Source organism: Serratia sp. KH_031 (assembly GCF_057839655.1).
Window position 1 is genome coordinate 3,517,376 of sequence record NZ_CM174496.1, and the last position, 115,343, is coordinate 3,632,718.

At 50.2% G+C, this 115,343-nt stretch carries 99 protein-coding genes, 6 tRNA genes and 1 pseudogene (2 of these 106 running past the window's edge); 83 read left to right on the plus strand and 23 right to left on the minus strand.

What is annotated here, in order from left to right; genetic code table 11:
- Together kdpD and kdpE are read left to right on the plus strand one after the other, a co-directional pair.
- Positions 1 to 2,520, plus strand: the 3' portion of a protein-coding gene (gene kdpD, locus AC3ISQ_RS15755) for a two-component system sensor histidine kinase KdpD (RefSeq protein ID WP_489347993.1). The gene continues 171 nt to the left of window position 1, outside the view; the window shows 2,520 of its 2,691 coding nt (coding positions 172–2,691); the start codon falls outside the window, past its left edge; it ends in the stop codon at positions 2,518 to 2,520.
- A gap of 11 nt (positions 2,521 to 2,531) precedes the next feature.
- Entirely contained in the window at positions 2,532 to 3,221 is a 690-nt protein-coding gene (kdpE, locus tag AC3ISQ_RS15760; protein ID WP_489347995.1) for a two-component system response regulator KdpE, read from the plus strand.
- On the opposite strand, the gene AC3ISQ_RS15765 is transcribed toward kdpE, so the two are convergent.
- From AC3ISQ_RS15765 to seqA, 3 genes are all read right to left on the minus strand, one after another.
- Entirely contained in the window at positions 3,218 to 3,853 is a 636-nt protein-coding gene (locus AC3ISQ_RS15765) for a PadR family transcriptional regulator (protein WP_489353333.1), read from the minus strand. The two genes, kdpE and AC3ISQ_RS15765, sit on opposite strands and share 4 nt — an antisense overlap.
- Positions 3,854 to 4,028: 175 nt before the next feature.
- Positions 4,029 to 5,672 (minus strand): phosphoglucomutase (alpha-D-glucose-1,6-bisphosphate-dependent), encoded by a 1,644-nt coding sequence (pgm, locus tag AC3ISQ_RS15770; RefSeq protein ID WP_489347996.1) that lies wholly within the window; start codon positions 5,670 to 5,672, stop codon positions 4,029 to 4,031.
- 77 nt (positions 5,673 to 5,749) lie between these two features.
- Positions 5,750 to 6,289 (minus strand): replication initiation negative regulator SeqA, encoded by a 540-nt coding sequence (seqA, locus tag AC3ISQ_RS15775; protein WP_489347998.1) that lies wholly within the window; start codon positions 6,287 to 6,289, stop codon positions 5,750 to 5,752.
- Between the two features lie 237 nt (positions 6,290 to 6,526).
- On the opposite strand from seqA, the gene ybfF reads away from it, so the two are divergent.
- The 4 genes from ybfF (at position 6,527) to fur (ending at position 9,266) form a co-directional block, all read left to right on the plus strand.
- Positions 6,527 to 7,327, plus strand: a complete 801-nt coding sequence (ybfF, locus tag AC3ISQ_RS15780; RefSeq protein ID WP_489347999.1) for an esterase — start codon at positions 6,527 to 6,529, stop codon at positions 7,325 to 7,327.
- 181 nt (positions 7,328 to 7,508) lie between these two features.
- Positions 7,509 to 7,796: a LexA regulated protein gene (ybfE, locus tag AC3ISQ_RS15785; RefSeq protein ID WP_489348001.1), complete on the plus strand. Its 288-nt coding sequence runs from the start codon at positions 7,509 to 7,511 to the stop codon at positions 7,794 to 7,796.
- Positions 7,797 to 7,978: 182 nt separating this feature from the next.
- The gene (gene fldA, locus AC3ISQ_RS15790; protein ID WP_489348003.1) at positions 7,979 to 8,506 is read left to right on the plus strand and encodes a flavodoxin FldA; all 528 of its coding nucleotides are present in this window, start codon (positions 7,979 to 7,981) and stop codon (positions 8,504 to 8,506) included.
- Between the two features lie 313 nt (positions 8,507 to 8,819).
- The gene (gene fur / locus AC3ISQ_RS15795) at positions 8,820 to 9,266 is read left to right on the plus strand and encodes a ferric iron uptake transcriptional regulator (protein WP_489348005.1); all 447 of its coding nucleotides are present in this window, start codon (positions 8,820 to 8,822) and stop codon (positions 9,264 to 9,266) included.
- Positions 9,267 to 9,493: 227 nt separating this feature from the next.
- On the opposite strand, the gene AC3ISQ_RS15800 is transcribed toward fur, so the two are convergent.
- From AC3ISQ_RS15800 to nagE, 7 genes are all read right to left on the minus strand, one after another.
- On the minus strand, positions 9,494 to 12,166 hold the full coding sequence (locus AC3ISQ_RS15800; protein WP_489348007.1) for a beta-N-acetylhexosaminidase: 2,673 nt from the start codon (positions 12,164 to 12,166) through the stop codon (positions 9,494 to 9,496).
- Between the two features lie 18 nt (positions 12,167 to 12,184).
- Entirely contained in the window at positions 12,185 to 12,511 is a 327-nt protein-coding gene (gene chiQ, locus AC3ISQ_RS15805; RefSeq protein ID WP_489348009.1) for a ChiQ/YbfN family lipoprotein, read from the minus strand.
- Between the two features lie 46 nt (positions 12,512 to 12,557).
- Positions 12,558 to 14,003: a chitoporin ChiP gene (gene chiP / locus AC3ISQ_RS15810; protein WP_489348011.1), complete on the minus strand. Its 1,446-nt coding sequence runs from the start codon at positions 14,001 to 14,003 to the stop codon at positions 12,558 to 12,560.
- A gap of 630 nt (positions 14,004 to 14,633) precedes the next feature.
- On the minus strand, positions 14,634 to 14,945 hold the full coding sequence (locus AC3ISQ_RS15815) for a helix-turn-helix domain-containing protein (protein WP_489353335.1): 312 nt from the start codon (positions 14,943 to 14,945) through the stop codon (positions 14,634 to 14,636).
- On the minus strand, positions 14,932 to 15,282 hold the full coding sequence (locus tag AC3ISQ_RS15820; RefSeq protein WP_489348012.1) for a toxin: 351 nt from the start codon (positions 15,280 to 15,282) through the stop codon (positions 14,932 to 14,934). The genes AC3ISQ_RS15815 and AC3ISQ_RS15820 overlap by 14 nt, the downstream gene beginning before the upstream one ends.
- Before the next feature lie 343 nt (positions 15,283 to 15,625).
- Positions 15,626 to 17,290 carry a glutamine--tRNA ligase gene (glnS, locus tag AC3ISQ_RS15825; RefSeq protein WP_489348014.1) on the minus strand — a complete coding sequence of 555 codons (1,665 nt, stop codon included), beginning with the start codon at positions 17,288 to 17,290 and terminating at the stop codon, positions 15,626 to 15,628.
- 188 nt (positions 17,291 to 17,478) lie between these two features.
- Positions 17,479 to 19,506, minus strand: a complete 2,028-nt coding sequence (gene nagE / locus AC3ISQ_RS15830) for an N-acetylglucosamine-specific PTS transporter subunit IIBC (RefSeq protein WP_489348016.1) — start codon at positions 19,504 to 19,506, stop codon at positions 17,479 to 17,481.
- 390 nt (positions 19,507 to 19,896) lie between these two features.
- Here nagE and nagB point away from each other — a divergent pair, with 390 nt between their 5' ends.
- The 12 genes from nagB to AC3ISQ_RS15890 all read left to right on the plus strand — a co-directional run bounded on the left by nagB (position 19,897) and on the right by AC3ISQ_RS15890 (position 28,317).
- Positions 19,897 to 20,697, plus strand: a complete 801-nt coding sequence (gene nagB / locus AC3ISQ_RS15835) for a glucosamine-6-phosphate deaminase (RefSeq protein ID WP_489353336.1) — start codon at positions 19,897 to 19,899, stop codon at positions 20,695 to 20,697.
- Positions 20,698 to 20,713: 16 nt separating this feature from the next.
- On the plus strand, positions 20,714 to 21,853 hold the full coding sequence (nagA, locus tag AC3ISQ_RS15840; protein ID WP_489348018.1) for an N-acetylglucosamine-6-phosphate deacetylase: 1,140 nt from the start codon (positions 20,714 to 20,716) through the stop codon (positions 21,851 to 21,853).
- 26 nt (positions 21,854 to 21,879) lie between these two features.
- Positions 21,880 to 23,100: a DNA-binding transcriptional regulator NagC gene (gene nagC / locus AC3ISQ_RS15845; protein WP_489348020.1), complete on the plus strand. Its 1,221-nt coding sequence runs from the start codon at positions 21,880 to 21,882 to the stop codon at positions 23,098 to 23,100.
- 61 nt (positions 23,101 to 23,161) lie between these two features.
- Positions 23,162 to 23,914, plus strand: coding sequence for an HAD-IIA family hydrolase (locus tag AC3ISQ_RS15850; protein WP_489348022.1), 753 nt, complete (start codon positions 23,162 to 23,164; stop codon positions 23,912 to 23,914).
- Positions 23,915 to 24,133: 219 nt separating this feature from the next.
- Positions 24,134 to 25,591, plus strand: a complete 1,458-nt coding sequence (locus AC3ISQ_RS15855; RefSeq protein ID WP_489348024.1) for a carbohydrate-binding protein — start codon at positions 24,134 to 24,136, stop codon at positions 25,589 to 25,591.
- Between the two features lie 280 nt (positions 25,592 to 25,871).
- Complete coding sequence (gene asnB, locus AC3ISQ_RS15860; RefSeq protein WP_489348026.1) at positions 25,872 to 27,536, plus strand: asparagine synthase B; 1,665 nt, start codon at positions 25,872 to 25,874, stop codon at positions 27,534 to 27,536.
- Between the two features lie 220 nt (positions 27,537 to 27,756).
- Positions 27,757 to 27,833 (plus strand) — tRNA-Met (locus AC3ISQ_RS15865).
- 10 nt (positions 27,834 to 27,843) lie between these two features.
- Positions 27,844 to 27,928 (plus strand) — tRNA-Leu (locus AC3ISQ_RS15870).
- Positions 27,929 to 27,956: 28 nt separating this feature from the next.
- Positions 27,957 to 28,031 (plus strand) — tRNA-Gln (locus tag AC3ISQ_RS15875).
- 38 nt (positions 28,032 to 28,069) lie between these two features.
- A tRNA-Gln gene (locus tag AC3ISQ_RS15880) sits at positions 28,070 to 28,144 on the plus strand.
- 16 nt (positions 28,145 to 28,160) lie between these two features.
- Positions 28,161 to 28,237: transfer RNA gene (locus AC3ISQ_RS15885), tRNA-Met, on the plus strand.
- Positions 28,238 to 28,242: 5 nt separating this feature from the next.
- Positions 28,243 to 28,317 (plus strand) — tRNA-Gln (locus tag AC3ISQ_RS15890).
- Positions 28,318 to 28,400: 83 nt separating this feature from the next.
- Here AC3ISQ_RS15890 and ubiF read toward each other — a convergent pair.
- Positions 28,401 to 29,582 (minus strand): 3-demethoxyubiquinol 3-hydroxylase, encoded by a 1,182-nt coding sequence (ubiF, locus tag AC3ISQ_RS15895; RefSeq protein ID WP_489348028.1) that lies wholly within the window; start codon positions 29,580 to 29,582, stop codon positions 28,401 to 28,403.
- A gap of 152 nt (positions 29,583 to 29,734) precedes the next feature.
- Between ubiF and miaB the strand changes: the two genes are divergently transcribed.
- Together miaB and AC3ISQ_RS15905 are read left to right on the plus strand one after the other, a co-directional pair.
- Positions 29,735 to 31,159: a tRNA (N6-isopentenyl adenosine(37)-C2)-methylthiotransferase MiaB gene (miaB, locus tag AC3ISQ_RS15900; RefSeq protein ID WP_489348030.1), complete on the plus strand. Its 1,425-nt coding sequence runs from the start codon at positions 29,735 to 29,737 to the stop codon at positions 31,157 to 31,159.
- Between the two features lie 97 nt (positions 31,160 to 31,256).
- Complete coding sequence (locus AC3ISQ_RS15905) at positions 31,257 to 31,592, plus strand: zinc ribbon domain-containing protein YjdM (RefSeq protein WP_489348032.1); 336 nt, start codon at positions 31,257 to 31,259, stop codon at positions 31,590 to 31,592.
- 81 nt (positions 31,593 to 31,673) lie between these two features.
- On the opposite strand, the gene AC3ISQ_RS15910 is transcribed toward AC3ISQ_RS15905, so the two are convergent.
- Entirely contained in the window at positions 31,674 to 32,894 is a 1,221-nt protein-coding gene (locus tag AC3ISQ_RS15910) for a hypothetical protein (RefSeq protein WP_489348034.1), read from the minus strand.
- A 673-nt stretch (positions 32,895 to 33,567) separates the two neighbouring features.
- Between AC3ISQ_RS15910 and AC3ISQ_RS15915 the strand changes: the two genes are divergently transcribed.
- The 14 genes from AC3ISQ_RS15915 to AC3ISQ_RS15980 all read left to right on the plus strand — a co-directional run bounded on the left by AC3ISQ_RS15915 (position 33,568) and on the right by AC3ISQ_RS15980 (position 53,481).
- Entirely contained in the window at positions 33,568 to 34,623 is a 1,056-nt protein-coding gene (locus tag AC3ISQ_RS15915; RefSeq protein ID WP_489348036.1) for a PhoH family protein, read from the plus strand.
- Positions 34,620 to 35,093, plus strand: a complete 474-nt coding sequence (gene ybeY, locus AC3ISQ_RS15920) for an rRNA maturation RNase YbeY (RefSeq protein ID WP_489348038.1) — start codon at positions 34,620 to 34,622, stop codon at positions 35,091 to 35,093. The genes AC3ISQ_RS15915 and ybeY overlap by 4 nt, the downstream gene beginning before the upstream one ends.
- A gap of 86 nt (positions 35,094 to 35,179) precedes the next feature.
- On the plus strand, positions 35,180 to 36,058 hold the full coding sequence (gene corC / locus AC3ISQ_RS15925) for a CNNM family magnesium/cobalt transport protein CorC (protein WP_489348040.1): 879 nt from the start codon (positions 35,180 to 35,182) through the stop codon (positions 36,056 to 36,058).
- 7 nt (positions 36,059 to 36,065) lie between these two features.
- Positions 36,066 to 37,598, plus strand: coding sequence for an apolipoprotein N-acyltransferase (gene lnt, locus AC3ISQ_RS15930; protein ID WP_489348042.1), 1,533 nt, complete (start codon positions 36,066 to 36,068; stop codon positions 37,596 to 37,598).
- Positions 37,599 to 37,958: 360 nt separating this feature from the next.
- Entirely contained in the window at positions 37,959 to 38,855 is an 897-nt protein-coding gene (locus AC3ISQ_RS15935; RefSeq protein ID WP_489348044.1) for an amino acid ABC transporter substrate-binding protein, read from the plus strand.
- Positions 38,856 to 39,005: 150 nt separating this feature from the next.
- Positions 39,006 to 39,746, plus strand: coding sequence for an amino acid ABC transporter permease (locus AC3ISQ_RS15940; RefSeq protein ID WP_489348046.1), 741 nt, complete (start codon positions 39,006 to 39,008; stop codon positions 39,744 to 39,746).
- Entirely contained in the window at positions 39,746 to 40,420 is a 675-nt protein-coding gene (gene gltK, locus AC3ISQ_RS15945) for a glutamate/aspartate ABC transporter permease GltK (RefSeq protein ID WP_489348048.1), read from the plus strand. Before AC3ISQ_RS15940 ends, gltK begins: the two co-directional genes overlap by 1 nt.
- Positions 40,420 to 41,145, plus strand: a complete 726-nt coding sequence (locus AC3ISQ_RS15950) for an amino acid ABC transporter ATP-binding protein (RefSeq protein ID WP_489348050.1) — start codon at positions 40,420 to 40,422, stop codon at positions 41,143 to 41,145. The genes gltK and AC3ISQ_RS15950 overlap by 1 nt, the downstream gene beginning before the upstream one ends.
- Before the next feature lie 319 nt (positions 41,146 to 41,464).
- Positions 41,465 to 42,517 (plus strand): protein YgjJ, encoded by a 1,053-nt coding sequence (gene ygjJ / locus AC3ISQ_RS15955; protein WP_489348052.1) that lies wholly within the window; start codon positions 41,465 to 41,467, stop codon positions 42,515 to 42,517.
- 17 nt (positions 42,518 to 42,534) lie between these two features.
- Positions 42,535 to 44,916, plus strand: coding sequence for an alpha-glucosidase (gene ygjK, locus AC3ISQ_RS15960; RefSeq protein WP_489348054.1), 2,382 nt, complete (start codon positions 42,535 to 42,537; stop codon positions 44,914 to 44,916).
- Between the two features lie 356 nt (positions 44,917 to 45,272).
- The gene (locus tag AC3ISQ_RS15965) at positions 45,273 to 48,188 is read left to right on the plus strand and encodes a beta strand repeat-containing protein (RefSeq protein ID WP_489348056.1); all 2,916 of its coding nucleotides are present in this window, start codon (positions 45,273 to 45,275) and stop codon (positions 48,186 to 48,188) included.
- A complete protein-coding gene (locus AC3ISQ_RS15970; protein WP_489348058.1) occupies positions 48,109 to 51,552 on the plus strand; it encodes an autotransporter outer membrane beta-barrel domain-containing protein in 3,444 nt (1,147 codons plus the stop codon). Before AC3ISQ_RS15965 ends, AC3ISQ_RS15970 begins: the two co-directional genes overlap by 80 nt.
- 172 nt (positions 51,553 to 51,724) lie before the next feature.
- Positions 51,725 to 52,657: a pyrimidine-specific ribonucleoside hydrolase RihA gene (gene rihA, locus AC3ISQ_RS15975; RefSeq protein WP_489348060.1), complete on the plus strand. Its 933-nt coding sequence runs from the start codon at positions 51,725 to 51,727 to the stop codon at positions 52,655 to 52,657.
- 146 nt (positions 52,658 to 52,803) lie between these two features.
- Positions 52,804 to 53,481: an FMN-dependent NADH-azoreductase gene (locus tag AC3ISQ_RS15980; protein ID WP_489348061.1), complete on the plus strand. Its 678-nt coding sequence runs from the start codon at positions 52,804 to 52,806 to the stop codon at positions 53,479 to 53,481.
- Positions 53,482 to 53,523: 42 nt separating this feature from the next.
- On the opposite strand, the gene AC3ISQ_RS15985 is transcribed toward AC3ISQ_RS15980, so the two are convergent.
- Entirely contained in the window at positions 53,524 to 54,006 is a 483-nt protein-coding gene (locus tag AC3ISQ_RS15985; RefSeq protein ID WP_489348063.1) for a zinc ribbon-containing protein, read from the minus strand.
- Between the two features lie 238 nt (positions 54,007 to 54,244).
- On the opposite strand from AC3ISQ_RS15985, the gene leuS reads away from it, so the two are divergent.
- The 13 genes from leuS to lipA all read left to right on the plus strand — a co-directional run bounded on the left by leuS (position 54,245) and on the right by lipA (position 67,676).
- On the plus strand, positions 54,245 to 56,827 hold the full coding sequence (gene leuS, locus AC3ISQ_RS15990; RefSeq protein ID WP_489348065.1) for a leucine--tRNA ligase: 2,583 nt from the start codon (positions 54,245 to 54,247) through the stop codon (positions 56,825 to 56,827).
- A 14-nt stretch (positions 56,828 to 56,841) separates the two neighbouring features.
- Positions 56,842 to 57,444 (plus strand): LPS assembly lipoprotein LptE, encoded by a 603-nt coding sequence (gene lptE, locus AC3ISQ_RS15995; protein WP_489348066.1) that lies wholly within the window; start codon positions 56,842 to 56,844, stop codon positions 57,442 to 57,444.
- The gene (holA, locus tag AC3ISQ_RS16000; RefSeq protein ID WP_489348068.1) at positions 57,441 to 58,475 is read left to right on the plus strand and encodes a DNA polymerase III subunit delta; all 1,035 of its coding nucleotides are present in this window, start codon (positions 57,441 to 57,443) and stop codon (positions 58,473 to 58,475) included. The genes lptE and holA overlap by 4 nt, the downstream gene beginning before the upstream one ends.
- On the plus strand, positions 58,465 to 59,118 hold the full coding sequence (gene nadD, locus AC3ISQ_RS16005) for a nicotinate-nucleotide adenylyltransferase (RefSeq protein ID WP_489348070.1): 654 nt from the start codon (positions 58,465 to 58,467) through the stop codon (positions 59,116 to 59,118). Before holA ends, nadD begins: the two co-directional genes overlap by 11 nt.
- A 128-nt stretch (positions 59,119 to 59,246) precedes the next feature.
- A complete protein-coding gene (gene rsfS, locus AC3ISQ_RS16010; protein ID WP_489348072.1) occupies positions 59,247 to 59,564 on the plus strand; it encodes a ribosome silencing factor in 318 nt (105 codons plus the stop codon).
- A gap of 3 nt (positions 59,565 to 59,567) precedes the next feature.
- A complete protein-coding gene (rlmH, locus tag AC3ISQ_RS16015; protein ID WP_004949595.1) occupies positions 59,568 to 60,038 on the plus strand; it encodes a 23S rRNA (pseudouridine(1915)-N(3))-methyltransferase RlmH in 471 nt (156 codons plus the stop codon).
- A gap of 39 nt (positions 60,039 to 60,077) precedes the next feature.
- Entirely contained in the window at positions 60,078 to 61,973 is a 1,896-nt protein-coding gene (gene mrdA / locus AC3ISQ_RS16020; protein ID WP_489348074.1) for a peptidoglycan DD-transpeptidase MrdA, read from the plus strand.
- Between the two features lie 8 nt (positions 61,974 to 61,981).
- The gene (gene mrdB, locus AC3ISQ_RS16025) at positions 61,982 to 63,094 is read left to right on the plus strand and encodes a peptidoglycan glycosyltransferase MrdB (protein WP_489348075.1); all 1,113 of its coding nucleotides are present in this window, start codon (positions 61,982 to 61,984) and stop codon (positions 63,092 to 63,094) included.
- A gap of 9 nt (positions 63,095 to 63,103) precedes the next feature.
- On the plus strand, positions 63,104 to 64,180 hold the full coding sequence (gene rlpA / locus AC3ISQ_RS16030) for an endolytic peptidoglycan transglycosylase RlpA (protein ID WP_489348077.1): 1,077 nt from the start codon (positions 63,104 to 63,106) through the stop codon (positions 64,178 to 64,180).
- 165 nt (positions 64,181 to 64,345) lie between these two features.
- Positions 64,346 to 65,557, plus strand: coding sequence for a D-alanyl-D-alanine carboxypeptidase DacA (gene dacA / locus AC3ISQ_RS16035; protein WP_489348079.1), 1,212 nt, complete (start codon positions 64,346 to 64,348; stop codon positions 65,555 to 65,557).
- A gap of 101 nt (positions 65,558 to 65,658) precedes the next feature.
- Entirely contained in the window at positions 65,659 to 65,925 is a 267-nt protein-coding gene (ybeD, locus tag AC3ISQ_RS16040; protein ID WP_489348080.1) for a DUF493 family protein YbeD, read from the plus strand.
- Between the two features lie 124 nt (positions 65,926 to 66,049).
- On the plus strand, positions 66,050 to 66,718 hold the full coding sequence (gene lipB, locus AC3ISQ_RS16045) for a lipoyl(octanoyl) transferase LipB (RefSeq protein WP_489348082.1): 669 nt from the start codon (positions 66,050 to 66,052) through the stop codon (positions 66,716 to 66,718).
- Positions 66,711 to 67,676 (plus strand): lipoyl synthase, encoded by a 966-nt coding sequence (gene lipA / locus AC3ISQ_RS16050; RefSeq protein ID WP_489348084.1) that lies wholly within the window; start codon positions 66,711 to 66,713, stop codon positions 67,674 to 67,676. Before lipB ends, lipA begins: the two co-directional genes overlap by 8 nt.
- A 91-nt stretch (positions 67,677 to 67,767) precedes the next feature.
- On the opposite strand, the gene tatA is transcribed toward lipA, so the two are convergent.
- Positions 67,768 to 67,977 (minus strand): Sec-independent protein translocase subunit TatA, encoded by a 210-nt coding sequence (gene tatA, locus AC3ISQ_RS16055; RefSeq protein WP_489348086.1) that lies wholly within the window; start codon positions 67,975 to 67,977, stop codon positions 67,768 to 67,770.
- Between the two features lie 200 nt (positions 67,978 to 68,177).
- Between tatA and crcB the strand changes: the two genes are divergently transcribed.
- Entirely contained in the window at positions 68,178 to 68,564 is a 387-nt protein-coding gene (crcB, locus tag AC3ISQ_RS16060) for a fluoride efflux transporter CrcB (protein WP_489348088.1), read from the plus strand.
- A gap of 216 nt (positions 68,565 to 68,780) precedes the next feature.
- Here the strand turns inward: crcB and cspE are convergent, their stop codons facing one another.
- Positions 68,781 to 68,990 carry a transcription antiterminator/RNA stability regulator CspE gene (gene cspE / locus AC3ISQ_RS16065; protein WP_489348090.1) on the minus strand — a complete coding sequence of 70 codons (210 nt, stop codon included), beginning with the start codon at positions 68,988 to 68,990 and terminating at the stop codon, positions 68,781 to 68,783.
- Positions 68,991 to 69,240: 250 nt separating this feature from the next.
- On the opposite strand from cspE, the gene AC3ISQ_RS16070 reads away from it, so the two are divergent.
- A complete protein-coding gene (locus AC3ISQ_RS16070) occupies positions 69,241 to 69,720 on the plus strand; it encodes a cold-shock protein (protein ID WP_489353338.1) in 480 nt (159 codons plus the stop codon).
- Positions 69,721 to 69,952: 232 nt separating this feature from the next.
- Here the strand turns inward: AC3ISQ_RS16070 and AC3ISQ_RS16075 are convergent, their stop codons facing one another.
- The 4 genes from AC3ISQ_RS16075 to AC3ISQ_RS16090 form a co-directional block, all read right to left on the minus strand.
- Complete coding sequence (locus AC3ISQ_RS16075; protein WP_489348091.1) at positions 69,953 to 71,410, minus strand: GGDEF domain-containing protein; 1,458 nt, start codon at positions 71,408 to 71,410, stop codon at positions 69,953 to 69,955.
- 401 nt (positions 71,411 to 71,811) lie between these two features.
- On the minus strand, positions 71,812 to 74,373 hold the full coding sequence (locus AC3ISQ_RS16080) for an ATP-binding protein (protein WP_489348093.1): 2,562 nt from the start codon (positions 74,371 to 74,373) through the stop codon (positions 71,812 to 71,814).
- Between the two features lie 247 nt (positions 74,374 to 74,620).
- Entirely contained in the window at positions 74,621 to 78,271 is a 3,651-nt protein-coding gene (locus AC3ISQ_RS16085; RefSeq protein ID WP_489348095.1) for a transporter substrate-binding domain-containing protein, read from the minus strand.
- Between the two features lie 14 nt (positions 78,272 to 78,285).
- A complete protein-coding gene (locus AC3ISQ_RS16090; RefSeq protein ID WP_489348096.1) occupies positions 78,286 to 78,924 on the minus strand; it encodes a response regulator in 639 nt (212 codons plus the stop codon).
- Between the two features lie 693 nt (positions 78,925 to 79,617).
- Here AC3ISQ_RS16090 and AC3ISQ_RS16095 point away from each other — a divergent pair.
- The 21 genes from AC3ISQ_RS16095 to AC3ISQ_RS16195 all read left to right on the plus strand — a co-directional run bounded on the left by AC3ISQ_RS16095 (position 79,618) and on the right by AC3ISQ_RS16195 (position 97,721).
- Positions 79,618 to 80,127 carry a cytochrome b gene (locus tag AC3ISQ_RS16095; RefSeq protein ID WP_489348098.1) on the plus strand — a complete coding sequence of 170 codons (510 nt, stop codon included), beginning with the start codon at positions 79,618 to 79,620 and terminating at the stop codon, positions 80,125 to 80,127.
- 258 nt (positions 80,128 to 80,385) lie between these two features.
- On the plus strand, positions 80,386 to 80,898 hold the full coding sequence (locus AC3ISQ_RS16100; protein ID WP_489348100.1) for a fimbrial protein: 513 nt from the start codon (positions 80,386 to 80,388) through the stop codon (positions 80,896 to 80,898).
- A 161-nt stretch (positions 80,899 to 81,059) separates the two neighbouring features.
- On the plus strand, positions 81,060 to 83,582 hold the full coding sequence (locus AC3ISQ_RS16105) for an outer membrane usher protein (protein ID WP_489348102.1): 2,523 nt from the start codon (positions 81,060 to 81,062) through the stop codon (positions 83,580 to 83,582).
- A 36-nt stretch (positions 83,583 to 83,618) separates the two neighbouring features.
- Positions 83,619 to 84,368: a fimbria/pilus periplasmic chaperone gene (locus AC3ISQ_RS16110; RefSeq protein WP_489348104.1), complete on the plus strand. Its 750-nt coding sequence runs from the start codon at positions 83,619 to 83,621 to the stop codon at positions 84,366 to 84,368.
- Between the two features lie 31 nt (positions 84,369 to 84,399).
- On the plus strand, positions 84,400 to 84,912 hold the full coding sequence (locus tag AC3ISQ_RS16115) for a fimbrial protein (RefSeq protein ID WP_489348106.1): 513 nt from the start codon (positions 84,400 to 84,402) through the stop codon (positions 84,910 to 84,912).
- Positions 84,909 to 85,391, plus strand: coding sequence for a fimbrial protein (locus AC3ISQ_RS16120; protein WP_489348108.1), 483 nt, complete (start codon positions 84,909 to 84,911; stop codon positions 85,389 to 85,391). Before AC3ISQ_RS16115 ends, AC3ISQ_RS16120 begins: the two co-directional genes overlap by 4 nt.
- Before the next feature lie 8 nt (positions 85,392 to 85,399).
- Positions 85,400 to 85,915 (plus strand): fimbrial protein, encoded by a 516-nt coding sequence (locus tag AC3ISQ_RS16125; RefSeq protein ID WP_489348110.1) that lies wholly within the window; start codon positions 85,400 to 85,402, stop codon positions 85,913 to 85,915.
- Positions 85,915 to 86,745 (plus strand): MrpH family fimbial adhesin, encoded by an 831-nt coding sequence (locus AC3ISQ_RS16130; protein ID WP_489348112.1) that lies wholly within the window; start codon positions 85,915 to 85,917, stop codon positions 86,743 to 86,745. The genes AC3ISQ_RS16125 and AC3ISQ_RS16130 overlap by 1 nt, the downstream gene beginning before the upstream one ends.
- A gap of 165 nt (positions 86,746 to 86,910) precedes the next feature.
- On the plus strand, positions 86,911 to 87,429 hold the full coding sequence (locus AC3ISQ_RS16135; protein ID WP_489348114.1) for a winged helix-turn-helix domain-containing protein: 519 nt from the start codon (positions 86,911 to 86,913) through the stop codon (positions 87,427 to 87,429).
- A 3-nt stretch (positions 87,430 to 87,432) separates the two neighbouring features.
- Complete coding sequence (locus AC3ISQ_RS16140; RefSeq protein ID WP_489348116.1) at positions 87,433 to 87,903, plus strand: type II secretion system protein N; 471 nt, start codon at positions 87,433 to 87,435, stop codon at positions 87,901 to 87,903.
- Positions 87,904 to 87,946: 43 nt separating this feature from the next.
- Positions 87,947 to 89,899 (plus strand): type II secretion system secretin GspD, encoded by a 1,953-nt coding sequence (gene gspD, locus AC3ISQ_RS16145; RefSeq protein WP_489348118.1) that lies wholly within the window; start codon positions 87,947 to 87,949, stop codon positions 89,897 to 89,899.
- 3 nt (positions 89,900 to 89,902) lie between these two features.
- Positions 89,903 to 91,369: a type II secretion system ATPase GspE gene (gene gspE, locus AC3ISQ_RS16150; RefSeq protein ID WP_489348120.1), complete on the plus strand. Its 1,467-nt coding sequence runs from the start codon at positions 89,903 to 89,905 to the stop codon at positions 91,367 to 91,369.
- 2 nt (positions 91,370 to 91,371) lie between these two features.
- The gene (gspF, locus tag AC3ISQ_RS16155) at positions 91,372 to 92,574 is read left to right on the plus strand and encodes a type II secretion system inner membrane protein GspF (protein ID WP_489348122.1); all 1,203 of its coding nucleotides are present in this window, start codon (positions 91,372 to 91,374) and stop codon (positions 92,572 to 92,574) included.
- A gap of 20 nt (positions 92,575 to 92,594) precedes the next feature.
- Positions 92,595 to 93,029, plus strand: coding sequence for a type II secretion system major pseudopilin GspG (gspG, locus tag AC3ISQ_RS16160; RefSeq protein ID WP_489348123.1), 435 nt, complete (start codon positions 92,595 to 92,597; stop codon positions 93,027 to 93,029).
- Positions 93,026 to 93,553 carry a prepilin-type N-terminal cleavage/methylation domain-containing protein gene (locus AC3ISQ_RS16165; protein WP_489348125.1) on the plus strand — a complete coding sequence of 176 codons (528 nt, stop codon included), beginning with the start codon at positions 93,026 to 93,028 and terminating at the stop codon, positions 93,551 to 93,553. The genes gspG and AC3ISQ_RS16165 overlap by 4 nt, the downstream gene beginning before the upstream one ends.
- 2 nt (positions 93,554 to 93,555) lie before the next feature.
- Positions 93,556 to 93,918 carry a type II secretion system minor pseudopilin GspI gene (gspI, locus tag AC3ISQ_RS16170; protein WP_489348126.1) on the plus strand — a complete coding sequence of 121 codons (363 nt, stop codon included), beginning with the start codon at positions 93,556 to 93,558 and terminating at the stop codon, positions 93,916 to 93,918.
- Entirely contained in the window at positions 93,915 to 94,487 is a 573-nt protein-coding gene (gene gspJ / locus AC3ISQ_RS16175) for a type II secretion system minor pseudopilin GspJ (RefSeq protein ID WP_489348128.1), read from the plus strand. The genes gspI and gspJ overlap by 4 nt, the downstream gene beginning before the upstream one ends.
- A complete protein-coding gene (gene gspK / locus AC3ISQ_RS16180) occupies positions 94,484 to 95,389 on the plus strand; it encodes a type II secretion system minor pseudopilin GspK (protein ID WP_489348130.1) in 906 nt (301 codons plus the stop codon). Before gspJ ends, gspK begins: the two co-directional genes overlap by 4 nt.
- A 1-nt stretch (position 95,390) precedes the next feature.
- The gene (gene gspL, locus AC3ISQ_RS16185; RefSeq protein WP_489348132.1) at positions 95,391 to 96,485 is read left to right on the plus strand and encodes a type II secretion system protein GspL; all 1,095 of its coding nucleotides are present in this window, start codon (positions 95,391 to 95,393) and stop codon (positions 96,483 to 96,485) included.
- On the plus strand, positions 96,482 to 96,934 hold the full coding sequence (locus AC3ISQ_RS16190) for a type II secretion system protein M (RefSeq protein WP_489348133.1): 453 nt from the start codon (positions 96,482 to 96,484) through the stop codon (positions 96,932 to 96,934). The genes gspL and AC3ISQ_RS16190 overlap by 4 nt, the downstream gene beginning before the upstream one ends.
- Positions 96,927 to 97,721, plus strand: a complete 795-nt coding sequence (locus AC3ISQ_RS16195; RefSeq protein ID WP_489348135.1) for a prepilin peptidase — start codon at positions 96,927 to 96,929, stop codon at positions 97,719 to 97,721. The genes AC3ISQ_RS16190 and AC3ISQ_RS16195 overlap by 8 nt, the downstream gene beginning before the upstream one ends.
- Here the strand turns inward: AC3ISQ_RS16195 and gspS are convergent.
- Positions 97,709 to 98,110, minus strand: a complete 402-nt coding sequence (gspS, locus tag AC3ISQ_RS16200) for a type II secretion system pilot lipoprotein GspS (protein WP_489348137.1) — start codon at positions 98,108 to 98,110, stop codon at positions 97,709 to 97,711. The two genes, AC3ISQ_RS16195 and gspS, sit on opposite strands and share 13 nt — an antisense overlap.
- Before the next feature lie 349 nt (positions 98,111 to 98,459).
- Between gspS and gbpA the strand changes: the two genes are divergently transcribed.
- From gbpA to AC3ISQ_RS16230, 6 genes and pseudogenes are all read left to right on the plus strand, one after another.
- A complete protein-coding gene (gene gbpA, locus AC3ISQ_RS16205; protein WP_489348139.1) occupies positions 98,460 to 99,875 on the plus strand; it encodes an N-acetylglucosamine-binding protein GbpA in 1,416 nt (471 codons plus the stop codon).
- 84 nt (positions 99,876 to 99,959) lie between these two features.
- Positions 99,960 to 100,316, plus strand: coding sequence for a DUF2946 domain-containing protein (locus tag AC3ISQ_RS16210; protein ID WP_489348141.1), 357 nt, complete (start codon positions 99,960 to 99,962; stop codon positions 100,314 to 100,316).
- A 30-nt stretch (positions 100,317 to 100,346) separates the two neighbouring features.
- Positions 100,347 to 101,705 carry a PepSY-associated TM helix domain-containing protein gene (locus AC3ISQ_RS16215; RefSeq protein ID WP_489348142.1) on the plus strand — a complete coding sequence of 453 codons (1,359 nt, stop codon included), beginning with the start codon at positions 100,347 to 100,349 and terminating at the stop codon, positions 101,703 to 101,705.
- A 55-nt stretch (positions 101,706 to 101,760) separates the two neighbouring features.
- A pseudogene (locus AC3ISQ_RS16220) lies at positions 101,761 to 101,883 on the plus strand (AbgT family transporter); the annotation flags it as partial.
- Between the two features lie 76 nt (positions 101,884 to 101,959).
- Complete coding sequence (locus AC3ISQ_RS16225; RefSeq protein WP_489348144.1) at positions 101,960 to 102,841, plus strand: AraC family transcriptional regulator; 882 nt, start codon at positions 101,960 to 101,962, stop codon at positions 102,839 to 102,841.
- Between the two features lie 90 nt (positions 102,842 to 102,931).
- Entirely contained in the window at positions 102,932 to 103,852 is a 921-nt protein-coding gene (locus tag AC3ISQ_RS16230) for a glycosyltransferase (RefSeq protein ID WP_489348146.1), read from the plus strand.
- On the opposite strand, the gene AC3ISQ_RS16235 is transcribed toward AC3ISQ_RS16230, so the two are convergent.
- Entirely contained in the window at positions 103,837 to 104,214 is a 378-nt protein-coding gene (locus tag AC3ISQ_RS16235; protein WP_489348147.1) for a helix-turn-helix domain-containing protein, read from the minus strand. The genes AC3ISQ_RS16230 and AC3ISQ_RS16235 overlap by 16 nt on opposite strands.
- A 169-nt stretch (positions 104,215 to 104,383) precedes the next feature.
- On the opposite strand from AC3ISQ_RS16235, the gene AC3ISQ_RS16240 reads away from it, so the two are divergent.
- Together AC3ISQ_RS16240 and AC3ISQ_RS16245 are read left to right on the plus strand one after the other, a co-directional pair.
- Complete coding sequence (locus AC3ISQ_RS16240; RefSeq protein ID WP_489348149.1) at positions 104,384 to 105,043, plus strand: response regulator; 660 nt, start codon at positions 104,384 to 104,386, stop codon at positions 105,041 to 105,043.
- On the plus strand, positions 105,040 to 106,401 hold the full coding sequence (locus AC3ISQ_RS16245) for a sensor histidine kinase (RefSeq protein WP_489348151.1): 1,362 nt from the start codon (positions 105,040 to 105,042) through the stop codon (positions 106,399 to 106,401). Before AC3ISQ_RS16240 ends, AC3ISQ_RS16245 begins: the two co-directional genes overlap by 4 nt.
- Positions 106,402 to 106,421: 20 nt before the next feature.
- Here the strand turns inward: AC3ISQ_RS16245 and dsdC are convergent, their stop codons facing one another.
- A complete protein-coding gene (gene dsdC, locus AC3ISQ_RS16250; protein WP_489348153.1) occupies positions 106,422 to 107,348 on the minus strand; it encodes a DNA-binding transcriptional regulator DsdC in 927 nt (308 codons plus the stop codon).
- A 197-nt stretch (positions 107,349 to 107,545) separates the two neighbouring features.
- Between dsdC and dsdX the strand changes: the two genes are divergently transcribed.
- The 3 genes from dsdX to AC3ISQ_RS16265 all read left to right on the plus strand — a co-directional run bounded on the left by dsdX (position 107,546) and on the right by AC3ISQ_RS16265 (position 110,479).
- A complete protein-coding gene (dsdX, locus tag AC3ISQ_RS16255) occupies positions 107,546 to 108,883 on the plus strand; it encodes a D-serine transporter DsdX (protein ID WP_489348155.1) in 1,338 nt (445 codons plus the stop codon).
- Between the two features lie 17 nt (positions 108,884 to 108,900).
- Positions 108,901 to 110,226 (plus strand): D-serine ammonia-lyase, encoded by a 1,326-nt coding sequence (gene dsdA, locus AC3ISQ_RS16260; protein ID WP_489348157.1) that lies wholly within the window; start codon positions 108,901 to 108,903, stop codon positions 110,224 to 110,226.
- 121 nt (positions 110,227 to 110,347) lie between these two features.
- Entirely contained in the window at positions 110,348 to 110,479 is a 132-nt protein-coding gene (locus tag AC3ISQ_RS16265) for a hypothetical protein (RefSeq protein ID WP_489348159.1), read from the plus strand.
- Positions 110,480 to 110,506: 27 nt separating this feature from the next.
- On the opposite strand, the gene AC3ISQ_RS16270 is transcribed toward AC3ISQ_RS16265, so the two are convergent.
- A complete protein-coding gene (locus AC3ISQ_RS16270) occupies positions 110,507 to 111,577 on the minus strand; it encodes a LacI family DNA-binding transcriptional regulator (protein ID WP_489348161.1) in 1,071 nt (356 codons plus the stop codon).
- A gap of 239 nt (positions 111,578 to 111,816) precedes the next feature.
- Here AC3ISQ_RS16270 and AC3ISQ_RS16275 point away from each other — a divergent pair, with 239 nt between their 5' ends.
- Together AC3ISQ_RS16275 and AC3ISQ_RS16280 are read left to right on the plus strand one after the other, a co-directional pair.
- Positions 111,817 to 114,924, plus strand: coding sequence for a beta-galactosidase (locus tag AC3ISQ_RS16275; protein ID WP_489348163.1), 3,108 nt, complete (start codon positions 111,817 to 111,819; stop codon positions 114,922 to 114,924).
- 55 nt (positions 114,925 to 114,979) lie between these two features.
- Positions 114,980 to 115,343, plus strand: partial view of an MFS transporter gene (locus tag AC3ISQ_RS16280; RefSeq protein WP_489348165.1) — the start only. It continues 893 nt past the right edge of the window; only the first 364 of its 1,257 coding nucleotides appear in the window; its start codon is at positions 114,980 to 114,982; its stop codon lies off the right edge, out of view.

Genomic DNA, 115,343 nt, shown 5'->3' on the forward strand with positions numbered 1-115,343 from the left:
ATTGGCGTGGTAGAAACTCACGGCCGAACAGAAACCGCCGCCCTGCTGGATGGCTTAACCCTCTTGCCTGAAAAACGTATCCAATATCGTGGCCGCGTGGTGCGAGAATTTGATATCGACGCAGCACTGGCTCGCCACCCTGCCCTGATCCTGATGGATGAATTGGCACACAGCAATGCTCCCGGCTCACGCCACCCGAAACGTTGGCAAGACGTGGAAGAATTGTTGGACGCTGGTATTGACGTACTGACCACGGTCAACGTCCAACACTTAGAAAGTCTGAACGACATCGTTGGCGGTGTGACTGGGGTTCGCGTGCGTGAAACCGTCCCCGACCACGTGTTTGACGAAGCCAGTGAAGTGGTGCTGGTGGATTTACCGCCCGACGACCTGCGCCGCCGTCTCAATGAAGGCAAAGTCTATATCCCCGGACAGGCCGAACGCGCTATTGAACACTTTTTCCGCAAAGGTAACTTGATTGCCCTGCGTGAGTTAGCACTGCGCCGCACCGCCGATCGCGTTGACGATCAAATGCGCGAATTCCGTGATACTCAAGGGCGCGATAAGGTTTGGCACACGCGTGACAGTATTTTGCTGTGCATTGGGCATAACAGCGGTAACGAAAAACTGGTGCGCATCGCCGCTCGTTTGGCTGCCCGCCTTGGTTGCCATTGGCACGCTGTGTATGTAGAAACCCCTAAGCTGCACCGACTGCCAGAACATCAGCGCCGGGCGATCTTGCGTGCTCTGCGATTGGCGCAAGAACTGGGAGCTGAAACAGCAACCTTATCCGACCCTTCCGAAGAACGAGCGATCCTGCGTTACGCCCGTGAACACAATTTGGGCAAGATCGTCATTGGTCGCCGCGCCGAGCAAGGTTGGAAATTCCGCAGTAGTTTTTCCGATCGCCTCGGCAAACTGGGCCCCGATCTGGATTTGATCAGCGTCGCGCTGGACGAACCGCATACCCCGGTACAAAAAGAAGCTGATACCCGCGCCTTTACCGATAAATGGCGTATACAACTACGTGGTGGTGCTGTAGCCATCGCACTTTGCGCAGCGATCACCTTATTTTCCCACTGGTTCTTGGGCGGATTTGATCAAGCCAACCTAGTGATGCTCTATCTACTCGGCGTACTGGTCGTCGCGCTGTTCTTTGGCCGTTGGCCTTCGGTATTCGCCGCCTTTATTAGTGTTGCCAGTTTCGATCTGTTTTTTGTGCAACCACAATGGTCATTTGCCGTTAGCGATGTGCAATATTTACTGACCTTCGCAGTCATGCTGATCGTCGGTATCACTATCGGTAATCTGACCTCCGGGGTTCGTTATCAGGCACGTGTAGCACGTTACCGCGAACAGCGGGCGCGGAGTCTGTATGAAATGTCGCGAGGGTTAAGCCAAGCTCTCAGCAATGAGGCCGTGGCGCAAACGAGTCGCCATTTCCTTTCCAGTAGTTTCCAAGCCAAAACCGTGCTGTTATTGCCACAGGAAGACGGTAAATTGAAACAAATGGTAGGTGAAGAAGGCGGAATGTTGTCGGTAGACGAAGCCATCGCCCGTTGGAGTTACGACAAAGGTCAACCGGCCGGTGCGGGGACCGATACGCTGCCCGGCGTACCCTATCAGTTGTTGCCACTGAACACCTCGAAGCAAACTTTTGGGTTGTTGGCGATCGAACCCAATAACCTGCGTCAATTGATGGTGCCGGAACAACAACGTTTGCTGCAAACCTTTACCGTGTTGATTGCCAGTGCGCTGGAACGTCTGCATTTAGCACGTAGTGCAGAAACCGCTAAGCTGGACGCCGAACGAGAGCAACTGCGTAACTCATTGTTAGCTGCGCTATCGCACGATCTACGTACTCCGCTGACAGTGTTGTTTGGTCAGGCAGAAATCCTAACGCTCGATTTAGCGTCCGAGAACTCCCAGCACGCCACCCAAGCGAGTCAGATTCGTCAACAAGTGCTCAGTATGACCCGTTTGGTGAATAATTTGCTGGATATGGCACGTATTCAATCTGGCGGTTTTAACCTGCGTAAAGAATGGCAATCGCTAGAGGAAATCGTCGGTTCTTCTTTGCATATGCTGGAACCGATACTGAGCCAGCACGAGATCAAGGTCGAACTACCGCCAGAAATGGTGTTGATCAATTGCGATGGCAGTTTATTGGAGCGGGTATTCACTAACCTGTTGGAAAACGCCAATAAGTATGCCGGTTTCGATGCTATTATTGGTATTCGTGCCCACGTGTTGCCGGACTGGTTGGAAATGGAAGTTTGGGACAATGGTCCTGGTATTCCTACCGAGCAACTACAACTGATCTTCGACAAGTTTTCCCGCGGCAATAAAGAGTCCCCCATTCCCGGTGTGGGTTTAGGGTTAGCGATTTGCCAAGCCATTGTTGAAGTTCACGGTGGACGAATCTGGGCAGAAAATGGTGAACATGGCGGTGCCATATTCAAATTTATGTTGCCGTTGGAGAAGCCCCCGGAAATAGAGGGTGAAGGCTTTGATTTATAAACAGGAAAACTGTGACTAGCACACCAACCAATATTCTGATTGTTGAAGATGAAAAAGAGATCCGACGCTTTGTTCGTACCGCATTGGAAAGCGAAGGGTTGCGCGTATTCGAAAGTGAAACGCTGCAACGTGGGCTGATCGAAGCGGGTACGCGCAAGCCGGATCTGATTATTCTCGATCTGGGGTTGCCGGATGGCGATGGGCTGGACTACATCCGCGATCTGCGTCAATGGAGCGCCATTCCGGTGATTGTGCTGTCAGCACGCCATGCTGAGGAAGACAAAATCGCCGCACTGGATGCCGGTGCCGATGATTATCTCAGTAAACCGTTCGGTATTGGTGAACTGTTGGCACGAGTTCGGGTGGCGCTACGCCGTCACTCCAACAATTCGCAGGAAAGTCCGGTCGTCACATTCTCGGAAATTACCGTCGATCTGGTCAATCGGCGGGTACTGCGTAACGATGAGGATCTTCATCTCACCCCCATCGAGTTTCGTCTATTGGCTGAACTGCTGGCGAATTCCGGTAAAGTGATCACTCAACGCCAGCTGTTGAGCCATGTTTGGGGGCCCAACTACGTCGAACACAGCCATTACTTACGTATTTATATGGGACATTTGCGCCAAAAGTTGGAAGTCGATCCGGCACGGCCAAAACATCTGTTGACTGAAACCGGCGTTGGTTACCGCTTTATGCCTTAGTTTTGGCGAGATGTTGCCGCGGCGACTTCCGCTTCAATGACTTCTACCGCGGTAAGCAATGCCTGATTAATCCGCTCGACCTGCTCCGGTGATAAATCGGCGCGAATCATATTGCCACGCAAAACATGCTTCAAACGATGCATGGTTTCTGCAATACCTTCTGCCAGATTACCTTCATGCCGACGACTGCCGCCTGCCAAGCGAGCAAAAATTGCCTCAATGGTAGCGCGATGTTGTTGCAATTCGCCCTTACCGGCTTCGGTAATTTGGTAACTTTTACGTCCATTACCGGTTGTCACTGGCTCGAGAAAATCCTGCTCTTCCAGCAACGTCAGCGTTGGGTAAATCACCCCTGGGCTTGGCACATACAGACCGGAAGAAGCCTCACCAATCGCCTTGATTAATTCATAACCGTGGCTGGGTTGACGATCCACCAGAGCCAGTAATACCAGACGCAAATCGCCATGTTCAAATAAACGATGACGACCACGACCACCGCGCCCACCATGTTCATGCTCTTCACCATGACCACCAAAACGATGACGTCCGCCACGGTGACGATGATGGTGATGATGTTCTTCATGATCGCAATGATGACCACGGGAACGTTCTAAACCTAATCGATGAAATATCATCTTGTTAACCTCTTGCTATGTTGTTTTAGATATATCGAAGTAATTTCGATATATCTAATTTAGATCGATATATCTAAATGATCAAGAGTAAAAAGTAAAATAGATATATCTAAATTGCAGGCATAAAAAAAGCGCTGTAAAAACAGCGCCTTTAGCTTATCTAAAAGAAGGATTATTTAGCGGATGCCAGAACTTCACTGACAATTTCGACCGCTTCATGCTCAATTTTTTGGCGATGTTCAGCGCCCAAGAAGCTCTCACAATAGATTTTGTAAGCTTCTTCCGTCCCTGACGGACGTGCCGCGAACCAGCCGTTATCGGTCATCACTTTCAGCCCGCCGATAGAAGCGCCGTTCCCCGGAGCCGCCGTCAGACGTGCAGTGATCGGATCGCCTGCCAAGGTGCTAGCCTTAACCATTTCTGGCGACAGCTTAGACAGCGCCGCTTTTTGCGCGTGGGTCGCTGGCGCTTGGAGACGGTTGTAACTTGGTGCGCCAAAACGCTTGGCCAGACTGTCATAGTGATGCTGCGGGTTCTCACCGGTTACCGCGGTGATTTCAGCCGCCAACAAGCACATGATAATGCCATCTTTATCAGTCGACCAAGGCGTGCCGTCGAAACGCAAGAACGAGGCCCCAGCGCTCTCTTCGCCACCAAAGCCGAAACTGCCGTCGAACAAGCCGTCAACGAACCATTTGAAGCCGACTGGCACTTCTACCAGCTTGCGCCCCAGATCCGCGACAACACGGTCGATCATCGCACTGGATACCAACGTTTTACCCACTGCCACATCAGCGCCCCATTGTGGACGATGTTGGAACAGATAGTTGATAGCGACGGCCAAATAGTGGTTCGGATTCATCAAGCCTTTCGGTGTGACAATACCGTGACGGTCATAGTCAGGATCGTTGGCAAATGCCAGATCGAACTTATCACGCAGCGCCAACAAACCTGCCATCGCTGATTCAGACGAGCAATCCATACGGATGATGCCGTCGTGATCCAGATGCATGAAACGGAAAGTCTGATCGATAGAATCGTTAACTAGCGTCAGATCCAGTTTGTAATGCTCGGCAATACGCTGCCAATAGGCAATACCGGAACCGCCGAGAGGGTCAACCCCCAATTTCAAACCAGCACCTTGAATGGCTGGCATATCAACGATATCCGCTAAACCTTCAACGTAAGGCTGAACCAGATCCTGCGCGTGCAAATGACCGCTGTTCCAAGCTTGCCCCAGCGACTGGCGCTGGACACCTTTCAGTTGCAGAGTCAGCAGTTCGTTAGCGCGTTTTTCGATAACCGAAGTCAGGTTAGTATCAGCCGGGCCACCGTTAGGCGGGTTGTATTTGATACCACCGTCTTCTGGTGGGTTGTGCGAAGGAGTAATCACGATGCCGTCTGCCTGCGCGCCGCCTTTGCGGTTATAGGTCAAAATGGCATGGGAAACCGCTGGCGTCGGCGTGAAACCGTTGTTTTCCTGTACCACGACATCCACACCGTTAGCGGTCAACACTTCCAGCACAGAAATAAAAGCCGGTTCGGACAGTGCATGAGTATCTTTACCCACATAGCAAGGTCCGGTTGTCCCCTGCTGCTGACGAACTTCAGCAATCGCCTGAGCAATCGCCAGAATGTGCGCTTCGTTAAAGCTTTGGCGCAACGCGCTGCCACGGTGACCCGAGGTACCAAACTTCACCGCATGAGCCGCGTTACCCACCTCTGGTTGCAGTACATAATACTGCGACGTTAATTGGGCAACGTTAATCAAATCGCTTTGCTGGGCTGGCTGCCCGGCACGTGGGTTATTCGCCATCGACATCTCTCCCTAGTCCCTGTCTGGCGGCCGAGTACGGTATCGCCCACGACCGCAGTGACGGGGTGTTCGCTAAATTAGAGTGTTCCGCAAACTTTCTCGATCAGCTCCGCAGGGAACTGCATCGCTTGCATGATGTTTTCGATCATGGTGCGTTTGCGGCCAGTGTTGGTATTGGTAATCACCCAGTAAGGGGTACCTGGAACATGTTTTGGTTTGGTGTGCGCCCCACTTGCTAGCAAAGTCTGCTGATCGCCAGCGAAATAGGTGCGGGTACGGCCATGCAGCGCGTCAGTTGCAGCGGCAAAACTTGCAGCGTCAAGGGTATATAACGTTGAAAGCACTAGCATAAAACGATTGACGACTTTGTTCTGCTCGGCGTATTCGTCCGACAGCAGCAGTTCACGAACTGCACGTACACGATCGCGTGGACGCTGAGTTGCAATCGCCTTTTCCTGCTCAGTCGCTTGAACACCCACTGCGGAAATCGCTCGCACTGGCTGCCCTGCGGTAAATTTCAACATACGCCGTAAAATATCAGACGCGCTTTCTCCAATATGTTGCGTGTGGCTGGCAATATAACGGTAAAGCTCTTCGTCAACTTCGATAGTTTTCATCTTGATCCAGTACGTTTTTTCTACTTAAAACCTGAGACCAACTCTGGCGCTCAAGTCATGGGATTATAAGGTTAAAGCGTAAGGGCGAACACTACATCGTTTTCCCAAAAGGTAAAAGCAGACTAATACCTATAAGCGGCGTCATTTGATCAGCACCTTACCATGAAAAATCTACGGTAATCATTGGGCAGATCGATCTAATGCGATCATGATACCCTAACTAAATGTCTCTACGTCATGAAGTTCACGATGAAATTACATTATCAATTACTGCCAGCAGAAACCGAGAACCTACCTATCGTTTTGATCCACGGCCTGTTTGGTAATTTGGATAACCTTGGCGTGCTGGCTCGCTCCCTTAACCAGCATCACGCGGTAATCAAGGTCGATCTGCGTAACCACGGTTTATCGCCACGCGATCCGGTGATGACTTACCCCGCAATGGCGCAGGATTTACTCCGGTTGCTCGATGATTTGGCGATTGAGAAAGCCATTGTTATCGGTCATTCGATGGGAGGCAAGGCGGCAATGGCACTGACTGCCATTGCACCGGAACGGATTGAGAAACTGGTCGCCATCGATATTGCGCCAGTAGCGTATAACACACGTCGCCACGACAAAATCTTTACCGCATTGCAAGCCGTCTTGGCGCAAGGGATCACTCAACGCCAAGCCGCAGCACAGTTGATGCGTGAGTATCTGGACGAAGAAGGTGTGATCCAGTTCCTGTTGAAATCTTTCCACAATGGCGAGTGGCGTTTCAATTTACCCGTGCTGATCGAACAATATGAAAACATCATCGGCTGGCCGGGCGTGCCCGCTTGGCCGCATCCGATCCTATTTATTCGCGGTGGGTTATCGCCTTATGTACAGGATAAATATCGTGACGATATCGCGCGCCAGTTTCCACAGGCTCGAGCTCATGTTGTCGCGGGGACTGGACATTGGGTTCACGCCGAAAAACCTGACGCGGTATTACGCGCTATTAATCGCTTTCTTGGTGAAGAGTCAAAGCCGGCTGATGAAAAAACGCGCTAAAGATAATAGCTTAGCGCGTAAACATTGTTGTTTAAGCACCTGCAAGGTAAGATGGCGCGCTATAATTTTTGCCCCCATTCTGGTTCAGATTGGGAAGCAAATTTGGGTTAGGGTTTATTGACCCGAATTGTGTTAATCGTCCGGTATTCCTGGACTCAACTCCCTTGCAGTACCGCTACCTATGGCAAAAGAAAACACGGATCGCACGACGCTGGATCTGTTCGCAGATGAACGCCGTCCGGGGCGCCCGAAAACCAACCCGTTATCGCGCGATGAGCAGCTTAGAATCAATAAGCGTAATCAGCTACGACGCGATAAAGTGCGCGGTTTACGTCGTGTAGAGCTGAAAATCAACGCAGAAGCGGTGGACGCCCTAAACAAACTGGCGGATCAGCGCAATATCAGCCGCAGCGAGTTAATCGAACAGATGTTACTGGCGCAACTGGCGGACGAACCGCTGGGACATTAATCTTGTTTGGCATGGTGTTACGGACAACACCAGATCAACACCATTTTCCTTGGTATCGCATTAACGTGATAAAACCCAAGGGCCAATTTCTGGCATGATACGCATTTACCGGTAAGAGACGCACATTGGCTACAGGCTCTTATCGCGGCACAATTTATTGAATCTAAAGGGTTATACGCTATATGGCAATCGTAGGCATTTTCTTTGGCAGCGACACTGGCAATACCGAAAACATTGCTAAGACTATCCAAAAACAATTGGGCAAAGATGTGGCTGAAGTTCACGACATTGCCAAAAGCAGCAAAGAAGACCTGGAAAAGTTCGACATCCTGCTGCTCGGTATTCCAACTTGGTATTACGGTGAAGCTCAGTGTGATTGGGACGACTTCTTCCCAACGTTGGAAGAAATTGATTTCGAAGGCAAACTGGTTGCACTGTTCGGCTGTGGTGACCAAGAAGACTACGCTGAATACTTCTGTGATGCGATGGGCACTATTCGTGACATCATCGAACCACGCGGTGCCGCGATCGTCGGTTACTGGCCAACCACAGGCTACCATTTTGAAGCCTCAAAAGGTTTAGCTGATGATAATCACTTCCTCGGTTTGGCGATCGACGAAGACCGTCAACCAGAATTGACCAATGAGCGTGTGAATGCTTGGGTTAAGCAGATTTCTGAAGAGCTGAGCCTCGCTGACATTATTGGTTAATCACGCCATAGCCCTGTGAAATGCAGGGCTTTCATAGGCAGCAGATATTAAAGTAATAGAAGCTACAAATTTGTAACTTCTCACGTCATTACGGTAGACTGCGTCAACGGTTTATCCCGCTCATCAACGCATTGGCTGCACACCATGCAAAAAATGCTAATGACTCTTTGTTAACAATCGGCGGTTTCTATTTATAGCTACCGGTTCTATAATGAGACGCAATTAACTCTTGTGCCGACCGATGTTACAGGCGACAACGCCCTAACTTGTTTAGCCTTCACTTTGTTTAGCATAGTAACAGGACAGAATCCGCATGACTGACAACAATACTGCACTGAAGAAGGCCGGCTTAAAAGTCACGCTTCCGCGACTCAAAATCCTGGAAGTGCTACAGGATCCGGAATGCCATCACGTCAGTGCGGAAGATCTGTACAAAAAACTGATAGATATGGGTGAAGAAATTGGCTTGGCAACGGTTTACCGTGTGTTGAACCAGTTCGATGATGCAGGGATCGTGACTCGTCATAATTTCGAAGGCGGTAAATCCGTGTTCGAACTGACACAACAACATCACCATGACCATCTAATTTGCCTAGACTGCGGCAAAGTGATCGAGTTCAGCGACGAATCTATCGAAGTCCGTCAGCGTGATATCGCTAAACAACACGGCATCAAACTCACCAATCATAGCCTGTATTTGTACGGTCACTGTGAAGCAGGTGACTGCCTTGAAGATGACTCGCTGCACAATAAAAGATAATTCTGGGTAAGCCAGAATGCAGAAACCGCCGATAACAGGCGGTTTTTTTATACCTATGATTTACAGACAAAAAAATCCCCGGCAGCACCGGGGGAAAGATCATGTCATGAAATACTACAATTGCAGCGGCACTCTCTACGCGGTACTGCTTTACAGCTAACTCACTACCCTCTCACACTCACTTTACTGTTTGCCCACCCGCCGACACGCAAGTGGGCATTCAGTCATTACACTTTCACGGGTTCTGCACGGCTATAACGCTTGCCATCCGGGCTAACAGCACGGATTTGTACATCGCCTGCCACGGCTGGTTTAGCGTTGGCATCGTAACGTTGCCATTGCTTACCACCGTCGGTTGAGTACTCAATACCCAGACCCGGCAATGAAATGTTGGCTTCCAGTTTACCGCCCACAACACGTGCTCCAGGGACTGGCAGACGGTAACTAACGCCACCTTTATCCAGTTTGGCCAGTTCACGCTGTCCCATCAGGTTGGCAAAGTGCAGCCAATCTCTGTCCAACGTTTTGGTATCAACAAAGTGCGTTTCGCCACCTTTGTACTCACGACCCGCCTTGTAATCCTGCTCCCAGCTTGCACGGTGCCATGCACGCTCTGCCACCGACAGAACACGAGGGAAGTACATGTATTCTGCCTGTTTGTCGGTACGAACGACCTCGCTCCACAGTTGGGCAGACAGACCGAATGTACCCGGCCACGGTTTATCGCTCTTAGCGGTAAAGTGGTTGCCGTCACGGTCAACCGAGGTTTCGGCGTTCTGCGGCAGGTTGTCTGGCGCGAAGCTAAAGATCTTCTGCTCGTCGCTGAAGCGAGTGCCCCAGTAGTAACCGCTCTCGTTCGGGTTCACTTCATAAGGGAAATCGAGGTAGACGTAATCCGGGTTAGAAATCGTGACTTCGTAACCTTTGTTCGCCCAATCGTTGGCTGAGTCGAAACCGCCCCAATACAAGGTATCCCAGAAGTTCACGCCGACACGCTTAGTCGCGAAGGCTTTAGCATCTTTGGCGTCTTTCAGACCATCTTGCCAAGCCTGCATTTTTTCAATGCCGTGAGCATTTACCAACTTGCTAACTTCAACAGCGAAGTAGCTTGGTAGGTGCTCCATATCTTGAATTTTGCCGTCGCTGATCATCTTCTGGCAAACCTGAGACATGGCCCAAGGCTTATCTTCTTTGCTCTGATCGATGATACCTTTGCCCGGTTCAGGGTTCTTCACGTCGGTATAACCCGCACCAAAGCGAATATTTTTCGCTTCGTCACCACCGAAATGCCAAGTGGTCAGCGGTTGACCCGCTTCTTTGTGCATCTGGGCAATTTCGCCAATCACTTTGTCGACAAAGCGCTTAGAAGAATCCAAGCATGGGTTCAGGTAGCTCTTACGCTCATAGAACTGAACGGATGTGGTGTTGGAATCATCGGTCGGATCTAACAAGCGGAATTCGTTCGCACCTTCTTCATTACCTGCAGCATGCAGTTTCTGATAACGCGCTTCCATCGACACCACGGCAGCACGAGCGTGAGCCGGTACGTCGATTTCAGGGATCACATCAATCTGACGCGCTTGCGCATATTTCACGATTTCGATGTAGTCGTCACGGCTGAAGAAACCGGAACCGTTGTTGTCGCTGTTCGGGCCTGAACCCAATTGCGGCAGCAAACACGTGGTTTCACTCAGATCGTGACAACGCTTACTACCCACTTCGGTCAGCTCTGGCAAACCTGGGATTTCAATACGCCAGCCTTCATCATCACTCAAGTGGAAATGGAAGGTGTTCAGCTTATAAGCCGCCATCTGATCCAGCAGGCGTAACACCGCAGCCTTAGAGTGGAAGTTACGCCCTACATCCATGAAGACACCACGGTATTGGAAGCGCGGCGCATCGTTGGCTGTCAGCACGGCAATTTTCTGCCCACCATCAGACGGCACCAGTGACAAGATGGATTGCAATCCGTAGAACACGCCAGCCTGATCGAAGCCCGTCACTACCGCTTCTTTCTTGCCGATTTTCAGTTCATAAGCGCCCGGTACCGCCAGATCCCCTTTGAAGGATTTCGGTTCAATTTCGGTTTTGATCGGGTAACCCGCAGCATTGTTAGACACGCCGAGCAGTTCGAAGCGCTGGCTAATCGCATCGGCAGCCGGTTTAACTAACGCGCTGAGATCCAACGCCACACCTTTGCTCAAATCGGCATCTTGCTGTGGATTAACCTTCACTTCCATTGGTGTTGGAATGATCTGGCCACGCAGGGAAGCCGCAGGCAGCGTTTTCAATGCCTCATTTTTGGTGAAGCGAGTTTCTGGCGTCATCAGGATGTTTTTATCATCCTTGGTGCGCTTCCACTGATCGCCAGTGAATGGCGTCAGGAATTGGAATACATCATCGGTATCAGTATTTGATAGGATTTTTGGTTTGGCATCGCCAGAGGTCACGTACCAACGCGGCAAGAAGTCGGTGCTGAACAACTGCCAATATTCACCGATAATCGGTACTTCAACCGCGCCGTTAGCCGGGAAACCAGTGAACTTGTCGGTCGGTTCCAGTTTGTGCAGGTCACCGGTCAAATGTGTGATTTTGAACTGATCGTTATCGACTTTCAGGATTTGGCGAATACTGTGGAAATAGATCGCCCAATCGTTATCTTTGATCTCCTGGCCTTCGTTGGTCAGTGTGATCATCACTTTGTTACAAGATGCCCAGTCTGCGCCCAATTTGGCACAATCGGTTCCATTCTCAGCGGCACGGTTGTCCAGCATCTTGTAGTTCACTTTCAACTGGCTCAGTTGATCGACAACTTCTTGTCCTGCCATCGCGTTCACACTACCGAACAATCCTACTGAAGCCGTAATCGCGGCAAGCGCGCTTAACTTAAATTTGTTCATCTTCAACCTCATCCCTAATCAGTTATTACTCGCGTGGATTTCTTGCCAGATCTTTTTACAATCGGCATCAAACGCTTGGCCATTACCGCTATGTGCGGCATCGATGCACTTTTGATAATCCATCACGCGCACCGTTTCTTTCTCGGCAAACTGTTTATTCTTTTCGTCTTGTTTCAATACGTCCAATACCGCCTGACATGATTTCAGTTTTTCTGGCGAACCTTCGGCAGTATTAATACAAGCACTGTAAGCCTGCTTTAATTTGGCATCTTCTGGTGGTGCGGTAGGCTGTGCACAAGCACTTAAACCCACAACCGCAGCGACGATCAGCATCAGTTTTTTCATTGTTTTGATCCTTTAAGTTTCCCCGGCGTTACCACCGGGGACATCATCAGAAGATAGTGAATGGTGCGATAACCATGAATTTGACGTCTCGTTCATCCTGGAAGATGTTGCCGTAACCACCGCCCCAGCTTGGGATATCAGAATGGTTGTCGTATTGAGTGAAGTGCAGTTTGAACAACGTTCCTTTAGCACGACCCTCTTGAATGGTATACATCGCGTCGAGACTGTAAGCGCTCTCTTTTAAGCGCTGACTTTGATCGTAAATCGGGTTGGTGCTAGGTTTGGCATCCCAGGCATAGACGTAAGAACCGCCAACCGCCATACCCGGCAGGTTCCACTTGCTCAAGTCATACATCACACCGGCATAAACCGCTTTTTCGCCGTTGGCGTTGAAGTCAGAACGGTTATCCCACCACACGTCTAAACGACCATTGGAGGAAGCGTAAGTGGGTGTCATACGTTGCAGGAAGTAGCCTTGGTTACCTTCGGCCTTGACCATGGTGCCTTCCAAACGCCAGTTGAATTGGCCGGTGGTGTAACCGAAGGTCAGCGCCTGCAACCATGCCAGACCATCATAGATGCTGTTTGGATCGCTGCTATCGCTAATACGATCTTCAGTACCGTAGAACTGATAGCTAGTCGTCAGCGGGTTGCCCATGACATCGTCAAACTTGTAGGAAGCCTTGGTAAAATACTGGTTTACATATCCCTGTGCTTGGCCGAATGCGGCTTCCAACACCAGGTTATTTTTGAAATCATACTTAGCACCTAATGAATGCAGGTAAGAAACGCCAGTAGTTTTATCGTTTTGACGGAAATCATCCATCTCGATATGCCACGGAGACTTGTATTCATCGGTCCACATGTAAGAGAAACTCAGCGCACCTGCATCACCATAATCGAAGTTAGCACCGGCTTCCGCACCACGGTAAGTCCCTGGCATGAAGCTCCAATGTGGGGCGATCAACGTTTGCCCCGTTGGCTGGATGTAACCCGCACGTGCCCAGACTGGGCCATATTTGAATTTACCTGCTGCTTTGTACAGGCTGATGCCGCTCTTGTCACCAGCATAGGTTTCATCATAAGCGTGGTTACTGCTGGAGAAGGCAATTTCGTTTGGGTGACCGCTATCTTTAGCTTCGGCAATTTCAATCGCAGTAAATGCGGCAACATCCAGCCCGAACATGTCCCAAGCATAACCAGAGTTAAAATCTAGGTTCAGGTTGGCAGTGGCGTGTGACAAGTTGGTGGTATAAGAATTGTAATCAGGGTTTTTCACCACTACTTCTGTGCCATCAGGCTGAGTCATTGTCTTGGTAGGATTCAAATCTTTACGGTCACGTTCACGTTGCCAGTAGTAAATGCCGCCGGTCAGCGTTGAATCGTCGATAAACCCTTCAGCTTTAGCTTCAGGAGCCATTACAAACCCTGTTCCGAACATTGCACCCGCGACTGCGAGAGCTAGCGTTTTACGCTGCGCACCGTGACCCATGAGAAATTCCTCTTTGACTTTACTTTTAAAGTTGCGGCCGCCTGTGTTCACCACTGCCCTGCACGACCACTAATAAAACCCAATCGGGTAAAAAATTTGCTGGGGGAGAAAATCCGACAGCACTTATTGCTACAACTAGACTATTTTTCGCGACGCGAATTATCAAATGAAAAATGAGAAAGATTTGTCAAAGTATGACAAAGAGCACATATCTATGAGAATTTGTTACATCCATCAAATAGATGACTTTTGAATAAAAAATTCAATAAAATCAGAATAACTAGAGATACACATGAAAATAGAAAGGAGATTGAAAGGTTTCAGCTTGATAAAAACAAACACTTAGGAGAAAAACTGGGAGCGCTCTCTAAATGACATTAATTCGCATCGCGAATATATAAATACGGGTTGTATAATTCATGATTTATATAAAAAAAACTGATAACTGGTGATTTAACGAGAGCGCTCACAAAAAATATTGCTGCTGATGGGAAAAAAGAAATGTGAATAATGAGAGGTTGCTGCAAAAAATAAAAAAAAGCGCGACCAAAGTCGCACTCAAAAAATGACGAACGGCACAGGCGTTGAGTTACCCCAAGAAATCACCGTGACCATGATATAGAGCTGGCGCTATAATACCGCCAGCTCATTCAGTGTATTAGGGTTTTTTTCGACCATTTTGAGCAACAAAACAGCCTGCTTATTGGGTTTCGCGAGTCCCTGTTCCCAGTTCTGCAACGTTGTGACGCCGGTATGCAGATACTGTGCAAAAACTGCCTGAGAAAGTTTCAGCTTTTCACGAACAGCCTTCACCTCTGCAGGCGTCATTGATGCAGGTTTAACGCTGACGCGATGTGTGCGCAACGTTATCTTCCCCTCGTTGAAGTCGCTCCACGCCGTCATGCCTTCCTGCAGTTCACCAAAAATGTCACGTTCTGTCATCATTCCACCTCTTTTTGGCCTGTTCAAGCATTCCGCGCAACAGATCTCGCTGCGTTTTCGTTAAATCGTCTTTCTGATCTTTGTCATACAAGGTGAATAGCAGGAAATGGGACTTTTCCAGATACCAGTAATAGATAACCCTTATCCCGCCACGCTTTCCTTTATTGCGTTTCGAATCGCCAAAGCGCCCCTTACGCAACCCACCGGTATGCTGGAGCACATCGCCACACGTCGGTTTTTTCAGCAACATCTGCTGAAACTCTCGAAATTCATCGTCGGTAAGGTACTCACCACGATGCCGCTCAAACGGTGGTAACTCGACAAATAGCGCTTCCATATCGCCCAGATCTATCCTTAACTTGGTGATAATATATCCCCGCCATGGGGACGATTCAAGTCATCCCAGTGGAAAATATCCACTAAAATGAGACGAAATTATATGAGTTGTCGATCATCAGACTGATCGGCGTCAGCCTATATCGTCCCCAATCCCGTAAGGATTAGGTGAAACTTGATGGCCAGTTACCGCAAAAAGCCCCTGTTCTTTTCTTAAGAACATGACGCAAATTTTGGCGAATGATAAGAATTAAAAAGCAGAAAAGAAGCTAGTGCCGTAGAACGGCATCAACAACTTGAGCGCGACTTTGGTCGCGCTCAAGAAATGATTTTTTCAGGCCATTTTAGCCGTCAATCTTGGCCCAAGTATCACGCAGACCAACGGTACGGTTAAATACCAAATGCTCGGCTGATGAATAGCGGTTGTCAGCACAGAAGTAGCCTTCACGCTCGAATTGATAGGCTTTTTCAGGCTGTGCAGCGGCTAGGCTTGGCTCGACAAAACCACGCTTGATAACCAGTGACTCGGTGTTAATGGTAGCGAGGAAGTCCTCTGCCGCGCCAGGATTCGCTACGCTGAACAAACGATCGTACAAGCGGATTTCCGCAGGTACTGCGTGTTCAGCAGAAACCCAATGGATCACACCTTTCACCTTACGGCCATCGGCAGGATCTTTGCCCAGAGTTTCAGGATCGTAGCTACAGAAGATAGTGGTAATTTCCCCTGCTTCATCCTTTTCTACACGCTCGGCTTTGATCACGTAAGCATTACGCAGACGAACTTCTTTACCCAGCACCAAACGTTTGTATTGCTTGTTGGCTTCTTCACGGAAGTCAGAGCGATCGATATACACTTCACGGCTGAACGGCACTTGGCGGCTACCCATTTCCGGTTTGTTCGGATGGTTAGGCATAGTGACCATCTCGGTTTCTGCCGACATGTTTTCGATAACCACTTTAACCGGATCCAACACCGCCATCGCGCGTAGTGCGTTCTCGTTGAGATCGTCACGAATACAAGATTCCAACGCCACCATTTCAATGTTGTTGTCTTGCTTAGTCACGCCGATACGTTGACAGAACTCACGGATAGAGGCTGCGGTATAACCACGACGGCGCAGACCAGAAACGGTCAGCATACGTGGATCATCCCAGCCCTCAACCACTTTCTCTGTCACCAACTGGTTCAGCTTACGCTTCGACATAATGGCGTATTCGAGGTTCAGACGAGAGAACTCGTACTGACGCGGATGACATGGAATCGTGATGTTATCCAGCACCCAATCGTACAGACGGCGGTTGTCTTGGAATTCCAGCGTACACAGCGAGTGGGTGATCCCTTCCAACGCATCAGAAATACAGTGGGTGAAATCGTACATCGGATAGATGCACCACTTGTTACCGGTCTGATGGTGTTCAGCGAACTTGATGCGATACAGCACCGGATCGCGCATCACGATAAATGGCGATGCCATATCAATTTTAGCGCGCAGGCAAGCGGTACCTTCAGCAAAGCCACCAGCACGCATTTTCTCGAACAACTCGAGGTTCTCTTCAACAGAACGATCGCGGTATGGGCTATTTTTACCCGGCGCAGTCAAAGAACCACGGTATTCGCGGATCTGCTCTGGTGACAATTCGTCAACGTAAGCCAGACCTTTGGTAATCAGTTCAACCGCGTATTGGTGCAGTTGATCAAAATAGTCAGAAGAGTAACGGACGGCACCGCTCCACTCGAAACCAAGCCACTCAACATCGTGTTTGATTGAATCAACAAATTCGATGTCTTCTTTTACCGGGTTGGTGTCATCAAAGCGCAGGTTGCACTGCCCTTGATAATCTTTGGCAATACCAAAGTTCAGGCAGATCGACTTCGCGTGGCCAATATGCAGATAACCATTTGGCTCCGGTGGGAAACGGGTATGCACCGACGTATGTTTCCCAGACGCCAGATCTTCATCGATGATCTGACGGATAAAATTGGTTGGGCGGGCTTCAGCCTCACTCATTTCACTATTCCTCGAATGCAAAGCGCTTACACATAACCGCCTATGTTCCAACAAGCCACGCCCGGAAACAACCGTTTGTTTCAGGAAAATGCGCACTCCTTTGTCAACGCGCAATTTAAGCATAAAAAAGCGGGAAGAGACTGCTCTCTTCCCGCCAAGGCTAAAATACTACTCAGGTAAAACTATGCTTATTTCTGGATCTCGAACAGCTTAGTCTGGCCAGCAACCACGTTGCCGCTTGCCAGCGCCGTCAGGCCGGCATAATCATCCGAATTGCTGACCACAACCGGGCTGATCATTGAGCGAGCGTTAGCGTTCAAGTACTCCAGATCCAGTTCAAGGATTGGCTGACCGGCTTTCACCTCAGCACCCTCTTCCACCAGACGTTTGAAGCCTTGACCGTTCAGAGCAACGGTATCGATCCCCATGTGCACCACAATCTCTGCGCCTTTGTCTGTTTCCAGACAGAATGCGTGGTTGGTGTTGAAGATTTTCACCACGGTACCGTCAGCCGGTGCCACAACGATTTTGTCAGTTGGACGAATCGCCACACCATCACCGACTGCTTTACTGGCGAAGGCTTCATCTGGCACCTGATCCAGCGCTATAACTTCACCCGTTACTGGAGCAACCAGCGTTTGGAAAGAAGTTTTCGCTGCGTTTGGTACGGCTTGTGGTTTTGCTTCGGTCATTGCGGCGGCCGCTGCTGCAGTTGCTGCTACCGGACCTGCGGCAATAACAGTACGCATTGCACTAGCAATCAGTTCAGCACGAGTACCGACGATCACTTGAACACTTTGCTTGTTCAGACGAATCACACCAGAAGCACCTATACGTTTCGCTACCGCATCGTTAACCAACGCAGAGTCTTTGACGTTCAGACGCAGGCGGGTGATACAAGCATCAATACCGGTCAGGTTGTCACTACCCCCGATGGCGCCAATGTAGCGGCGAGCCAAGGTTGTGGTTTCGCTCTCGTCTTTTTCACCCGCAACGTTAGTGTCATAACCGTCAGTTTCGTCACCAGCAACAGCCAGTTCGCGACCTGGGGTCATCAGGTTGAATTTGGTGATAGTGAAGCGGAACACCAGATAGTAGATAGCGAAGAACACCAGACCTTGTGGGATCAGCATGTACCAGTGTGTCGCCAGCGGGTTACGCGAAGACAGCACCATATCCACCAGACCGGCACTGAAACCAAAGCCAGCAATCCAGTGCATGGATGCCGCGATGTAGACAGAGATACCGGTCAAGATAGCGTGGATCACATACAGAACCGGAGCCACGAACATGAAGGAGAATTCCAGTGGTTCGGTGATACCGGTGAAGAAGGCAGCAAACGCCCCCGCCATCATGATACCCAGTACTTTCGCCTTATTTTCAGGACGTGCACAGTGGTAGATAGCCAGCGCTGCACCCGGCAGGCCGAACATCATGATTGGGAAGAAGCCAGCTTGATAACGACCGGTGATACCCACAACCGCTTTACCGGACTCGATGGACTGAGCACCACCCAAGAAGTTAGGAATATCGTTGATACCCGCAACGTCGAACCAGAACACGGAGTTCAGTGCGTGGTGCAGACCGACCGGAATCAACAGACGGTTGAAGAACGCGTAGATACCCGCGCCAGCAGAACCCATTTTCTGAATGTATTCACCGAAGGTCACCAGACCGTTAAAGATCACCGGCCAGATGTACATCAGAATGAAGGCAACCAAAATCATCAAGAAGGAGATGAGGATCGGCACCAAACGGCGACCACTGAAGAATGACAACGCTTTCGGCAGCTCAACACTGCTGTAACGGTTGTAAACTTCCGCAGAAATAATACCCACCAAGATACCGACGAACTGGTTCTGGATTTTACCGAACGCAGCAGGCACTTGGTCGAGAGGGATTTTCTGGATCATCGACACAGCGGCCGGTGAACACAGCGTGGTTAATACCAGGAAACCGACAAAGCCGGTCAGTGCAGCCGCACCGTCTTTGTCTTTGGACATACCATAGGCAACACCAATGGCAAACAGCACCGACATATTGTCGATGATGGCAGAACCAGATTTAATAAAGAAAGCAGCGAGGGCACTATCGCCGCCCCAACCAACAGGGTCAATCCAGTACCCGACGCCCATCAAGATGGCGGCGGCAGGTAGCGTGGCGACCGGAACCATTAAGGCCCGTCCCACTTTTTGCAAATAACTAAGAATGTTCACCTTTTCCCCCTATTTGTCCGCGGACGGACCCTATTAGTAGTTATACCCTTCATTCTTCAAGCCGCCTCGACGCGGCTAAAATTACTTTGGGTTTATTGAGCTAACTCTCTACCTTTTTATTTAAAAATAACGCATGGCACGTATTACTCATGCGGAGTGTAAAAAAATTATTTCGTATCGCAAATTAAAACCTCGTTTTTTGTGATAAACATCACCAAAAACCAGTCTTAACCTGCCACATTGCTAGCCATCGCACAAAACTTATTTTATGATTCAAAAAATCAACTGGACTGAGCATTGACGCGTAAACCCTAAAGCTGGGTTACGCTTAGAAGTCAAACTCAAGCCCGTTACAGTATAGCCACAGTTTACTTACCCAAGAGGTGTATGATGAGACTTATCCCACTGAAAGATACCGCACAAGTTGGCAAATGGGCCGCTCGCCATATCGTGCAGCGCATCAACGCATTCAAACCGACTGCCGATCGCCCGTTCGTGTTGGGCCTACCAACAGGTGGTACGCCGCTGGAAGCTTACAAACACTTGATCGCGATGCACAAAGCAGGCGAAGTGAGCTTCAAGCACGTAGTGACCTTTAACATGGACGAATATGTGGGCTTGCCGCAGGAACACCCGGAAAGCTATCATACCTTTATGTACCGCAATTTCTTTGATCATGTTGATATCCCACGTGAAAATATCAACCTACTGAACGGTAATGCACCAGACGTTGATGTCGAGTGCCGTCAATACGAAGAAAAAATCCGCTCTTATGGCAAGATCAACCTGTTCATGGGTGGCGTAGGCGTTGATGGCCACATCGCATTCAACGAACCAGCTTCTTCTCTGGCTTCTCGTACCCGTATCAAAACGCTGACCGAAGATACCCGGATTGCCAACTCCCGCTTCTTTGGCGGCGATGTTAGCCAAGTGCCTAAATATGCACTGACCGTGGGTGTCGGTACTTTGCTGGATGCCGAAGAAGTGATGATTTTGGTGACTGGCCACGCTAAAGCTCAAGCGTTGGAAGCCGCAGTAGAAGGTAACGTCAACCATATGTGGACCATCAGCTGCCTGCAATTGCACAAAAAAGCCGTTGTAGTGTGTGATGAGCCATCCACCATGGAACTGAAAGTCAAAACAGTTAAATACTTCCGTGAATTAGAAGCGGAAAGCGTTAAAGGTCTTTAATTTTTTAGGGGGCTATATGTTCGCTTTGACCCATTGCCGGATTTACACCGGCCACGACGTGCTTGATGACCACGCAGTAATCATTGCTGATGGCCTGATTGAACGTGTCTGTCCGCTAGCTGAACTGCCTGCAGGCATCGAAACGCGCGATCTGGGCGGCGCAATTTTAGCCCCCGGTTTTATCGACGTTCAGCTTAACGGCTGCGGCGGTGTGCAATTCAACGACACGATAGAAAACGTTTCAGAAAAAACGTTGGAAATCATGCAGCACGCCAACGAAAAATCTGGCTGTACCAGCTATCTACCAACGCTGATCACCAGTAATGACGAATTAATGAAGCGCAGCATTGATGTGATGCGCGCTTATCTGAAGAAAAATCCCAATCAGGCATTAGGTCTGCATTTGGAAGGGCCGTACCTCAGCACGGTCAAAAAAGGCACCCACGATCCTAAAATCATCCGCGAAGCCGATAAAGCGATGGTGGATTACATGTGCGCCAATGCGGATGTGATAACCAAAGTGACTCTGGCACCAGAAATGGTGCAACCACACTTTATCGCGCAATTGAAAGCGGCGGGTATTGTGGTTTCCGCGGGGCATTCCAACGCCACCTACGAGCAGGCGCGTATCGGTTTTGCCGCGGGTATTACGTTCTCAACTCATTTGTTCAACGCCATGCCGTATATTAGCGGTCGTGAGCCGGGCTTGGCTGGAGCAATCTTCGATACTCCAGAAGTCTATACCGGTGTCATTGCCGATGGTCACCATGTGCATTGGGCGAACATTCGCACCGCTAAGCAGTTGAAAGGTGACAAATTAGTGCTGGTCACTGATGCCACAGCACCCGCAGGCGCTAATATTGAGCAATTTATTTTCGCTGGAAAAACAATATACTACCGTGACGGGTTGTGTGTAGACGAAAACGGTACCCTGAGTGGCTCTGCACTGACCATGATCGAAGCGGTGCAGAACAGCGTCGAACATGTCGGTATCGCGCTGGATGAAACGTTGCGTATGGCAACGCTGTATCCAGCTCGCGCTATCGGTGTGGATCAACGTTTGGGTACCATTGAAGCCGGCAAGGTAGCAAACCTGACTGCATTCACCCGCGACTATAAGATAGTCAAAACGCTCGTTAACGGTAACGAGGTTTAATTAACGAACAGCGAGTAACATTATTGATGAGCACTGGCGGCCAGGCACAGATAGGAAACGTAGATTTAGTTAAGCAGCTTAATAGCGCGGCAGTCTATCGCCTGATCGACCAACAAGGACCGATCTCGCGCATTCAGATTGCAGAGCTCAGCCAGCTTGCCCCCGCCAGTGTCACCAAAATTACTCGCCAACTGTTGGAGCGCGGGCTGATCAAAGAAGTCGATCAGCAAGCCTCCACCGGTGGTCGTCGCGCCATTTCCATTGTTACTGAAAACCGCCAGTTCCACACCATTGCCATTCGTCTTGGCCGTCACGATGCCACCATCACGTTGTACGACATGAGTGGAAAATCGCTGGGCGAGGAGCACTATGCCCTGCCAGAACGCACACAGGAAACATTGGAAAATGCGCTGTTTACTGCCATTGCACAGTTCATCGAAGGTTATCAACGCAAACTGCGTGAGCTGATCGCTATTGCGGTTATTTTGCCGGGCTTGGTCAGCCCTACTCTCGGCGTTGTGCGCTACATGCCACATATCAGCGTCGATAACTGGCCGCTGGTTGATAACTTACAGCAACGCTTTAACGTCACCAGTTTCGTTGGTCACGATATTCGTAGCTTGGCATTAGCCGAACATTACTTCGGTGCCACTCGCGATTGCGAAGATTCTATCTTGGTACGTCTGCACCGCGGGACGGGTGCGGGGATCATCGTTAACGGTCAGATATTCCTTGGCAATAACGGTAACGTTGGCGAAATCGGCCATATCCAGATCGATCCGCTCGGTGAACGCTGCCACTGCGGTAATTTTGGCTGTCTGGAAACCGTGGCCGCCAACGCAGCTATCGAACATCGCGTGCGTCAATTATTGGCTCAAGGTTATCCGAGCAAATTGACGCTGGATGACTGCAGTATCGCCACCATCTGCAAGGCCGCTAACCGGGGCGACTTATTGGCTAGCGAAGTGATCGAACACGTGGGTCGTTATCTCGGTAAAGCCGTTGCCATCGCCATTAACCTGTTTAACCCGCAAAAAGTCGTGATTGCCGGGGAAATTACCGAAGCCGAAAAGGTGCTGCTACCCGCCATTCAAAGCTGTATCAACAACCAAGTGTTGAAAGATTTCCGCAAAAATCTGCCCATCGTCACTTCAGAGCTCGATCACCGCTCAGCCATTGGTGCTTTCGCCCTAGCCAAACGGGCGATGCTCAACGGCGTATTGCTGCAGCGTTTACTAGAAAGCTAATCTGCCTGCTGGCGGGTATGCTATCTTCGCGTTTTACCCGCCGTAATCATGAGAAATAACCATGGCTATCAAAAATATCATCTGTGACATCGACGGCGTATTGTTGCATGACAACACCGCCATTCCGGGTGCCGCACCATTCTTGGCTCGCATTCAGGAACAAGGCATGCCGCTGGTGGTACTGACCAACTACCCATCGCAAACCGCGCAAGATTTAGCAAACCGTTTTAGCGCTGCCGGTCTGGATGTACCAGAAAGCGCATTTTACACTTCTGCCATGGCGACGGCTGATTTCCTGCGGCGTCAGGAAGGTAAAAAAGCCTATGTGGTTGGCGAAGGTGCGTTGATTCACGAGCTGTACAAAGCTGGCTTTACCATTACCGATATCAACCCAGATTTCGTGATCGTCGGGGAAACCCGTTCCTACAACTGGGACATGATGCATAAAGCCGCCTATTTCGTAAAAAATGGCGCGCGTTTTATTGCTACCAATCCAGATACCCACGGTCATGGCTTTGCTCCTGCCTGCGGTGCCCTGTGCGCCCCGATCGAGAAAATCACCGGCCGCAAACCGTTTTATGTCGGCAAACCGAGCCCGTGGATCATCCGTGCTGCGTTGAATAAGATGCAGGGGCATTCAGAAGAAACGGTGATTATCGGCGATAACCTACGTACCGACATTTTGGCAGGCTTCCAAGCGGGTTTAGAAACCATTCTCGTGTTGTCTGGCGTTTCCAAAATGAACGATATCGAAAGTATGCCGTTCCGCCCGAGCTATATTTTCCCTTCTGTCGAGGATATTAATATCTTCTAAAATAATGGCGATTGTTCTGGTCGCCATTGCTTTATCCCTCACCACACAACATTTTTTTCTGGTGTTATTTTTTATTACATCACCACACCTCATTATATTGAATTTTATTTATTCATAACCTCATGAAAGTTTCACTCTACTCTCGTTAAAAACCAGCAATATAAATTCATGCCCAATGGCATAGATAAAAACACTACTGATTAATAACGAGGCTTAACTATGAACACGATGACTAACTTGAACGCGACTATTACCGATGACGCTTCAGCAATGCCAGATATGACCAATAAAAAGATCATGATGGGTTTTTGGCATAACTGGTTAGCCGGTGCCAGCGATGGTTACCAGCAAGGCCAATTTGCCAATATGAACCTGACTGACATTCCCGCAGTGTACAACGTGGTAGCCGTGGCCTTTATGAAAGGTGTCGGCATCCCCACATTCAAACCCTATAACCTGAGCGATGCCGAGTTCCGCCGTCAGGTTGGCGTGCTAAACAGCCAAGGGCGCGCAGTACTGATTTCACTGGGTGGTGCTGATGCTCATATCGAACTGAAAACCGGTGACGAAGATGCACTGAAAGATGAAATTATCCGTCTGGTTGAGACCTATGGTTTCGATGGTCTGGATATTGATTTGGAACAAGCTGCCATCGGTGCAGCGAATAATAAAACCGTATTGCCAACTGCATTAAAACGAGTCAAAGATTATTATGCTGCGCAAGGAAAGAAATTCATTATTAGCATGGCGCCTGAATTCCCTTACTTACGTACCGCTGGTAGCTACTTGGATTATATTTCTGCGCTAGAAGGTTATTACGACTTTATCGCACCGCAATATTATAACCAAGGCGGTGACGGTATTTGGGTTGATGAAGCCAATGGTGGCGCTGGTGCCTGGATCACCCAAAATAACGACGCAATGAAAGAAGACTTCCTCTATTACCTGACCGAAAGTTTGGTGACCGGGACTCGTGGTTATACCAAAATTCCATCAGCTAAATTTGTTATCGGTTTGCCAAGCAATAACGATGCCGCAGCGACCGGTTACGTGGTTGACCCGCAGGCAGTGTACAAAGCGTTCCAACGTTTGGATGCCAAAAGTCTGTCGATCAAAGGGTTGATGACCTGGTCAGTTAACTGGGACAACGGCAAAAGCAAAACCGGCGTGGCTTACAACTGGGAATTCAGCAAACGCTATACCCAACTGATTCAGGGCGGCGTACTGCCACCAGAGCCAGAAAAACCAGCCGCACCCACCGGGTTGGTGGTCTCAGATTTAGCAACCACTTCGCTGAAACTGAGCTGGACAGCTTCCACCAGCGTCAACCCAGTCACCAGTTACACGGTTTATCGTAATGGTACTGCGGTGGCTCAAACAGCAAACCTGTTCCTGCAAGACAGCGGCCTAACGGCTAATACGCAGTACAGCTACTTCGTCACTGCAACTGACAACAAAGGCACTCAGTCAGTCCCCAGCAGCACGCTGACCACACAAACTGCTAGCGACGGCACTACGCCACCAAACCCGGTAGCACCGTGGGAAAACAACCACAGCTACAAAGTGGGCGATGTTGTGACTTATGCAGGTAAAAAATACACCTGTATCAATGCTCATACATCCAATATGGGTTGGACTCCAGATGTGGCCTTCACTCTGTGGCAACTAACCGCATAACTTGAATAAATAGGTTGCCGGTAAAATTTGCTGGCAACCTATCCGTCACCGACAAAAAATAGAGATTCGATAATTATTTCAGCCTAGAAATGAATATACGCTAATTTTAAACACCTGCTAACCCACTATTTCTCAGCATAAGATTAAAACGCTTGCATCCTCTTCCTGTTTTGACGCATTTTCATAAACACAACGCAGCAAAAGCGCGCCATCTTTGATGAGCCAATCTTGTTGCCCATAACAACATCACAGTCATAAGAAAGTCGTAGGAGAAATGGGTATGTGTTCTATTTTCGGTATTCTCGACCTGAAATCCGATCCCATCGAGTTGCGTAAAAAAGCACTCGAGATGTCACGCCTGATGCGTCACCGTGGCCCAGACTGGTCCGGTGTTTACGCCAGCGATAAAGCCATTCTGTCACACGAACGTTTATCGATTGTCGACGTTAACAACGGTGCTCAACCTTTGTATAACGCGGCGCATACCCATGTTCTGGCAGTTAACGGTGAGATTTACAACCATCAAGCTCTGCGCCAAAAACTGAGCGAAAAATATGAATTCCAGACGGGCTCCGACTGCGAAGTGATCTTGGCGCTGTATCAAGAAAAAGGTCATGAGTTCCTCGACGATCTGCAAGGCATGTTCGCCTTCGCACTGTATGACACAGAAAAAGACGCCTACCTGATTGGCCGCGACCATCTGGGTATCATTCCGTTGTACATGGGGCACGATGAGCACGGCAACCTGTATGTCGCTTCAGAAATGAAAGCGCTGGTACCAGTTTGCCGTACCATTAAAGAGTTCCCAGCGGGTAGCTATTTGTGGAGCCAAGACGGTGAAATCCGCGAATATTATCAGCGTGATTGGTTTGATTACGACAACGTCAAAGACAACGTGACCGACGCCAACACCCTGCGCACCGCGCTGGAAGATGCGGTGAAAAGCCATCTAATGTCCGACGTACCTTACGGCGTATTGCTGTCCGGCGGTTTGGATTCATCCGTCATCTCTGCCATTACCAAGAAATATGCCGCTCGCCGCGTAGAAGATGACGAGCGCAGTGAAGCTTGGTGGCCGCAGTTACACTCCTTTGCCGTTGGCCTGCAAGGCTCGCCAGATCTGAAAGCGGCGCAAGAAGTGGCTAACCATCTAGGCACCGTGCACCACGAAATTCACTTCACCGTGCAAGAAGGCTTAGATGCTATTCGCGACGTGATTTACCACATCGAAACCTACGACGTGACCACGATTCGGGCATCCACACCCATGTATTTGATGTCACGTAAAATCAAAGCGATGGGCATCAAAATGGTGCTATCAGGTGAAGGGGCGGATGAAGTATTCGGCGGCTATCTGTACTTCCACAAAGCGCCAAATGCCAAAGAGTTCCACGAAGAAACGGTGCGTAAATTACTGGCCTTGCATATGTATGATTGCGCACGTGCCAACAAAGCGATGTCCGCCTGGGGTGTTGAAGCCCGCGTTCCGTTCTTGGATAAAAACTTCCTTGATGTCGCCATGCGCATCAATCCGAAAGACAAGATGTGCGGCAACGGCAAAATGGAGAAACATATCATCCGTGAATGTTTCGAATCCTATCTGCCTGCCAGCGTCGCTTGGCGTCAAAAAGAACAGTTCTCCGACGGTGTCGGTTATAGCTGGATCGATACATTGAAAGAAGTGGCTGCGAAGCAAATTACCGATCAACAGCTCGAAACGGCAAGTTTCCGCTTCCCGTACAATACGCCGACCTCGAAAGAAGGCTATTTGTACCGCCAAGTCTTCGAAGAGCTATTCCCATTGCCAAGTGCTGCAGAATGCGTTCCCGGTGGTCCATCCGTGGCCTGTTCATCAGCCAAAGCGATTGAATGGGACGAATCATTTAAAAAGATGGATGATCCATCTGGCCGTGCTGTCGGCGTACACCAATCCGCCTATCAATAAATCCTGCATTATTGATCCCCAAGGCGAGCCACTGTGCTCGCCTTTTTTGCTGGCATTTTCAACCATTAATTACCTGAATTGGTGCTTTTATCACCAACCTGTTCACAAGCCAGACAAACGAGCCATTTGGGTATCTTTTCGGGAAAAAATTAGTTGACGCAAAACGACCATATACGCATAATGCGCCCCGCAACGCCGATGAAGGTGGCGCAAAAAAGATGGCTACGTAGCTCAGCTGGTTAGAGCACATCACTCATAATGATGGGGTCACAGGTTCAAATCCCGTCGTAGCCACCATCTTTTTTTTGCGGGAGTGGCGAAATTGGTAGACGCACTAGATTTAGGTTCTAGCGCCGCAAGGTGTGCGAGTTCAAGTCTCGCCTCCCGCACCATTTCCTTCTTCGAGTTGTAAGCAGCAGATGGGGTATCGCCAAGCGGTAAGGCACCGGTTTTTGATACCGGCATTCCCTGGTTCGAATCCAGGTACCCCAGCCATCTTTATGATGGGTTGCTGTTGGAAGTGAGTACATTGGTGGGGTATCGCCAAGCGGTAAGGCACCGGTTTTTGATACCGGCATTCCCTGGTTCGAATCCAGGTACCCCAGCCATACTCACCTTCACAATGGCTACGTAGCTCAGCTGGTTAGAGCACATCACTCATAATGATGGGGTCACAGGTTCAAATCCCGTCGTAGCCACCATCTCTTGGGGTATCGCCAAGCGGTAAGGCACCGGTTTTTGATACCGGCATTCCCTGGTTCGAATCCAGGTACCCCAGCCATATTCAAGAAAGCTCGCTTAAGCGGGCTTTTTGCTTTCTTGCATTCCAAAAAATGGGCTGGCATTGCCAACCCGATTTGTGACTCATAACCCCAGCGCATATTTCAACGCCTGCTCTTTCAGTTTTCCGGCACGCTGTGCTGCCATCAAAACTAAATTTCTCGCCACCGCTATCGGTGCTAAATCATTACTAAACGCGGTGTAGAACAGATCCATTCCGCTTTGCATCATCAGGTTATCGGTACGGCGACGACGTTGATATCGTTTCAATACATCTTCACTGCTCCAATCCTCACCCAGACCACGCGAATCAGTGAGCACTTCCAGCAACGCATCCACATCGCGATAACCGAGATTCACCCCCTGCCCGGCTAAAGGGTTGATGGTGTGCGCAGCGTCGCCAATCAGCGCTAACCCCGGTTTGGCATAACATTGAGCATGACGACGAACTAACGGGAAAGAGCCTGCGGCATGGGCTTTTACGCTTCCGAGGCGTTGTGGAAATGCGGCGGTGATTTCACGTTCAAGCTGCGCCATCGGCAACGCTTGTAACTGACGAATACGCTGTGGGCTGTCGTACCACACCAGCGATGCCCAATCGTCATATAACGGTAAGAATGCGCGCGGCCCCGAGGAATAGAACTGTTGCCAAGTCACGTCCTGTTGCGGTGCGCCGGTCTGCACGGTAATCAACATACAGGATTGACGATATTGCCAACCGCTAGTGCCGATCATCGCCAATTTACGCACTTGAGAATGAGCACCATCGGCACCTATCACTAAACGCGCCTGTAGCGTCTCAGAAGAGTCTAACGTGACTTGCCACTGGTTATCATGATGATGCAACGATTGCAGCTTGGCGGGGCAAAGGAGCGTCAGATTTTCGCATTGCTCTAATGATTGCCACAGAGCCAATTGCAACACTCGGTTTTCCACCATAAAACCCAACTCGGGCAAACCTAACGTTGTGGCATCAAAAGCGACACGAGCGGATTCCCACTCCCAGGTTTCCAACCGGCGGTAAGCGGCTAGTCGCATCTGCTCTACGGCTGACCAAACCCCCAGTTGTTTTAGCAAGCCAACCGACGTGCAACCAATAGCGGAAATACGCAAATCTGGCGCACTTTGTGGATCAAAAGATTCCGGCGCTTGATGCTCCAGCAATGCCACAGAAAACCCCGCCTGCGCCAAACCCAACGCCACGGCAGCGCCGACCATTCCGCCGCCAACGACGACGACATCAACCTGTTTGTGAGTAGTATTCATTTTGGCCATGCTTAATTGGATGCTTTGCCCGATTGTACCGGATTTTTGCCCGCTCTTCAGGTATTGGCTCCTCGCGCTGGTCACAACCACATCAAGTGATTACAATACCCACCCTGCACCTATTTCGCTCCGCATTCAGTAATGGCAAAGCAATGACCAAGAAACTACATATCAAAACCTGGGGCTGCCAGATGAACGAATACGATTCATCCAAAATGGCAGATTTACTGGGAAGCACACACGGCTATCAGTGGACTGATAACGCCGAAGAAGCCGATGTGCTGCTGCTGAATACCTGCTCGATCCGTGAGAAAGCGCAGGAGAAAGTTTTCGCATTGTTAGGCCGCTGGAAGCAATTTAAAGAGAAAAACCCGAATATCATCATCGGCGTCGGTGGCTGCGTTGCCTCACAAGAAGGCGACCATATTCGCAGCCGCGCACCTTGCGTCGACGTGGTATTTGGTCCGCAAACGCTGCACCGCCTGCCGGAGATGATTAATCACGTACAAGGCACTCGCAGCCCGATCGTCGACATCAGTTTCCCGGAAATTGAAAAATTTGACCGTCTGCCAGAGCCACGTGCCGATGGCCCAACAGCCTTTGTTTCGATCATGGAGGGCTGTAACAAATACTGTACCTTCTGCGTGGTGCCTTACACCCGTGGTGAAGAAGTCAGTCGCCCAAGTGACGACGTATTGTTTGAAGTCGCGCAACTGGCGGCACAAGGCGTGCGTGAAGTTAACCTGTTAGGTCAGAACGTTAACGCCTACCGGGGTGCCACCTACGATGGCGGTATTTGTTCGTTCGCCGAGCTATTGCGTTTAGTCGCGACGATCGACGGCATTGACCGTATCCGCTTCACCACCAGCCACCCGATCGAATTCACCGACGATATTATTGCGGTGTACGAAGATACGCCGGAACTGGTTAGCTTCTTGCATCTGCCGGTACAAAGCGGTTCGGATCGTATTCTAACCATGATGAAACGCGGCCATACCGCGCTGGAATACAAATCGATTATTCGTAAGCTGCGCAAAGCGCGCCCGAATATTCAGCTCAGTTCAGACTTCATCATCGGGTTCCCGGGTGAGACTCAAGCCGATTTCGAGCAAACCATGAACCTAATTGCCGAAGTGGATTTCGACACCAGCTTCAGCTTTATCTATTCCTCGCGCCCCGGCACGCCAGCGGCGGATATGGTGGATGACGTCAGCGAAGACGAGAAAAAGCAGCGTCTGTATATCCTGCAAGATCGCATCAACCAGCAGGTGAACCAGTTCAGTCGTCGGATGCTCGGCACCGTACAGCGTGTGTTGGTGGAAGGCACTTCACGCAAAGATATTATGCAGCTCGCAGGCCGCACCGAGTGCAACCGGGTAGTGAACTTTGACGGCACACCGGATATGATCGGCCAGTTCGTTGACGTAGAAGTCACCGAAGTATTAACCAACTCGCTGCGTGGTGTGTTGGTACGAACACAGCAGCAGATGGATCTGCGCGTACATGAATCCCCTCAATCGGTGATCGCCCGTACCCGCAAAGAAAACGATCTGGGCGTGGGCACTTACCAACCCTAATCCGTTTTTCGCACCATAATTAGTAAGATGTTTTTTCATTCCGGGCAGTGATGCTCGGTTGTTTTATTTTTCATTAAATTTGAGAGGCAACATAACAATGTCATTACCACACTGCCCAAAGTGCAATTCCGAATACACTTATGAAGACAAAGGTATGTACGTCTGCCCTGAGTGCGCCCATGAGTGGAACGACGCTAGCGCCGCTCCAAGCGAAGACGAGCTGATCGTTAAAGACGCCAACGGCAATCTGCTGGCAGATGGCGATGCAGTCACCGTAGTCAAAGATCTGAAAGTCAAAGGCAGTTCTTCGATGCTGAAAATCGGCACCAAAGTGAAGAATATCCGTTTGGTCGAAGGCGATCACAACATCGACTGCAAAATCGATGGCTTTGGCCCAATGAAGCTGAAATCAGAGTTCGTGAAGAAAAACTGATTGGTGGTAACACGGCAAAGCTCAAGGTTTTGCCGTGTTTTCTGTGCCCTATTCTTTTAGGGGAATAGGGTATGCCTAGGATTATTCTGCAGCAGGCCAGGGCTGCGTATTATTTACTGCACCAATAGTGCCATTCTCAAAATTATCCATGGTGTCCCCAAATAGTTCTGGAAGCCATTCGCCTAACATATCGGAAGTTACTGGCGTGGGAGAAGGTAATGCATTTTCTGGATTACCTTTCCAGTCATTACTTGGTCCACGATATCGAATGGGTAAAACTTCAGTTGGCAACCCAAGGACATATCCTGTGTAATTTCCCCAAGTCAAAATAGGGGCAATATAGTCCGGTGTTCTTGTTATTGAAATTTGATTGGTAACAAAATCATTTGGTGCAAAGAAAACGTAAGCATAACTCTCACTGTCTTTTTGTGAGTTTAGCATTAGACTGCTAATCGTCCAGAAATTAAGAGTCAGAGGATCATTTTCACTAATGTTTGAACTAATACTTAATTCACGGCATTGGTATTTTTCGAATGTTGGGTCTAACTCATTGCTGTGTATAAATGTGGTTGGAACTTTTATGCGAAGGATCAACATTTCTTGAGTTGGTTGCATGTTGGCATAAAGATATGCCCGACTATACCCATCAGAAGCAATGTCTTCAGTGTATCTTTCAAGAGACGTGTTTCTGTCTGGCCGAAAGAAATTAATCTCACCATCTCTAAGGGTTATATTATTACTAGTGTGTTGAGTGCTGGGTAATGTTTTATTTGATAGGCTGATGCTTGATTCTTTGGTTATGGTGTCATAAGAGAAAATACTTGGGTTGGAAGGTATTACTGGGCTCCCCCCTTCTTGGGCACATATCATGTCAGTATCTAGAATTTGATACTGATACATCGGAAAATCATAAATGACAACACTCATATACCCCATGCGTGGATAACTACCAGAGATCACCAACTCAGTATCAGCGCTAGTGAGTTCTAATTGAGCCTGATAATATTGAGCGTGTTGGTCAAACCCTCCGTTTTGTTGACCTTTAATATATGCTGTTTCATTAAACCCATCGTCAACAACACGGTCTACACTATTGAATGAGAAATATAACTCCATCAAAACGTCTTTACCATTATAGGTAAATGTCAAAGGCGCCACTTCTGATTTCCATTGTTCATCAAGACCACCACCAGGTGGTGCATAATATCGCAATATAACAATAGGGGTTGAACTTGCAGGTATTAATACTTTCTTTGTGAAAGTTGGTGATGTAGCTAACTGATTAACTTTACGTTCATTCATATTAACCTCTTTTTCAACTTGATTGACATTCTAATTGAGATTTTTAATTCAATCCCCTGACGGTATTAGTCGTCATACATGTTATGAATTGGACTTCAAGAAAAAATCACACTTTATAAGAAATGTTCTTATCAATATCTGCGCACTCTCAATATAAAGTAATTTATAATAACAGAAAATATCAATTTTTATCACCTACCACAGTCAGAAGTTCCAAGATCGGCACCCAATATATTCCTGAGTTTGTCTACTTAATCGAACCACAACTTAAGCCACCTCAGCAAAATATAATTGAAGTCACATCAAGGAAATCAGTGAATAACAACTCGACCACCACTGATATAATTAAAAGCATCAACAGAACAGACTTGTCAAATGATATGTGTTTTACTAGTGGGGTGAGTATAACAGGAAATAGATATTAAATAATGCGCGTTTATTGCACACTAAATTTTCAATTTCTGCCAATATACGCAAATTAATTCGAGTTACATTGAGATAACTACGCAGTAACGAATTGGTCTTCAGACCGCTTTGAACAGCGCTTGCCTTAGCCCAAAGGGAGATCAAAGTAACAAAACCTATAAGGATACAGCTTGAATTATTTTGGGTATATACTTCATTTAATTATCCAATGACATCAACCAGGCCCCCTGTGACCTAAAGGAATCGTTTGAACGTCGCAACACAAGAAATTCTGTTGGAGCCAGCAGACAACCAGCGTTTGCTTAGTCTGTGCGGCCCGTTTGATGACAACATCAAACAGCTAGAACGTCGGTTAGGCATTGAAATCAATCGCCGAGATAACCGTTTTAAACTGGTCGGTAAAAACCTTTGTGTGGTTGCTGCCGCCAACATTCTGCGTCATCTGTATGTGGATACCGCACCGATCCGGGGCGTGATCCCCGATATCGACCCTGAGCAGATTCACTTGGCTGTCAAAGAGAGCCGCGTGCTGGAGCAAGTCGCAGACAGCGTGCCAGAGTTCGGTAAAGCGGTGAACATCAAAACCAAGCGCGGCATGGTCAAACCCCGCACGCCGAATCAGGCGCAATACATTGCCAATATTTTCGATCACGACATCACCTTCGGCATTGGTCCTGCGGGTACCGGTAAAACCTATCTGGCCGTTGCCGCCGCCGTCGATGCGTTGGAGCGTCAGGAAATTCGCCGTATTCTGCTGACACGTCCGGCGGTAGAAGCCGGTGAGAAGCTCGGTTTCTTGCCGGGTGATCTGAGCCAAAAGGTCGATCCTTACCTACGCCCGTTGTACGACGCCCTGTTCGAAATGTTGGGCTTCGAGCGCGTAGAAAAACTGATCGAGCGCAACGTGATTGAAGTCGCACCACTGGCTTATATGCGCGGCCGTACCCTGAATGATGCTTTTATCATTCTGGATGAGAGCCAGAACACCACCATCGAACAGATGAAGATGTTCCTAACGCGTATCGGTTTTAACTCCAAGGCTGTGATTACCGGCGACGTCACGCAAATTGACTTGCCGCGTAACCAAAAATCTGGCCTACGCCACGCGGTGGAAGTGCTTTCCGATGTGAAAGAGCTGAGCTTCAACTTCTTCCATAGCGAAGACGTAGTGCGTCACCCGGTGGTAGCTCGCGTGGTTATCGCTTATGAAGCTTGGGAAGCCGCCGAGCAGAAACGTAAAGATGCGCTAGCGCAGCAGCGTCAGCAGGAAGCCAAAGCCGCTTCCGAGCAGGAGACACCATGAGTCAGGTCATTCTGGATTTGCAGGTCGCCTGTGAAGACAGTCAAGGTTTGCCAGCGGAAGCCACCTTCCAACGTTGGCTGGAAGCGGTTCTCCCGCAGTTTCAGGAAGAGGCCGAAGTGACGGTACGTCTGGTAGACGAAGCCGAAAGCAACGAATTAAACAAGACATATCGCGGCAAAGATAAGCCAACGAATGTGTTATCGTTCCCGTTCGAAGCGCCCCCTGGCATCGAGCTACCGCTGCTGGGCGACCTGATCATCTGTCGCCAAGTTGTCGAGCAAGAAGCGGTTGAACAAGACAAAACGCTGGAAGCACACTGGGCGCATATGGTTGTCCATGGCTGCCTTCATCTGCTAGGGTATGACCACATCGAAGACGATGAAGCCGAAGAAATGGAGTCTTTAGAAACCGAGATTATGCAGTCAATGGGTTACCCAGACCCGTATCTCGCGGAAAAAGATCCCGCTTAACGTCAGCCGTTTACCCCACAGCCTCTTTTTTGCGGGGCTGTCGCTGACTTGATTAACTCAACATGAGTGACATTAACTAGACCGCCATGAGCGACGACCATTCATCTAATAATGACAGCCCCAGCCCCAAGAAGGGCTTTTTTACCCTTATTCTTAACCAATTGTTCCACGGCGAACCTAAAAACCGTGGCGATCTGGTAACGCTGATCCGTGATTCAGAACAAAACGATCTGATCGATCCCGATACCCGTGACATGCTGGAAGGCGTGATGGATATCGCCGAGCAGCGCGTGCGCGACATCATGATCCCGCGTTCTCAAATGGTGACACTCAAGCGCAACCAAACGCTGGAAGAATGCTTGGACGTAATTATCGAATCCGCCCACTCGCGTTTCCCGGTGATTAGCGAAGATAAAGACCATATCGAAGGTATCCTGATGGCCAAGGATTTGCTGCCGTTTATGCGGGCAGAATCCGAACCGTTCAGCATCGATTTAGCGCTGCGCTCTGCGGTGGTGGTGCCGGAAAGCAAGCGTGTCGACCGGATGCTAAAAGAATTCCGCTCGCAGCGTTACCACATGGCGATTGTCATTGACGAGTTCGGCGGCGTCTCCGGTCTGGTGACTATTGAAGATATTCTGGAACTGATTGTTGGCGAAATCGAAGACGAATACGACGACGAAGACGATGCCGATATCCGTCAACTCAGCCGCCACACTTATACCGCGCGCGCGCTGACCGACATTGAAGATTTCAACAAAATCTTCGGTACCCAATTTAGCGATGATGAAGTCGACACCATCGGTGGCCTAATTATGCAAGCCTTCGGTCATTTGCCTGCGCGTGGCGAAACGATTGAAATCGAAGGTTACTCTTTCAAAGTTGCCATGGCTGATAGTCGACGTATCATCCAGGTTCATGTAAAAATTCCGGACGATTCTCCGCAACCGAAACTGGAAGACTAAATCACACATGGCTAAAGCCTCTTTACTTGAACGTCAGTGGGTTCGCACCCTACTGGCGCTGTTATTCGGTGCCAGCGGGACGCTGGCGTTCTCACCCTATGATTTCTGGCCTGCGGCCATTGTCTCCCTATTTGGCTTATTGGCCGTCACGCTTAACCGCACCACTAAACAATCCGCTTTACTCGGCTTCTTATGGGGCTTCGGGCTGTTTGGCTCCGGTATCAACTGGGTTTACGTCAGTATTGCTGATTTCGGTGGTATGCCGTTTGCCGTCAATATCTTCTTGGTGGCGCTGCTCGCGGCTTATCTATCGCTGTATACCGGCCTGTTTGCCGGGCTGCTGACACGCATCTGGCCAAAAACTACTTGGTGGCGGTTGGCAATTGCGGCGCCCGCGTTATGGCAAGTGACAGAATTCCTGCGTGGTTGGGTACTAACCGGTTTCCCGTGGCTGCAATTTGGCTACAGCCAGATTGATGGCCCGCTGAAAGGTATTGCACCGATCTTGGGTGTTGATGCCATTACCCTGATTTTGATGAGTCTCAGTGGGTTACTAGTCTTCGCCATCAATCAGCGGCGCATTGCGCCAGCAGTTATCGCCATCGCTATGCTGTTGCTGCCATGGCCGCTGCGCCAATGGCATTGGTTCACTCCGCAACCGGACAAAGCGGTTAACGTCGCGATGGTGCAAGGTAATATTGCTCAATCGATGAAGTGGGACCCACAAGCGCTGGTCGGCACATTACAGGCCTATCTGGATGAAACCCGTCCGTATGTGGGCAAAGCGCCGATCATCATCTGGCCAGAATCCGCCATCCCGGATTACGAGGCCAGCCAGAATGGTTTCCTGACCATGATGGACTCTCTGATGCGTTCCAAAAATAGCAGCCTGATTACCGGTATTGTCGATGTACGCGCCACGCCACAAGGTAACAAAATCTATAACAGCGCCATCGTGCTGGGTGAAAAGCAGCCTTACCGTTATCCCGATGCTAACCGCTACAACAAACACCATTTGGTGCCGTTTGGCGAATATGTTCCATTGGAAACGCTGTTGCGTCCGTTAGCGCCGTTCTTCGATCTGCCAATGTCGTCTTTCAGCCGGGGCGATTACGTTCAGCCACAGTTAAGCGTACGCGGTTACAATCTAACGGCGGCCATTTGCTATGAGATCGTGCTCGGCCAGCAGGTGCGCGACAACTTCCGCCCAGACACTAACTTCCTGCTCACCATCTCTAACGATGCCTGGTTCGGTCACTCTATCGGCCCGTGGCAGCATTTCCAGATGGCACGGATGCGTGCACTGGAGCTTGGACGTCCACTGTTGCGTAGCACCAATAATGGCGTTACCGCTGCCGTGAGCCCAACCGGTGATGTGATTGCTGAGATTCCACAGTTCACCCGTAAAGTGTTGGAAGTGAAAGTGACCCCAACCACCGGCGTTACGCCTTACGCGCGCTTCGGTTCACTGCCAATGTGGATCATCACCGCGCTGTTAGGCGGTATCGCTCTGCTGTTTGCCGTACGTCGTAAGCCATAACCCGCACTGATGGGGATGTCACCTCACATCCCCATCATATTTCTCTGTTAAATCAATCCCTCTGGCACACTCCTTGCTTTACTCCTTGTAAGCCGTAACCGACAACTCTGTTTTTGCCGATTTCGGGTCGTACCCATGCACAATCTCCGAACATAAAGCGCACCATCACGGTGCATGGGGGTTTTATTGCATTGATTTGGTGCGGGTCATGTCGCAAAAAGAGAAACATCTTGGTTTCATTCAATTAACAATCGGCTATTTTCTAACGGCGCTACGTTGTAGGACTATCTTTATAACGTGAGCACTGAAAATCTGTCGCTCCCTGAGCGTCAGTCTTTACAATCGCGAAGGAGTTAGACCATGAAAATGCGTAAGTTGGCGTTATCGTTATTGCTGATCGGTATGGCAAGTAGCGTCGCCCAAGCTGAAGAACTGACCGGCACGCTGAAAAAAATTCAAGACAATGACGTGATCGTGGTTGGTCATCGTGAATCCTCCGTACCTTTCTCCTACTACGACAACACACAAAAAGTGGTGGGGTACTCACAGGATTACTCCAATGCCATCATCGACGCCATTAAGAAGAAACTGAATAAGCCAGACATGCAGGTGAAGCTGATGCCAATCACCTCGCAGAACCGTATCCCATTGTTGCAGAATGGTACTTTCGACTTTGAGTGCGGTTCTACCACCAACAACTTGGAACGTCAGAAACAAGCCGCCTTCTCCGATACCATCTTCGTAGTCGGTACCCGTCTGTTGGTGAAAAAAGGTTCTGATGTTAAAGACTTCGCCGATCTGAAAGGTAAACCGGTGGTCGTGACTTCGGGTACCACTTCCGAAGTGTTGCTTAACAAGCTGAACGACAAAGATAAGATGAATATGCGCATCATCAGCGCCAAAGATCACGGTGACTCCTTCCGCACGCTGGAAAGTGGTCGCGCGGTGGCCTTTATGATGGATGATGCCCTGCTGGCAGGGGAACGTGCGAAAGCCAAGAAACCTGATCAGTGGGAAATTGTCGGCACCGCGCAATCGAAAGAAGCCTACGGCTGTATGCTGCGTAAAGACGATCCACAATTCAAGAAACTGGTTGATGACACCATCGCTCAAGCCCAGACCTCTGGAACTGCGACTAAGTGGTTCGAAACGTGGTTCACCAAACCGATCCCACCAAAAAATCTCAACCTGAACTTCGAACTGTCTGACGACATGAAGCAATTGTTCAAAGAGCCAAATGACAAAGCATTGAACTAATAACTATAGAGCCGGAAGGTAAAACCAACCGGCCCAGTTGATGACACAGACAGGTCTTATGGGCGGTCGTTCCCCGCCCACTTTTCCCCTCAGAAATGTTGGAGATGTCATCAAGCTTTTGGGTGTTTCACACCCTTTACGGAGTTGAATATGTCAATAGATTGGAACTGGGGTATCTTCCTGCAGCAGGCCCCATTTGGGAATACCACTTACCTCGGTTGGATTTGGTCCGGCTTTCAGGTAACGGTCGCCCTCTCCATCTGCGCTTGGATTATTGCCTTCTTTGTCGGTTCTCTGTTCGGTATTTTACGTACCGTCCCCAACCGCTTTCTTTCCACCCTCGGTACCGTTTACGTCGAACTGTTCCGTAACGTACCGCTGATCGTGCAATTCTTTACTTGGTATTTGGTGATCCCGGAACTGCTGCCACCTGACATGGGTATGTGGTTCAAAACCGAGCTCGATCCCAACGTGCAGTTCTTCGTCTCTTCCATGTTGTGTCTGGGTCTGTTCACCGCCGCCCGTGTGTGCGAGCAAGTGCGCTCTGGCATTCAGTCACTGCCACGCGGCCAGCAAGCCGCTGGGTTGGCAATGGGGCTGACGCTGCCACAAACCTACCGCTATGTGTTGTTGCCCAACGCCTACCGGGTGATCGTTCCGCCGATGACCTCAGAAATGCTTAACTTGGTCAAAAACTCCGCCATCGCATCCACTATCGGTTTAGTGGATATGGCAGCGCAGGCCGGTAAGTTGCTGGATTACTCCGCTCATGCCTATGAGTCCTTTACCGCCATCACATTGGCTTATGTCGGCATTAACGCGGTGATCATGTTGATCATGCGGATGGTAGAAAAGAAAGTGCAGTTACCTGGCAATATGGGGAGTAAATAATGTACGAATTTGATTGGGCATCGATTGTCCCGAGCTTCCCTTACTTGTTACAAGGGATGGTGATCACGCTGAAAATCACCGTGACCGCCATTGTTATCGGCATCGTCTGGGGGACTATACTGGCGGTGATGCGCATGTCGCCGATTAAGCCGATTAGCTGGTTCGCCACCCTGTACGTCAACCTGTTCCGCTCCGTTCCACTGGTGATGGTGCTGCTGTGGTTCTATCTGGTAGTCCCTAGCTTTTTACAACAAGTTCTTGGAATCTCACCGAAAACCGATATTCGCCTAGTTTCAGCTATGATAGCCTTCTCCTTGTTTGAAGCGGCTTATTACTCAGAAATTATCCGAGCTGGTATCCAGAGCGTTTCACGCGGCCAATCTTCCGCAGCGTTGGCATTGGGCATGACTCATTGGCAATCGATGAAACTGGTTATCTTGCCGCAGGCATTCCGCGCCATGGTTCCGCTGCTACTGACTCAAGGCATCGTATTGTTCCAAGATACCTCGCTGGTTTACGTCTTGAGTCTGGCTGACTTCTTCCGTACCGCCTCCACCATTGGTGAGCGCGATGGTACACAGGTCGAAATGATCCTGTTTGCTGGTTTTGTCTATTTTGTTATCAGTATCGCCGCCTCGGCGCTGGTGAGCTATTTGAAGAAAAGGACTGTGTGATGATTTCCTTAAAAAATGTTTCCAAGTGGTACGGTCATTTCCAGGTACTGTCCGAATGCTCCACCGAGGTCAAAAAAGGTGAGGTCGTGGTCGTCTGTGGCCCTTCCGGCTCAGGTAAATCGACGCTGATCAAAACCGTTAACGGCCTGGAGCCGATCCAACAAGGGGAAATCCGGGTCAACGACATTCCGGTGAATGATAAAAAAACCAACCTCGCGCAGCTGCGTTCCCGCGTTGGGATGGTGTTCCAGCATTTTGAGTTATTCCCACACCTGTCTATTCTCGAAAACCTGATCCTGGCACAGGTCAAAGTGTTAAAGCGCGATAAAGCCGCAGCACGTGAGAAAGGCTTGAAGTTACTAAAACGTGTGGGGTTAACCGCCCATGCCGACAAATACCCAGCGCAGCTTTCCGGCGGCCAGCAGCAGCGTGTAGCCATTGCCCGCGCCCTGTGTATGGACCCAATCGCCATGCTGTTTGACGAACCGACTTCGGCACTCGACCCAGAGATGATCAACGAAGTGCTGGACGTGATGGTCGAGCTGGCGCACGAAGGGATGACCATGATGGTCGTGACCCACGAAATGGGCTTTGCGCGTAAAGTGGCACACCGCGTGATCTTTATGGACGAAGGTAAAATTGTAGAAGATCGTAACAAAGACGATTTCTTCAATAACCCGGAATCTGAACGCGCCAAAGAGTTTTTGGCAAAAATCCTGCACTAATGCCATTCAGGGGGCAATCGCCCCCTACTTCTCTTCAAATCTGTCATCTTTATCCGAAAGTAAAATTTACTAAAAAGACACTCACCTCATCACGCATGCGTTATCTTCGTGCGGTAGTTTGTTTTTATTGATCATTTCCCATTTCCACTGAGAACATCGCTTCGCTTAAGACCCTGCTTAAATATCCGTTAATGTGACCAAGTTAATGCTTTACTAAATATTAACTTACATTTAGTAAAACTCATTACTAAACTTCCTCTCGCACCAGTCATTTAAACCTAGCTCCACACAATAAAAAACCAATACACCGGAAGTAAAAATGAGAATAATTTCAATCAGCTCCGTATTATTGCTGGCTTCTTTTGGCCTGCAAGCGCAAGAAAGCACGGTTCCAGCAGAGCACAATGAATTAGCGCCCCCCGCCATGACCACACAAGGGTTTGATTGGCGCTTTTATGGCGAGTTAGGTATCGGTGGCAGCACCGCTCTTGAAGGTAAAGAGAAACATCTCTATCAGGACGGAACCTATATCGAAGGGGGGATCGAGGTTAAATACGATCACTGGTTTGGTTTACTGTATGGCGAAGGTTGGACAGTACAGGCAGACGACAACGGCAACGCTTGGGTACCCGATCATAGTTGGGGTGGCTTTGAAGGCGGTATCAACCGTTTCTATGGTGGCTACCGCACCGATAAAGGCACGGAGATGATCCTGAGCGTGCGCAACGACTCCTCACTGGACGATTTACAATGGTGGGGCGACTTCACCCCCGAATTTGGCTATGTGATCCCCAATACCCGCGATCTCAGCTACGCAGCCAAACTGCAAAACTTGACCGGCAAGTTCCGCTACAGCATTACCGCAGCACCGCAATCACGCATTGACGAAAGTAAAGCCCTGCTGCATTTCGGCAAATATGACCGCTATTCAGATAAATACGCCTATCAGGCGATGGTTAACGGCTACACCTTGTATGACATCGTAGACGGCATCACCTTGCTCAACGGCTTGGAACTGACCGATGGCACCGGACAACTGTATGTGATGGGATTGCAGGGCAAAAACTTAGCCAGCCGCGTTTGGCATCACACCGGTAAAGGTGATGGTCGTCACCCCGGCAGTGAAACCGGTTTTATGGCCAGTGCGATGGTTGAAGCCTTCAAAGAATTCTACCTCTCCACCGCGTATAGCTACGCCCAACACCGTTTGGACAACGCCAAAGACACCACCACTTCTTACGCACAATTCGGTATCTGGTATGCCTACGGTGATGGCAAATTCGCCACTGCGCTGGACAGCAAATTCTTTATGAATAACGACACCACAGACAGCAGCGATGCCGTATTCCTGATGCAATATTTTTACTGGTAACGGATAAGGATCTTCACATGAAATCTATTCACTCATTAACGCCCATCATGATCGGCCTAATCGCCGCTCTGACGCTGGGTAACGCGGCAGCCACTAACGCATCCAATACTCCTCTGCGCGCGACAGACTTCAAAAATTTGGTTAATCGCACTGGCTCGCCGGATTACATGCGTGATGCCGATTCAGACGATCATCAGCGTTACAGCCCATTGTTTGATCTCGGCGCTTGGCATGGGCATTTGTTACCTGACAGCAAAGAAGGCATGGGCGGCTTCCCCGGCCCAGCATTGTTAACCGAAGAATACATCAACTTCATGGCGGATAACTTCGATCGCTTGAGCCTGTATCAGAACGGCAAAAAGATCGATTTCACCCTAACCGCTTACAGCATTCCGGGCGCACTGATCCAAGAACTGAATTCACCCAACGTCCAAGTGAAAATGACGCTGCGCTTTGCCGACAACCGTACTTCGCTGTTGGAAACGCAAATCACCACCGACCAACCGTTGGAACTGGTGTGGGACGGGCAACTGCTGGAAAAATATTACGCTAAAGATCAGAAATCGCAGTCGGACAAAACCATCGACCAGCAATTCCCTGACTACAAGCGTAAAATCGTCGCTACCCCAGATGGCCTGAAAGTGACCTTTGGCAAAGTTCGCGCCACTTGGGAACTGCTCACCTCAGGCGAATCTGAATACCAAATCCACAAATCACTGCCAGTGACCACCGAAGTCAATGGCCATCAGTTTGTTGCCAAAGCCAAGATCAACGGTAGCACCACTATCTACACTACCTATTCGCATCTGCTCATTGGCGTAGAAGTGCGTGACGAGCAGGCGAAGATCGCGGCAATCCTTAAACAACCGCAAAAGTATATCCAGCAATCGGAACAGCGTTGGGATCACTACCTGAACAAAGGGCTGACCAATTCACACGCCACCGCCGAGCAAGAGCGCGTGGCGGTCAAAGCGATTGAAACCTTGACCGGCAACTGGCGCGGCGCTGCCGGTGAATTGAAATACGATACGGTTACGCCATCAGTCACCGCACGCTGGTTCTCTGGTAACCAAACTTGGCCATGGGATAGCTGGAAGCAGGCTTATGCTATGGCGCATTTCAACCCAGACATCGCAAAAGAAAACATCCGTGCGGTATTCTCCTTCCAGATACAACCGAACGATCCGGTGCGCCCGTGGGATGCCGGTTTTATACCGGATCTGATCGCTTATAACACCAGCCCTGAACGTGGCGGAGATGGCGGCAACTGGAACGAACGCAATACCAAACCGAGTTTAGCGGCATGGTCGGTGATGGAAGTCTACAACGTCACCAAAGATAAAAAGTGGCTCGAGGAAATGTATCCGAAACTGGTGGCTTATCATCATTGGTGGCTAACCAATCGTGACCATAACGCCAACGGTGTGCCGGAGTACGGCGCGACTCGCGACAAGGCGCACAACAACGCCGAAGGTCAGATGCTGTTTACCGTCAAACGTGATGGCAAAGAACAGAACTATTACGGACTGGATCAATACGAAACCTTTATCAAAGACGGTAAGTACGACAGCCTAGAAATTCCAGCTCAGGTCGCCGCCTCTTGGGAATCTGGCCGTGACGACGCCGCAGTGTTTGGCTTTATCGATGCCGATCAGTTGGAAAAATACGTCACCAATGGCGGTAAACGTCAGGATTGGACAGTCAAATTCGCCGAAAACCGTTCAAAAGACGGCACTCTGCTCGGTTATTCCCTGCTGCAAGAATCGGTCGATCAGGCCAGCTATATGTACAGCGATAACCAATATCTGGCGCAGATGGCCGAAATTTTGGGTAAAAAAGACGACGCTACCGCTTTCCACAACAAAGCAACGCAACTGGCTGACTATATCAACCGCTGTATGTTCGACGAGAAAAGCGGCTTCTTCTACGATATCCGTATCGAAGACAAACCATTGGCTAACGGCTGTGCCGGTAAACCGATCGTCGAGCGCGGTAAAGGACCAGAAGGTTGGTCGCCGCTGTTCAACGGCGCAGCGACTCAGCAACACGCCGATGCAGTGGTCAAAGTGATGAAGGACGACAAAGAGTTCAACACTTACGTCCCTCTGGGGACTGCGGCGCTGACTAACCCGGCCTTTGGCGCAGACATTTACTGGCGCGGCCGCGTGTGGGTCGATCAGTTCTACTTCGGTCTGAAAGGCATGGAACGCTACGGTTATCGTGACGACGCCGTCAAAATGGCGACCGCGTTCTTTAATCACGCCGACGGCTTAGTCACCGATGGTCCAATCCGTGAAAACTACAACCCACTGACCGGGGTACAGCAAGGAGCGCCTAACTTCTCTTGGAGCGCCGCGCATCTGTATATGCTGTACAACGATTTCTTCACTAAGCAGTAACTATTTCCGTAATAACACCCATCGCCCGGACGTCTGTTCGTCCGGGTACTAAAAGCACTGAAATCCCTTCATCTTTAAGCCACTCCTCATTGGATAACAGCACTAATACCCCACCCAATTTGGCTTTAAAGACCAAGATGAACTTCCTACTACCATACATCAGAACAACTTCAGATTACGTTTTGCTAAAAACGATCACACGAACCATACATTAATTTAACCATTTTTTAGCATTAGTCGTGTACTTGAAATGCATCCCTTTAGTTTCCCGGTTTTTAATCATTCCATTTACATGGCTGATTTCCGTGAGCTTACGATCCCACAAACAAGGTCTGGTCTACATTCCCGGAGTATTTATGACGTTGAGATTACGCCAGTCTAAGATTGCCGCAGCTATATTTACTGCAATGAGTGCCCCCTCAATATTGTTATTTTCTAGTCCCGCTGCGGCAGTGACGCTACAAGCATTTAACCCGGTAGATAATGATCAGTTGACGGGGAGTTTGACAGTAGGAGGCGGGAGTGTTGTTGATTTAACCGGTAATCAACTCTTTCAGACTGGTATAGACGGTTCGGTTAATACTTCAATTGGCGCATTGCAGGGAATCAATCGTATTGTTAACGATCATGGCGTATTAGGTGCTGACCAGTTGAATTTAGGACCGGCAAATTTCGGTGTCACTATTCCTGACCCGACGACAGGGGGAAACACCACATTTCAGGTTTATAATCCCGCAAACCTTGTCGCATTAGCCCCCATTGATGCCAACACCGCTGTCTCTGATGTCGTGAACGTACAAGATAATCAGTACATCAATACACGCATTGCAGATGTTAATGGTGGCGGGACATTGAACGTCAATATTGGTCAGGCAAATTCCACATCCAGTGCCGCGACTAACGGTTGGACGATGGCAGCCAAGCAGAGCACGTTGTTCAATGTTGATGGCAGCAGTGGCACAGACTCAACGCTGAACTGGAATTCTAATAACCGCATTACCTTTACCGGGACAGCCGCTGATCCTACGGTGCCACGCCAGTTTTCCGTGACAAACCTCATCACTTATAACGGTGCATTTAGCGTTCAAACCCTCGATAACGTGGTGAATAATTTCAATGTCACCACTGCCGCAGGCCTGAAAAACTACAACGATTGGCTGATTGAGCAACTGAAGTCCGGCAATCTGGATAAAAGCGCTTATCTTACCGAGTTCAATAAAGCGTTCACCCGTAGTTCCAATACCGTGGATTACAAGATCTCCGCGGATGATCCCACCGATGATGTAGCGAAAGCGATAGGCAATCGTATTGTGATTAATGCCAGCGGAGCCAACGCTAAAGTGAATGTGGCTGCTGGCAAAACACTCGAAGTCATCGGTGCTAATGGCGGAGCGATTCGTGGAACCAATGGTGCGCAAGTCACGGTCAACGGTAAAGTCAGTAGTTCTAGTTCATTAGGGTCAGAAGGATCGGCACTCTATCTTGACGCGAGTAAAGGCACTAACAACGGTGTCATTAATGGCGGCTTTATCAACCGTAACGATGGCACGGGGGTAGGATCGACCGGTTTTGGCTCAAATGGTATCCAGGTGCAGAACGGCAGTACATTTGATAACAACGGTATCGTGAACTTTGCCACCACTGGTGGTACCACTTCTGCTATCAATCTAGGGGTAAATTCTTCGGCCAATAACAGCGGTAATATTAATGTTGGTGTTAATGGCTCAAGCGCTAGCGGTACGACTAACGGCGTACTCGTTGGGGATGCAACGGCTTCATTTGTTAACAATACCGGGGCGATGATTTATATCGGACGCGGTCCGCAAAACACGCTGACAAGTAGTGCGGCTGATACCGCGTTAAACCAAAGTGGGCTGACTGCCGGAGTGCAGGTTAGCAACGGGGGAAGCGCTATCAATAACGGCAGCATCGTGCTGGGCTCACGAGTCCAAAACGGTGCTGGGATGTTTGCCAATGGTGGCACTGGGGTCACCATGCTAAATAACGGCAATATTGATATCAACGGCAAAGCGGCAACCATCCCCAGAGAAAACATCGCGATGTCGGTGGTTAACGCCAATGGTAATATCAATAACGCCGGTACCATCAATCTGACTGGCGTCAATGCTACCGGTGTAAAAGTGGTCGCCACGCAGGGTAACACCGCCTCGGCCCGTTCGACTGGCACGATTAATGTCGCGGGTGGATCGGATCCCGCCAGCGGTACTCGCAACTACGGTGTGTGGGTCGAAGGGCAAGGATCAACGGGGCAAGCATCAGCAATCGTTGATGGCCCAATCAATTTAACGGGCAATGGAGCCATTGGTGTCCATGCGCGTGGTAATGCCACGGTAGATGTTGCCCCTGACGCAGTCCCGCTATTCAGCCAGGGCAGTAATCAGATTGGCTTCTTTGCCTTTGGCCCGAACGCCAAAATTAACACCACGGGCAATAATTCATTCGATGTGACCACCACCGGCTCAACACTTTTCCGCCTTGAGCAAGGTGCTGATTTTGATGGCACAGATTTATCACTCACCGCATCAGGGGCTAATTCTGTCGGAGTCATGGGGACGGGCACTGGCGGCACGACGATTTCCACTCAAAATGCGACCGTTGAGGTTTCAGGTAATGCCGCCACCGGGATACTCATTGAAGGTGGGGCTACGGGGATCATTGACGCAGCGACTACGATTAACCTCTCTGGCACGAATGCTGTGGGTGCCATTGCCGACGGGCAAAAACATACGTTAGCCGGCAGAAATAGTGGTTCACCAGCGCAAAGTACAACCTTGAATTCGGCTGCAGCGTTAACCTCTGCCCAGAATGGGTTGACAGGGTATATTGCCCGCAATCGTGCATCGTTGACCAACTCAGGTCATATTACCTTTACGGGTACCGGATCAACCGGTATTCGTGTCGAAACCGGAGCAACCGGCAGTAACACCGGTAATATTGTTATCAATGATGGGGGAACGGGCATTGATGTGAACAGCGGTACTAGCGGACTCACGACCAGTGCAAGCACCAGCGGAACCATTGACGTTAATGGTGGCAGTATGGCAAGCCGTAGCCGGGGCATTAGAGCGAGTGGAGCTAAGGCCATTGCGACGCTGCGTGACGGTTCTCTGATCACTCTCAACGGTGTTGGTGCCATTGGTGCTGACGCCCTTAACGGCGCAGCGATAAATATTGCCACTTCAGCAACCCCCCACATTCAAGAACACCGATCAAATTGCCTATCGTGCGGTGGGAGCAGGTTCGACCATTAACAGTGCAACCACAGTACTGAATGTCAATACTGCCCGTTCAACATTGTATCGTATCGCCGATGGTGCAGTGATGACGCTGGGGGCGGGCTCTTCGTTAACCGCTTCAGGGACTGACAGCTCGGCGCTGGTCATCGCAGGGATTGATGCGCAAATTAATACTTCTGGCACGCAATTGTTCGCGACGGGTAATGGGGCACGAGCAGTTATCGTTGAGGGCGGCGCACTGGGTAACTTGGATTCCACCAGTTTACTGACGCTCAGCGGGGTCAACAGCATTGGCGGCGTTTCTGACGGACAGAAACGTGAGTCTGATGGTTCCATTGTTACCGAGCCAAATGCCAACACGACGCTCACCAGCACCGCATCACTGGTTGCCAGCGCCACAGGGGCTATTGGTTACCTGGCAACTCATCTGGGAAATGTGATCAATAACGGAGTGATGACATTCACTGGCGCGAACAGCACAGGTATGGCTGCGGAATTGGGCGGTAAAATTACCAACAATAATGCGATAACCTTAAATGGCGCAGGCAGCACGGGGGCTCGCATCGTTTCAGGAGCCATGTTCACCAATAATGGCACGCTACATGTTACGCAGGGAACAGGCATTAATGCCAGCGGTGGTGGTACGTCGGTGGCGCGCGCGGGTCGTATCACCGTCGATAACGGCATTGCCGGAGTTCGTATCGCAAACGGAACGCAACTGGTTCTGAATGGCGATGATAACAATATCACCAGCGGAGGAACGGCTCACGGTGTTCTGCTTGATACCGGTGCCGCTGGATTAGCATTGAATAACACTATTCTCAATATCAATGGTACCGGCAACGGTATTGAAAACCGGGCGGAGACAGCCAACGTTATTTTGCAAAATGCGACGATTAATATTGCCAATGGGAGTGGCGTACGTACCGCGACAGCATTTGATCCAACGTCGACATTGCTGGTCAATATTAGCGGCAACGGGACGGGGTTCAATTTCACCCAGGCCGATAATACGGTGGCGACAGGCCCATTAACACTGGGTGAAGGTTATGTCTTTAATATCTCGGGTGAAGGTGGCACGGGGATTAATGCTAACACCACGGGCGATGTGGCTACATCGGCAACCGTCAATGTCACCCATGCCGCCGGTGGTTCAGCATTGATCGCAGGTAAGGCGAGTTCGGTGCTGAATACCGGGATTCTGACCTCTGCCAGTCTAATTTCACCGGTGGTTGATCTTAGTAATGGCAATGCCGCACGCTTTGAAAACCAAGGCACTATCACCTCATCTTCTGCTAATGCCGTCGCGGTATTAGGCGGTGGAGAGAATGATGAAGTGCTGCTGACTGCGGGTGGCATTGTTGGGGCGGTAAATACCGGCGCGGGTGATGACATAGTTACTTGGAACGGTGGCACGCTTGATGGCAGCTTATCGCTCGGTGCGGGTAATGCTAACCGCGCGAATATCAATAATGTGGACTTGTCTAAGACTCAACATATTACCAGCGGTATCGGTGCGGATAACCAAATTAATCTATCGCAGATCGTTGCCCGTGGCGGGAGTTTTGCTGCCGATGATCCAAGCCGTGGTGTTAATTTGGGCAACGGTTGGAATGTGATTAATTTTGTTGATGGCACACAATGGGAACTTACCGGTAACCTGAAATTGGCGCACAGTAATGTGAATATCGATAGCACCTCCACGCTGTTTGCTGGTAATGGCGTTAATGCGACCATTTCCGGTGGTGAGAATAACTCAGCGATTGTCACCAATGCGGGGATTATTGATCTGACCAATGGCAGTGGTTCACCAGGTAACTCACTCGCTATAGATGGTGATTTAGTATCGAATAATGGCTCGATAAAAATGATCACCAACCTGAATGACGGAGGGGTACTGGGTAACCAATTCACTGACTCCCTGAGGGTTGAAGGGAACGCCAATAGTGGAACCACTATCTTAGATGTGACGCCTGATGTGGCCAGTGTTGGTAAACTCACCGATCTTAATCATTCATCTTCAATGGACGCTTACGAAGGGATATCGTTGGCGCAGGTGGCCGGAAGCGCGAATGCTGGCAGTTTCGCACTAAAAGGTGGCTATTTGGCCTCAGGCCCGTGGCGTTACGATCTTTATAGTTTCGCGCCAGGTTCTAGCGATGCTAATCAGCGTAAAGTGGCGGGAGGTATCAACAACAGCTTCTGGGATTACCGCATTGGCAACGCCTATGTTTGTGAAGGCTCGAGTTGTAATCCTGTGGTTGAACCGCCCGCAATCACTCAGGTTAATCCAGGAACACCAGAACAACCGTCTATCCCGGTTGACCCCACCATTCCAACTGCGACTAATCCACCGGAAGACGGTTGTGTCGTTGATGGCATTGATACCTGTGCCCCGGGGCGCCCGGCAGTGACACCGCAGATCCCCTCTTACATTTCTGCACCGGTAGCGTTGGCATATTACAACGCGGCAATTATTGACGATTTGCATAAACGCCTAGGGGAATTGCGCCATGAGCAAAACAGCTCGACTGGTGTGGGAGGAGAGATGTTCCTGCGTTATATCGGCTCGAATATGACTTACAAATCCAACGTCGGTTTCAATCAATTTGGCTATGACTTTGATCTAGATTACAGTGCGTTGCAACTGGGCGGTAATGTGCTGCGATTGGATGGTGATTATGACAGCCTACGCGGAGGGTTAGCTTATACCCGCGGTAATAGCCGTATGCGCCCGAAAGCGGCGGATGGATTTAGCAGCACGACATTTGATAGCGATAGCATCGCATTGTACCTGACTTGGCAGCGGCAGAATGGCTTCTATATGGACGGAATACTGTCATTTGATAATCACCGAGGCAAAACCGATATTTCACGCCAGAAAGATGTGGGTTCTCCTAAGGGCAAAAGCTGGAGTGCTTCATTGGAGTCAGGTTATCCGTATCAATTTGACAACGGCCTGAAACTGGAACCGCAGGCTCAGTTGATGCTCACCCGTATCAATATGGATAATTTCATCGACGAAGATAACACCACGGTCGACTATCAAAATTACAGCCAGACTATCGGCCGCATCGGGATCCGTGCCGACCGAACTTGGCTTGATGATAAAGGACAGCAATATACCCCATACATTCGCGCCAACTATTATCGTGGCTGGGGGGGCGAGGCGAAAACGACAATTGGTGCGCAAGGTTTTGACATCAGCCATACCTTCACGAGTGGTAAATTTGGCCAGATGGGAGAACTAGGCGGTGGCGGAACGATCACCTTTAAAAACAACGTATCGTTGTATGCCGAAGTGGATTACCGCACACAAATCGACAGTAATGGTGCCAAAGGTTGGGGTTATACCGGTGGGGTTCGCTGGCAGTTCTGATAGAACGGGAGCGCCACCCACTTGTCTATGTATGCTGTACAACGATTTATTCACTAAGCAGTAAGCATCTACGCAATAAAAACCATCGCCCGGACGCCACGTCCGGGCATTTAAAGCACTTGAATCAATTCTCTTTTAGTTCGATCCTCGTTGAACAACAAGGAGAAAATCTATGTCCTGCCCTATTATTATCGATTGTGATCCCGGCCTCGACGATGCCATCGCCCTAGCAATGGCATTACGTGCACCGCAGCTAGATATCAAAGCCATCACTACCTCTGCGGGCAATCAGACGCCAGAGAAAACCCTATACAATGCCCTTGGTTTGCTAACTCTGATGCAGCGCGAAGATATTCCTGTCGCCGCCGGAGCCGCTAAACCGTTAATGCGCGATCTGGTGATTGCTGATTATGTGCATGGTAAAACGGGCATGGGCAATACACATCTCCCTACGCCAAGCATCAAACCCTCGCCACAAAACGCGGTAGAACTGATTGCCGAATTACTGCGAACTAGCCCGCAACCGCTCACCTTGGTCGTCACCGGACCGATGACCAATATCGCCCTACTGCTGGCGCAACATGCTGAACTAAAAAGCAACATCGAACGTATCGTGTTTATGGGCGGCGGGATGCACAGCGGCAATACTACGCCAGTCGCCGAATTTAACTTTTACGTCGATCCAGAAGCCGCCGAAATGGTGCTGCAATCGGGCGTTCCGCTAGTGATGGCTGGGTTGAACGTGACGCATCAGGCGTTAGTGCTGCCAGCAGATATAGAGCGTATCCGCGCTATTAAAAATCCTGTCGCACAAGCCGTGGCGGAAATGCTCGATTTCTATCTACCGTTATATCTTAGCCATCCACGCGGTCTGCCGGGCGCGGCAATGCACGATCCTTGCACCATCGCGTGGTTGCTGGCACCACAACTGTTTACCCGTAAAGCCTGTTGGGTCGGGGTGGAAACTCAAGGGAAATACAGCGTCGGCCAAACAGTGGTGGATGAATTCCAGCAAAGCGGTAAACCCGCCAATGTCGAAGTGCTAACCGGTATTGATCGACAAGGTTTTATCGATCTACTGGTTGAATGTGTCGAACGTTATTAATTTACCGGGCGTGTTCACGCACGCCTAGCCATTCAATTTTTTTGATTTAACTCAGCGAATTTTTACGCTATCACTACCAACCACTTACCCCTAAGATATCTCCATACGCAATAGCGCCCCTATATAGCCCTACTGGAGATAGCCACATGAGCCGCATTCTCGTTCTGAAATCAAGTATTCTGGCTGAGTATTCCCAATCAGGTAAGCTGGTCGATTTTTTTGTTGAACAATGGCGCGAAACTCATCCGCAAGATACATTTACCTTCCGTGATTTGGCGAACCCAACGCTACCGGAGCTAGATGGCGAAGTGATGGGGGGTTTTACCGCAGGCGACAAACCGCTGACTCCTCATCAGCAAAGCACTCTGGCGCTTTCCGATGAGCTGATTGCCGAGTTGAAAGCCCATGACCGCATCGTGATCGCCGCGCCGATGTACAACTTCAACATTCCAACTCAGTTGAAAATTTACTTCGATCTGATCGCTCGTGCCGGTCAAACTTTCCGCTACACCTCCGAAGGGGCGCAGGGATTGGTAACGGGTAAAAAAGCCATCGTGATCTCCAGCCGTGGCGGTATCCATGCCGATAGCCCGACCGACATCATCACGCCATACCTGAAACTGTTCCTCGGTTTTATCGGTATTACCGATGTTGAATTCGTACAGGCAGAAGGTTTAGCTTACGGCCCAGAAACCGCAGAAAAGGCCATGCAACAGAGCCGTGAAGCAGTTATCGCGCAAATCCCAGCGAGCATCCCACAGGCCAGAGTTGAGCCTGCAAACGGTGGATTCTTACGCAATTTAATGCAGAAGGTGTTTGGTTAATGAGCTAAAACAGAGGGCGCGTTGCCAGACGCGCCCGAAAGATTAAGGTTCGAAGGGTCGGCGTTGGAATTGATTATTACCGCAGGCAGGACATACTGGCAAAACTTCTGGAGTATAAAACGTCAAATTATGATGGCATTTTTCACAAACCAGATAACCTAACCCCACCACTTCACCACTGTGATAAATCCCGTGGTGGTTGACATCCTTAAACATCTCACGCCATTCCAACTGGGTTTTGTCGGTGATATCCGCCAATTCTTGCCACAGGCTGCCTTTTATGACCCGCATAAACACGCTGTCGGTAAAATCGTCCTGACTTTCCTGGTAGCTACGAGCAAACTCCTCCAGATCGCGTCGCACCGCGCGAGTGATTTGTTCCGCCTCATCACGACTGAGATCCTCCACCTCACGCAGACCTTTTTCCGCGCTGGCGACTAACTCATCAATGTCACGCTCACCCTGCTTCACGCGTTCGGTTAGAGATGTCACTAAGTCCTGGTAGTACTGAGCAACCTTGTTCATAGACTCTCCTCAAGAAACGGACATATCGGATAGAATCAAGCTACCTGTATTCATTTTAGTCGTAAATAGCTGATGCAGTTTGGCAAACATCGCGTAATCAAAACGTGAAGCTAAAACACTAAACCCACGCTTGGTGTTGTTGCCGAGCGGGCTTATCGGCTATGCTATGCGGATCTATAAGTACTCACAGAATGCTACTAGATGTAGCTGTTTCACACCTACAGGACCACCGGCCGCCATGCAAGAGCAATACAGTCCAGAAGACATTGAATCGAAAGTCCAGCAACACTGGGATGAGAAACAGACCTTCAAGGTCACTGAAGACGCCAGCAAGGAAAAGTACTACTGCCTATCCATGTTGCCATATCCTTCTGGTCGCCTGCATATGGGTCACGTACGTAACTACACCATCGGCGATGTGATCTCCCGCTACCAACGTATGCTGGGCAAAAACGTGCTGCAACCTATCGGTTGGGATGCGTTTGGTTTGCCAGCCGAAGGGGCAGCGGTGAAGAACAACACCGCACCGGCTCCGTGGACTTACGACAACATCGAATATATGAAGAACCAGCTGAAACTGCTGGGCTTCGGCTATGACTGGAACCGCGAAATTGCGACCTGTGACCCTGACTACTACCGTTGGGAACAGTGGTTCTTCACCAAGCTATACGAAAAAGGCATGGTCTATAAGAAAACCTCTGCGGTTAATTGGTGCCCACACGATCTGACCGTGCTCGCCAACGAGCAAGTGATCGACGGTTGTTGCTGGCGTTGCGACACCAAAGTTGAGCGCAAAGAGATCCCGCAGTGGTTTATCAAAATCACCGCTTATGCCGATCAGTTGTTGAACGATCTAGATACGCTGGAAAGTTGGCCAGAGCAGGTGAAAACCATGCAGCGCAACTGGATTGGCCGCTCCGAAGGTGTAGAAATCACCTTCGACGTGGCAGACAGCGATGAGAAACTGACCGTTTACACCACGCGTCCAGACACCTTTATCGGTGCCACCTACGTCGCTGTGGCTGCGGGTCACCCTCTGGCGCAACAAGGTGCCATCAACAACCCTGCACTGGGTGAGTTCATCGACGAGTGCCGCAGCACCAAAGTTGCCGAAGCCGAAATGGCCACGATGGAGAAAAAAGGCATGGCCACTGGCCTGTCAGTCATCCATCCGCTGACCGGCGAAAAACTGCCAATCTGGGTTGCCAACTTCGTATTGATGGAATACGGCACCGGTGCCGTGATGGCGGTTCCAGGCCACGACCAGCGTGACTGGGAGTTCGCCACCAAATACAACTTACCAATTAAAGCCGTCATTCTGAATCTGGATGGCAGCCAACCCGATGTACACACTGAAGCGATGACCGAGAAAGGCGCGCTGTTCAACTCTGGTGAGTTCGACGGTTTGGGTCATGAGGCGGGTTTCAACGCCATCGCCGACAAACTGGTCGCCAAAGGCGTCGGTCAACGTAAAGTGAACTACCGTCTGCGCGACTGGGGCGTCTCCCGTCAGCGTTACTGGGGCGCACCGATTCCAATGGTCACCTTGGAAGACGGCACCGTAATGCCAACGCCGGAAGATCAACTGCCGGTGATCTTGCCAGAAGACGTGGTGATGGACGGCATTACCAGCCCGATCAAAGCCGATCCTGAGTGGGCAAAAACCACCGTCAACGGTCAGCCAGCACTGCGTGAAACGGATACCTTCGACACCTTTATGGAGTCTTCTTGGTATTACGCGCGTTACACCTGCCCAGATTACGACAAAGGTATGCTAGATCCAGCAGCAGCTAACTATTGGCTGCCAGTTGATCAATATGTTGGTGGTATCGAACACGCCATCATGCACCTGATGTATTTCCGCTTCTTCCACAAACTGATGCGCGATGCTGGTTTGGTCAACTCTGACGAACCCGCCAAACGCCTGCTGTGCCAAGGCATGGTGTTGGCTGATGCCTTCTACTACACCGGTAACAGCGGCGAGCGCGTTTGGGTTTCTCCGGCTGACGCCATCGTTGAACGTGACGAAAAAGGCCGCATCACCAAAGCCGTCGATCCGCAAGGCCACGAACTGGTCTATGCTGGCATGAGCAAAATGTCGAAGTCGAAAAACAACGGCATCGATCCTCAGATGATGGTAGAAAAATACGGCGCGGATACTGTACGTCTGTTTATGATGTTTGCTTCTCCGGCGGAAATGACGTTGGAATGGCAAGAATCCGGTGTGGAGGGTGCCAACCGCTTCCTGAAACGCGTTTGGAAACTGGCTTACGATCACACCTCGAAAGGTACAGTTCAACCGTTGAACGTCTCTGCGTTGAACGAAGATCAAAAAGCGCTGCGTCGCGATGTGCATAAAACCATCGCTAAAGTGACCGATGATATTGGCCGTCGTCAAACCTTCAATACTGCCATTGCGGCAGTGATGGAGTTGATGAACAAGCTGAATCGCGCACCACAAGAAACCGAACAGGATCGCGCTTTACTGCAAGAGGCTCTGTTGGCAGTTGTACGTATGCTGTATCCGTTCACCCCGCACGTTTGCTTCAGCCTGTGGCAGTCGCTGAGCGGCGAAGGTGATGTGGATACCGCACCGTGGCCGATTGTTGACGAAGCGGCAATGGTCGAAGACTCCAAACTGGTCGTGGTACAAGTCAACGGTAAAGTCCGTGGCAAAATCACCGTGCCAGCCGATGCGACCGAAGATCAAGTTCGAGAATACGCGGCTCAAGAGCTTCTGGTCGCTAAATATCTGGAAGGGGTCACGATTCGTAAAGTGATCTATGTTCCGGGCAAACTGCTTAACCTGGTTGTGGGTTAACACAAGGAGGCGTTGTGCGACATCGTATTCTCACGTTGTTGCTGGGGTTGGCGGTGCTAGTCACCGCTGGCTGCGGTTTTCAGCTGCGTGGTACCACGCAAGTTCCAACAGAAATGAAGACAATCATGCTGGACAGCTATGACCCTTACGGTCCGCTGACCCGTTCGGTGCGTGAACAACTGCGTCTGAACAACGTGACCATTGTCAAAGATACCGATCGCAAAGATATCCCGTCTCTGCGTATTGTTCGCGCCTCTCAAGGCCAAGACACCGCATCTATCTTCCAAGACGGTAAAACTGCGGAATACCAAATGGTGTTGAACGTACAGGCACAGGTGTTGATTCCGGGGCATGATATCTACCCAATCAACGTGAAAGTGTTCCGCTCGTTCTTCGATAACTCCTTGGCTGCTTTAGCGAAAGACTCCGAGCAAGAGATCACCACGCAGGAAATGTACGATCAGGCGGCTCTACAGTTGGTTCGTAAACTGTCCGCTGTTCATGCCGCTGAAAAAAGCGATAGCCTGCAACATGCCACCACCGCTGATGAAACGAAAAGCAGCACATCAACCGCTGCTGCCACCGATAACAACGCGGAAAGTAGCACCGCTCAATGATCCGACTGTATCCTGAACAACTTGCCGCGCAGCTCCGAGAGGGGCTGCGTGCTTGTTATTTGCTCAGCGGTAACGAACCCTTGTTACTACAGGAAAGTCAGGATCTGATTCGCCAAGCCGCGCAACAGCAAGAATTCAGCGAGCATTACAGCATTTCCCTTGATGCCAGCACCGACTGGGACGCCATATTTAGCATCTGTCAGGCAATGAGTCTGTTCGCCAGCCGCCAGACACTGACGCTACTCTTCCCGGAAAATGGTCCAACGGCACCGATTGGCGAACAATTGGTAAAACTGGCCGCTTTGCTACACAACGATATTCTGCTGATTCTGCGTGGCCCACGCCTAACTAAAGCGCAGGAAAACAGTGCGTGGTTCAAAGCCCTCAGCGCAAATGGTGTGATGGTCAGTTGCCAAACGCCAGAACAGGCGCAGCTACCCCGTTGGGTTTCTAGCCGCGCGAAAACGATGAAGCTGGATCTGGATGACGCGGCCAATCAACTGCTGTGTTATTGCTACGAAGGCAACCTGCTGGCGCTTTCGCAAGCATTGGAACGCCTCTCCTTACTGCATCCAGACGGAAAACTCACACTGCCGCGCGTTGAACAAGCGGTAGACGATGCCGCCCACTTCACGCCATTCCATTGGCTAGACGCGTTGTTGGCAGGCAAAGCCAAACGCTCTTGGCACATCCTGCAGCAGTTACAGCAAGAAGACGTTGAGCCCGTGATCCTACTGCGAACCTTGCAACGCGAACTGCTACAACTGCTGGCGTTACAGCGCAAAATGGCGAATACCCCACTGCGCACCTTGTTTGATCAACAAAAAGTGTGGCAAAACCGTCGCCCGCTGATTACTCAGGCTTTACAGCGTTTATCCGCGGCGCAACTGCAACAAGCGGTACAACTGCTGGCGCAGATCGAAATTACCATCAAGCAGGATTATGGTCAGTCCGTTTGGTCAGAATTGGAAACGTTGTCGATGCTACTGTGCGGTAAACCTTTAGCCACGGGCTTGACCCATGCCAGATAATGCTCACCACCTGCACGCCCTGTTCGGCGGCACTTTTGACCCCATCCATTACGGCCATTTGCATCCGGTAGAGGCGCTGGCAAAGGAAGTGGCGCTAAATCGGGTCACGCTGTTACCCAATCATGTGCCACCGCATCGCCCGCAGCCAGAAGCGAACGCTCAGCAACGGTTGAAAATGGTCGAACTGGCGATTGCCAATAACCCGCTGTTTGCCGTTGACGATCGCGAACTGCATCGCACAACACCGTCCTATACGATTGAAACGCTCGAAAACATTCGTAAAGAGCGTGGCGATGCGCAGCCACTGGCATTTATCATTGGGCAGGATTCATTGCTAACCTTGCATAAATGGCACCGTTGGCAAGACTTGTTGAGTTTTTGTCATCTATTAGTCCTGGCGCGCCCCGGTTATCAACAGCAAATGGAAACACCTGAATTACAGCAATGGCTTGAACAGCACCGTGTCACCGATGCAGCGCTCCTCAGCCAACGGCCACAGGGCTTTATTTACTTGGCCGATACGCCGTTGCTGGATATTTCTGCCACCGAAATTCGTAAACGTCGCCACCAAGGAATAAGCTGTGACGATTTACTGCCAAGATCGGTGCAGCGTTACATCGAATTGCAGGGTTTATACCGCTAGGCCGTGTGATATACTGCGCCGCTATTTTTTCGGAGGGAGGCGCTGAAAACCCGAGATTCTTAGCTGATCGTGATCAGTTGGCTTTCAGCGGCACCCTGCCATCAACAAAAACACCCGAGGGGGAACCTTTGCAAGGTAAAGCGCTCCAAGATTTCGTTATCGATAAAATCGATGACCTGAAAGGCGAAAACATTATCACTCTAGATGTACAAGGCAAATCCAGCATCACCGATTGCATGATCATCTGTACTGGCACCTCGACCCGCCATGTGATGTCGATTGCCAACTATGTGGTGCAAGAATCCCGCGCCGCAGGTATGGAATTGTTCGGTATGAAAGGCCAAGAAGCCTCCGATTGGGTGGTGGTCGATCTGGGCGAAGTCATCGTGCATGTGATGCAGGAAGAAAGTCGCCAGTTATACGAATTGGAAAAACTCTGGAGCTAAGCGGTGAAACTGCAATTGGTGGCCGTTGGCACCAAAATGCCAGACTGGGTGCAGACCGGGTTTATGGATTACCTGCATCGTTTTCCAAAAGATATGCCGTTTGAACTGACCGAGATCCCGGCAGGGAAACGCGGCAAGAATGCCGATATCAAACGCATTCTGGAAAAGGAAGGCGAACAAATGTTGGCAGCGGTGGGCAAAGGCAACCGCATTGTCACCTTGGATATTCCCGGCACCCCGTGGGAAACACCGCAACTGGCGCAACAGTTGGAGCGCTGGAAACAGGATGGCCGTAACGTCAGCCTGTTAATCGGTGGACCAGAAGGGCTGGCTCCGGCATGCAAAGCAGCAGCCGAACAGAGTTGGTCACTTTCACCACTGACGTTGCCGCATCCTTTAGTGCGTGTGTTGGTGGCAGAAAGTCTGTACCGTGCCTGGAGTATTACTACCAATCATCCTTACCACCGGGAGTGACCGGTGGCGGTTATCAGGACAGAGTGAATAAAGCACGGGATGAAAATAGAACGTAACCCTTTTCGCGACTATACCGCTGAATCTGCCCTGTTTGTACGCCGCGCGCTCGTGGCGTTTCTCGGCATTTTGGTGCTTTCCGGCACTCTGGTTGCCAACCTGTACAATCTGCAAATTGTTCGCGTTGAGGATTACCGCACTCGTTCCAACGAAAACCGTATCAAGCTGGTGCCTATCGCACCCAGCCGCGGCATTATTTACGACCGCAACGGTACGCCACTGGCGTTGAACCGCACCATTTACCAGCTCGAACTGATGCCGGAAAAGATCGAAAACCTGAAGGACACGCTTCAAGCACTGCGCCCGGTGGTCGATTTGACCGATGAAGACATCGTCAATTTTGAAAAAGAGCGCAAGCGCTCACGTCGTTTTGTTTCTATTCCGGTAAAAACCGCCCTGACCGAAGTTCAAGTGGCTCGTTTCGCCGTCAATCAATTCCGCTTCCCCGGTGTGGAAGTGAAAGGCTATCAACGCCGTTATTATCCTTACGGTTCCGCCCTCACCCACGTTATCGGCTATGTGTCGAAGATTAACGATCGCGACGTCGAACGGCTGGATAAAGACGGCAAACTAGCGAACTACGCCGCGACTCACGACATCGGCAAATTGGGCATCGAACGCTATTACGAAGATACGCTGCACGGCAAAACCGGTTACGAAGAGGTTGAAGTTAACAACCGTGGCCGCGTGATCCGCCAGTTGCACGAGCAACCCCCTTCCGCCGGTAAAGACGTCTATCTGACGCTCGATCTCGGTCTACAACAGTATATAGAGAAACTGCTGGTCGGCAGCCGCGCCGCAGTCGTGGTGAGCGATCCGCGTACCGGCGGCATTTTGGCGATGGTGTCTAACCCAAGCTACGATCCGAACTTGTTCGTTGATGGCATCTCCAGCAAAGATTACCAAGGGCTGCTTAACGATCCGAACCGCCCACTGATCAACCGCGCCACACAAGGGCTTTATCCACCAGCCTCAACGGTAAAACCTTATATTGCCGTTTCTGCCCTTAGCGCTGGCGTGGTCACTAAAAACACCATCGTGTTCGATCCCGGTTGGTGGCAACTGCCCGGTTCAGAAAAACGTTTCCGCGATTGGAAAAAGTGGGGGCATGGTCGTTTGAATGTCACCAAAGCGTTGGAAGAATCGGCGGATACCTACTTCTACCAAGTGGCTTACGATATGGGTATCGATCGTCTATCGACCTGGCTGACCAAATTCGGCTATGGCGAGTACACCGGTATCGATCTTTCCGAAGAGCGTTCCGGCTTAATGCCAACGCGTGATTGGAAATTCAAACGTTATAAAAAACCTTGGTATCAAGGTGACACCATCCCGGTGGGTATCGGTCAAGGCTATTGGACGGCAACGCCCATCCAGATGGCAAAGGCATTAACCACCCTGATCAACGATGGTAATGTCAAAACACCGCATCTGTTGCAAAGCACTAAAATTAACGGCGCACTGGTGCCTTATCGTCAAGAAGAGAACACGCAGATCGGTGATGTCCATTCCGGCTTCTGGGAAATTGCCAAAGACGGCATGTATGGCGTTGCCAACCGTGCGAACGGTACGGCACGCAAGTACTTTGCAGGTACGCCATACAAAGCTGCGGCAAAATCCGGTACCGCACAGGTATTCGGCTATGAAACCTACAACGCCAACAAACTCGCAGAGCATTTGCGTGACCATAAGTTGATGACGGCTTTCGCTCCGTACGATAACCCAACGGTGTCAGTCGCTATCATCTTGGAGAATGGCGGATCAGGTCCAGCGGTAGGTACCATTACCCGCCAGATCCTCGACCATATCCTGCTCGGCGATAACAATACACAATTGCCGGCCGAGACCCCACAACCGCCCGGCATTGAAGGTGATTAAGGTAAGTCATGACTGAGAGCCAACAAAAAGGCTCGATTTGGACCAAAATCCATATCGACCCAACATTCCTGCTACTGATCGTCGCCCTGCTGGTCTATAGCGCCTTCGTGATGTGGAGCGCCAGCGGCCAAGACATCGGCATGATGGAGCGCAAAATCGGCCAAATCGTGATGGGGCTGATCGTCATGGCGGTGATGGCGCAGATCCCACCGCGCGTTTATGAAAGCTGGGCACCGTATTTGTACATCTTCTGCGTGATCCTGCTGATTTTGGTGGATGCATTCGGGCAAATCAGTAAAGGCGCCCAGCGCTGGTTGGACTTGGGTTTTGTGCGTTTCCAACCCTCCGAGATCGCTAAAATCGCCGTGCCGCTGATGGTGGCGCGCTTTATGAACCGCGATGTCTGCCCGCCTTCGTTGAAAAATACCGCGATCGCATTGGTATTGATCTTCTTACCCACGCTGCTGGTTGCCGCACAGCCAGATTTGGGCACCTCGATCCTGATCGCTGCCTCCGGCCTATTCGTGCTGTTCCTGTCCGGTATGAGCTGGAAATTGATCGCTGTCGCCGCCCTGCTAATTGCGGCGTTTATTCCGGTACTGTGGTTCTTTCTGATGCATGACTACCAACGCGCCCGCGTGATGATGTTGCTCGATCCAGAAAGCGACCCGCTCGGTGCTGGCTATCACATCATTCAGTCAAAAATTGCTATCGGCTCCGGCGGATTATTCGGTAAAGGCTGGTTGCACGGTACTCAGTCGCAGCTCGAATTCCTGCCAGAACGCCACACCGACTTTATCTTCGCCGTATTGGCGGAAGAGTTGGGGTTGATTGGCGTGCTAGTGCTGTTAGCGTTATACCTGCTGGTGATTATTCGTGGTTTGATGATTGCCGCCAGAGCGCAAACTACTTTTGGTCGCGTGATGGTCGGTGGTCTGATGCTAATCCTATTCGTTTATGTGTTTGTTAACATTGGTATGGTCAGTGGAATTTTGCCGGTAGTTGGCGTACCTTTGCCATTGGTCAGTTACGGCGGTTCGGCACTGATAGTGCTGATGGCCGGGTTCGGCATCATTATGTCGATCCATACACATCGGAAAATGTTGTCTAAAAGTCTATAGAGGTGAGCAATGCGTAAGGAACTGCTTTGGGTTGGTGTCGTGGCTGTATTGCTTTCCGCTTGTAGTTCGACAGAACAACCAACACCACAGCAACCACCACAACCGTATAACGGCCCGGTGGTTGAAATCAGCGGGGCCGAGCCGCGTTATGAACCTTATAATCCGGGCACGCTGCAAGATTATAAGCTCAATGGCGATACCTATCACATTGTGAAAGATCCGCAGAACTTCAGCCAAACGGGGTTGGCAAGCTGGTATGGCGAAGAGTCCAACGGCAACACCACTGCGATTGGCGAGATGTTCGATCCTAACGCGTTAACCGCTGCGCACCCTACTCTGCCGATCCCAAGCTATGTGCGCGTCACCAACCTGAGCAATGGCCGGATGTTAGTCGTTCGCGTAAACGATCGTGGGCCCTATACCCAAGGGCGCATTATCGATCTGTCGAAAGCAGCAGCCGATCGTCTGAACCTGTCTAACAATACTAAAGTGAAAGTTGATTTCATCAACGTGGCGCCCGATGGCAGCATGAGTGGCCCCGGCACTATCGGCACGACGGTAGCGAAACAGAGTTATGCTTTGCCGACACGACCGGATTTGGGTACTGGAGCGATGGGGACACCCGTTCAGCAAGAAACCCCAGTGGCCAACGGTGCTGCCGTGCGTCCTATCGACAACAGCAGCCTGAGTACGGGCAATAACACCGCCGCCAGCAGCAACGGTCAAACCGGTTTCCTTAACGCACCCAGTGCCGTACCCGCTGGCGTACTAGAGAGTTCAGAACCCGTTGTGACACCCACCGTTCAAACCGGCTTAGCCGCCAGCGCGGCAGCCATGGTTGATACCGGAGCCCCTTCTAGCGGCAATTATTTGGTGCAGGTCGGCGCGTTAAGCAATGCCGAGCGCGCGCAAGAATGGCAACAAAAACTGAGTCAGCAATTTGGCGTTCCGGGAAAAGTAAGCCCCAACGGAGCGGTGTATCGCGTCCAGTTAGGGCCATTTAGCGATCGCCAACAAGCTGTTCAATTGCAACAACGACTGGCAAGCGAAGCACAACAACAATCATTTGTTACTGCCGCACCTTAACAGTAGAAACCGGTAGGTCAGGGTACTTTCGCTGAAACATTTTCTTTCAGCTAAATCTGAACAAACCTCTATTAGTCAGATGAATGGCTAATGCCTGCCGGTAACCCATCTGTTATAGTGTGGCCTGTTTTTTAACTTTTTCTCACGGATGTTGTCGTCCCGATCATGAAATATGTCACTTCTTCTAGCTTAATCAAGAGCCTAGCGCTCGGAACCGTTATCGCGATGGGTACAGCTTCTGTAGCCCATGCCGAAGACGTTAACCTCAAAACCATGATCCCAGGTGTGCCGCAAATTGATGCGGAAGCTTACATCCTGATAGATTACAACTCCGGTAAAGTTCTGGCTGAATCCAACGCTGATGCGCGTCGTGATCCTGCCAGCCTGACCAAAATGATGACCAGTTACGTGATCGGTCAAGCGCTGAAAGCCGGTAAAATCGGTCAGGATGATATGGTCACCGTCGGTCAAGACGCTTGGGCCACCGGCAACCCGGTGTTCAAAGGTTCCTCTTTGATGTTCCTAAAACCAGGCGACCGCGTACCGGTTTCCAAACTGACGCGTGGCATCAACCTGCAATCCGGTAACGACGCCTGTGTGGCAATGGCCGACTACGTTGCGGGTAGCCAAGATGCCTTCGTCAATCTGATGAACACCTACGTCAAACAACTGGGTCTACAAAATACCCACTTCCAGACCGTCCACGGTTTGGATGCGCAAGGCCAGTACAGTTCGGCGCGCGATATGGCACTGATCGGCCAGGCGTTGATTCGTGACGTACCAGACGAATACGCCATCTATAAAGAAAAAGAATTCACCTTCAACAACATCCGTCAAATGAACCGTAACGGTTTACTGTGGGATACCAGCCTGAACGTTGATGGTATCAAAACCGGTCACACCGATGCTGCGGGTTACAATCTGGTGGCTTCCGCGACCGAAGGCCAGATGCGTTTGATCTCTGCCGTGTTGGGCGGTCGTACTTATAAAGGCCGTGAGACCGAAAGTAAAAAACTGCTGACTTGGGGTTTCCGTTTCTTCGAAACCGTGGCACCACTGAAAACCGGTAAAGAATTCGCCTCTGAACCTGTTTGGTTCGGCGATACCGATCGCGTTGAGTTAGGCGTAGACAAAGACGTTTACCTAACCATTCCACGCGGTCGTATGAAGGATCTGAAAGCGAGCTACGTGCTGAACAGCACCGAGATCCACGCTCCGTTGGCGAAAAACCAAGTGGTCGGCAGCATCAACTTCCAGTTGGATGGCAAAACCATCGATCAGCGCCCATTGGTGGTGTTGAACGAAGTGAAAGAAGGCGGTTTCTTCAGCCGCATCGTGGATTACATCAAGCTAATGTTCCACCATTGGTTCGGTTAAACCTTGAAATGGGCGATTTGATCCCCATATCATGATTAACACTAACTCCCGCTCCGGCGGGAGTTATAATTTAGAAAGGCAACACTCTGGAGCGCACTCACATGCAAAAAACTAAACTGAACGAACTGCTCGAATTCCCTTGCTCATTCACTTACAAAGTAATGGGTTTGGCACAGCCTGAGCTGCTAGACCAGGTGGTTGAAGTGGTGCAGCGCCATGCGCCTGGGGACTATAACCCACAGGTTAAACCGAGCAGCAAGGGCAACTACCACTCCGTTTCCATCACCATCACCGCCACCCATATTGATCAGGTGGAAACGCTGTACGAAGAGCTGGGCAACATCGAAATTGTCCGCATGGTGCTGTAATTCCAGCACAAGTCTCTGCTTTCCAGCCTAGGTACGCCTAGGCTGCGCACTTTTAATCAGTCGAAATACTGGTCGCGCCTAGCGTCAGTCGGTATAATGCCCACCTCACTTCTGTAACCTGACGATGACCCGTTTGCAACCAAATAAGATCATTTTACGTCAGCTGGGGTTGCAGCCCTATGAGCCTGTATCCCAAGCCATGCACAACTTCACCGATCGCCGTAGTGAAACCACACCCGATGAACTGTGGTTAGTGCAGCATCAACCCGTCTTTACCCAAGGACAAGCAGGTAAAGCCGAGCATGTGCTAATGCCGGGTGATATTCCGGTGGTTCAGAGCGATCGTGGCGGTCAGGTCACTTATCATGGTCCCGGCCAACAGGTGATGTACGTGATGGTCGACCTGAAACGCAACAAGGTAGGTGTGCGTCAGTTGGTCACGGCAATAGAAGAAACCGTTATTAATACCCTCGCCCATTTTCGCATTGATTCACGTGCGCGCCCGGATGCGCCCGGCGTGTATGTGGGCGAGCAAAAGATTTGCTCATTGGGTTTGCGGATCCGCAAAGGTAGCTCATTCCACGGCTTGGCCCTGAATGTCGCAATGGATCTCAGCCCATTTCAGCGTATCAACCCTTGTGGTTACGCCGGAATGCAAATGACGCAAGTCAGCGCACTGGTGCCGGGCGTGGGAATGGACGATGTTCACCCCATACTGGTACAAGAATTTGTTCATTTACTCGGCTACCAAGCGGTCGAGTCATGTGATTGGAACCCGCAAGATTATGAGTAAACCGATTCAGATGGAACGCGGCATCAAATACCGCGATGCAGACAAAATGGCGTTGATCCCAGTAAAAACGGTGGTCACCGAACGGCAGGAGCTGTTACGTAAACCCGAGTGGATGAAAATCAAACTCCCTGCCGACTCGACCCGTATTCAAGGCATCAAAGCCGCGATGCGCAAGAACGGTCTGCATTCGGTGTGCGAAGAAGCGTCATGCCCTAACCTGTCTGAGTGCTTCAACCACGGTACGGCAACCTTTATGATTCTGGGTGCCATCTGCACCCGTCGCTGCCCGTTCTGCGATGTAGCACATGGCCGTCCCATCGCCCCAGACGTTAACGAGCCGGAAAAACTGGCACAAACCATCGCCGATATGGCGCTGCGCTATGTAGTTATCACCTCAGTGGATCGTGACGATCTGCGTGACGGTGGTGCACAACATTTCGCTGACTGTATCAGCGCCATTCGTAAAAAAAGCCCGAATATCAAGATTGAAACGCTGGTGCCGGACTTCCGTGGTCGTATGGATCGCGCTTTGGAGATCCTGACTGCAACGCCGCCAGACGTATTCAACCATAACTTGGAAAACGTGCCACGTATTTACCGCCAAGTGCGTCCCGGCGCTAACTATGAGTGGTCGCTGAAGCTGCTGGAGCGCTTTAAAGAAGCGCATCCAGACATCCCGACCAAATCGGGCCTGATGGTTGGCTTAGGGGAAACCAATGCCGAGATCGTGGAAGTAATGCGCGATCTGCGTCGTCACGGCGTAACCATGCTGACGTTAGGGCAGTATCTGCAACCCAGCCGTCACCACCTACCGGTTCAGCGCTATGTCAGCCCGGCCGAATTTGATGAGATGAAAGAAGAAGCGATGGCGATGGGCTTCACCCATGCCGCCTGTGGACCTTTCGTTCGCTCTTCCTACCATGCAGACTTGCAGGCCAAAGGGATGGAAGTCAAATAAGCTGGTAATTTTTTGTTACGCTTTGGCGGATAAAAAACACCAAAAAACGGATGTCTTGTGGCATCCGTTTTTTATTTCCTAAAGAGGAAGATTAAACGTCTTTCTTCTCGACGCTTTGTGGAGCCGATTGGCTCTCAGCAGTATTGTTTGGCGTCGGTTGGGCATCATCACCAACGGCTTTCTTAAAACCTTTCAGCGCCGCGCCGAGATCGGCACCCAAAGTGCGTAATTTGCTGGTGCCAAATAACAGCACGATCAACACCGCAATCACCAGAAGTTTGGTAATACTAATACCTTCCATACTCACCTTCTTTATAAAAATTACTGCTGAACGCAGCGAGAAAAACAAAACTTGCCTGCGGCTATTTAGCGACTTTCTAACGGCTAAAACAACAGCAACTTGTAACAGAGTAAGATTAGTCGCAACACTACAAAAAACCAACGCTGAGGTGTAACATTCTACGCCACCACCTTCCTGAGCGAATTGAAAAGGTTTTAATCATGTTGAGTACTTTGCTGGCGGTATTTATTGGTGGCGGGTTAGGAAGCGTATTGCGTTGGGCAGTGAGCCTGAAGCTAAACCCGGTAAATTCACATATTCCCATCGGCACGCTAACGGTAAACCTGTTAGGGGGCTTTATTATCGGTTTAGCCATCGCCCTGTTTAACCGCATGACGCACTTGGATCCGACCTGGAAACTCCTGATTACGACCGGTTTTTGCGGCGGTTTAACCACCTTCTCCACCTTCTCGTTAGAAGTGGTTTATTTGATGCAGGATGGGCGTTTCGTTTGGGCACTGACGAATATGTTGCTCAATTTGGCGGGTTCATTAGCCATGACTTGGCTGGCCTTTATGCTGGTGATGTGGATGACCTCTAGCTCTTAATGTTTTCTTAATCTGACAACCGGATAATCCCATTCAGAATCATAAACTGGATGGAAATTTCATGTTCCGCTTGCCAAAAAACATCCCCGAACTCACAACAACTGTGTTTTGTCTGCTGGTCGTCGCTGTTTTCATCAAACTTTATCTATTCGCCTGATTTCAGCTAATAAAAAACCCGCTCATGGAGCGGGTTTTACGAATTTCGGCTACTGTAGCTTAGATAGCGATAACGTTAGCAGCAGATGGCCCTTTGGCACCGTTCGTGATTTCAAATTCTACACGCTGACCTTCAGCAAGCGTTTTGAAACCATTGCTAGCGATGGCAGAGAAGTGAACGAAAACATCTTTGCTACCATCTTCTGGGGTAATGAAACCGAAACCTTTGGATTCATTAAACCACTTAACGCTACCTTTCAACTTAGACATCAAACTTACCTTTAACGTGAATGTAAGACACGAACAGTGTGTCCCTTACAGTACAGCAATTAGCGGCGATTTTGTCCACGCTCGGGATCACATAAAATCGATAAAAGGTGAAATAATCGGTTAAAAATCGCATTCACAGTATAACCGCTGGGTTCTACTCTCTCACACCATCCGCTTCTTCCGCCCTGTCACTGCGCGGCATTCCACGCTATCATAAGCACTGTATCAAGCGACTTTTATGAGAATGATGATGAACGGCAAGATAACGACTTTTTTTGAAGACAAAGGCTTTGGCTTTATTACCGATGAGAACGGGGAAAACCGTTATTTTCATGTCATTAAAGTGCAAAACCCTGAGCTGATTAAAAAGAATGCGGCAGTCACCTTCGAGCCGACCAATAACACCAAAGGGCCTTCCGCTTACGCGGTCAAAGTGCTGGCAGCCAGTAAATACATCATCATCGCCAACGAAAGAATCAAAATCTCTAGCATCAAAACTTTCCATACCTTCACCAAAGAAGTGCCGGTAAAAGCCGATGTGGATAAAGAAAACACTGTGCTGTCGGTAGGATTATTGATGAACCGTATTCGTCCACAGGCGACCGATGAGCCACAGAAGATGCAGACGTTACGTATGCTGTCAGTGGTGACCTTCCAGAACACCACCCATACTTTCTCCGAACACGAGATCGATATGGATGAAACCATCAAAGCGCTGAAAGGTCTGTAATTGGGCTCAAGTAGCAGCTAAGTTGCTGCTACTTATACTCTAAATAATTGGAGTTGCATCACAAAAAGGCGTCAGCCTTTTTGAACAACGCTTGCGCTGGCCCTAACAGGGCGAGGCGTAGCCGAGTAACGCGGCAAGGGAATGAATCCCGATGAGCTTACGCCAGTAAGTGATTCGGGTGAGTGAGCGTAGCCAACACAGATGCAGCTTCAAGTATGACGAGTATAAACAGCTATTTAAAAACAATGTGCTCTATGCCCTTACCATTCACCACATTGAAAGATTCAACCCGGTTACGCCCTTGGGATTTAGCACGGTAAAGCGCGATATCTGCCATATTCATCATCTGTTCCAGTGACTTAACCTCATTCATCGCCAAGCTGGCAACGCCAACGCTGATGGTCACTTTCAGTGGCACATTGCCGCCAGAATTCAGATCAGTATTTTGTACCAAGCGCCGTAGATGTTCACCTAATGCCACCGCCTGAACTGCCAGCGCACGCGGCATCATAATGGCGAACTCCTCGCCGCCTAAACGGCCAAACAACTGATCAGAGCGCAGTTCCCGCCGCAGGATATGTGAAAAAGCGGCCAACACCTGATCGCCGACGATATGGCCATGCGTATCGTTGATCTGCTTGAAGTGATCAATATCAATCAGCAGCAGTGATACCGCTTCTTTCGAACGATGTTTATGTTCCAACAGTGCAGTGGCTTGACGGGTCAAGGCACTGCGTGACAGCGCGCCAGTGAGGAAATCGTGATTAGCACCATGCTCAAGGCGGCGCAACAATTTACGGTTCACGGCAATAGAGCTGGAAAGGATCAACGGCCCCATAACCAGCATGGCGATCCCTAAACGAGCGGACATCAACGTATCTAACAGTGCGATGTTATGCGGCATTTCATAGCGGAATAGATTAGCCGAAATGCTGATCACTTCCGTCACCCCAGTGATTAACGTCAACAAGGTTACGGTGAACAGATGGTAGCGGACAGCACACCACAGCAATGCCGGGATAGGGAAAGCAATCGCCCCTGGCCCACCGATATAAACGCTGCAAAACAAAGAGCACAATAACGCCAGCAAGGGTAACGAACCCCGTAATTGCCAGTTGATTGGCATCCCCAGTAATTGTTTTAAACGTGGTGCAGCGAGAATGACCGGCAAGATTAATAAATTAGTAGAGAACTGTTCGCTGAACCAAGTCATCCAAGCGATGGGGAGCGTGTTGTTATACAAGCTATCATTGCGCAGAACCGATAGGGTTGCTGCCACTGCCGCCCCCAGCAAACAAGCCATAAACATGTAGAGGATGGCTTGCGGCTTCCCCATCCGACGTTGTGATTGCGGCAATAATAACATCACACCATAACCGATCAGAATGAACCCCATATTGCAGGCGCTCAACCACAGTATCAGCGACCAGCTGTCTCCCGTAGCTAAATCAGCGGCAATCATTCCAAGGTAGATGGTCCCCCACCCCATCGGCGTGGCGTAAGCGGGTTTACGTAGTAGTACCCCAAGTAAGATCGCATTCACTGGCCAAAACAAGGAAAGGGAATCTAACGGGCGTGTAAAAATCCCCAATAGGGAAAGTAGGTATGTCAGTAAAAATAAATTAATTAGCTGGACCGTTACAGGCAAACCATGCCTTGGATATATTCTGGTGCTCATCGTTTTGCCCATTCACTCAGAATAACCGGAGCAATTGTATGCGTATTCCCTTACCCGGCTAGATATAAACACTGCCTATAATGGAGTGTATATGAAAACCCATACTCTAAGAATTATCTGTCTGGCGCTATTTTCTAGCAAGTCGTTGCGAAGAGCAATTAGAACAAGCAAGCAGAGTATGAGTCAGATGGCAAAATGAGATAATTACCTAAGGTCAGATAAAAAAAATCCCGCCAGAAGCGGGATAAACTCAATGGGATGGTAATACACTACAGGAAAGGAATAACACACAACATCATCGGGTAGAGCTACAGTACCAAGCACAATGTATAGAAATGTCATAACTAAGTAAGGTTGTGGCGACAGATGTAACGCCTCACTTTTTAGTCAGTAAATTCAACACCAACGTTAACTCAAACTGTATTGTCACATCCTGTCGCCCGCAGACTCAGCCACTCCCCTAGATCGGTTAGTGTGCTGGGTTTAAACAAACAACCGTCCATACCGGCTTGCAGGCAGCGTAAACGCTCATCCGGTTGAGCATTGGCAGTAAACCCTAACAACAAGCATGGTGATTTACCCTGTTCTCGCTCGTAGCTACGAATTTTGCGCGCCAACTCATAGCCATCCATATTCGGCATATTGCAATCCGTGATCACTACATCAAACGACTCTTGTAACCAGATGCACAACCCGGTGACGCCATCCGGTGCTTCACTGACTTGATGCCCCAAGTAACGTAACTGTTTTTCCAATAACAAGCGGTTGGGTCGATAATCGTCCACCACCAGAGCTCGTAATGGGCGATGGTTTAACCGTGAACCCTCCAATGAAAGCTCACGCGTGGGGTTGCTACGCACTAACGCAGCCAGTTTCAAACGCACGCGTACTTGCGTCCCTTTCCCCAACTGACTTTGTAATTGCAACGAGCCGCCCAACATTCCACATAGCGTACGACAAATAGTCAGCCCTAACCCCGCCCCCTGCCGCGCTGATTGACCGTGATTTTCAGCCTGAGTGAATGGGGTAAACAACCGTTGTTGATCCTGTGAAGAAATCCCCACACCGGTATCTTCGACCGTTAGTTGTACTTCAGTGCGTCCCGGCTCCAAAGTGCGACACCATAGCATCACATTCACCTGCCCTTTCTGGGTGAATTTGATGGCATTACTCAACAAGTTGGACAAGATCTGTTTGTAGCGCAGCGGATCGATCAACACATCCGAGTCATCATCTTGTTCAGAGGTAAACGTCAGTAACAATCCCTTATGCAGCGCCACACCTTCAAAAATACGAATAACCGAGCGGGTCAAATGTTCAATATCGGCAGATTCTTCGTCTAGAGACATATGTCCCGCCTCAATACGTGCAATATCCAGAATGTCGCCCACCAGTTCGACCAAGCCGTTAGCCGCATCGAACGCGACCTCCAACGCCTGTGGCTCCTGTTCACCACATTCAGCCTTTCTCAGCACCAGTTCCAACATGCCGATAATGGCATTCAGCGGTGTGCGGATCTCATGACTCATCGTGGAAAGAAAACGGGTTTTCGCCCGGCTGGCGGTTTCAGCCACATCACGGGCTCTTCGCAATTGATCCAGTAACTGCTGACGCTCACTGATATCCAACCAACCACCAAAGATCCCAACCACATTCCCCTTGCCATCATGATAAGGAACCACCCAATGGAACACCGTTTTCGGCATCGCCAGATCCGGCAGGTGCAAAGTACGATCACGCAATAACGGCTGTTGTTGTTCCAACACCTGTTGATAATCGCTCTGTATTTGCTCGGCAATCGCGGCAAATACCGGTTGTTCGGTAATTTTCTTACCTAGCGTTTCTTCACGACTAATACCTATCTCTGCCAAATAACGAGCATTACACTGGGTCAACACGCCATGACGATCGCGGACATAAGTAGGGTGTGGCGTACCATCAATCATTTCGCGCATAAAGCTAAGTTGATCGCTCAATGCTTGTTGAGTACGTTCACGCCGCCGAATTTGCATACGCAGGCTTAACACCCAAGCCAATGCCACAAGCAGAATCACAGCCGCCAACATCAGGCTCGAGATAATCGTAGTGCGCCAAGTGTGCCAAAAATCATCGCCAATCACCCGATGATTGGGTCGCCAGCGATTGCCCAACATATCGATCTCATCTGGCGGGATACTGCGCAGAACTTTATTCAGAATACTCATCAGCTCTGGTGACTGGCGCGATGTGGCAAAAGCAAAATAGGCCGGGTAAGGTTCAATCACATCGGCAATCTGCAAACTCCCATTATAAAAACGCGCCAGTTGATAGTGAGTATTGACCAACGTATTAATCGCCCCCTCGACCCGCTTGGCTTTTAACAATGCCAAAGCCTCATCCGCATGACTCGCCGGGATCTGGGTGATAGACGGATAGTGTTGCTGTATCCAACCACTCAGTTTAGTTCCCTGAATCAACGCCAAGCGCTTACCCTTGAGTTGTTCCAACGACGTGAGTGCATTGCACTCATCACGGACGACCAGTACGAAAGCATTGGTCAACCAAGGGCGGGTAAATAGCAATTGTTGACGTCGGGCACTACTTGGCGTCAGAGCGCCAAGCATATCCGCCTCGCCATCCAGCACCATCTTCACCATTTCCTCAACACTTGAGGCCGTTTTAATAGTAAAACTCAACCCCGTTCGTAGGCGGATTAGCGCTAGCAAATCCGCACTGATACCACGGAAATGACCAGACTGGTCAATAAAAGTCAGTGGGGCAAAATTATCGTTAATGACTACCCGAATACGTGGATTTTGTTGTATCCATTGCTGTTCGACGGTTGTGAGATCGCTTTGTTGCTGCTGGAGTTTCTGACTGTCGCGTCCAAGCGGTAATGATTTTATCAGCAGCTCTTCAGCGTAGACACCAGTGGAACAAATAAGCCAAGTTAATAGCAGCAGACATCGCCCCCAAACTAAGTTCCTCAATGGCATAATTTTCTGAGGTATAGCCTGATATGCCCCAACTCCACTCTGTTTCGTTATTTCACGGTGATGCCAAAACTATCGCTCACTTCATAAGAGCAAAAAAAGGTTGCCCTGATAAAGCGGCAACCAATGACTACTATCGGGATATAATGATATGCACTCGCTATAGGAAGATGCTCAGTATAATGAAAGGAAATGGCTTGTGATATCGGCTATGTCCTGCAGAAAAGTAGGAAGTTTCCTTACCTGAATATCAGCGTTCAACATCATGGGTTGCATGCAAGGTTTGTCCAAATTCGTTCATCGCGAGATTCAACACTTGTGCAGCTTCTAACACAGTCGCTAAGTCAATATCAGGTTGATTGCATACGTCTTCCAACGCGTCACAAGCATTGACCAAGGAGTAGGCTTTAATCATTCGAGCGCCCCCCTTTAGTTTATGTGCCAACTCAGACAACCCTGACGTATCTTTTTGTTCGATCAACTGCGCTAGCAATGCAGTATCCTCTCGATTGCTACGTATCAACTCAGTCAACAACTGTTTTTCCAGTTCAGGATCGCCGCCAGTCAATGGATGAAGATCTTGCAATATCTTTATCGATGCAGAAACCGGAGGCACAGAACTCATGACTGGGGAAGGGTTTACCACACACTGCTCCAGCCATTCACTCAAATCATGCAAAGTGCTGGGTTTGAATAGGCAGCCATCCATACCGGCCTCTTGGCAGCGCTGGCGCTCCTCCGGTTGTGCATTAGCCGTAAAACCTAATAACAGGCAGGGTTGCAGTCCATTCTCTTGCTCATAATGGCGAATTTCACGTGCTAATGCGTAGCCATCCATATTCGGCATATTGCAATCGGTAATCACCACATCAAACTGATCTTTAAGCCAAAGACATAGCCCTATCGCGCCATCCGGCGCTTCACTGACTTGATGCCCTAAGTAACGCAGTTGTTTCTCTAGCAACAAACGGTTAGGTCGGTAATCGTCTACCACCAGCGCGCGTAGCGGTTGGAGAGTGAGCGGCGTACCTTCAATAAGCGTCACTGAGGTCGGCAATATTTTATCTAACGCCACCAACTGCAAATTCACCTGAACCAAAGTCCCTTGACCAAGCTGACTGCTAAGTTGCAAAGTCCCCTCCATCATTTCACACAAGGTGCGACAGATGCTCAGTCCCAAACCTGCGCCTTGACGAGCCGATTGTTCATTATTCGCGGCTTGGCTAAAAGGAGTGAACAACCGTTGCTGGTCTTGGAGTGAAATACCGATGCCGGTATCTTCCACCAAGAGTTTCACCATACAAACATCAGTCTCCGTGCGCTGGCAGCACAACATCACTGAGACCTGCCCCTTTGAGGTGAATTTTATGGCGTTACTTAGCAGATTGGACAAAATTTGTTTGTAACGCAGCGGATCAACCAACACCTCCACTTCACTCAAATCTTGCGCAGAAAATGTCAGCAACAATCCCTTTTGCGATGCGATCCCTTCAAAAATACGCAGTACCGAGCGACTCAATTGCACAATATCCGCCCGCTCCGGGGTTAATGTCATATGGCCCGATTCAATGCGCGCAATATCTAAAATATCCCCGACCAGATCCACCAGCCCATTCGCGGCGTCAAATGCCACCTCCAGAGCTTGTGGCTCTTGTTTACCCTGTTCGGCCTGCTTCATCGCCAATTCCAACATGCCGATGATCGCGTTCAGCGGAGTTCGGATTTCATGGCTCATGGTCGAAAGGAAACTGGTTTTGGCGCGACTGGCGGTTTCTGCCGTATCACGGGCGGTGCGTAACTGCTCCTGCAGTTGCTGACGATCGCTGATATCAAGCCAGCCGCCAAAAATACCCGCAACTTGCCCTTGGCTATCGTGGTACGGAACCACCCAGTGGAAAACAGTTTTTGGATCGGCGTAATGTGCAAAATCAAGCTGGCGATCTTGGAACAACGGTTGTTCGGTCTTAAGAACGTAAAGATAGTCCCGATGAATCAGCCGTGAAGTCCGTGAAAGCTTCAACTGCTCCGTTATTTTTTTGCCTACCGCGTCCTCTTGGGTAATGTCCAATTCATTAAGATAATGGGCATTACACAGTATCAAGGAGCCATTAAGGTCGCGGACATAAATCGGGTGAGGTGTGCCATCAATCATATCCCGCATGAATTTCAGTTGGTCACGTAATGCACGTTGGGTACGTTTACGCCGAGATATTTGCCTACGCAAACTGACGCCCCAAACTAAAGCGATTAACAGAATCAGGCCGGCACCCACCAGTCCTTGAATAATCGTGTGCCGCCAAGTACGCCAAAAACCATCCCCCAGCACCATATGGTTGGGACGCCAGCGATTGGACAACATATCGATTTCATCGGGAGGGATACTGCGTAGCACCTTGTCTAGAATACCCACCAGTTCAGGAGAATGACGAGAGACAGCAAAGGTAAGCTGCGCGGGATAAGCATCTACGATTTCAGCAATGCGCAATCGCCCAGTATAGAACCGCATCAGTTGATAATTGGTATTGACCAACGAATTAATTGCACCGTCGACGTTGCCATCATTAAGTACCGTCAGGGTCTCTTCAGCGCTGCCAATTTCCACCAACTTAATCGTTGGATAATGTTGCTGTAGCCAACTTTTTAACTGTGAGTTTTGAATAATGGCCATCTTTTTACCGCTCATTGTCTCCAATGAGGTCGGGGCATTATTAGCCTCACGCGTTACCAAAACAAACGCATTCGTCAGCCATGGGCGAGAGAACAACAGCTTATCATTACGAGCATCACTGCGGGTCAGCGCACCAATCATGTCCGCCTCACCCTCAAGTACGGTTTTCACCCCGTCATCAACGGTTGAAACCGTGCTAATGCTGAACTTGAGACCGGTGCGTAAGCTAATTAGCTCAAGTAAATCGGCGCTAATCCCACGAAAGTGACCGTCTTCATCAATAAAGGTCAAGGGAGCAAATGCATCACTGATTACGACTCGCACTAACGGATGCCGCACCATCCATTGCTGTTCCTTATCAGTAAAATCAATGGGTTGCTGGCTTAACTCCAAACTATTGCGCCCCACATTCCAGCGTTGCTGAATCAAAACGCGCTCTTCGCCCGGCACCGCCGCCAGTGCTTGGTTAATTAACGTTAATAAAGCCACATTATCTTTGCGTACACCAAAAGCGAACGGTAATTCACCGAGATTAGCGAATCCCGCCACCTGCAAATTATTGAGATAGTTACGCCGCAGCGGTGCCAAATTACCCAAATAAACATCCGCCTTTTTCAAGGCGACTGCACCAATCGCCGCCTGCCAAGTGGGGAAGACCATCAATTGCGCTTGGGGATAATGCTCACGCAAGGTCGGTTCCGGCAAAAAATCTTTTACTACCGCCAAACGCTTGCCGGTCAGGTAATGTCCCAAAGCTAAATTATCGCCCAATCGGGTAATCAATACGGGTAATTCAACACCATAGCGCGAGCTCAGTACTAAATTACGCTGCCGCTGGACCTCCCACGGGGTGGCTGAGGTCACGAAGTCAACTTCACCACGTTGCAAAGCCTGTAATACCGCCTGACGTGAGGGATAGCATTTCACTGCAACCGGAGTCGCAAGAAGGTGGGATATCAACCCCGCGTAATCAGCGCTAATACCTTCAAACTCTTGAGGATTTATTAAAATATCAAACGGTGGATTGTCCGGGTAGGAACAGCCCAATAACAGGGTTTTCTTTTGTTGCAGCCACAGGCTCTGCTGTGGAGCCAACATCAGTGATGGCAACATTTCCAGTTGTGGCGAACGGCTGAACAATTGCAAAACGGCGGGTGACTCCGCCGCAATGGCAGGTAATACAACGCACAGGCCAACAAATAGACCGAAAAACCCTACTAACAGGCGGTGCATCAACCAAAACTCACTTACTCGACTAGCGAGTGACGTTTAGCCAATTCAATCAGATCGACCAGATTGTTGGCGTTCAACTTAGTTAACAATCGGGTTTTATAAGTACTGATGGTTTTGTTGCTCAGCAGCAGTTCATCGGCAATCAGCTTATTGCTCCAGCCGCGCACCAAATATTGCAACACCATCATTTCACGATCAGAAAGTTCATCCAGCCGCTGCCGTTCCGTTAGTGGTTTATCCATCTGCATGGTCAGGCCACCCGCACCGTAGGAAACCACCGGGAAATAAACTCGCCCGGCACGCAGCATTTTAACCGCCGCTTCCAGTTCGCTGAGATCTTCATTTTTGGAAACAAACCCCTGCGCCCCAGCCTGAGCACAGCGGCTAGCGAAATGCTCTTCTGCCTGAGAAGACAACACCAAAATTTTCAGTGGCATTGCCAAAGCCCGTAAACGGCTGATCACTTCCAACCCATCCATTTTGGGAATACCGATATCCAGCACCACTAAATCCGGCATCAATTTTTTGGCCAGATTAACAGCCGTAGGTCCGTCGCCGGCTTCCCCCAGCACTTCAATGTTATTGCGCTCTAATATCATCCTTACCACCACCCGCACTATGGGATGGTCATCGACAATTAAGGCTTTCTTCATTCTACCCTCTTTGTTTTGCAACCTATGCAAACAGGTGACAACGCCTTGAAATAGCTTATGTCATTTTTCTCAACTGCGCATAGTTGGTTGATATACACGTCATCCTTCAAGCTGCCTCTTTGTTGGCTACGTTCGCGCACCCGAATCACTTACTTGAGTAAGCTCATCGGGATTTACTCACTTGCCGCCTCGATGCAACTTGAATGATTTTGTGTATAAAAACCTTAGGAATCCCCCTACAATTAAAAGGGAATATACTGATTAAACCGAAAGGATAATAATAGATAGACTAAAGCTCGGAAACAGTTATAACGTCAATTAAGGTAAATTAACATGCCAGCCCATCTTACCGAACTCTTCTTTATACTCGTATTAACTATCACATCGATTTTTTCTTTTTATCGTCATCTAACAATTGAAAGAAAAAACAGGATCATGTACCCAAGACGCCATTAGCAGTAAACATAACAGGACATTTCCTACAAAACACGAAGATAATTCCGCTATCGTTCATGACTCAGTCACTGTTAAGTTGCGCCCGTCATTATTGATGCAGGAATACACCATCAAAACACCGGCTTGCTTGTTATTAATGGGCATACGTTTCGCCCTCTCTGCATCAATAACCTTTACTTCTCATAATGCCAGATGAACTTGGTATTAATAGATAATCAAAAAATCGGATTAAATAACATGAAATACAAATATGCTTGGCAACAAGTTTTACTTCATTGGCTTTCCGCCATCATTATTATTTGGGCAACCCTTACCGGGTTTTATGTCGCTTTATTTGATGTCTCACCGCAGTTAAAGAACTGGATGGGCTTTTTCAATGTGTCATTAACCACCGTATTCATCCCCTTCTTTTTATTAAGAGTTTGGTACTTGTTCAAGCTGGGTAAACCGCAGCAGAACCAACCAGTAACGCTGGCAACACACGCCGCCGAGATTGCTCATTTCTTGCTATATCTCAACATTACCATCGTCCTCATTACTGGCGTATTGATGATGGAACGAGACATCAACGTGTTCCACCTGTTCCATATCCCACAACCTATTAACGATCCCACACTCACCAAACTCTTCAACATCACCCATATTATTTCCTGCGCCACACTGGCTGGGTTAGTACTGCTACATATTTTGGCTGTGATTAAACATGAATTCTGTGGCAACCGAATTCTGAGGAAAATGTGGTTTTGAAATATTATTAACACAATAAAATAATTAACAAAGGCACAGAAATTTCCTACAAAACCACAGGACGCCATGAACTTCTCTTTCAATGTTAACACTGGTCTAATAGCCGCTGCTGGCACATAGATGAATATGCAGTTAAACAAATCACGTTCATTCAGCAATAACAGCCGTAAGTGTTGATGCTAAATGGTCAAGTTAGTTTTCCTATCCCAGCAATAACCGTAAGTCTATTTATCTATAAATATTAAGGAATAGTTTGCAATGCAATTAAATAAAATCATGCTGGCCGCCACTTTGGCCTTCGGCGTTACTACCGCGGCACAAGCCTCCTCTGGCGATGTTACTTTTTCTGGTGACATCAACGATTCACCATGTTCAGTCACTCCTGGTAGCCTTGATCTAAAAGTTGATTTTGGTTCGATCTCCCAAGCTGCGCTAGCGGGCGGTAAAAAAACCCAACCACGACCGATCGAGATTGAACTGGAACATTGTGATATCTCGATACCGAATACGGTCAAAACCACCTTCCACGGCGTGGAGTCTGATGTTGATACCGGTTTATTAACCCTGGGAGAACCAGGCCGTGGAGCTGCCATCGCGCTGCTCGACCAAAATGGAGCAGATCTTCCTCTCGGCACCCCATCCAATGACCATAGCTTAATTTCTGGTACTAATACCTTGCGTTATCAGGCACAGCTTCGTGGCCACACAACAGCTCCAATTGTCGTAGGTTCATTCCATTCTGTCGCCAGATTTGTGCTGGACTACCAATAAATTCACATATTCATAATACCAATGTGTGCGGCAATAGCCGCACCTCTTTTATTTATCATGGTTTGCGAACGACTAACCGCCAAAAGCTCTAGGTTAGGGAATATCACTCCCATGTTTATTACCCAATGGATTATTACTGATTATTAATAAGGTTGTATTTCATGGAGTGTCTATTGTTACAAAAATTTAATTCCCGGCCACACATTCTCGCTATAGTAATCGCTTTCGCATTAAATCATAACGTCAGTTCTGCTTTGGCGAATAGTGATATTGAATTCAATACCGACATGTTGGACGTGCAGGATCGTAATAATTTTGATCTGAGCCAATTCTCCCGCGGCGACTTTATTTTGCCAGGCACCTATAGCATGACGTTGCACTTGAACAAATCAACACTTACCGTACAACCGGTTATTTTTCAGGCCCCTGAAAGCGATCCCAATGGAAGCGAGCCCTGCCTAACTCGTGAAATGGTCGATACGTTCGGACTAAAGCCCAGTTATCAAAAAGAACTAATTTGGTTGCCCCAAGGGCAGTGTTTAGATACCCGTAGTCTGGATGGATTAGAAGCCAAAGGCGATCTGAGCACATCTTCGCTCTATATTAATGTACCTCAGGCTTACCTGGAATATACCTCTGCGGATTGGGACCCACCTTTACGTTGGGATAATGGTATTGCCGGTTTATTGTTTGATTACAGCCTTAATGCCCAAACCAGCAAACGCACTTCTAGCGGTGGTCAAGACAATAGCCTGAATGGTAATGGAACTGCCGGTGCTAATTTTGGCGCTTGGCGTTTTCGCGCTGACTGGCAGGCACAATTGCAACATCATACCGGTAGCGGTAATGGAACCCAGCGGAATCTGGATTGGAGCCGCTATTACGCTTATCGCGCCCTGCCAAGTTGGCACTCTCGTTTGACATTGGGAGAGGATTATCTCAGTTCCAGCGTCTTCGATAGCTTCCGTTTTGCCGGAGGAAGTCTAGTTTCCGACGACAATATGTTACCGCCGAATCTGCGGGGCTATGCGCCCGAAGTCAGCGGTGTCGCCAAAACCAATGCCACGGTGATTATCAGCCAACAAGAGCGTGTGATTTACGAGACTCAGGTCGCTGCTGGACCATTTCGTATTCAGCACCTTAGCAACACCATCTCCGGCATGTTGGACGTCCGAGTGGAAGAACAAGATGGCAACGTGCAGACCTTTCAGGTTAGCACCGCCAACATTCCTTATCTGACTCGCCCAGGTTCAGTACGTTATAAATTAGCTACCGGTCGTCCGACCGACTGGCAACACCATGCTATCGGGCCGATGTTTGCCGCCGGTGAGTTTTCTTGGGGGGTTAATAACGGCTGGTCACTGTATGGCGGCAGTATCAACAGTGAAGAATACAATGCGTTGGCGTTAGGTATTGGTCGCGATCTGTTATTCCTTGGAGCGTTATCGTTTGACATCACGGGTTCACATGCCGAGTTACCTCAGCAGGATACGCTGGCAGGAGCCTCTTATCGCTTAAGTTATTCGAAAAGCTTTGATGAATATAATAGCCAAATTACTTTTGCCGGATACCGTTTCTCCGAACGCAATTTTATGAGTATGAGCGAATACCTGAGCGCACGTGAACTTGGGCAACGCACTTATAACAGTAAAGAGTTGTACACACTGAGTTTTAATCAACAATTCCGCGATCTGGGAGTCAGTGCCTACCTCAACTACAGCCACCAATCCTATTGGGATCGTCCAGACAGCGACAGCTATGACTTGTCATTGTCACGCTTTATGAACATCGGTTCATTCAAAAGCATCAATGCCTCACTTTCAGCCTACCGACGCCTGTATGACGGTGAACGTGACGATGGCGTCTATCTCTCCTTGTCATTGCCTTGGGGCAACGGGAATACCGTGCGCTATAACGCTAATGTCAGCCGACACGATCATTCACAAACGGTGGGTTATTACAGTCGAGTAGACGATCACAATAGCTACCAGATCAATGCCGGAGCAGGCAGCCAAGGTACCCTCGCCAGCGGCTACTACAACTATCTTGGCGACCATGCAGAAATGAGCGCCAACGCCAGCTACCAAGCCAATAGGTACACTTCTGTAGGGCTATCAATGCGTGGCGGCATCACCGCCACCCGTGAAGGTGCAGCCCTGCATCGCGCAGGAACTCAAGGCGGTACCCGTCTGTTGTTGGATACCGACGGTGTTGCGGATATACCGGTGCGCGGCCAAGGTGCCAGTAGTCGCAGTAACCGTTTTGGTAAAGCCGTCGTCACTGATGTCAACAGCTACTACCGTACTCACGCCAGTATCGATATCGATGCTCTGAATGACAACATTGAGGCCACCGACTCTGTCGCCCAAATCACTCTAACTGAAGGTGCCATCGGCTATCGCCGCCTCGGTGTTATCTCGGGTCAAAAAGCCATGACCATTATTCGACTGGCAGACGGCAGTTTCCCCCCCTTTGGTGCCACGGTACAAAACCATCGCCAGCAAGACATTGGCATGGTGGCGGATGATGGTAACGCTTACCTCAGCGGCCTCAAACCGGGAGAACAAATGTCAGTACATTGGAATGGCAACGGACAATGCCACATCACCCTACCTGAAACCTTGCCAGATGGTCTGCATAGCCAGTTATTGCTGCCATGTCAGTTAAAAGAAACGCAAGGATAAGGGTCTTTAAAATTTATTTACCAAGAGTTAAGTACGATGAAATTGAATAACTTTATCCGTGGTAGCGTCCTACTAACGACCATCTTGATCGCTCACTCAGTAAGCGCTTCTATCGCATTAGATCGCACTCGTGTGATCGTAAATGGTAGTGAAAGCTCCACCACACTGCACATCAATAACAAAAACCCCAAATTACCTTATCTAGCACAGGGTTGGATTGAAGATCCGCAAGGGAAAAAAATCCAAGGCCCATTGGTCGTATTACCGCCAGTACAACGTTTGGAGCCAGGCAAATCGAGCCAACTCAAAGTTCAAGCGCTACCAGCAGCCACTCAGCAATTACCACAAGATCGTGAAACGCTCTATTACTTCAACTTGCGCGAGATCCCACCGAAAAGCGACAAAAGTAACTCGCTACAAATCGCATTACAGACCCGTATCAAGCTGTTCTATCGCCCACAAGGGATCGTACCGGATAAAAACAAACCAGCGGCACCATGGCAAGAGCAACTCATTCTGGAGCGTCAAGGGAATGGTTATCACGTCAACAATCCAACCGCTTATTACATCACCTTGGTTGATGTTGGCAGTAAAAAAGGCGACAGCGTGACTGGGTTTGAACCCGTCATGGTGGCACCTTTCAGCAAAGCCGATCTGAAGGTCAAAGCCAGCACCTTAGGTAATACCCCGGTGCTGACTTATATCAACGATCACGGCGGACGCCCACAGCTTAATTTCAGCTGTAATGCAGGCTCTTGCCGCACCGCTGCGAACGCAAAAAGCTGACCCATAGTAACAATAGGACAAGGAACCCAAAATGAAATCTACATTTTCCCCTATTACCACAGCGCTCTTTATTTCAGCCACAATGTTCGGTTGCAGTACCGCTTGGGCTAACGTGGCCGTTAATATTCTTGGGGTTTTGCAAGAACCCCCTTCTTGCACTATTGATGATGGCAAGGGAGCTCCATCTCTTGAAGTCAATTTTGATGATATCAGAATCGACGAAATTGACGGAACAACCAACAAAAAAATGGAACTAATCTACCACCTGCAATGCAGTAACCTGACCAACAATACGGTGCAATTACAGTTTCTGGGCACGCGAGCGACCGGATTCGGCACCAACGTGTTAGCGGTACCTGGGAGGGAGGGATTTGGTATTGCGCTGTTCAGAGGGGAAACGCCCCAAGCACTCAATACCAATTTCGGTTTTAATTACACCACCACTCATCCGCAACTTTTTCTGGTTCCCGCCAAACTAGCCACAAGCACGTTAGCCGCTGGTGAGTTTAATACTAACGCCACATTGCAGATCACTTACCAATGAACCGCAACTTATCCCCTTATTATGCCTTGGTGTTGCTGCTGATGAGCAAATACGCTTTGGCCACTGATACCCAAATCCGTGGCACGCTGCTCGCTCCACCCGATTGTGTCATTGAGGAAGGCGAGGTGATCGATATCAATTTTGGGGAAAACCTCGGGGTAAATAAAATCAACGGTATTAACTATACCCAGCAGATCCCCTTTAGCGTTGTGTGTTCCGGTGATAATAGTGGTTGGAGCTTTACCTTAAGTCTCAACAGTAATCCTCCACTGATGGATAGTTTCACGCTGCAAACCACCATGCCCGGTTTAGGCATCAGGATCATGAAAGACGGCTATCCATTGCTGCTCAATCGACCTTGGAATGCCGACCTCAATAACCTACCGGTGTTACAGGCCGTCCCGGTAAAAGCAGACAGTGTAGATCTGACTGAAGGTGACTTCTCCGCCAACGCCACCTTGCTGGCGCAATATCAATAGGAGCCACCATGAAATTTTATTTACCTTTGATTGGACTGCTACTAACTTCACCGCTAATAGCCACAGAAAACCTAAACTTTCACGGTGCATTGGTGGCTAAAGCCTGCACCATTCACCCCGACAGTAAAAATATCGACCACCCGTTTAATGCCACTGACGTCGGAGAGCTGTATACCAATCATCGCACCGCAGGAGAGGTTTTCCGGCTGACGCTGCAAGAATGTAATACCGACGTCAGTAATGCTGTCACCATCACGTTCAACGGCATCACCAATCCAGCATTACCTAATTTATTGAAGTTGGACGACAGCAGCGAAGCTTCTGGTTTTGCTATCGGTATTGAAGACAGCGTGCGAATCCCCATTCGCATCAATGCCACCAGCAACCCGTATTTATTGAGTAATGGCATTTATACCCTGACTTTTTATGCCTATTTGCGGGGCGAGCCCGAAGCCATCGCCAACCGAACCCTCTCTCCCGGTCACTATAGCGCCAGTGCCACCTTTCGTTTGGATTATCCGTAATGAAATTAATGATGAAAATGACTCACAAATGGCTGTTGGCCGCTTTATTGATAATGGGAGGAAGCTCTGCCAGTTATGCCGCTTCGAGCCTTTCTTTTCAGAGTTTTCAAAATGTAGCGGATGATCAAATAAAGGTCATAAACAGGCTTAACGCCGACTATGCTAACACTACGACCAATCCTTGCTATGGCAAAAGTTACTGTCAAATAGGCGTTGGAGTAGCATTATTCAGCTCGGTCATACAGATACCCGCTATTGTTTGGAGCTCAGACCAACACCTTGCTTTAACCACTGCTCCCACCTTAGGTGAACTCTGGCGTTTACTAAATGCCGATGGTCGCCAGCTGCTTACCCGCGAGTTCGATGTTAGTCTCAGTGACTCTATAATTAGCTGCGTGGGTTGGACAACCGATAGCGGAGACCCTCAGTTTCTTCAGCAATTGCCTGATATTTTGTGTGGATTCCCCGTACCAGTCCCCACCAGCTGCGCCTTTACCGGCGTTGTCAATATCAACCATGGCACTATCAATCTTCCGACAGGCTCACCATCTCAACGGCAAATCGCCAACGCCACCTTTAGTTGTCAAGGTAATGTCAGCGCACGTATCTACGCCATCGGCAGCAGTGGTGATCACTCAGCCATCAATCTGAGCAGTGACGGCAGACTGGTTTCAACCATTACCTTCGACAATGGTCAACGAGAAGTAACAAAAACCGTTTCTACTGGCGCCAGCAACACCGTCACGGTGGAATCCAATGTCGTCAACCATGGCTCAACGCACAGCGGTGAGTTCAATGGTAGCGGGGTACTCGTTATAGTGCTGGATTAATCACTCTGGGATAAGACCTTTTTTGCCTTATCCCTTTAATTTCACCGCACACGTTACCCCCAGAACATTCCTACACCACCTTAGGAACCTCCCGACTCTTCTTACCTCGCCGCGCCCCTTAAACTAGCCACCAGATTTAAGACTTAATCAAAGGTATTTTAAGGAATGGCGGCTATATTAAGCAGCGAGCAGTGCACAGAAATCATCAATGCCGGTGTGTTGCCCTATCAAAATGCATTCACGCTGAATTGCCAGATGAATACGCTGCAGTTGCACGCCTGCCGCCGCGAACTCTCTCTCAGCGAGGCACAGAAACGCCTGCTGGTATGTTTGATTAAGGGTATTAATTGCAAACGTAAGATCATTAATATCGTCTGGCACGAGAACCATAAACGCATCAGCGACAACAATTATCACCAGTTGGTATTCCAACTGCGTGCGCTATTCAAACAGCACCAATTACCGGGCCAGTTAGTGCTCACCGTGCCTTATTACGGCCTTAAGTTGAATGAGCCATTGCTTAAAACCTTAGGCCAACCGCAACGGAAAGATCATGCCGTTACACCAGAGCAGCATGACAACAATAATAATGGTGATACTGTTGAGGGCTCGCCCTCGCTCCTCGCACGCCTGATTCACCTCGGGCGTTCTTTTTTCATGATTTCCTTGTTGGTGCTGGTGTAAACCATGACCAACCTGCTTAAAACCCTGTCGCCACAGCATCTGGCGCGGTTCGTCACCTTCGCGCTACTCGTCGCGTTCATATTGCGTCTGTATCAGATCTGGCCGCAGCCATTGCCATGGCCGAATGAACCTCGCGTCGCGGTTACCGCGCTAGCAGCCAAACCCGCACTGGATAGCAAGGCTCTAGAGCAACTACAACTGTTCCGCGCACCTGCCGCCGTATCCCCGTTTCGGGTGGGTAATATCGCGCTGGACGACGCCAAATTGCGTGAAGCACCGGTCAGTTCACTTAACGCACGTCTAACCGGCGTGTTGAGTGGCCCACAAGGGATCGCCGTCGTCGAGCATAACCAACGGCAAATCAGCCTGACGCCCGGTGAGCCGTTAGCCGGAGAAGCCAAACTGGTACGCATCTTTGCTGACCGCATCATCATCAGCCGCCGTGGGCATTACGAAGCCCTGTTGCTGGATTAACACTGCCGCAGCCGCCTCACGGCCTGCCTGAAGAAGACAAGTTATGACTATCAACACCCATATTATCCCCCGCACGCGCCGTGCCGCCTTATGGTTGGCCTGCGCCCTGTGCTTAAGCGCCCCCGCTTGGGGTGAAGAGGGCGGCTATTATTCCGCCAGCTTTAAAAACACCGACATTCACGAGTTTATCAACACCGTCAGCAAGAACCTGAGCAAAACGGTGATTATCGATCCGACGGTGAAAGGCAACATCAGCGTGCGTAGCTACGAAGAGTTGGACGATGAGCAGTATTACCAGTTCTTCCTCAGCGTATTAGATGTCTACGGCTTCGCGGTGGTGGACATGAAAAACGGCGTACTCAAGGTGATCCCGGCCAAAAACGCCAAAGGTGCCGTCATTCCACTGATCGAAGGCCGCCACCCAGCGGTGGGCGATGAAGTGGTAATGCGCGTGGTACCGCTCCATAACGTCACCGCCAAAGATCTGGCGCCATTGCTGCGCCAATTGAACGATGCCGCCGTCGGTAGTGTGGTGCATTACGATCCTTCCAACGTGCTGCTGATCACCGGGCGTGCGGCAGTGGTGAATCAACTGATGGCGATTGTCGAAAACGTCGATCGTGCAGGCGATCACAACGTAGAAACCATCAAGCTGGAACACGCCTCTGCCGCTGAGGTAGCGCGTATGGTCGGCTCTTTACACAAAGAAGACGGCAAAACCGCCAGCGGTCGTACCAGCGCCAGCATCGTCGCCGATGAGCGCACCAACTCGGTACTGATTAGCGGCGAAGAAAGTGCCCGCCGCCGCATGGTGGAAACCGTATTGCAACTGGATGACGAAGGTGAGTCACGCGGCAATACCAAAGTTGTCTACCTGAAATACGCCAAGGCAGAAAACCTGCTGGAAGTGTTAACTGGCGTCAGCACCTCATTGCAAGAAGGCCAATCACCGGCCAGCGGCAATGCCCCGATTGCCAACGTCTCGATGATGAAAAACGTGGTGATCAAAGCCGACGAACAATCCAACGCGCTGATCATCAACGCCGCGCCGGATCTGTTGCGTGATTTAGAGCAAGTGATCGCCCAACTGGACATCCGCCGCGCTCAAGTATTAGTAGAAGCGATCATCGTCGAAGTGCAAGACGCCGACGGCCTGAGTTTAGGCGTGCAGTGGTTCAACAAATACGGCGGCGGCACCAACTTCCCAGAAACTGGCGCACCAATCGCAGGCATGCAACCCGGCGGTATCAGCGACACCCTCGGCAAAGTCAGCGGACTGGCTGCCGGTTTCTACCACGGCAACTGGGCGGCGTTGTTCACCGCACTACAAACCAGCAGTCGTAACAATATTTTGGCGACACCGAGCATCGTCACTCTCGACAACATGGAAGCCGAATTCAACGTCGGTCAAGACGTACCGGTGCTCAGCGGCTCGCAAACCACCAGCGGCGACAACGTATTCAACACCGTCGAGCGTAAGAGCGTCGGCATCAAACTGAAAGTGAAGCCACAGATCAACAAAGGCGATTCGGTGCTGCTGGAGATCGAACAGGAAGTTTCTAGCGTCGATGCCCAAGCCGGTGACAACGCTCTCGGCCCAACCTTCAACACCCGCACCGTGCGCAACGCGGTACTGGTCGGCAGCAATAATACCGTGGTGGTCGGCGGCCTGCTGGACACCAGCCAAAACAACCTGAACAGCAAAGTGCCGGTTTTAGGCAGCATCCCGATTATCGGCAACCTGTTTGGCGCTAAATCGCAAGAGACTAAAAAGCGCAATCTGATGCTGTTTATCCGCCCGACCATTATTCGCGAGCAGCACAACTACAACCAAATCAGCAGTGATCAGCGGGATAAATTCGGCCAGCAGCAAGCCAGTGGCGAGACTAACCAAAAGTTGGGGCAAGAACTGAATGCACAACTGGCGATCCCACAAAGCAATCGCGCATTAGCCGATATGCAGCGCGACATCGACGCATTTTATAACAAGGGATAATGGATGAACGGACAAGCGTTGCCCTACGCCTGGGCACAGCAACAGGGTGTGTTGTATTTGCCACAGGAAAGCCAGTTGCTGTTTCGTACCGGAGCCAGCATCGAAGCCTTGCTAGAAGCGCGCCGCGTACTACCGCGCTGCACTTTACAACAGCTCGACGATGCGACGTTCGAGCAGGCATTGGTTAACGCTTATCAGCAGGGTTCCGATCAGGCGCGTCAGATGATGGAGGAGTTGGGTAACGAAGTCGATTTCTACCAATTGGTAGAAGCATTACCCGAAGACGACGATCTACTGGACAGCGACGACGGCGCACCAATTATCCGCATGATCAACGCCATGCTGGCGGAAGCGATCAAAGAAGGTGCGTCGGATATTCACATCGAACCCTTCGAGCGCCGCTTGATCATCCGTTTTCGTATCGATGGCGTATTGCGTCAAATTTTGACACCGCAACGTCAACTCGCGCCAGTGTTAGTCTCACGCATCAAAGTGATGGCAAAACTCGACATCGCCGAGAAACGTTTGCCGCAGGATGGGCGCATCGCCCTGCGCGTCGGCGGTCGTGCCATCGATGTGCGTGTTTCTACCCTGCCCTCCAGCCACGGCGAACGCGTGGTAATGCGTTTGTTGGATAAAAACACCGTCAAACTCGATCTCGCCTGCCTCGGCCTGAACGAGGCCAAGCGCCAAGCCATCAGCCAACTGATCCTTAATCCGCACGGCATCATTTTAGTCACCGGGCCGACCGGCTCCGGTAAAAGCACCACCCTGTACGCGGCGCTCAGCCAGCTTAACAGCCAAGATCGCAACATCATGACGGTGGAAGATCCGGTGGAGTACGAGCTAGAAGGCATCGGGCAAACGCAGGTCAATGCCAAAGTGGAGATGACCTTTGCCCGTGGGCTACGCGCCATTCTGCGTCAAGATCCCGACGTCGTGATGATTGGTGAAATCCGTGATAACGAAACCGCGCAGATCGCGGTACAAGCCTCGCTCACCGGCCACTTGGTGCTCTCTACCCTGCACACCAACAGCGCATTAGGTGCCGTTGGCCGCTTACGCGATATGGGCGTTGAGCCATTTCTGCTCGCCAGTTCGTTAATCGGTGTGTTGGCGCAGCGACTGGTGCGTACCCTGTGCCCACACTGCCGCGCCCCGGCAACGCCCAATGTTCAACAACTGGTGGAAGCCGGGCTTGAGCCGCTACCGCCGCAACCCTGGCACACTTTTCGTCCGATCGGCTGTGAGCAATGCAACTTCAGTGGCTACCGTGGGCGTACTGGCATTCACGAACTGTTAGTGATCGACGAGCCGTTACGTCAAGCCATCGCCCGTGGCGACAGCGAAGCCGAGCTCGCCCCCCTGCTCCGCCGCCATTGCCACAGCATTCGCCACGACGGTTTGAGCAAAATTCTCAGCGGCCAAACCACGTTAGAAGAAGTGCTGCGCGTCACGCGGGAAGGCTAGCCATGAGTGAGTTTCGTTATCAGGCGATCGATATCCAAGGCAAAAACCAGCAAGGCACTGTCAGCGCCGAATCGCTGCGTGCAGCCCGTCAACAACTGCGGGAACGCCAGTTGCAGGTGGTCTCAATCGTTCCTGCGAAGAAAAATGCTTCACTACGCAGCCGAGGCGATGCCATTAAAGGCCGCGATTTGGTGCTGATCACTCGTCAATTGGCGACGCTAGTGGGCGCGTCACTCCCCTTGGAAGAGGCTTTGCGCGCACTGGCGCAGCAATGTGAGAAACCCGCGCACGCCCGCTTGATGATGCAAGTGCGTAGCCGCGTGCTGGAAGGGCTGCCATTGGCAGAGGCATTAGCCGCCTTCCCGCGTACTTTTAGCCCACTGTTCCGCGCCATGATCGCTGCTGGCGAAGCCTCCGGGCATTTGGCTCCGGTATTGGCGCGTTTGGCCGATCACAGCGAACAAACGCAAAAACTGAAAAGCAAACTGACGCAGGCGATGATCTACCCGCTGGTGTTGACGGTAGTCGCCATCGGCGTGATCGCGATTTTACTGGCGGCGGTGGTACCGAAAGTCGTGGAGCAATTTGTCCATATGCAGCAAGAACTGCCGTTCACGACCCGCCTGTTGATGAGTAGCAGCGATCTGGTGCGTGATTTTGGTCTGTGGGCGCTGTTGTTGTTATTGAGCGCATTGGTGGTGATCCGCCGCTGGTTACGCCCGGCAGAACGACGCTTACGTTGGCACCAGCAATTTCTGCAACTGCCGGTACTGGGCAAAATCGCCCTTGGCCTGAATATCGCTCGTTACGCCCGTACTCTGAGCATTCTGAATGCCAGCGCCGTCCCATTGTTGGAAGCGATGCACATCAGCGCATCGGTGCTCACCAACGACCACGCACGCCAACAACTACAACTGGCCGCCAGCCGAGTACGTGAAGGCAGCAGCCTGTCACAAGCGTTGGAGCAAACCCGGCTGCTGTCGCCGATGATGCGCCACATGATCGCCTCCGGCGAAAGCAGCGGCGAATTGGACAACATGCTCACCCGCGCCGCCGATATTCAAGATCAAGCCTTTGTCAGCCAGATGACACTGGCGCTCGGCCTGTTTGAGCCGCTGTTAGTGGTCAGCATGGCGGGTGTGGTGCTGTTTATCATCATGGCGATTTTACAACCGATCTTGCAACTCAACAGCTTGATTGGCTAACCGATAACGGAGAAAACACCATGCAACAAACCTCACGCCAGCGCGGTTTCACCCTGCTGGAAATCATGGTGGTGATCGTCATCCTCGGCGTGCTCGCCAGCCTGACCATTCCCAGTCTGATGGGTAACAAAGACCGCGCCGATCGCCAGAAAGCGATCAGCGATATTGTCACGTTGGAAAACGCGCTGGACATGTACCGACTGGATAACGGTCGCTACCCCAGCACCGAACAAGGCATTCGTTCACTGGTGAAAAAACCAGAACTGGCGCCGCAGCCGCGTAACTACCGCGCTGATGGCTACGTGCGCCGCCTGCCGCAAGATCCTTGGGGTAACGATTACCGTATTACCAGCCCCGGCATCCACGGCACGATTGACGTCTACTCCCTAGGGCCAGACTCCGAACCCGCAACCGAAGACGACATCGGTAACTGGATGTTGGAGCAACAACCGTGATCAAGCACCGAATGCGTGGCTTTAGCCTATTGGAAGTGATGTTAGTGCTGGTGTTGCTGGGCGGTGTGGCGATGCTGGCAGTCAGTGCGCTGCCCAAAAATGCTTCATTACAAAAAGAAAGCGACCAGATCAGTGCAACTTTGCGTTGGGCAATGGAACACGCCACACAAGATGGGCAGATGTACGGTTTTGCCGTCGCCAGTGGTGAATGGCAGCTAATGAAACTGACTGCCACCAACGATGGGCAAAACACCAGCTATTACTGGCCGGGGCATCAATGGCAACCGGTCACCATCGGTAAACAACCGCAGCAACGTGTCCTGCCGCCCGGTAAAAGTCTGCGTTTACTGATCGACGGTCAAGAATACCCGCTCGGCAATACCTTACCGGAGCAAAGCCCGGAGCCGCGTATCTTGATGTTACCCGGCGGTGAGATCAGTCATTTTGAATTGCAATTACTGACCGACAACCAGCCACCGCATCTGATCAATATTGATCAGGGCAAAATTGTGCAAGGTTCCTAACCGTGAATTGCCGTGGCATGACGCTGCTGGAAGTGATGGTTGCCTTGGCGATCCTTGCGATCGCCGGTCTGGCGGTGATGAAAACCAGCGGCGAGCAAGTGCGCAATCTGGATCATCTGGAACAAAAACAGTTCGCGGCTTGGATTGCAGAAAACCAGCTCACGGTATTACGGCTAACTCAAATCTGGCCAGCGGAAGCCTGGCACTCCGGTACCAGCGAGATGGCGGGTTTAACCTGGCACTGGCGTTGGCGCGGCGTCACCACCTCCAACAGCACTCTGCGCGCAGTAGAGATTGAAGTCCGGCTGAACGAAAGCCAACTCCAGCCGCTGGCGCAGTTACGTAGCTATCAGGTGCGCCCATGAAACAATCATCGCAAACCGGTTTCACGTTGCTGGAAATGATGGTTGCTATCGTGCTGTTCGCGATCATCGGCATCACGGGTTTTCAGATCCTGCAAGGCGTGTTGCGTAATGGGCAAATCAGTCAACAGCACGCCACTCGACTGGCTGAAGCACAGCAAGCTTTCAATCTGCTGGAACAAGATATTGCTCAGGCAGTAGTGCAGCCGTTTGAAGGTGATGGCAAAAATCCCATTCCTGCTGCCAGTAACCTTTCCGGCGAACACCCAGAATTGAAGCTGTTACGGCGCAATTGGCTGAATCCAGCGGGCTATCTACCGCGTTCTTCACTCGAGCACGTCAGTTGGCGGCTGAATGAAAACGGGCTAGTGCGTATGAGCGGTGAAACCGTGCCGGAAATTCGTGCTCGCTTCGACAGCATCAACGGTTTTCGTCTGCGTTTTTGGCTTAATGGGCATTGGTTAGATGCTTGGTTCGCCAGTTATGTTCTACCGGAAGCACTTGAAGTGACGTTGGATGTAGAAGGCTTCGGCGCTTTGCAGCGTGTGATATTTATTACGGGGACAACATGAACCAGCGCGGGATGGCATTACTGGTAGTGTTGCTGATGGTCGCGACCATGGCGACGGTGGCAGTCAGCACACAGGAATATTGGCAGCGTGCCTTTAGCCGCGCCGAAAGTCAGCAATTCCGTCAACAGGCCAAGTGGACATTATTAGGCGCGGAAGATCTGGTGCGTTTACAACTGCTGGCGACATTGCCTGCCGAACCGGTACACAATGGCCAGTCTTGGGCATTAACCAGTCAGACCTTTCAATTAGATGATATTCAGATTGCCTATCGCCTGCGTGATGCTCAGGCTTGTTTCAACCTGAACGCCATTACCGCCGTGCGGCCACGCGTCGTGCCAACCATCGGCGAAGAACCGGCAGCACCAGCGCGCCAGTCTTATTCGCAAAGGACATTTCGCCAACTGTTGCTGAATCAGGGCGTAGAGGTTTCACGTGCCGACGGCATTATCACCGCACTAGCAGCCCAACCCCGGCTGTTAGATGTCAGCCAACTACGAGCCTTACCGAACATTGACCAAACACTTTGGCAGCGCCTGCAACCGCTGGTCTGCACACTGCCCAACAACCGGTTACGCATCAACATCAATACGCTAAGTGGTGTAAGCGGCCACGAACTGTTGTTCGCCATGTTACACAACCAGCTTTCACGGCCACAGGTGCAAGCGTTGCTGACCAGCCGCCCGAATAACGGTTGGCAACAAATGGATCAACTCACCATGCCTGAAGCGGCATTAAGTGCCTTTGCTGAAATGCAAAGTTCCAGCACCTTGGGCAGTGACTATTTTGATCTGTTGCTGTGGGTGAATGAAGCGCCTCACATCTACCAACTACACAGCCGCTTGCAACGTACCGAGCAAGGGTTCCAGGTCACCGAACGTCGTTATGGCATCAGTGAATTTTAATATGAAGATGAACAATAAAAACCAACCGCTACAAACCATTATCCGCATCGCCAGTCATGAGGGCTCGCCTTGGCATTGGCTAACTCAAACGGCAACTGGTGAGTATCGTCAAGATTATCTGAGCGCGGATAACCTGCCACCAGCGGATAGCCAGATAACCCTACTGCTCCCTGCCAGACGCATGATGTTCCGACAGGTCAATTTTCAAGGCAAACATCGCCGCCCACCGTTGCAGGCACTAAGTTGGCAACTTGAAGATCTGGCGCTGAGCGAGATTGAACAGTTACATGTCACGTTGATCAATCGCACTGGCAATGACTACGCATTAGCGGCAGTAGACAAAAATCAGTTGCGGCAATGGCTGGAACAACTGGCTCTGTGGGGGCTGAAACCGGCACGGGCGATACCCGATGTGTTGGCGTTACCGCTTCATACCGCCGTATTACTGGATGATGAATGGCTGGTACGCGATGGTGAATATCAAGGCTTTTGCGCGACTGACGATGAGTTAGATTTACTGCTCGCGCCACAGATCTCACTACAGCGTGCCATCCAACCCGCATTGATGCTGTTAATCGCTGGTGTAACTACGCCGCTGCCTAATTTGTTACACGGAGAATTCTCCGTGCGTTTGGTGCCACCGACCCAACGGCTTATTCGTTTACCGCTCGCCCTTATCTTACTTTGTCTATCGACCTTCGCCGCTGAACCGCTGCTGGCGGGGATTCAGGCCGATCGCCACACCAAGCAATTGCGACAACAAGCGACCGAAATTTATCAAAACTATTTCCCCGGACAATCACCGGAGCGACCGCGTACACAATTAGCTCAACGCATCGCTGAATTAGAAAACTATAGTGCCCCGCCGGGGTTACTGTCATTACTGGCTGACAGCCAAAAACTGCTGAACGCGTTGCCAGCCGGAACCGTCAAAACGTTAGATTGGAATGGAGAGCAACTGACGTTAACACTGAATACCAGCGAGCAACAATTACAGCCATTACTCGCGGCACATAACAGCAAAAACCTCGACGCCACCACTCAAATGACAGAAGAGCAAACCACCTTGTTACGGCTAAAAAGGAATGCCTCATGATGGAACAATGCCAACAGCGTTGGCGGGGTTACGGTAAACGGGAGCGTGCTCTACTGATATTATGCGGCGGCCTGTTAGCCTTGCTGCTAGCACAACAATTGCTCCTCGCACCACTAACCAGCTACCAACAACGCGCCGAAAAACGACAACTGCAAGCGCAGCGCGATCTGTTATGGATGCAGGCGCAACGTCCTAGGTTGAATAGTCTATTAGCGCAGCGTCCACAGCCTAGCGATATTCCGTTACCTGAATTGCTGCAAAACAGCGCGCAGCCGCTGGGCGTTAAGTTCACTACGCAAGGTGAGCTGCCGCCGCAAACCTTCCCCCCCGTACTCGCGTGGCTGACACAGCTCGAATTCAAGTACGGCATTCAAGTAGAAAAATTACAGCTCAACCATCAAGCCGATGGCCTGTTAAACGGCAAAGTCAGGTTCAAAGACGATGAATGAATTACCGGGCGTGTTCTGGCTATTGCTCACCGCATTGGGGTTATGTATCGGTAGCCTGCTGAATGTGGTGATTTACCGTCTGCCACTGATGCTGCAGCAACCAGAAAATACAAACTTCAACCTATGGCTACCGCGTTCCCATTGCCCACATTGCCAAACAACCATTCGTTGGCGCGACAATATTCCACTGTTCGGTTGGTTACTACAACGCGGTCGCTGTCGCCATTGTCACCATAAAATCTCTCGCCGTTATCCGTTGATAGAATTAGCCACCTTGGCGATCACTTTAATCAGCGCGGCGTTATACCCGATGGGCATTCCATTACTCGCGGCATTACTGCTGGGATGGAGCCTGCTAGCGTTGGCGCTGATCGATTACGATCACCAACTATTGCCAGACAGCTTAACCTTGCCATTACTGTGGGTCGGCTTGTTATATCACGTGATGGAGGACCGCCACTTTTTACCAGAAGCGGTGATGGGTGCCGTTGCGGGCTATGTGATTTTATGGCTGCTGTACTGGGGATTTCGACTGCTCACTGGACGTGAAGCTTTAGGCTACGGCGATTTCAAGCTGTTAGCAGCACTGGGGGCGTGGTTAGGTTGGGCAGACTTACCCGTATTGTTATTAACCGCCTCTGCTAGCGGCATCATAATAACCCTGCTGGCTAAAGCGTTACGACAAAGACCGCTGAATGCCGCGCTGCCTTTTGGTCCATTATTGGCTCTCGCGGGTTGGGGGCTATTCTTGTTAAAAGCCCCCTTCGCCGGTCACTATTCCATATAATCCATCTGATCAGTCTGTGCCGCGTTAATAAAACGCGCGGTGCTCTGATTCAACGTCGTGCATTTCTCCGCCATTGGCGTGCTGTCTTGCGTTAATGCGTCATAACGTGCCTGAGTCCGTGTCGGCAGTTGCTGATATTCCGCCGCTTGGGTATTCCAACCACGATGCTGCGCAATTCTCATTGCTGCGCGCTGTAATTTCACGTCGTCTGGAATATCGGCACGATTGCAATTAGTCCGTAGAAAATGCCCCCCCGCTAATAACGCAGAAAGTTGTTCCACTTGAGTGCTTGCCGGAGGTTGGGTTTTATTAACCGGTTGCTGTTGTTGGCATCCGGTGAGAAAAATAAACCCAGCGACCAAAAAGGTATTACGCAGAGAAATAAACATAGTTCTTCCCTAATAAAATAATAATTCGACAAAAATTATCTTAGGTGAGCAATAGCCTATTGACAAGGTAAGCCCATAAAAATAAGGTGATTTAACCTCACATTCTCAAGATTTCCCCAATGCCGATGGCAGCCCATACACGAATAAACCACCAAACACCTTCAACACCTTATTTCGCCTGCAGCTAAGGCCAAATAAGTATGTTTTTAAGGTGTCTGTTACCTATTCTGCCCCCCGATATTTTGTAGCACCGAAAACAATTAGCTTGCCGAAAAGCCCAAATGCGGACGGTGTCATACATAAATATTCGTTTCACTCTTTTCAACATCATGGAATAGGACTAACCCATATGAATCTCAGCAAAATCATGCTGGCAATTGCCGCAGTAACCGCCAGCGGCGGCGCAATGGCTCACGGCTTTATTACTTCACCAGAAACCCGTGCTTACCTGTGCCAACAGGGGCAAAACGCAGATTGTGGTCAAGCACAATATGAACCACAGAGCGTCGGCGAAGGTCCAGACGGTTTCCCTGCTGCTGGCCCACAAGACGGTAATCTGGCTAGTGCCAACGGTGGCACTGACTGGATTGGCGTGAAGTTGAACGAGCAAACTGCTGACCGTTGGAAAAAACTGCCGATGCAGGCAGGTACACAGGAGTTCACTTGGCGCTTCACCGCGGCACACCCGATCGCCAGCATCAAATACTACATGACCAAAGAAGGTTGGAATCCAAACCAGCCAATCACCCGTGACTCTCTGGATCTGACACCATTCTGTGTGATCCCTAGCGCTCCGGCATCCACCACCGGTTCTACCACTCACACTTGTGATGTGCCAGAACGTAGCGGTTATCATGTGATTTACGGCCTGTGGGATGTGGCTGACACCGCGGGCACCTTCCATAACATGATAGACGTTGAGTTCGAAGAAAGTTACGAAGACATCCCTTCCGAGTGGAGCAATACCATCGGCAACCTGACGCCAACCATTGATCTGCCAGCCGGTTCTTTGGTAAAAGCACGTCTGTTTAATGCTAATGGTGAAATGACCGATCGTGAAATCACCCTGACTATCAACTCAGCCGCACAGGGTGAGAAAAACGTTTGGGCACACGCTCTGGCAAGCAAGATCAACGAAACCGAAGAGCTGCGTGCAGGCCGTAAAAACTCCACCGGCGGCGTGAACCCGGTTTACGGCGTGAATACCATTTACACTAAAGCTGACACTGGCCTGACTCAGGTTATCGTTGCGCCAATCCCAGCAGATGAGGCCAACATTGGCAGCTTCAGCGTAAACGGTTTGCAGAACCACTACGAAATCGTAGAAGGTAATGCTCAAGTCGGTTTCAACCTAGCAGTCACCGGGAAATTGACGTTGGAAGGCCAGATCTTCGACGCTAACAACCAGTCTAAAGGCATCTTCAACGCTGAGGTCGATAACGCCACTCAGGCAATCAACGTTGATTTGGCTGACGTTACCGCGGGTAAATACACCATGGTGATCATCGGTACTAACGCCAATGGCCAGAGCCTGCAAGACAGCTTCGAAATCACCCTGCGCCCAGAAAGCAATGCTGGTGACTTCGAGTACGTTTACCCAGACGGTATCGGCAGCTATGTTAGCGGCACTGTGGTGATGAACCCAGCCACTGACAAAGCCTACGAGTGTAAAGCGGGTGTGGCTGCGTGGTGTAACATCCCAGGTAATATCCACTATGCACCGGGTGTCGGCCATGCATGGACAGCTGCTTGGACTGAGAAGTAATTCAGTCTAATGTATTGAACCCATAAACCAAATCGCGTGGCCGGGGCTCGGGGGAGACCCCCACGCGATTTTTCTGGTGTTTTTATGACCCTGTTTACTCAACATCGTCAACGTTGTTCGGCCTGGCTAGCGTTATTCGCTATCGCCTTGCTGTTCATCGCACCAGTGATTTCTCAGGCTCTCGCCCCCACTCCGGCGGCCTCACACCACGAACACACGTCATCATCCCCCAACGATCATCACAGCACCGCTCACGCACTCTGTGATTACTGCTTGTTACCTTCGCTGTTACCTTGGTTGGCGGCAGATGTCATTACTTTAGCGGTGACCTCGGTTAAGCAGCCCGAAACACAGGTTTATCAACTCTGCTCCCCCCCCGATAGCCCGGGTTATCCGCCTCAACAACCCAGAGCGCCTCCTGAGTTTTCCATCATCGTTTAAATCGTGAATTTTTTAATTGATGGGAAACCTATGACGACGCAAAAAACTGTCGGAATCCGTCCGGCACTCATGGCGCTGCTATTGCGCCTGCATTTTTATATCGGCCTGTTTATTGGCCCTTTTATCTTTCTGGCGGCACTGAGCGGCACACTGTACGTGCTGACGCCGCAAATTGAAAATCAACTGTATGGCAAACTGCTGTACCCAACTTCGCAAGGGGAACCGCAGCCACTGGAGCGACAAGTCTTGGCGGCCCATCAGGTGGCTGGTTTACAAACCGTACAGCTTACCGCAGTTCGGCCAGCCTCTGGCCCCGGACACAGCACCCGTGTGATGTTCGCCGATCCAACGTTAAAACCGGGTGAGAGCCGCGCCCTGTTTATCGATCCTGTAACCTTGGCGGTATTGGGTGAACAAACCGTTTATGGTACCAGCGGTATTTTGCCGTTACGGATCTGGATCGATTATTTACACAGCGGTGCATTATTTGGCAATTTTGGCCGTTACTACAGCGAGTTAGCGGCCACTTGGTTATGGGTGGCGGCGGTAGGTGGTGTGGTGTTATGGGCGGTGCGCAAGCCGACGCGCAAGAAAAGTCTTCGCGGTCGCCATGCCGTGCTGGGTTTGATTCTGTTGCCACTGTTATTGCTGTTCTCCGCCACCGGCCTGACGTGGTCACAATGGGCAGGTGACAATATCAATGTGGTGCGTCAGATGCTGGATTGGCGCACCCCGCCGTTAAATAGCACCTTGAGTGATGCACCCGCCGTAGCCGATGAGCACGCTCATCATCATGGCGATCACAGCGGACACGCCATGATGCGTAACCCCGATCCTCGTATGTACGATTGGATGTTATTGCAAGCACGTCGCAACGGCATCAGTGCGGGTAAGGTGGAAATCCGTCCGCCAGCAACACCAGATCGCGCCTGGACAGTCAGTGAGATCGACCGTAGCTGGCCAACGCAAGTTGATGCTGTCGCTATTCATCCAGAAAGCATGAATATCGTGGATAAAGTCGAATTTGCCCAATATCCACTGGTCGCGAAATTGATCCGCTGGGGGATCGACGCCCATATGGGGATTTTGTTTGGGTTGATCAATCAGTTGGTACTGGCGGCGTTTGGTATCGGGTTGTGCGTGATGATTGTCTGGGGTTATCTGATGTGGTGGCGCAGACGTCCTAAACATCAGGCCGCCAAACAGGGGGCTCCGACGCTGTTGGCGTTATGGGGTTTGTTGCCTTGGCATACTAAACTGGCGCTGATTTTACCGACAATATTGCTGGTCGTATTCCTGCCACTGATGGGGATCGGACTAGCTGTCTTTATCCTGATCGATATTATTAGCCAACGGTTTAGTCTCAAAAAACAACCGATTGCCACATAATTCACCCTAAGATGCCCGTTCATATTTATGACGGGCATCACACTTTTGAGTTCCGTTGGTAGGCTATGCGCCGGAAGTGATCCAAGCGGCTTACCGTATCGGCGATTCCACCACTAACTTAATCACGCCAATGATGAGTTACTTTGGTCTGATTATGGCGGTGGCGGTGCGATACCGGGGCGCATGAATCCACCAGCACAGCTTCATCTAGCCCGATATGATCTTGCCAATGAATTCCCCATTGGAAATGCATCATGAAAACATCGGGCTTACACTACAGTGACAATGCCGTTATTTCTCAAGAGTCCATCTGTTACCCCTTTGGACGCATCGATAAAATGCACATCCAAGGCCCCTGCCGCGTCCAATTGAAGAAATCGACACATACCCTGTTCTTAATGGAAGGCTTCCAGAATAATCAGGGCAAAAATAGCGTAAACCACAATATCTGGGTCGATCGGCAAAAGATGCCATCACGCCGCCATGTCAGTCATGTAGCAGACTGGGTGCCAGCAGGCTGCAATCTTGACGCGGCTTTCTATGACGAAGGGACACTGCGTTGCATGGCGGTCACCATTTCCCCAACCTTAACCACCTATTTTAATGGTAGCCAGCGCCATACGGGCTCACTCTCCCCCGCCTTAAATATCAGAAATCCACTGCTGCAACTCGCCGGACAGCAGCTAATGCAGCCGCAGGATGAGTTTTATGCTTCAACCTTAATGTTGACGATGTTGATGGAGGCGGCGCATGCCCACGCCACACCACTTCCGATACAAAACAAAAATGATCCCCTGACAGATCAGAAAAAACAGCAGTTGCTTGAATATATTGAAGACAATCTGGGCAATAAAATTTCCTTGCGAGAAATGGCTGCCAACGTCGGCATGAGCCTGTACTACTTCGCCCATACCTTCCAACAACACTTTCAACAAAGCCCATATCAATATGTGTTGGAACGCCGTTTACACAACGCACAACAGCGACTATTGCGAACCCACCTGACGATGACGGAAATCGCTATGGATTGTGGTTTCAGTTCGCCAGCCCAATTCAGCTCCCGCTTTCGTCAGCGTTTTGGCGCTTCCCCGAGCTATTTCCGCCAAACTCACGCGCCTGAAAACAGCAAGATGTAACAAGTAAAACAAGAATAATGTGGCGAGCACATCCCCCGCTTAGCGACACTGTCATACCCTTTTTGCCGTTTTACTCAGGACACTAAAATTATGACAATTCGCATTAGCATGGTGATCCCAACCTATAACCAGCGAGCCTTGTTGCGGCGAACTCTGGCCGCCCTGTGCCACCAAACGTTACCGCGTCGCCAATTTGAGGTTATCGTGATCGATGACGGCGGCAACGACAACGCACAAGGCATCTGTAGCGCTTTCGCCTCGCAACTGAACATTCGCTATTTTTGGCAACGGGATAAGGGTTTACGCGCCGGTAAAGCACGTAATATCGGCATTATGGCTGCCGAAGGTGAATACCTACTATTTATCGATACCGGCGTACTGCTACAGCAAGATGCATTGGAACAACACCTCAACTTACATCAAGCCAGTCAACACCCGCTGGTCTGCATCGGCTATATCTATGATGCTGAAAAACAAACGAACATGGAGCCGCTGATAAACTCGCAAGACGTCGCCTCTTCGGTGGCTTATCTGCGAGACAACAAGGCGGTTGATATTCGTCAGACACAATACGATGAATTGGGGTACAACATCGGCAATTGGCCTGCACCATTTGATCTCTTCTGCACCGACCACGTTAGTGTCGAAAAACAGGCGGTGATTGAAGCCGGCTTGTTCGATGAGGCCTTTGCCGGTAATGGCGGTGAAGACATTGATCTTGGGGTGCGTCTATTTATGGATGACAACAAATTCACGCTGTCGACAGACATCTGCTCGATCCGTATTCCGCAGTCCAAACGCATCACCGAGCAGCCGAGCAGACTGGGGAAAATCACCACTTATATCCATCAAAAATATAATCTGTGGCAGACCGCCTTTTACCCTGACTTATATAGCCATGCCCAGACGTCTTCGCTGAATCAACTTATCGTCCAACACGCCAATCAGGAACAATCGACGCCGGGTACCAACGTGGCCTACTTTCAACCTCGATATTACTGCCCGAAGTGAAAACTGTTCGGGCTAAAGAACAGGCGTTCTGGCTCCACACGTTTACTGCGGCGCAATTGCCCCGGCGTGACCTGAAAGTATTTTTTAAAGGTGCGGGTATAGGTCTGTTGGGTATCGAAACCGAATTCTTCGACTACGGAAACAATGCTCATATCGGTATTCAACAGTGCTAAAGCCGATTCAGTCAGACGTCGTTGGCGAATATATTGCGCCAATGCCACGCCAGTCTTACGTTTAAATAGCCGCTGTAAGTGCCATTTTGAATAGCCCGCTCGCAGCGCCACTTCATCAAGGTTCAGGTTCTTATCCAGATTGGTTTCGATCCAAACCAGAAGGCTATGAATAAATTGGTCTTCTCTCATCACTGTCGATCCTACTGTTTACTACATGGCGGCAGTTTAACCAGTAAAGATTACCCATTAATTAGCGAAAAATTAGCTGAAAATTAGCAACCCGAGAGCATAATTCTTCGCTAAGAAAACCGATTTAAAATACCCTGAAATTAGCGGGTGTCATAAAGGCGAAAAATGTATGCGGGTTCTGCTGGTTGAAGACGACGAGATGATTGGCGCTAACCTCAAGCACGCGTTAGAAGGCGTCGGCTGGTCCGTAGACTGGATACGCGATGGTATTCTTGCTACCAATGCTTGGGCCGATGGCGATTATACCTGCGTGTTGCTGGATCTCGGTTTACCGCGTGATGATGGAATGCAGGTACTGCGCAAGGCGCGCGCGCGTGGCGATATGACCCCGGTGCTGATCCTGACTGCTCGCGACAGTTTGCAGGAACGCATTCATGGGCTGGATATGGGTGCCGATGATTACCTGCTAAAACCCTTCGATTTTCAGGAAGTCTTAGCGCGGATTCGCGCCATTACCCGTCGCCGCCACGGTTCGGCAGACTCGATGATCGGCACCAAAGACATCCAATTGGATATGGTGACGAAAGAAGTCATCATGCAAGGGCAACGCGAACAGTTAACCGCGCGTGAATACGCTTTGCTATATGCCTTGCTCGAACGTCCCGGTGCAATTTTGTCACGCGAACAGTTAGAAAACCGCATTTACGGCTGGGGAGAAGAAGTCACCAGCAACGCCATCGACGTATTGATCCACGGTATGCGCCGCAAAGTCGGTAACGATTTTATCCGTAATGTGCGTGGCTTAGGTTGGCGAGTGCGCGTCACATGAAATTCAACCCGTTCCGCGTCATTACCCGCTCGCTGCGTAATAAACTGCTGTTCAGTCTGGTCTGTGTACACCTGCTGACCATCAGCAGCATCGTTTGGTACTTTTACGCCAGTTACGGTGCGTTAATTGAAACCATCAAAGACGATCAATTAGAGCAACTAGCCAACGCCTACGCGCTGAATGCCAAAATCCCCCACTTACAATTGAACGAAGCTAAAAACGTCGAGAAAAAAGAAGCCTTTATCGTACAGGTTTGGGATAAAGACGGGCAATTACAAACCAGCTCGTGGCCGCCGCTCGCGATCCCACTACAAACAGCCGGTTTGCATAGCGTCAACACTGCAGGTGATCAGTGGTGGCGTGTTTATACCCGCGTGGGTGAAACAAACAGTCAGGCCAAAACCATTCAGGTGATCCACAGCATCAACTTTATGCGCAAGCTGGTGTTTAAACGGGTACTGGTCGCTATTTTCCCATTGGTTATCTTCCTGCCACTGTCATTTATCGTGCTGTGGATGGTGATTTGGCGTGTCTCGCGTGATTTGAAAACCGCTTCGCTGGTCGTTGCTTCACAGGATACCCGCCACATCTCCGGTCTGGCACCCACACGCGTGCCAGATGAGATAGTCCCGCTGGTGGAATCTTACAACAGCGTCTTATCCCGTTTGAGAAAAGCCTTTGATTCGCAAAGTCATTTCTTGCAGGACGCAGCACATGAGCTACGTACACCAATCACCGCGATCAGTCTGCAATTGGAAAACCTACGCCAACATATCGCCCCCGGCGAAGCCAGCGAGCGTTTCGCCCAGTTGGAAGCCGGTGTGGTACGTGCCCGGCATCTGGTTGCTCAACTACTCAGTTTGACGCGGCAAGACGGCAGCGATATTTCGCCTAAAATGGCGGATCTGGCTCTCGAATCCTTACTCAAAGAAAGCATCGAACAGTTGATGATCCTTGCGGATCAGCGCGGTATCGATATTGGGTTTACCGGTTCGGGGGATCATCACATTCGGGGCGATCGCTCTGAACTGCGCAGTCTGTTTGATAATTTGATTGCCAACGCCATGCTGCACACGCCAGAAGGCACGATTGTCGATGTGGTGTTGAAGGAAAGCGACAGCCATATTGTGGTCGAGATTATCGATAACGGACCAGGAATGCCGGAAGAGTTTATCCCACGCGCCTTTGACCGTTTCGCCCGTTCTGCCGGGGCGGAAATCCAAGGCAGCGGTTTGGGGCTGACCATCGCGCAAAGCGTGGCACTGCGCCACGGCATCAAAGTGGAATTGCAAAACCGTTACTCCAATCAGAAAGTGGTGGGTCTGTGTGCCAGAGTGATATTGGAAAAAGGGAATTGATGACTATGACTCTGCCCACATCATGATTCTGCCCGCATTTTCAGCCAATCAATAAATGCCTCGACCTTCGGCCACGAACGTTCCGAGAGCGTCGAGACATAATAATGTTGGGCACACTTCAGCTCCATATTGGGGAAAGGTGCCACCAGCTCACCTTTATCCAATCGCTTTTGCACCAATCTTTTGCGCCCCATCGCTACGCCAGCATCGTTCATTGCCGCGATAACGGCGAGATCGGAACGATCAAACCCTGTCCCCATCCCGGTATCAATATCGATGCCGAAATGTTGTAACCAACTGCGCCATTCATCGGTGCCTGAGTCATAACTCCAAGCCTGACGATCGTGTAAAAACCGCACGTGCGCCAAATTCGCCAAATTACCTTCCAGTTCAAAACGCCGGGCATACTCCGGGCTACATACCGGGATCATGGTTTCATCCATCAGATAATGGTGCGTCAATTGGGGCGATGGCTGGTCATCAAAATAAATCGCCAGATCGATTCCCGCCCGCTGGAAGTTAACGTTTTCATTGCCGGTCAAAATCGTCAGGCTGATCGCGGGGTAACGTTGTGAAAAATCAGCCAACGCGGGGACTAACCAACACTGTGCAATGGAAGGACGTGAATAGACCGTCAGGCTGCCGGAAAGCGCCTGATTTTTAATGTCCAACACCTCCTGATTCAATGAATCGAGGGAAGACTTCAGCGCCCAAAAAACGCGTTTCCCTTCACTGGTCAGTTCAATTTTACGGTGCGAACGCACAAACAGGTCGATCCCCAGCTCGGCTTCTAACTGATTGATCCGGTGGCTGACCGCACTCGGCGTGATAGATAACTCTTCGGCAGCCAAAGCAAAGGACTCATGCCGAGCCGCCACCTCGAAAGTATGAAGTTTCGAGAGTTGCCAACCATTGAGTAAATAGTTGCTACGCCGATTATTGTTCATAACACTCCCACCACAGGTCAACAAAACATCAAAAAGATGAATCAATTTATATCATGATGAGTTTTTTACGCTAAAAAACGAACCATGTCACATGGTTGATCTAATACAGCTCATGTGAAGGCGAATTTATATCGTTTGTCGACCACACGGATTTTTTATCCAATAGGGGTAAATAAAACAACATGGCGGGGCGAGTTATGGAATCACAAATTTGGGTGGCCAGCACGTTACTGGTCAGTATTGTGTTAATTGTTCTGACGATAGTGAAGTTCAAATTTCATCCATTTTTAGCACTGCTATTAGCCAGTTTCTTTGTCGGCACCATGATGGGCATGGGGCCAATTGATATGGTCAATGCGATAGAAAGTGGTATCGGTAGTACGCTAGGGTTCTTAGCGACAGTAATCGGCCTAGGCACCATTCTCGGCAAGATGATGGAGGTTTCCGGGGCGGCGGAACGTATCGGTATCGCCCTGCAACGCTGCAAATGGCTCTCCGTCGATATGATCATGGTGTTAGTCGGGTTGATTTGCGGTATCACGCTATTTGTCGAAGTCGGCGTGGTGTTGCTGATCCCACTCGCGTTTTCCATTGCTCGCAGCACTAACATCTCTTTGCTCAAGCTCGCCATTCCACTGTGTACCGCGTTGATGGCCGTACACTGCGTGGTGCCGCCGCATCCAGCCGCGTTATTTGTCACCAATAAATTGGGGGCGGATGTTGGCACCGTGATCGTTTATGGCCTGTTGGTCGGGCTACTGGCTTCGGTAGTCGGTGGGCCACTATTCCTACGCTTAGTCGGTGATCGTTTGCCGTTTAAATCGGTTCCTGCGGAGTTTTCTTCCCTACAGGTCAGAGAAGAAAGCAGTTTGCCGTCACTGGGTGCCACGCTGTTTACCGTATTACTGCCTATTATTCTGATGTTGGTGAAAACCGTCGCCGAACTGAATCTGGCGAAAGAGACACAGATTTATACCTTGCTGGAATTTATCGGTAATCCTATTACTGCGATGTTTATCGCGGTGTTCATGGCGTATTACGTGTTAGGGCTGCGTCGCCACATGGGCATGAGCGAACTACTGAAACACACCGAAGGAGGCTTTTCCTCCATCGCTAATATTCTGCTGATTATTGGTGCCGGTGGTGCATTCAACAGCATTTTAAAAACCAGCGGGTTGGCTGACACCCTCGCCGTGATCTTATCCAATCTGGATATGCACCCTATTTTGCTGGCTTGGCTAGTGGCACTGATTCTGCACGCCGCCGTCGGTTCTGCCACCGTAGCGATGATGGGTGCCACAGCGATCGTCGCACCGATGCTGCCGCTCTATCCCAATATCAGCCCAGAAATTATCGCCATTGCCATCGGTTCCGGCGCTATCGGCTGCACCATCGTGACGGATTCGTTGTTCTGGTTAGTCAAACAGTATTGCGGCACCACATTAAACGAGACGTTTAAGTTCTATACCACCGCCACCTTCGTTGCTTCATTTGCAGCACTGGGCGCGACTTTCCTGCTTTCTTATTTCATCTAACGATTGAGAAATTTGTTATGAACAAACAAGACATTGAAACACTGGTAAACCAACATCCGATCGTAAAAGACTTGATTGAGCTGAAAGAAACCCGCTGGTTCAACCCCGGTTTCACCTCTCTTGAGCAAGGATTGCCGTTTGTTGGTCTCGACGCCAACGACGTCGCAGATGCACGCGCACGTTTGCAACGCTTTGCGCCCTACCTCGCCGGAGCTTTTGCAGAAACCGCATCAACCGGCGGTATCATTGAATCCCCACTGGTCGCCATTCCCAAGATGCAAAAAGCGTTGGGCGATAAATATGGCCTCACCATTCCGGGGCAGTTATTGCTGAAAAAAGACAGCCATTTGCCGATTTCCGGCTCGATCAAGGCGCGCGGTGGGATTTACGAAGTACTGACCCACGCAGAGAAACTGGCAATTGCCGCGAGATTACTCAGCCCGACTGATGATTACAGCAAACTGCTGGCACCCGAATTTAAAGACTTCTTTAGCCAATACAGCATTGCCGTCGGTTCTACCGGTAATCTGGGGTTATCGATCGGCATCATGAGCGCGCGCTTGGGCTTCAAGGTCACGGTGCATATGTCCGCCGATGCCCGTGAGTGGAAAAAAGCCAAGCTGCGCAGCCACGGTGTGATCGTGGTTGAATACAGCGAAGACTATGGCGTCGCCGTTGAGCAAGGTCGTAAAGCGGCGGAAGGCGATGCGAATTGCTTCTTCATTGATGACGAAAACTCACACACGCTGTTCCTTGGCTATTCCGTTGCCGGTGAGCGGCTGAAAAGACAATTCAATGAATTCAACATCCCGGTAGATAGCGAGCATCCGCTGTTTGTTTATCTGCCGTGTGGCGTGGGCGGTGGTCCCGGCGGCGTGGCATTTGGTTTGAAACTGGCCTTTGGCGATCATGTTCACTGCATTTTTGCCGAGCCGACGCATTCTCCTTGTATGTTGCTTGGCGTCAGCACCGGTCTGCACGACAACATCTCGGTACAAGACATTGGTATCGACAACGTGACTGCGGCCGATGGATTAGCGGTAGGCCGTGCTTCCGGCTTTGTCGGGCGCGCGATGGAGCGGTTATTAGACGGCTTCTACACGTTGGATGACCAGACGATGTATGAACTACTGGGCCTACTGAGCCGTGAAGAAAATATCCAACTGGAACCTTCCGCATTGGCGGGTATGGCGGGCGCAGTTCAAGTGCTGCAAGACAAGGAATATCAGGCAATGCATCACTTCACCCAACAGCAGCTAGGGCAAGCCACCCACGTTGTCTGGGCGACCGGTGGCGGCATGGTTCCTGCCGAAGAAATGGCGAAATATTTAGCCAAAGCCTAATACCAAGCCACTTAGGCTCAAATTGGACTCACAAAAGCTCGTTTTTCATCCGCAGTAAAGTAAAGTTCTCATGAAGGGGTTGCCCGGTTTTGCAACCCCGATTCACAGAGGAGAACTTCAGATGCATTTAACACATATCGATTGGTTACTGGTCGCCGTTATTTCTGCCGGATGTTTATTGGCAGCGATGACGATGCCATTGAGAAGCGTGATAACACATTCACAGCATTATGAAGAAAATACCTATGACTGAGCCCGACATATCGTTAGGTGGTTCCTATTAAAGCTGATTTATCAATGATTTTAGCTGCTCCACAATATCCGTCGCCGTTTCTTCTCGTGGATGTGGATACGTGGATTCACGCACCACCAGCCGGGTTGGCAACAACGTCATCACCTTGTGAGATGGGTTCGGCTGAGACATCAAGGCAATCACCCGTTCTACGGCACTTTTTCCCAGCAGGTCGAAATCCTGAGCAACAGTGGTTAACGCGGGCTGAAAGAAGAGGCTGTCCGCCGTATCGTCATAGCCGGTGACTGAAACCGCATTGGCACCAGTGCGCTTCAATTGAGCCAGTGCGCTTAACACCCCCAACGCCATCTGATCGTTTGCCACCACAATGGCGCTGATACGCGGATTGGCATGGATTAATTCGAAGGTTTTCCCCCAGCCACTACTGGCGCTCCAATCGCCCCAGGCCGTGATGGCATTACTCACCCCAAGCCGATGCAGCGACTCCCGCCAGCAACCGAGGCGTAACCGCGCGGAAATAGAGTGCGCAGGCCCCGCGAGCAATCCGAACTGCCGGTGTCCCAATTCCCATAAGTGTTTAACGCAGGCGTCCGAGCCTTCTCGGTGATCAAAACGCACACAAGAAACATCGGTGTCCGGCGGAACATCCAAGAATAGACCGATCAGATCGTCATTTTCCCGTACCAAACGTTCAGCCAATTCACTTTCAAGTGGCAAGTTAATGATAATGCCGCGAATATTCTGCGCTCTGAATTCGTTGAGCACCCGCTGCAATGCCTCATATTCCGCCCCTTTCAACATCGCAACAGAGACCTGCAACTGCCTCTCTTCCGCATGACTTTTTATCGCCGCGGCAATCTGTGAGGGGGCATGATAAGTCAACGACGCCGTGATTAACCCCAGTGCCGGCATAATCTTCCCAGCCAGTAACTGAGCGGAACGGTTCGGCACATAATGCAATGCGTTCATTGCCTGCATCACTTTTTCGTAGGTTCGCGCTGATACCAACGCCGGGTTATTCAGTACTCGTGAGACGGTTTGCTGCGACACCCCAGCCTCACGCGCCACATCGCTCAACGTTGCTTGTCTATTATTCATTCTCCCCCCCTTTTTTTGCATCATGCGTATCGAGTTTACCGGCGTCAATGAGGATCTTTTATAACATGTATAGCGCTAACATTTTATGTCTTAGCAATGACAATTACGCACGTTATTTAGCCACATTCGTGATCATCTCTGAATTTGACAAAAGCTTCATTTGCTAACCAGGCTGATCATCTGACTAAATTAATCACTATGTACAGCGCATGACATTTTGACAGATAAAAGGTAACAATATGACGCAGAGTACGGGAGCTTCATTTCCTGAGGTCGGTTTTCTCGAAATCCTCAATCGCCGTGACTGGCAACAACAGGCGGTCACTCATGTAAATCGGTTACCGGCACATCCTGAATTCAGCGGATGGCGCGATATTGCGCAAGCACGGGATGAAAAGGCATCACCACAGCGTTGTTCTCTGGATGGCGACTGGCAGTTCGCTTGGCGAGCCAGCCCACAGGCGGTTGACGCCAATTGGTTACAGCAGGATTTGTCGGATGCTCGTGCGGTGACGGTGCCCTCAAACTGGCAAATGACCGGCGATGATGCGCCGATTTACACCAACGTTCGTTATCCCATCGAAACCACTCCGCCGTGGGTACCGCAAGAGAATGCCACCGGGTGCTATTCCCGTGTGATCAACGTTCCCTCCGAATGGCTGGAGGCCGGTCTGACACGCATCATTTTTGATGGTGTGAACTCTGCGTTTCATCTGTGGTGCAACGGTCATTGGGTCGGTTACTCGGTCGATAGCCGCCTGCCTGCGGAGTTTGATCTAACGTCATTCCTGCACGCGGGAGACAACCGCCTCTGCGTGATGGTTATGCGCTGGAGTGCCGGCACTTGGCTAGAAGATCAGGATATGTGGCGTATGAGCGGTATTTTCCGTTCCGTTTCTTTGCTGCATCTGCCGGAAATTCATCTGACCGATATGCAGGTAACGCCAGTGCTGGATGCACTCTATCGGGATGCAGAACTCAATGTACGGCTCAGCGTCTCGGCACCCAGCGCGCGTTTAACCGAGCTGGAAGTCGAAGTTTCTCTCTGGCAAGACGATCGACGGATTAATGCAATACGTCAACCGCTCGGTACGCCAGCGATTGACGACCGAGGAAGTTATGCCGAGTGGGCGTACCTGAATCTGCCGGTTCAGCGTCCTCAATTATGGAGCGCTGAAACGCCACACTGTTACCGCGTGGTGGTGGCGCTGTGGCTGGGCGAAAAACTCATCCAGACAGAAGCCTGTGACGTGGGTTTTCGTGCGGTTGAGATTAAAAACGGACTGTTACGAGTCAATGGCAAACCGCTGTTGATTCGCGGGGTAAATCGCCATGAGCATCATCACCTGCATGGCCAAGTGGTCACCGAAGCCGATATGGTGCAAGACATTTTGCTGATGAAGCAGAATAACTTTAACGCCGTCCGCTGTTCCCACTACCCGAATACTTCACGCTGGTATCAACTCTGCAATCGCTACGGTTTGTACGTGGTCGATGAGGCGAATATTGAAACCCACGGCATGGTGCCCATGAGCCGCCTTTCTGATGACGTAAGCTGGCTGCCCGCCTATAGCGCACGTGTGACGCGAATGGTGCAAGCTAACCGTAATCATCCCTGCATCATCATTTGGTCGCTGGGTAATGAATCTGGCTATGGCGCAAACCACGACGCACTCTATCAGTGGCTGAAGAAAAATGATCCCTCACGCCCGGTTCAGTACGAAGGCGGCGGTGGGGATACGGCGGTAACGGATATTATCTGCCCGATGTATTCACGCGTCGAAACAGATTTGATGATCCCGGCAGTACCGAAATGGGCGATCAAAAAGTGGATCAGTTTACCCGGTGAACAGCGCCCGCTGATCCTGTGTGAATACGCCCATGCGATGGGGAACAGTTTGGGTAACTTTGCCGACTACTGGCAGGCTTTTCGTGAGTATCCACGTCTGCAAGGCGGATTCATCTGGGACTGGGCTGACCAAGCCATCACTAAAACCTTTGACGATGGCATTCAAGGTTGGGCCTATGGCGGCGATTTTGGTGATACCCCCAACGATCGCCAATTCTGTATGAACGGTTTGGTTTTCCCCGACCGTACTGCGCACCCTTCCCTCACCGAAGCAAAACATGCACAGCAATTCTTCCAGTTCTCGTTATCTGATCAGCAACCGCTGAAAGTGCAAATTACCAGTGAGTATTTGTTCCGTCAGACAGACAACGAAACGCTGCACTGGAAAATAGAAACCGCAGGTCAACCGATCATGGCAGGAAGTGAAACGCTGCTTATCGAACCCGGAGAGAATGTTGAACTGACGCTGGTCGAAAATCTCGAGCTCCCTGATGGCATCAATGATGTTTGGCTAACGCTGGAGGTGGTTCAACCACAGGCGACGCCATGGTCCGCCGCAGGACACCGCGTAGCTTGGCAGCAATATCCTCTGGCCACCGCCTTAGTGTTATCACCGAAATCCGTTGCCGCTCATGTTCCGGTACTGACAACGACCAGTACAGAATTCAGCGTACAGGTGGCGAACCAACAATGGACAATCGACCGCACCAGCGGGTTACTTTGCCAGTGGTTAAAAGACGGCGAAGAGCAACTCATGCAGCCATTGCGTGACCAGTTTGTCCGCGCCCCGATTGATAATGACATCGGCGTCAGCGAAGTGACGCGAATCGATCCTAACGCTTGGGTTGAGCGTTGGAAAAGTGCCGGGCTTTATCATCTGGAATCAGAATGTGTGCGGTGTGAAGCAACTCACTTCGGCGATGACATCGTCATCAGCAGCGAATGGCATTACCACAGCCATAGCGGGATGGTGATTGTCAGCCGTTGGCAAATGCGTTTTGACGGGCATGGCGATTTGCATCTTACCGTTGAGGGAGAACGCGCTAAAAATCTGCCACCGCTGCCACGCGTCGGGCTCGTCTTCAAGGCAAAACCACAAAATGATGCGGTCAGTTGGTTGGGTCTTGGCCCGCATGAAAACTATCCGGATCGCCGTAGCAGTGCCTGCTTCTCTCGCTGGCAGTTACCGTTAAGTGAAATGAGTACGCCTTATATTTTCCCAACAGAAAATGGCCTGCGTTGCGAAACCAAAGCCTTGAACTGGGGAATCTGGCAGGTGCGTGGCAATTTTCATTTCTCGCTACAACCCTATAGCATTCAACAATTAATGGAGACGTCGCACTGGCATAAAATGAAGCCAGAAGACGGGGTATGGATCTCGCTAGATGCACAACACATGGGAGTTGGCGGGGATGACTCTTGGACGCCTAGCGTACTAAAGCAATGGTTATTACTGGATACCGAATGGCGGTATCAGTTGACCATTCGCCTTAACTGATCGCCGGAGGGGGCTGCCCCTCCATTTCCATAAATAATAATAGCGGAAATACCCTATGAAATTATCAGCGCTCAGTAGCCGAGAACAACATAACTTTATTTATTTCATGCTGTTCTTCTTTTTCTATTATTTTATTATGTCCGCCTACTTTCCCTTTTTCCCGGTCTGGCTGGCAGATGTTAACCATTTAACCAAAACCGAAACTGGCTTGGTGTTCTCTTCAATATCACTTTTCGCCATTGTGTTTCAAATCGCCTTTGGATTAATTTCCGATAAGCTGGGACTACGTAAACATTTACTCTGGTGCATCGTCGTGCTGCTGGTATTGTTTGCTCCCTTCTTTATCTATGTGTTATCGCCGCTTTTACAATACAACATTTACTTAGGGGCGATGGCTGGCGGCATGTATCTTGGCTGCG

Excerpts from the sequence above, each read along its gene's own strand:
- pgm (WP_489347996.1), bottom strand. The coding sequence starts at position 5,672 with ATGGCGAATAACCCACGTGCCGGGCAGCCAGCCCAGCAAAGCGATTTG.
- seqA (WP_489347998.1), bottom strand. The coding sequence starts at position 6,289 with ATGAAAACTATCGAAGTTGACGAAGAGCTTTACCGTTATATTGCCAGC.
- ybfF (WP_489347999.1), top strand. The coding sequence starts at position 6,527 with ATGAAGTTCACGATGAAATTACATTATCAATTACTGCCAGCAGAAACC.
- ybfE (WP_489348001.1), top strand. The coding sequence starts at position 7,509 with ATGGCAAAAGAAAACACGGATCGCACGACGCTGGATCTGTTCGCAGAT.
- fldA (WP_489348003.1), top strand. The coding sequence starts at position 7,979 with ATGGCAATCGTAGGCATTTTCTTTGGCAGCGACACTGGCAATACCGAA.
- fur (WP_489348005.1), top strand. The coding sequence starts at position 8,820 with ATGACTGACAACAATACTGCACTGAAGAAGGCCGGCTTAAAAGTCACG.
- AC3ISQ_RS15800 (WP_489348007.1), bottom strand. The coding sequence starts at position 12,166 with ATGAACAAATTTAAGTTAAGCGCGCTTGCCGCGATTACGGCTTCAGTA.
- chiQ (WP_489348009.1), bottom strand. The coding sequence starts at position 12,511 with ATGAAAAAACTGATGCTGATCGTCGCTGCGGTTGTGGGTTTAAGTGCT.
- chiP (WP_489348011.1), bottom strand. The coding sequence starts at position 14,003 with ATGGGTCACGGTGCGCAGCGTAAAACGCTAGCTCTCGCAGTCGCGGGT.
- AC3ISQ_RS15815 (WP_489353335.1), bottom strand. The coding sequence starts at position 14,945 with ATGACAGAACGTGACATTTTTGGTGAACTGCAGGAAGGCATGACGGCG.
- AC3ISQ_RS15820 (WP_489348012.1), bottom strand. The coding sequence starts at position 15,282 with ATGGAAGCGCTATTTGTCGAGTTACCACCGTTTGAGCGGCATCGTGGT.
- glnS (WP_489348014.1), bottom strand. The coding sequence starts at position 17,290 with ATGAGTGAGGCTGAAGCCCGCCCAACCAATTTTATCCGTCAGATCATC.
- nagB (WP_489353336.1), top strand. The coding sequence starts at position 19,897 with ATGAGACTTATCCCACTGAAAGATACCGCACAAGTTGGCAAATGGGCC.
- nagA (WP_489348018.1), top strand. The coding sequence starts at position 20,714 with ATGTTCGCTTTGACCCATTGCCGGATTTACACCGGCCACGACGTGCTT.
- nagC (WP_489348020.1), top strand. The coding sequence starts at position 21,880 with ATGAGCACTGGCGGCCAGGCACAGATAGGAAACGTAGATTTAGTTAAG.
- AC3ISQ_RS15850 (WP_489348022.1), top strand. The coding sequence starts at position 23,162 with ATGGCTATCAAAAATATCATCTGTGACATCGACGGCGTATTGTTGCAT.
- AC3ISQ_RS15855 (WP_489348024.1), top strand. The coding sequence starts at position 24,134 with ATGAACACGATGACTAACTTGAACGCGACTATTACCGATGACGCTTCA.
- asnB (WP_489348026.1), top strand. The coding sequence starts at position 25,872 with ATGTGTTCTATTTTCGGTATTCTCGACCTGAAATCCGATCCCATCGAG.
- ubiF (WP_489348028.1), bottom strand. The coding sequence starts at position 29,582 with ATGAATACTACTCACAAACAGGTTGATGTCGTCGTCGTTGGCGGCGGA.
- miaB (WP_489348030.1), top strand. The coding sequence starts at position 29,735 with ATGACCAAGAAACTACATATCAAAACCTGGGGCTGCCAGATGAACGAA.
- AC3ISQ_RS15905 (WP_489348032.1), top strand. The coding sequence starts at position 31,257 with ATGTCATTACCACACTGCCCAAAGTGCAATTCCGAATACACTTATGAA.
- AC3ISQ_RS15910 (WP_489348034.1), bottom strand. The coding sequence starts at position 32,894 with ATGAATGAACGTAAAGTTAATCAGTTAGCTACATCACCAACTTTCACA.
- ybeY (WP_489348038.1), top strand. The coding sequence starts at position 34,620 with ATGAGTCAGGTCATTCTGGATTTGCAGGTCGCCTGTGAAGACAGTCAA.
- corC (WP_489348040.1), top strand. The coding sequence starts at position 35,180 with ATGAGCGACGACCATTCATCTAATAATGACAGCCCCAGCCCCAAGAAG.
- lnt (WP_489348042.1), top strand. The coding sequence starts at position 36,066 with ATGGCTAAAGCCTCTTTACTTGAACGTCAGTGGGTTCGCACCCTACTG.
- AC3ISQ_RS15935 (WP_489348044.1), top strand. The coding sequence starts at position 37,959 with ATGAAAATGCGTAAGTTGGCGTTATCGTTATTGCTGATCGGTATGGCA.
- AC3ISQ_RS15940 (WP_489348046.1), top strand. The coding sequence starts at position 39,006 with ATGTCAATAGATTGGAACTGGGGTATCTTCCTGCAGCAGGCCCCATTT.
- gltK (WP_489348048.1), top strand. The coding sequence starts at position 39,746 with ATGTACGAATTTGATTGGGCATCGATTGTCCCGAGCTTCCCTTACTTG.
- AC3ISQ_RS15950 (WP_489348050.1), top strand. The coding sequence starts at position 40,420 with ATGATTTCCTTAAAAAATGTTTCCAAGTGGTACGGTCATTTCCAGGTA.
- ygjJ (WP_489348052.1), top strand. The coding sequence starts at position 41,465 with ATGAGAATAATTTCAATCAGCTCCGTATTATTGCTGGCTTCTTTTGGC.
- ygjK (WP_489348054.1), top strand. The coding sequence starts at position 42,535 with ATGAAATCTATTCACTCATTAACGCCCATCATGATCGGCCTAATCGCC.
- AC3ISQ_RS15965 (WP_489348056.1), top strand. The coding sequence starts at position 45,273 with ATGACGTTGAGATTACGCCAGTCTAAGATTGCCGCAGCTATATTTACT.
- rihA (WP_489348060.1), top strand. The coding sequence starts at position 51,725 with ATGTCCTGCCCTATTATTATCGATTGTGATCCCGGCCTCGACGATGCC.
- AC3ISQ_RS15980 (WP_489348061.1), top strand. The coding sequence starts at position 52,804 with ATGAGCCGCATTCTCGTTCTGAAATCAAGTATTCTGGCTGAGTATTCC.
- AC3ISQ_RS15985 (WP_489348063.1), bottom strand. The coding sequence starts at position 54,006 with ATGAACAAGGTTGCTCAGTACTACCAGGACTTAGTGACATCTCTAACC.
- leuS (WP_489348065.1), top strand. The coding sequence starts at position 54,245 with ATGCAAGAGCAATACAGTCCAGAAGACATTGAATCGAAAGTCCAGCAA.
- holA (WP_489348068.1), top strand. The coding sequence starts at position 57,441 with ATGATCCGACTGTATCCTGAACAACTTGCCGCGCAGCTCCGAGAGGGG.
- nadD (WP_489348070.1), top strand. The coding sequence starts at position 58,465 with ATGCCAGATAATGCTCACCACCTGCACGCCCTGTTCGGCGGCACTTTT.
- mrdA (WP_489348074.1), top strand. The coding sequence starts at position 60,078 with ATGAAAATAGAACGTAACCCTTTTCGCGACTATACCGCTGAATCTGCC.
- mrdB (WP_489348075.1), top strand. The coding sequence starts at position 61,982 with ATGACTGAGAGCCAACAAAAAGGCTCGATTTGGACCAAAATCCATATC.
- rlpA (WP_489348077.1), top strand. The coding sequence starts at position 63,104 with ATGCGTAAGGAACTGCTTTGGGTTGGTGTCGTGGCTGTATTGCTTTCC.
- dacA (WP_489348079.1), top strand. The coding sequence starts at position 64,346 with ATGAAATATGTCACTTCTTCTAGCTTAATCAAGAGCCTAGCGCTCGGA.
- ybeD (WP_489348080.1), top strand. The coding sequence starts at position 65,659 with ATGCAAAAAACTAAACTGAACGAACTGCTCGAATTCCCTTGCTCATTC.
- lipB (WP_489348082.1), top strand. The coding sequence starts at position 66,050 with ATGACCCGTTTGCAACCAAATAAGATCATTTTACGTCAGCTGGGGTTG.
- lipA (WP_489348084.1), top strand. The coding sequence starts at position 66,711 with ATGAGTAAACCGATTCAGATGGAACGCGGCATCAAATACCGCGATGCA.
- tatA (WP_489348086.1), bottom strand. The coding sequence starts at position 67,977 with ATGGAAGGTATTAGTATTACCAAACTTCTGGTGATTGCGGTGTTGATC.
- crcB (WP_489348088.1), top strand. The coding sequence starts at position 68,178 with ATGTTGAGTACTTTGCTGGCGGTATTTATTGGTGGCGGGTTAGGAAGC.
- cspE (WP_489348090.1), bottom strand. The coding sequence starts at position 68,990 with ATGTCTAAGTTGAAAGGTAGCGTTAAGTGGTTTAATGAATCCAAAGGT.
- AC3ISQ_RS16070 (WP_489353338.1), top strand. The coding sequence starts at position 69,241 with ATGAACGGCAAGATAACGACTTTTTTTGAAGACAAAGGCTTTGGCTTT.
- AC3ISQ_RS16075 (WP_489348091.1), bottom strand. The coding sequence starts at position 71,410 with ATGGGCAAAACGATGAGCACCAGAATATATCCAAGGCATGGTTTGCCT.
- AC3ISQ_RS16080 (WP_489348093.1), bottom strand. The coding sequence starts at position 74,373 with ATGCCATTGAGGAACTTAGTTTGGGGGCGATGTCTGCTGCTATTAACT.
- AC3ISQ_RS16085 (WP_489348095.1), bottom strand. The coding sequence starts at position 78,271 with ATGCACCGCCTGTTAGTAGGGTTTTTCGGTCTATTTGTTGGCCTGTGC.
- AC3ISQ_RS16090 (WP_489348096.1), bottom strand. The coding sequence starts at position 78,924 with ATGAAGAAAGCCTTAATTGTCGATGACCATCCCATAGTGCGGGTGGTG.
- AC3ISQ_RS16095 (WP_489348098.1), top strand. The coding sequence starts at position 79,618 with ATGAAATACAAATATGCTTGGCAACAAGTTTTACTTCATTGGCTTTCC.
- AC3ISQ_RS16100 (WP_489348100.1), top strand. The coding sequence starts at position 80,386 with ATGCAATTAAATAAAATCATGCTGGCCGCCACTTTGGCCTTCGGCGTT.
- AC3ISQ_RS16105 (WP_489348102.1), top strand. The coding sequence starts at position 81,060 with ATGGAGTGTCTATTGTTACAAAAATTTAATTCCCGGCCACACATTCTC.
- AC3ISQ_RS16110 (WP_489348104.1), top strand. The coding sequence starts at position 83,619 with ATGAAATTGAATAACTTTATCCGTGGTAGCGTCCTACTAACGACCATC.
- AC3ISQ_RS16115 (WP_489348106.1), top strand. The coding sequence starts at position 84,400 with ATGAAATCTACATTTTCCCCTATTACCACAGCGCTCTTTATTTCAGCC.
- AC3ISQ_RS16120 (WP_489348108.1), top strand. The coding sequence starts at position 84,909 with ATGAACCGCAACTTATCCCCTTATTATGCCTTGGTGTTGCTGCTGATG.
- AC3ISQ_RS16125 (WP_489348110.1), top strand. The coding sequence starts at position 85,400 with ATGAAATTTTATTTACCTTTGATTGGACTGCTACTAACTTCACCGCTA.
- AC3ISQ_RS16130 (WP_489348112.1), top strand. The coding sequence starts at position 85,915 with ATGAAATTAATGATGAAAATGACTCACAAATGGCTGTTGGCCGCTTTA.
- AC3ISQ_RS16135 (WP_489348114.1), top strand. The coding sequence starts at position 86,911 with ATGGCGGCTATATTAAGCAGCGAGCAGTGCACAGAAATCATCAATGCC.
- AC3ISQ_RS16140 (WP_489348116.1), top strand. The coding sequence starts at position 87,433 with ATGACCAACCTGCTTAAAACCCTGTCGCCACAGCATCTGGCGCGGTTC.
- gspD (WP_489348118.1), top strand. The coding sequence starts at position 87,947 with ATGACTATCAACACCCATATTATCCCCCGCACGCGCCGTGCCGCCTTA.
- gspE (WP_489348120.1), top strand. The coding sequence starts at position 89,903 with ATGAACGGACAAGCGTTGCCCTACGCCTGGGCACAGCAACAGGGTGTG.
- gspF (WP_489348122.1), top strand. The coding sequence starts at position 91,372 with ATGAGTGAGTTTCGTTATCAGGCGATCGATATCCAAGGCAAAAACCAG.
- gspG (WP_489348123.1), top strand. The coding sequence starts at position 92,595 with ATGCAACAAACCTCACGCCAGCGCGGTTTCACCCTGCTGGAAATCATG.
- gspJ (WP_489348128.1), top strand. The coding sequence starts at position 93,915 with ATGAAACAATCATCGCAAACCGGTTTCACGTTGCTGGAAATGATGGTT.
- gspK (WP_489348130.1), top strand. The coding sequence starts at position 94,484 with ATGAACCAGCGCGGGATGGCATTACTGGTAGTGTTGCTGATGGTCGCG.
- gspL (WP_489348132.1), top strand. The coding sequence starts at position 95,391 with ATGAAGATGAACAATAAAAACCAACCGCTACAAACCATTATCCGCATC.
- AC3ISQ_RS16190 (WP_489348133.1), top strand. The coding sequence starts at position 96,482 with ATGATGGAACAATGCCAACAGCGTTGGCGGGGTTACGGTAAACGGGAG.
- AC3ISQ_RS16195 (WP_489348135.1), top strand. The coding sequence starts at position 96,927 with ATGAATGAATTACCGGGCGTGTTCTGGCTATTGCTCACCGCATTGGGG.
- gspS (WP_489348137.1), bottom strand. The coding sequence starts at position 98,110 with ATGTTTATTTCTCTGCGTAATACCTTTTTGGTCGCTGGGTTTATTTTT.
- gbpA (WP_489348139.1), top strand. The coding sequence starts at position 98,460 with ATGAATCTCAGCAAAATCATGCTGGCAATTGCCGCAGTAACCGCCAGC.
- AC3ISQ_RS16210 (WP_489348141.1), top strand. The coding sequence starts at position 99,960 with ATGACCCTGTTTACTCAACATCGTCAACGTTGTTCGGCCTGGCTAGCG.
- AC3ISQ_RS16215 (WP_489348142.1), top strand. The coding sequence starts at position 100,347 with ATGACGACGCAAAAAACTGTCGGAATCCGTCCGGCACTCATGGCGCTG.
- AC3ISQ_RS16225 (WP_489348144.1), top strand. The coding sequence starts at position 101,960 with ATGAAAACATCGGGCTTACACTACAGTGACAATGCCGTTATTTCTCAA.
- AC3ISQ_RS16230 (WP_489348146.1), top strand. The coding sequence starts at position 102,932 with ATGACAATTCGCATTAGCATGGTGATCCCAACCTATAACCAGCGAGCC.
- AC3ISQ_RS16235 (WP_489348147.1), bottom strand. The coding sequence starts at position 104,214 with ATGAGAGAAGACCAATTTATTCATAGCCTTCTGGTTTGGATCGAAACC.
- AC3ISQ_RS16240 (WP_489348149.1), top strand. The coding sequence starts at position 104,384 with ATGCGGGTTCTGCTGGTTGAAGACGACGAGATGATTGGCGCTAACCTC.
- AC3ISQ_RS16245 (WP_489348151.1), top strand. The coding sequence starts at position 105,040 with ATGAAATTCAACCCGTTCCGCGTCATTACCCGCTCGCTGCGTAATAAA.
- dsdC (WP_489348153.1), bottom strand. The coding sequence starts at position 107,348 with ATGAACAATAATCGGCGTAGCAACTATTTACTCAATGGTTGGCAACTC.
- dsdX (WP_489348155.1), top strand. The coding sequence starts at position 107,546 with ATGGAATCACAAATTTGGGTGGCCAGCACGTTACTGGTCAGTATTGTG.
- dsdA (WP_489348157.1), top strand. The coding sequence starts at position 108,901 with ATGAACAAACAAGACATTGAAACACTGGTAAACCAACATCCGATCGTA.
- AC3ISQ_RS16265 (WP_489348159.1), top strand. The coding sequence starts at position 110,348 with ATGCATTTAACACATATCGATTGGTTACTGGTCGCCGTTATTTCTGCC.
- AC3ISQ_RS16270 (WP_489348161.1), bottom strand. The coding sequence starts at position 111,577 with ATGAATAATAGACAAGCAACGTTGAGCGATGTGGCGCGTGAGGCTGGG.
- AC3ISQ_RS16275 (WP_489348163.1), top strand. The coding sequence starts at position 111,817 with ATGACGCAGAGTACGGGAGCTTCATTTCCTGAGGTCGGTTTTCTCGAA.